This is a genomic window from Pseudooceanicola sp. (genome assembly GCF_029213205.1).
Lineage (GTDB): Bacteria > Pseudomonadota > Alphaproteobacteria > Rhodobacterales > Rhodobacteraceae > Pseudooceanicola.
Genome location: NZ_JARGNH010000001.1, coordinates 337,200 through 447,300 on the forward strand (window position 1 = coordinate 337,200; position 110,101 = coordinate 447,300).

A 110,101-nucleotide genomic window follows, 5' to 3' on the forward strand; every position below is an offset into this window, starting at 1 on the left:
ACGATAGATATCCTGCGCCCGCGTGTCGTCGCGGTGCACCTCTAGATGCAGGGCCCGCAACCCGGCGACGGCCAATGCCTTTGGCAGGCTGTTCAGCACCTCCGAGGCGATGCCGCGCCCGCGCACCCCGGCCCGGATCCAGACCTCTTCGACAACTCCGACGAGCCCGCCAAAGGCCAGGCTCCAGCCAAAGCTGATGACGATATAGCCAATCGGCGCCCGGGCCGGGCCGATCAGGTAGATGGCGCCATGTGGCGAGCCCGAAAGCAACGGCATCAGCGCCGCGTCACGCGTCGTCGTATCGTCGGCGATCTGCATCTCGTCATGGCAGGCCGCGATCATCGGGCGCAGCCGTTCGGCATCCTCGGGGCCCGCCAGATGCACCGCCGTCATAGTCGCGCCAGCCGTTCGATCAGCAGGTCGAAATAGCCGGTGTCGTCAATGCTGCCCATGAAGGTCGCATTGGCGGGCCGACCGGTGACCCCCCACCAATCGGCGACGGTCATCCCCAGGGTCAGCGGCGATTGGGTTTCGATTTCCACATTGATATGACGCCCGGTGAACAGATCGGGGCGGATCAGATGCGCGATCACGCAAGGGTCATGCAGCGGCGCGCCGGGGCTGGCATATTTCTGCCGGTCGAAACGTTCAAAAAAATCGGTCATTTCGGCCACCGCGACACCGACCTGGCTGCCGAGCGCGCGAAAGGCGTCGTTGCGCGGCTTGGTGACCAGCGCCTTATGGGTGACGTCCAGCGACATCACCACAATCGGAACGCCGGATTTAAAAACAATATCAGCCGCATGCGGGTCGACATAAATGTTGAACTCCGCCGCTGGGGTGACATTGCCGACCTCGAAATAGCCCCCCCCCATCAGCACGATCTCGGCCACCTTGCCGATCACATCCGGCGCCTGTTGAAAGGCCCTGGCGATATTGGTCAGCGGCCCCAGCGGGCAGAGCGTGACACTGCCGGCCGCTTCGCCACGCAGCGTGCGGATGATGAAATCGACGCCATGTTCGTCCTGCAGCGGCATCCGCGGATCCGGCAGTTTTGGCCCGTTCAGCCCGGTGGCGCCATGCACATATTCCGCCGTCACCAGCTTTCGCTGCAACGGGCGGTCACAGCCGGCAAACACCTTGATATCGTGCCGTCCGGCCAGTTCGCAGATGATCCGTGCGTTCTTTTGGGTCAGATCCAGCGGCACGTTTCCGGCAACGGCGGTCAGGCCCAGCACCTCGATTTCATCCGGGCTGGCCAGCGCCAGCAGGATGGCAACGGCATCGTCCTGGCCGGGGTCGGTGTCGATAATGATCTTGCGTGCCATGATGCCCCTTGGTGCCGAAAGACGACCTTGGCGCGACTGGGCGGCGGAGTCCATCGGGTGATTGCGCCCACGTCGGATCTGAGAGAAGCTTTGCCGAACAAAGGGTCGGGCAATGAACGGGCAGGCAGGCATCTACATCCATGCGGGCGCGCATCGCACCGGCACCAGTTCGTTTCAGGCCTGCCTGTCGCTGAACCGGGCCCGTCTGGCGGCCGCAGGGTTTGACGCCGCCTATCCGGGCCGCGATGGCATCATCGATGGCAGCCTCAGGCTACGTTTGCCCAATCCGCGCCATCGGCGCAGCCCGGATGCAGCCTGGGTCGCGACTCTGCGCGAGGAACTGGCGCGGCATCAGAGCGGGCCGAGGCGCGGGCTGATCCTGTCCGAGGAAAATATTCCGGGCCGGATGTTTCATTTCTATCAGGGCCAGTTCTACCCTGCCGCCCGCCGCCGGATCGGGGTTCTGGCCGAGTCGCTGCCCGGTCCGGTCGAACACCTGCTTTATGTAATAAGGCCTTATGCGGCATTGTTCACCTCAGCCTATCGCAAGCGGGCCGAGGATAATCCGGTGCCGGATTTTTCCGAAATCGGCGAAGGCATGGTCGGGGTGGATCGCGGCTGGCCGGAATTGCTGACCATCCTGCAGCGTCGGCTGCGGCCCAAACGCTTTACCGTCATTGATTATAGCGCGCGCGGCAGCAGCTGTGACTTGCTGACCCGGCTGTTGCCCGGTGACGGGGTTGCCGATCTGCAAGAGCCAGAAGCGCAGTTGAACCTGTCGGCCAGCGATACGGCGCTGCGCGCGTTGCAAGCCCGCTACCGGGCCGGGGAAAAACTGGAACGGGCCGAATGGCAGGCGGTGATTGCCGATTACGCCGGGGCCGATCCCGGAAACCGCCCAGAATTTGCGGCCTTTACCCCGGCGCAGGCTGCGATCTTGGCGGCGCGCTATGCCAGTGATCTGGCGCGAATTCGGGTGATGGAAAACATTAAGTTCATCGATTAACCATCGAAAAAGGCGCAGAAAATACTGCGCCTTTCGTCGATGTCAATTGGCCTGTGGCTCAGCTGTCGAAATCGACCACTTCGATCAGTCGCAGCGCTTCGGGGCGCAAGGCCGCCAGCTCCATCAGGTTGACCGAATCCGCGGTGAAGCTGCCCCAGCCCTTGACCAGCGCGCTCGGCTCGGTGCCGGGTGCAATCGGGTATTCGTGGTTGGCGCTGGCATAGGTTTGCTGCGCTTCGGGCGACACCAGATAGTCGATGAATTTCAGAGCGTTGGCGTAGTTGGGTGCGGCTTTGGTCAGGGCCACACCGGAAATGTTCACATGGGCGCCGCCGCCGTCAAAGGTCGGAAACACGATCCGCACCGAATTGGCCCATTCGGCTTGCTCGGGATCCTCCAGCATCTGACCCATGTAGTAGGTGTTGCCGATTGAGATGTCGCATTCACCGGCCCAGATCGCCTTGACCTGGGCACGGTCCGACCCCTGCGGCTTGCGCGCCAGGTTGGCTTTGACCGCTTGAAGCCAGATCTTGGTGGCTTCGGCGCCATGGTGTTTCAGATAGGCGGCTACCAGCGCGACGTTATAGGGATGGGTGCCGGAACGGGTGCAGATCCGCCCCCGCCATTTCGGATCGGCGAGGTCCTCGTAGGTGGTGACCTCGCCATCGGCAACGCGGTCCTTGCTGGCATAGACGATGCGGGCGCGGGTGGTCAGGCCCCACCAATGGTTGTCGGGGTCGTGATAGGCGGCGGGCACATTGGCGCGCAGCGCTTCGCTGTCGACCGGCTGGGTCACCCCGGCGGCGACCACGGCGGCGAGCCGGGCGATATCGACGGTCAGCACCAGATCGGCGGGCGAGCGATCCCCCTCGGCGGTCAGCCGTTCGATCATGCCCTGGTCCAGGTAGGCGACATTGACGTTGATTCCGGTGGCGGCGGTGAACCCGTCGGTCAGTGGCTTCAGCAGCTCGGGCTGGCGATAAGAATAGAGGTTCACCTCCTCGGCCAGCACCGGCTGGGCGATGAGGGTCAGGGCGAAGGCGGCGCTCTTGAGGGTCGATTTCATAGGGGGCTCCCGGTCTGATCTGTTCAGGCGGTTAAAGCCGAGTCTTTTTGTCGGGTCAATACCTGAACAAAGAAATCAGGTAATTTTGGCCCTGGCCGCCTTTTCCTCGGCCTTGGCGGCATCCCAGAGGGCGTCCATCTCGGCCAGGTCGGAATCGGTCGGCTGCTTGCCCATCGCCTTAAGTCTTTCCTCAACCGAACTGAATCTACGAATGAATTTCTGATTGGCCGACCTAAGGGCCGCTTCGGGATCGACATCCAGATGCCGGGCCAGATTGGCCATCACGAACAGCAAATCACCGAATTCCTCGGCCACCTCATCGGGGCCGAGGTCATCGCGCGCTTCGACCAGTTCCGCCGCTTCCTCTTGCACCTTGTCCAGCACATGGCTGGCATCGGGCCAGTCAAAGCCGACCCGCGCGGCGCGGTTTTGCAGCTTGATCGCCCGGGTCAGGGCAGGCAAGCCCTGCGCCACCCCGTCGAGCACGCCAGCCTGCGCCTTGACCTTGCGCTCGGCGGCCTTGATCGCCTCCCAGTCGCGGCTCTGCTGTTCGGCGGATTTGTCGCGGCTCTCATCGCCGAACACATGCGGATGCCGCGCCAGCATCTTGTCTGCCATGCCATTGGCGACATCGTGAAAGTTAAACAGCCCGCGTTCACTGGCCATCTGGGCATGAAACACCGCCTGAAACAGCAGATCGCCCAATTCGCCCTGTAATTCGTCCCAGGCCGCGCGCTCGATCACGTCAGCGACCTCATAGGCCTCTTCGATCGTATAAGGCGCGATGCTGGCGAAATCCTGTTCGATGTCCCAGGGACAGCCGGTTTCAGGGTCACGCAGCCGGGCCATGATGGCCAAAAGCCGGGGTAACCCACCGTCAGGGTCGTTGATCAATGCGTCGCCCATTGCAGCGCCTCCGTGATTGGGGTTTGCTGACAGCCAAACCCAGCAGGCCGCAGGAGTCCAGCCATGCCCGTCCTCAATTCCATCGCCGGCTTTGCCGACGAGATGAAGGCGTGGCGGCACCATCTGCATGCCAACCCCGAACTTGGCTTTGAGTGCCACGAAACCGCGGCCTTTGTGGTGCAGAAACTGCGCGAATTCGGGGTGGATGAGATTCACGAGGGGCTGGCGACCTCTGGCGTCGTCGCCATCATCGCGGGGCGCGGGCCGGGGCCGACCATCGGGTTGCGCGCCGATATGGACGCGCTGCCGATCACCGAGGCCACCGGCGCGCGCCATGCCTCGCGGGTCAGCGGCAAGATGCATGCCTGCGGCCATGACGGCCACACCACGATGCTGCTCGGCGCCGCGCGGCATCTGGCCGAGACCCGCAATTTCAGTGGCCGGGTGGCGCTGATCTTTCAGCCGGCCGAGGAGATCGGTGGCGGCGCCGGGGTGATGGTGCGCGACGGGGTGCTGGACCGGTTTCGCATTTCCGAGGTCTATGCGGTGCATAATGCGCCGGGCATTCCGATGGGCCGGTTCATGACCGGCCCCGGCCCGATGCTGGCCTCGGATGACACCTTTCACATCCATATCAAGGGCGAAGGCGGGCACGCCGCCAATCCGCAGGAAACCCGCGATCCGATCATGGCGGCGGTCGGCATTGTCCAGGCGTTGCAGACGATCATCAGCCGCAACCAGTATGCCGGCGATGAAATGGTGCTGTCGGTCACCCAGATTCACGCCGGAACCGCCGACAACGTGATTCCCGAAACCGCCTATATCAACGGCACCGTGCGCAGCTTTGTCCCCGAGGTGCGCGATATGGCGCGGGCCCGGATGAAGGCAATCGTGGCGGGGCAGGCGGCGGCCTATGCGGTCAAGGCCGATCTCGATTACCAATATGGCTATCCGGCCACCGTGAACGATCCCGAAAAGGCCGCCTTTAGCGCCGATGTGGCGCGCCGGGTGGTGCCCGCCGATCAGGTGGTGTTTGAGGAAAACCGCGAAATGGGGGCCGAGGATTTCTCTTACATGCTGCAGGCAAGGCCGGGCGCCTATATGGTGATCGGCCAGGGCAACACCGACGGGTTGCACCAGCCCGGCTATGATTTCAACGATGACATCGCGCCGCTCGGGGCCAGCTATTTTGTCGGGCTGGTCGAGGCCGCGCAACCGCTGGAGGGCTAGCCATGGCGCTGGAAGATGCCAAGACCAAGATCGACGATGCCTTTACCCGCAGTGACCTGCGCGGGCTGTCGTTTGAAAATGCCTTTGCCGGGGCGACGTCGTTCCTGCGACGCAAATACACCAAGGATCTGAGCGGGGTCGATCTGGCGATCACCGGGGTGCCCTTCGATCAGGCGGTGACCAACCGCACCGGCACCCGGATGGGGCCACGGGCGATCCGCGAGGCCTCGACCTTGCAGCCCTATGACCCGCCCTATGGCTGGGGGTTTGATCCGCTCAGCGAATTCGCCATCGTCGATTACGGCGATGTCGCCTTTGACTATGCCAAGGTCTGGGAAACCCCGGATCTGATCACTGCACATATCTGCAAGATTCTGGCGGCGGGGGCGGGCAGCATCACCCTCGGTGGCGATCATTTCATCACCCTGCCGATCCTCAAGGCCTATGCCGAAAAGCACGGGCCGCTGGCGCTGATCCAGTTCGATGCCCATTCCGACACCTGGCAGGATGACGATTTCGACCGGATCGACCATGGCACCTTTGTTTACAAGGCGATCAAGCTGGGGCTGATCGACCCGGCGCGTTCGGTGCAGGTCGGGATCCGCACCACCAATCCCGACAGCTGGGGGATGAACATCATCGACGCTCGCAGCGTGCATGAAGAGGGCGCCGCCGACACCGCCGCGCAGATCCGGCGGATCGTCGGTGATCATCCCGCCTATCTGACCTTTGACATCGACGCGCTGGATCCGGCCTATGCGCCGGGCACCGGCACCCCGGTTTGGGGCGGTCTGACCTCGGCCCAAGCGGTGATCATGCTGCGCGATCTGGCCGGGATCAACCTGCTGGGCGGTGACGTGGTCGAGGTCTCGCCGCCCTATGACACCACCGGTGCCACCGCCATTGCAGCGGCGCATATCGCGACCGAGCTCATCTGTCTCTGGGGCTGGACCCGGCGGCGCTGAGGGCTTGAATCGGGCCGTGGCTGTGGCATCCTGTAAATACAGCCGGGGGTTGAGTGATGTTGCGGTTGGCGAAGATGGAGTGGGGCCGGATGCTATGGTGGGGACTCGGAGCTTTGGGGCTGGTCGTGCTGCTGGCCCAGGCCTATGTGCGGCTGGCGCCGGGCAATCCGCTGGATTGGCATGTGGCGCCGAAGGTGACCGAGGACAAGGACCTGGCCAACGGCGTGCGCCGGGTGCTGGCGGTCTGGCCTGATGCTTATGGCAAGCTTGACCAGATCGTCATGGCGACGCCACGCACCACCCGGCTGGCCGGGTCGCCCAAGGTCGGGCTGACCACCTATGTCACCCGCTCGCTGTTCTGGGGATTTCCCGATTACACCACGATCGCCAGGGGCGAGGGCCATGTCGAAATCTACGCCCGCAGCCGCTTTGGCCGCAGTGACATGGGGGTCAACAAGCGGCGGGTGGAGGGCTGGCTAGCCGCCCTGCGTGGCGATTGACTGCGGCAGCCGCGGGCCCTGACGGTCCGGCGACAGCGCCGAGGACAGGCAGCCAGCCTGCAACTCGCGCCACATCGGCACATTCAGGCTCATCTGACATTGCGCCATGAACATCCGCCCGTCGACCTGCAGGCAGATGGTTTCGCCCAGTTCGACCCGTCCGCCGGTGCTGTCGGTGCAATAGCAGTCGATCACCTTGCCGCCGGGGCCTTTGACATCGGCCTGGGCGGGCGCGGCAATCAGCAACAGGGCAAACAACAGGCGCATGGCCGGAGTCTAGCACAACGCCCCCCCTTGACCAAACCGAAGTGATAAGAGACAGACCGGCATGGTTTCCGAAGAACGCTTGCACAAGATCCTCGATCGGTTCGGTTATATCGAGGCGCGCATGTCCGAGGGCGGCGGCGATATCGCCGCGCTGGGGCGCGAATATGCCGAGCTGCGCCCGGTGGTTGCCCAGATCCGCGACTGGCAGGCATTGCGCAGCGATCTGGCTGAGGCCGAGGCGCTGCTCAGTGATCCCGAGATGAAGGCGCTGGCCGAAGAAGAGCTGGCCGATCTGCGCCAGCAATTGCCCGAGGCCGAACAGGCGCTGCAACTGACCCTGCTGCCGAAGGACAGCGCCGATGCCCGCCCGGCGATGATCGAGATTCGCCCCGGCACCGGTGGCGACGAGGCGGCGCTGTTCGCCGGTGACCTGCTGCGGATGTATCAACGCTATGCCGAGGCGCGCGGCTGGCGCTTTGAGATCGTCGAGGAAAGCCTGACCGAGCTTGGCGGGATCAAGGAGGTGGTTGCGGCGGTGCGCGGCGCCAATGTCTTTGCCCGGCTGAAATTCGAAAGTGGCGTGCACCGGGTGCAGCGGGTGCCGGAAACCGAAAGCGGCGGGCGCATCCACACCTCGGCGGCAACGGTGGCGGTGCTGCCCGAGGCCGAAGAGGTGGATGTCATCATCAACCCCAACGACCTCAGGATCGACACCATGCGCGCCTCCGGCGCCGGGGGCCAACATGTGAACACCACGGATTCGGCGGTGCGGATCACCCATATCCCCAGCGGTATCGTCGTCACCTCATCCGAGAAATCCCAGCACCAGAACCGCGCCATTGCGATGCAGGTGCTGCGCACCCGGCTTTACGACATGCAACGCCAGCAGGCCGATGACGACCGCGCCGCCAACCGCAAGGCGCAGGTCGGCAGCGGCGACCGATCCGAACGGATCCGCACCTATAACTTCCCCCAGGGCCGGATGACCGACCATCGGATCAACCTGACGCTCTACAAGCTCGATCAGGTGATGCAGGGCGATCTGGACGAGGTCATCGACGCGCTGACCGCCGATCATCAGGCGACCCTGCTGGCCGAGGCCGAGGGATGAGTGATCCCGCGCCGTTGCCGCGATTTCTGACCCGGCTGGCGGCGGCCGGGGTCCCCGATCCGGGCGGCGATCTCAGACGGTTGTTCGACTGGGCCTATGCGGCGGGGCAGGCAGAGGGCACCGCGCAGGACCGTGACGCCCCCAATGCGGCGACCCTGGCCCGGCTCGAGGCGGCGGTCGCGGCGCGGGTGGCGCGCCAGCCGGTCAGCCAGATCATCGGGCGGCGGGCGTTCTGGCGCCATGACTTCCTGGTCACCGGCGATGTGCTGGATCCGCGCCCGGAAACCGAGGCGCTGGTCGAACTGGCGCTGGCGGAGCCGTTTCAACGCCTGCTGGATCTGGGCACCGGATCCGGCGCCATCGCGATTTCGTTGCTGGCCGAGCGGCCCGGCGCCACCGGCACCGCCTGCGACCTGTCGGGCGCCGCCCTCGACGTGGCGAGGCGCAATGCCGCGGCGATTGGCGTCGCTGACCGGCTGGCGTTGCGACAATCGGATTGGTTCGCCGAAATCTCAGGCGAATTCGACCTGATCCTGTCGAACCCGCCCTATATCGCCGCCGATGAAATGCCCGACCTCGCCCCCGAGGTGCGCGATTGGGAGCCGCATATGGCGCTGACACCGGGCGGTGACGGGCTAGCCGCTTACCGCCAGATTGCCAGCGGCGCGGCGGCGCATCTGCGCCAGGGCGGCCGGGTGCTGGTGGAAATCGGCCCGACCCAGGCGGCGGCGGTCATTGCCATCTTTCGCGCGGAAGGGTTTGATCAGGTCACGAGCCACCCGGATCTGGACAGGCGCGACAGGGTGGTGGCGGCGCGCCTGGGCGGAAATGCGCGTAAACCACCTCAGTTTCCTGAATATTAGAGGAGTCCGGCCACTTTGCGCTTGTCTTTGGCCGGGTGAGGTGGTTATTCGACCTAAGTCAATGCAGCGGATGCCCGTAAGGCCGTCCCGCGTGACTCCAAGCCGATCAAAGTCTGCGACCGATGGATCGATGCGCATGAGGCGCTTCACCGGACGCTGGATATCAGGATAACACTGGCTGGATTACAGGATATATGAGATCTTCCAAATCACGTTCGCGGAATAAGTCGAACCGTAACCGGTCAGGTCCGGTCGGCGGAAATATTGTCAATCGGGTGTTCGACAGCTCCGGCCCCGAGGGCAAGGTGCGCGGTACGCCGCAGCAAATCATTGAGAAATACAATCAGTTGGCGCGTGATGCGCAGCTGGGCAATGACCGGGTCGCGGCTGAAAACTTTCAGCAGCATGCCGAGCACTACCTGCGGATGCTGTCCGAAGCGCAGCGCGAACAGGAACAGCGCCGCGAGCAGCAGGAACAGGAAAACCGCCAGCGTCAGGCCGAACGCGACCGCGAACGGCCGCAGCGTCAGGACCGCAATCAGAACGACACTTCGAACGAAGCGTCGACTGATGAGCAACCGCAACCGCAGCAACCCCAACCGCAGGCCGGGCGTTCTGAGGTCGAGCCGCGCGATGGCAAGGTTCTGAATGTCGTTGATGCCAATGACACCGGTGACAACAATGGTCTGGTCGAAACGCCCGAGGACAAGCCGGCCAAGCGCAGCTATGTCCGCAAACCGCGCGCGCCCAAGGCCAAGGCCAAGGCCAGCGATGACAGCAAACCGGACGAAGGCAGTACCCCCGCAGCCGCCGAATAGCGCTGCGGAAAGATAACAGCACCGGGCCCGGGATCGATCAGATCGCGGGCCCGGTCCGTCTCGACCCCGGCAGCCGCTTCACCACCCGCCCCAACAGATCGAGCCAGAGCGTCGTTGCCAACCAGGCGGCGGCGAGAAAATGGATCCCTGACATAAGGCCCATGCCGTGGGCCGCGTTCATCCGGCCGCGACGGCGCGGGCCAATGCGCAGAATTGTTCCAGCGACACGGTTTCGGCCCGGTCGGTGGGCTTGATCCCGGCGGCGATCAGCCGGTCCTGTATATCCGGTGCCAGCCCCTTCAGCGCCGCGCGCAGCATCTTGCGGCGCTGGTTGAAGGCCATGGCCACCACCCGTTCCAGAACCTTGGGATCGGCGGCATGGCGCGGCGCGGGCAGGGCGGTGAGATGCACCACCGCCGAAGACACCTTCGGCGCCGGGGTAAAGGCCTCGGGCGGCAGGTTCAGCACGATATGCGGGTCGGCCCGCCATTGCGCCAGCAGCGCCAGGCGGCCATAGGCCTTGCTGCCCGGGGTTGCGACGATCCGCTCGGCCACTTCACGCTGGAACATCAGGGTCAGACTGTCCCAGAACGGCGGCCAGTCCGGCGGTGTCAGCCAGCGCACCAGCAATTCGGTGCCGACATTATAGGGCAGGTTGGCGGCCACGCGGATCGGCGGAGTCAGATGCGCCAGCGGATCGATGTCCAGCGCGTCGCCCTCGATCACCTCCAGCCGCCCAGGATAGGCTGCGGCGATTTCGGCCAGCGCCGGCAGGCAGCGGCGATCCTTTTCGATTGCCAGCACCCGGCGCGCGCCCTCGGCCAGCAGGCCCCGGGTCAGGCCACCCGGGCCGGGGCCGATTTCCAGCACGTCCGAGCCGGACAGATCCCCGGCCAGCCGGGCAATCTTGGCAGTCAGGTTCAAATCCAGAAGGAAGTTCTGTCCCAGCGCTTTTTTGGCCGAGAGGCCATGCGTGACGATCACGTCTCGCAGCGGTGGCAGGCCGTCGATGGCGGGCATCACCGCGCCCCGATCAGTAGAGCTTGATCCGGGTTTCTGCCCGCAATTGCGCCAGATAGCCCGCTGCCAGACGCTCGATCTCGCGGTTTTGCAACTGCAGCCGCACCGCTTCGCGATCCACCCCGTCGGCAATTTCGGTTTCGCGTTTGCACAGCATCAGGAACACCAGGGTCTGGCCGTTGGAGCGGGTCAGCGCCGTCGACACCTCGTTGCTGTCCAGCTTGGCCAGCTCATAGGCGACATCCTGCGGGATTTCGTTCAGCGGCTTGCTGCCGCGTTCCAGAACGCTTTCGGGTTGGCCCTTGGCAATACCATAAAGGTCATCGCAGCGGTCGACCTCGGCTTTCAGTTTGGCCGCCTGTGCCAGGGTCTCTTCGCTGCGACCACCAGCCAGGTAATAGGCGGCGTAATCGACCGATTTGACCTTGAGCGGGGTCTGTTCAGTTTCATTCATGGCGCGCAGTTGGAACAGCGCGATGGCGCCTGGCACCGGCAGCGGGGCGGTGACCTGACCCGGTTCCAGTGCCATGATCACCGGCCGCAGGTTCGGTGGCATCTGGTTCAGCGGAATCCAGTTGACCTTGCCCCCGGCGCGACTGGACGGCGAGGCTGAATAGTCGCGCGCGGCGCTGGCAAAGCCTTCGAATGAGGTGATCTGCGAAATCTGGCGGGCCAGGTCCTGGGCATCGGCCTCGTTCTCCGGGGTCACCGGAATGAAGATTTCGGAAATCAGAATCCGCACCGAGTCGTTGTTGGGCGAGGTGGTCAGCGCCCGGTCGATGTCCTGTTCCTTGATATCGATGAAGCGTGTGTAGCGGCCGCGCACCAGCTTGCGCCAGACCACGCCGGAGACGATGAACGCCTCGAATGTTTGTGGCGCGACCCCGGCCTGCTGCAGGGCCTGTTCAAATTGCTCGGAGGTCAGATTGGCCCGCGAGGCCATATCGGCCTTGCCAGTGCTCAGTTCCTCGGCATCGACGCTGATGTCGAAGCGGCGGGCGGCTTCGATCTTGAGCCGGTCATCGATCAGCTGTTCCAGCGCGGTTTCTTCCGGATTGCCGGGGGCGTTCAGCAATTGCAGCATCAGCGCCCGCTGGTCACGCTCGTAATAAGTGACGATGGCATCGCCCACCGTCGCTATTGGCGAGAACGGGTTCTGCGCCCGGGCCGGATCGCCGGACAGGGTGGCAAAGGTGACGGCCGCGGCCAAAAGCAGCGGCATGAGACGGGCGGGCAGGAGGCGGAAGTTGGTCATTCGTGCTCGTTCTGTCATTTGCATGTTCTGGCGAAGCGTTGGCCGTTGGCATTGCCGGAAAAGCCGCGCAGACCCACGGTAAAGCTGAACTCCGTCGATGGCGTGACGATAGTGGAAGAGGTAAAGCGACGCGAGGCCGAAAACTCCATCTCGACGCATTCATTTGTGTAGGTGACGCCAAATCCCGCCTCGGCGGTGGACCGGGTCGCCAGATCATAGCGCCAATTGGCACTGCCAAGCCAGTTCTGCGCCAATTGAACGGTGCCATCCAGCGCCCATTCCGACAACAGGTTCAGGCGGTCTTCTGCCGGATCGTCGTCCAGCCACAGGTAAGAGGCGCCAACGGCGACTTTCGGGGTGATCCAGGCGGCCCGCGCTTCGACCTTGGTCAGGTCGCGGCGGTCACGAAAAATGCCGCGCGCGGTCAGCGACAGCCCGGCAGGCGCGCGCAGCTGACCGGCGATCAACAGGTCTGAACTGCGCCCCGACAGGCCCGAGGACAGGTGGAAATCATTGTCCGACGTGGCGCGGATCACCTGGCCGATGGTCAGCTGACTCTGCCAGCCCGAGGGCGCCAGCCGGGTCCAGTTGAAGCCAACCGCGCCGCGTAGGCCGCGTTCGCGCCGATCCGGCGAGGGAAAGCGCGACAGCGACAGCAGGTTGCCCTCGTCAAATTCGACTCGGGTGCTTTCGTCATTGGCGACGCTGAGGTCGTTGCCTCCGGTCCAGGCGACCTGTGCCACCGGCTCGATCACATGAATCACCCCGTTCGCACTGACCTTGCGCAACGGCAGCCGCAGGGTGACACCAAGGCGCGGCGCGATGGCACTGGCGCTGGCGGGCAGGCCGGTCGATTGCCTCGTGTGAAAGCTGTCAAAGGCGCTGCCGACCTCGGCCCCAAGGCGCAGGCCCAGCGGCAGGGTCCATTGGTTCAACCAGGCGATATCGGCGTTGATCCGGCTGACATCACGGCCATCGACTATGCTGTCGGCATCCGGTCCGTCGGTTGGTCGGTCGGAATAGCGGTAGTGACTGTGCGCCTCGGCGCCCATCCGGATCTCGCCGCCCAGAAAGCTTGGAAAATAGCGCCGTTCATAGGCGACATTCCCGATCAGCGAGGGGATATTCGCATCCGATTCCGTCACCCGCATACTGTGGTAATGGGTCAGCGCGCCCCGGATATATTCATCGCGTCGCACCCGGGTGACCGAGATCTCGCTGTCCAGCCGGTCCTTGTCGGAATAGTCGTATTCGGTGGGATAGGCGTCATCCACCGTCGCCTCGATGTCAAAGGCCAGTTTGAAATCCTGCGGCAGATCAAATGCGCCCTGCACCTCAAGATAGCCGCGAAAGGTATTGGGCAGCAGGTCGTCATAGCTGATTGCGCCGGTCACCGTCACCCGCCCGTTGCGGTAAGCTTGGCGATAGCGGAATTCCAAGGTGCGGGTCTCGTCCGAGACATAGGGGGTCAGGGTCAGGTCGCGGTGATCGCCGATGCGGATGAAATAGGGCCAGCGCAGCCCGGTCCCCAGCAGCGAACTGCGCTTGATCGACGGGATCAGGAAACCGGTGGCGCGTTTCAGGGTCGGATCCGGCAGGCGCAGGCGCGGCATCCAGAACACCGGCACGCCCATCACCTCGAACCGTGCATCGTCGAAATAGAGCTGACGCTCGTCGCGGTCATGCACCACCCGGCGGGCGCGGATCTGCCAGAGCGGCGGACGGCCATCGCCGCAGACATGGCAGGAGGTCACCGTCGCCTTGTAGAGCTGGGCATAGCGCGGATCGAGGCGGTTCATCTGATACGCGGCCAGCTGCACCTGCTGATCCAGCATCATCCGCGCGCCGCGGATCAGCCCGCTGCGCAGATCGGCATCCAGATCGGCACTGTCGGCCAGCAGAACAACCCGTCCACTGGCCTCGGTCAGGGTGATCGGTCCAGAGATCGCCAATCGCTCGGTGTTGCGGTCATAGACGATCCGGGAGGCCTGCAGTCGGTTGCCATCCTTCAGCGCCTCGACCCGGCCTTCGGCGATCACCCGGTCGCGCCCGTCCAGATAGACCTTGTCGGCGGCCAGCATCGCGGTATCGCTGGCCTGTGCCAGCGCCGCTGCGGTGCCGCCGAGCAGCAGCGCCCAGCAGAGCAGAATCGGGCGCAGCAAAAGGGACCGCCGCATCAGCCGTCCTCCATCTGCAACACCAGGCCAATGCCCAGCAGCACCGCCGCAACCGGCGGCGCCCAGGCCGCAGCAAGAATCGGAATTTGTGCATTCTCACCAAGGATCTGTGCGAAATTCTTGATGTAGTAGAACGAAAAGCCCATCAGCACCGAGGTCGCCACCGCCAGACCAACCCGGCCCAGTCGGGCGTGGCGCATGGTAAAGGCGGCGGCGATCATCACCATCGCCATCAGAAACAGCGGCCGTGCCAGTTCGGTCTGCAGCCAGACCAGATGCCGGCGGGCAGAAAACCCGGCCTGGGTCAGCGCCTTGGCATAGGCCGGCAAGTCCCAGATCGCCACCGCCGCCGGGCGCCCGAAACTGTCGCGGATCCGGTCAATGGTCAGGGGCGACGGGATCTGCAGCCGTGCCAGGGTCACCGCCTGCGCCTCGGGGTTCAGATCGGCCCCCAGCGGCCAGGATTTCACCCCGCTCAGCTGCCAGGCCCCGGGCACCAGCGCGGCGCGCTGCGCCTCGATCCGGCGGATCAGGCCACCCTCCGGGGTGAAGGCAAAAAAGGTGGCGTTCAAAAGCAACGTGCCCTCGGCATTGGCGCGCTCGGCGCGGATCACGGTCTGGCCATCGGCCCCGCCCTGGCGCAGCCATAGGCCGTCTTCGCTGATCGACAAGACACTGGTCGAGCCGATCAGGTAACGGTCGCTCAGCGCCGAATAACGCTTGGTGGTGGCGGCGACAAATGGATTCATGATCGCCAGCGCCAGACAGCCGAGCACAAAGGCGACCAGAACCGGCGACATCAGGCTGACCAGCGCCGAGCGACCGGCGGCGCGCGACACGATCAGCTCGGACGAGCGGGCCAGCCCGATCAGCATCGCCACGGTGGCCAGCACCGTCACCAGCGGCACGATTTCATAGAGCGTTTCCGGGCTGTGCAGCAGCGCCACCTCGACCACCTGGCCAAAGCGGGCGCTGGTGTCGTTGAGGCGGCGGACCTGCTCGATCATCTCGATCAGCACGATCAGGATGCCAAGGCCCAGCATCAGCGCCAGAAAGGCACGCAGAAACCGGCGGGCGAGGTAGAGATGCAGGATCATGCCAGCACCGCCCCGGGATCGGTGTCTGCGCCCGCGCCGCGCCGATGCACCCGTGCCGTCCAGGCCAGCAGCGCGGCGGCAATAGCAAGCGCCAGCGCGGCGGGCAGATAGGTCAGCGGCCAGAGCTCGGCCTGATCGCGCACCCAACCCGCCGTCAGATTGTCACTCATCTTGACCAGCACCAGGATCAGCACCGCAAAGCTGATCTGCCGCCAGGGGCCGAACTGGTTGTAAGTGCCCAGCAGCAGTGCTGAAAATCCGATCAGCGCCGTCGCCAGGCTGATCAGCGCGTCGCGGGTGCGGCCATGTGCCTCTTCCAGCACCACGCCGCGGGATTCACCGGTCAGAGCCGTCACCGCATCGGGATCGCTCAGCAACCTCCCGGTCGGCAGATAGGCGGCCCGGTGTTCCGGCGCGCCGGCATCGCGGATCATCTGGGTCAGGTCATAGGCGAAATCGTCAAACCTGGTGGTGACCAGCTGACCGCTGGCATGGTTCAGCGATTGTGCCATCCCGGCAATCATCACCAGCTGCGGGCGCGCCGTCTCATCGTCTTCGGCGGTGTTCACCAGATAGGCGCGCCGGGCGGTGAAGGCCTCGGAACGGTGGCTGTCGCGATTGTCGGACAGGAACACGTCGTTCAGGGTGCCGTCGCTGCCGATCTCGCGGATGTAAAAGGTCACGCCGGGGGTTGGGTGCAGGAATTGCCCCTCGGTCAGCAGCCGGGCGGCGACATCGCGGGTCAGGGCACGCTGGCGTTCGGCCAGCTCCTGGCGGGCCTGCGGCACCAGCAGATGCGCGATTATCGCCGTGGCGCAGGCGATCATCACGCCAAAGACCAGCACCGGACGGGCCAGCCGCCAGGGTGACAGACCGCTGGATTGCAGCACCACCAGCTCGCTCTCGCCGGTCAGCCGGTTGGTGACATAGATGGCGGCGGCAAAACCGGCAATCGGCAGAATGGTGCCGACCACCCTTGGCAGCGACAGGATGGTATAGCGCAGCACGGTCCCGGCGCTTTGGCCGTCGCCGATCAGTTGATCAAACAGCCGGACGGCGCTGTTGATCCAAAAGATACCGACAAGGATCAGAGCGAAAAAGCCGAACAGGATCAGCAGCTGCGACAGCATATATCTGTCGTATCGTGCCACCTGTCTGCTTGCCCCCGCCATTCCAGGTGGCCAATGACGCCGCCCAATGCCCGGAATGCTAGCGCAAAGGCGAGACCGGGAAAACTCCTATCTGGTCAAAGCCGGGGACGGGCGCTAGCCTGCCGAGCGAACCACCCTTGCTGCAGGAGCAACGCCTTGACCGATCCGGTTTCCGTCACCTTTCATGCCATTGATCTGGAGGCCATCGCCACGGCGACGGGCCATATTGCGGTGCTTGTCGATGCTGAGGGCAAGCTCGATCAGGCCGGGCGCCGGGTCAACAAGCTGACCCGTGGGGCGCTGCTGCGGCTGGTGGAGAGCGAGGGCTTCGGTGCGCTGAAAACCGGCGATGCCGCGACCCTGACAATGCCGGTCGGAATGGCGGCCGAGGCGGTGGTCGCGGTAAAGCTGGCGCGCAAATGCAGCACCGGCGAGGCGCGCAAGGCCGGTGGCGCAGTTGGCAAGTCGATCGGCAAGGGCGGCGCGCTGCTGCTGGCCGGGGGCCATCGCGCGGCGGCGGACATCGCCCTCGGCGCGGCGCTCAGGGCCTATGAGTTCGACGCACAGAAATCGAAGAAATCCGATCCCAAGGGCGGATTGCAGGTGATGTGTTCGGACCCCGACGCCACCGCCGCCATCGCCGCGCCGCATCTGACGGCGGCGGCTGGCGTGTTCTTTACCCGCGATCTGGTCAATGAACCGGCGAATGTGCTGACCACAGATGCCTTTGCCGCGCGGCTGGAAGCGATGCGCGACCTCGGGCTCAAGGTCGAGGTGCTGGAAGAGGCCGATCTGGAAAAGCTCGGCATGGGCGCCTTGTTGGCGGTCGGCATGGCCTCGGTCATGCCCTCCAAGGTGGTGGTGATGCAATGGCAGGGTGGCGGCGACGAGGCGCCGCTGGCGCTGGTCGGCAAGGGCGTGGTGTTTGACACCGGCGGCATCTCGATCAAACCGGCCGGCGGCATGGAAGAGATGACCATGGACATGGGCGGTGCCGGGGTTGTCTCTGGCGTGATGCGCAGCCTGGCGCTGCGCAAGGCCAAGGCCAATGTCGTCGGACTGGTCGGGCTGGTGGAAAACACCATCGCCGGCAATGCCCAACGCCCCGGTGACGTGGTCACCACGATGAAGGGCGACACGATCGAGGTGATCAACACCGATGCCGAGGGCCGGATGGTTCTGTGTGATGTGATGTGGTATGCGCAGGAACGGTTCAAACCGGTGGGGATGATTGACCTGGCCACCCTGACTGGCGCGATAATCATCGCCCTGGGCCATGAGAACGCTGGTATTTTTTCCAATGACGACGAACTTTGCGGTGCCCTGCTGAAATCCGCCGGGGCCGAGGCCGAGGGCGCCTGGCGGATGCCGATGGGGGCCGCCTATGCCGAGGGGCTGAAAAGCCGGATTGCCGACGCCAAGAACGTCGGCGGCCGTCCGGCCGGGTCGATCACCGCAGCAGAATTCCTGAAACGCTTTGTCAAGGATGACACCCCCTGGTGCCATATCGACATTGCCGGGGTAGCACTGAAATCCGGCGACAGCGATACCGCTCCCAAGGGCGCAACCGGCTGGGGGGTTCTGACCTTGGACCGGCTGGTGAAAGACCGGTTCGAAAAAGGCTGAGCGATTGGGCGCGGTCTATTTCTATCACCTGACCCGGCAACCGCTTGAGGCGGCGCTGCCAAAGCTGCTCGAGGCGTCGCTGGCGCGCGGCTGGCTGGTGGCGCTGCGTGGGCGCAGCCCGCGCTACCTGGATTGGCTGGATCAGCAATTGTGGCTGGGCGATGCCGCCGGGTTCCTGCCACATGGCCGGGCGGGCGGTGCCCGGGACGCCGATCAGCCGGTGCTGCTGACCACCGAGGCCACCGCGCCGAACGGCGCCAGCTGCGTGATGAGCGTCGAGGGCGCCGAGGTCAGCGCCGATGAGGTGCGCGCGCTTGAGCGGGTCTGTGTGCTGTTTGACGGCGGCGATGCCGAGGGGCTTGAGCGGGCCCGCGCGCAATGGCGGCTGCTGACCGGGGCCGGGTGCGGCGCACAATATTGGTCGGATGAATCCGGCAATTGGGTGAAGAAATCCGAGAAGCCCGAAGCCGGGGCTATTTGACCGCCGGAACCGCCTTGAGATAGGCGGCGATGGCGGCGCGATCCGCGTCGCTCAGATGCGCGGTGTTCTGCACCACCTCGGCCATTTCACCGCCCGCGACGTCATATTCCGGGGTGAAGCCGCTTTTCAGATATTCGGCGATATCGCCTTCTGACCAATCCAGACCACCGCGGGTGATGTTCGGGATTCGCCCCTTGCCGGACGGGTTGGGTGCGCCGCCCAGCCATTTGTCACGCTTCAACCCGCCAATCAGGTTGCGCGCGGTGTGGCATTCGCCGCAATGGCCCAGCGCCTCGACCAGATAGCGACCGCGCGTCACCTGATCATTCAGATTGCCGCTCAGCACATAGTCGGGGGTAAAGAATAGCCGTTTCCAGCCGCCCATCAGGCGGCGGATCGAAAACGGTAGGCCGACCTCATGCGGTTTCGAGCCGACATCCGAGGCGGGCAAGGTCTGCAGGAAGGCATGCAGATCCGCGACATCCTGCGGCCGCGCCTTTACATAGGAGGTATAGGGAAAGGCCGGGTAATAATGCTGTCCCTCGGGGCTGACCCCGGCGGACATCGCATTGGCGAGGTCGGTGACGCTCCAACCGCTGATCCCTGCTGGGCCGGGCGAGATATTGGGCGCGTAAAAGGTGCCGAAATCGGTGGTGAAGCCGGTGCCGCCGGACAGGATGGTGCGCGCGTCCTCTGCTGCCCCCGGCGCGGCATGGCACGAGGCACAGCCAGCGGCCCAGAACACCGCTTCGCCGCGCAGGGCATCCGCGCTCAGACTGGCGAATTGTGCCTCATCGACCCGGACAGGTCGGGTGAAGAGCCAAAAGGCCACGCTGCCGACCAGGGCGAGTATCACAATGATCCGGGTTAACAGATACATATCGCGATACTCGCCTCAGCGCCGCATGGTTGCAAGTGATCAGTTGGCAGCGGCGCGGCTGGCCTTGTGGCAGGCACCGCAGGCCGCGCCCACCGGGCCCATCGCGACCTGCAGTGCGGCAAGGTCGGTGCCGGCCGCATCCGCGAGCGCCCCAGTGGCACTGGCCAACGCCATTCCGGCCTTCATCGCGCCTTCCATGTTTTCCCACATGGCGGGCAGGGCGCGGGTATCGGCAAAGCTGACATTGTCCGATCCGGCGGGCCACATCGACGATTGATCCAGTGTCGCCAGCGCGTTCAGGTTTTCGGCATAGCCCTTGGCGGCGGCTGAATCATAGGCCATCTCGCCCTTGGCCATCGCGCCCAGCTTGCCCAGGTTAAAGGCATAGAGCCCCATCACCGATTTGCGCGCCTTCACCGCGGCGGCAATTGCCGGATCCGCGTGGCTGGCACCGATCGCGGCGCCGGATACACCCAAGGCCACCAGGGCCGCGATTGCATAAGTCATTTTTTTCATTGTCAGTCTCCACGTTGGACTTTGTGCCGCGACACTAGCAACTCGGCGTGTGCGCAATCATGACGATCTCGTGATCAGTTTTAACAATTCAGAACAAATCCTGTGCGGAAACGCACCGACTGCCCCTAGGTAAAGCGCACCTTGCCGATATAGGGCAGGTTGCGGTTGCACTGGGCGTAGTCGATGCCATAGCCGACGACAAATTCGTCTGGGATTTCAAAGCCGATCCAATCCGCCTTGAAATCCGCTTCACGCCGACTCGGCTTGTCCAGCAGGGCGATGGTCTTTAGCTTTTTGGGATGGCGCGAGCCAAGCAGGTGAATCACATGGTTCAGCGTGTGGCCGGTGTCGACGATATCCTCGACCACCAGCACATTGCGCCCCTCGATCTCGCCGCGCAGATCCTTGAGGATGCGCACCTCGCGGCTGCTTTCGGTGGCATTGCCGTAAGAAGACGCTTCGAGGAAATCGACCTCGACATCGCGGTCGCCCAATTCACGCACCAGATCGGCGATGAACACGAAAGATCCGCGCAGCAGGCCGACAACGACAATGCGCTCGCCGACCGGAAATTCCGCTTTTATCTCACGGGCCAGCTCTTCGATCCGCGCGTCAATTGCCTTGGCGCTGATCATTTTGTCGATGACATATGGACGCTCTGCCATGATCCCCCCTTGATCTCGTGGCGCCACTCTAGGACATGGGACGCTGGGAACAAGAGACAGGAGCACCATGCCCACCCATTCAGAAACCAAGCTGCTGCCTTATTCAGCACAGCAGATGTATGATCTGGTGGCCGATGTCGGATCCTATCCGCAATTCCTGCCCTGGTGTTCGGCGGCGCGGGTGCGCACGCGCCGCCCGATCGCGGGCGGCGAAGTGCTCGACGCCGATCTGGTGATTTCCTTCAAGGTGTTCCGCGAGCGCTTTGGCAGCCGCGTGACGCTCTGGCCCGAGGCGCAAAAGATCGACACCGAATACCTGGACGGGCCGTTTCGCTATATGAAGTCGAACTGGGCGTTTCGCGATGTGGCGGGCGGCTGCGAGGTCGATTTCTTTGTCGATTTCGAATTCAAGAATGCGGTGCTGCAGGGCATCATCGGCCTGGTCTTCAACGAGGCGATGCAGCGCATCGTGCGGGCGTTCGAAGCGCGGGCCGCGGCGCTCTATCCCGCCACCTGAACCGGGTGTCACGCAAAACGGCGGGCCGGACCCCGCCGCTTTTCAATCTCTTGGCTGCAAGGCTCAGGACACGTGATCGTAGGCGCTTTCGCCATGTTGCGCCAGGTCCAGCCCGGTGGTTTCCGCCTCGGCATCGACCCGCATCGGGAACACAAGCCCGACCAGCTTGGCCAGCACCACGGTCACCACGATGGTGAACACCCCGACGATGGCGAGTGAGCCGAACTGCGCGGCATAGCTGCCGGCGCCGAACACCGCGATCATGATGGTGCCAAATATGCCGCCGACGCCGTGCACCGCGAACACATCCAGCGTGTCGTCGATTTTCACCTTGTTGCGGATCAGGCTGACTGACTCCTGACACAGGACTCCGGCGATGCCGCCAATGATCAGCGCTTGGACCGGGTCGACAAAGCCCGAGGCTGGGGTGATCGACGCGAGACCGGCAATGGTGCCGGTGACCATGCCCACCATCGAGGATTTGCCATACTTGATCCGCTCCCACGCCGCCCAGGTGATCGAGGCGGCCGCGGCTGAGATATGGGTGACGGTCAGTGCCATTGCCGCAGCGCCGTCAGCGGCCAGTTGCGAGCCGCCGTTAAAGCCGAACCAGCCAATCCAGAGCATCGCCGCGCCAATCATCACATAGCCGGGATTGTGCGGCGGTTTCGATTTGTCGCGGCGCGGGCCGAGCAGCAGTGCAATCACCAGCGCCGCCAGCCCGGCGGTTTCGTGCACCACGATGCCACCGGCGAAATCACGGGCGCCGACCTCACCAAAGATGCCGCCATCCGACAGCATGCCGCCGCCCCAGATCCAATGGGTGACCGGCGCATAGCAGATCAGCATCCAGAGGGCGGAAAAGGTGACCACCCAGGCGAAATTCGCCCGCTCCACATAGGCGCCGACGATCAGTGCCGGGGTGATGATCGCGAATGTCATCTGAAAGGCAAAGAACAGCACCTCGGGCAGGGTGCCCGACAGGGTGCTGGCATCGATGCCGTTCAGCAGCGCCTTGCCGGTGCCGCCCCAGACCGGATTGCCATCGCCAAAGGCGATGGAATAGCCCAGCAGGAACCAGGCGATGCTCATCACGCAGGCGATGGCATAACAATGCATGAACACGCTTAACACATTGCGGGCGCGCACCAGCCCGCCATAGAACAGGGCAAGCCCCGGCAATGTCATGAACAGCACCAAGGCCGTTGCCACGATGATCCAGGCGGTATCCGCTGCGTTCATTGTCCCCTCCCAGTGACGCCAATCAAGCTCACGACCGGGTGCCGTATTCATCACGATTAGGAAAGGGGCAGGTGGGGTCAGCGGTGCCCAAATCATCCGCAGTTCGCAAAACGCCCAAAAATTACCCGGAATTTTTGGGCGTTTGGTCGTATTCTGGGCGTTATTGAGCTGCTTCCTTCAGCAGTTCCAGGGCCCGGTCCCGCGACGCAGCGCGGACATTGGCGCGACCAAGTGCGCCGAAATCGCGGGTCTCGCTGCGGGTCTCGACCCCCGTGCGGGCAATCGCAAAGCAGACCCGCCCCTCGGGCTTGTCCCCGGCGCCGCCGGGACCGGCGATGCCGGTGATCGCCACCGCCAGATCGGCACCAAAGGCGGCCAGCGCGCCATCGGCCATGGCCAGCGCGACCTCTTCGCTGACCGCGCCGTGGTTGGCCAGGGTTTCACGCGGCACATTCAGCAACCGCCGCTTGGCGCTGTTGGCATAGGCAACCACCCCGCCCAGCACCACCGCCGAGGATCCCGGCACTTCGGTCAGTGCCGCGCCGACCATGCCACCGGTGCAGCTTTCGGCGGTGACCAGCTTCAGCCCCTGCGCCTGGCAGATATCCAATATGTCCTTGGGATCAATAACAGAATTCATTTCGTGGTTCCCTTAACCTTTGTGGCGAGAGTAAGGCGTTACCCCCATGGCAGCAAGTACCGCGCCACCCAAACGCCTTTGCCCAGCCACAAAGGCACCATTTTTTACCAGCAGATCATCGCCTTGCAAACCAAGGTAATTTGAGAGGCAGGTATGGTATCATCTATCGGACAGGCCATGGCTTATGCTGCGGCCTCGCCCCCTAGAACACGCAATACGGTCGAACCGGTTCAGCCGGTGCCGAAACCCTATGAACAGACAAGCGCCAGCCGCCAAAGCACGCCCTACGAGGATTATCAGGCCTCGAAAGCTTCGGCGTCACAAACCGCCGCCCAGGCGTCGGCGCCGGTCATGGGGACCCAAGGCGTGGCACCTGTTGCTGCGAACCAGGGGCAACAGGCGCGCGCCTATGCGGCTCGTGAAAGCGCCAACCCGGCACCTTCAGAAGCGGTCCAATCACAGCGCGCGGATTTTCGCGCCAAGCTGATGACCCGCATCGACGGCCCATCCGCGGCATCCCAAAATCAGGGCGCCGCGGCGGCTGAATATGCCAAAGCGCAACAGGCCAGTGTTCAGGCCAGCGCCAAGCAGCTCGACTATTCCTATTGATCCTGTTCAGGGTCGGGCAAGGTTTCGGCGCGTCGTCCTCTGGGACGGCGCGCCGTTTCACATAATCAGGCCGTGATAGAGCGCCGCGAGGCCAATCACAGTGAGAGCAGCGGCAAGACCTGCCAGCACATCATCCAGCATCACCCCCAGCGCGTCGTCACGTCGATCGGCCCAGCCGATCGGTCCAGGTTTCAGGATATCAAAGGCGCGGAAGGCAATGAAGCCGACCAGCCAGCCGGGCCAGAGCGCCAGCACATTGACCCCGGCATGATCGGCGCCAATCATCACTGGCAACAATGCGATCCACTGGCCCGCAACCTCGTCGATCACCACATGTGACGGATCATGCAGCCCGCTGGCCGCCGCCTCGCGTTTGGTGGCCCAGACCCCGGCGACAAACACCAGCAGGATCGCCAGCAGCAGCAGCCAACTGCCGCCAAGTGTATGCAGCAGCCAGGCGGCGGGCAGGGCGGCGGCCGATCCCCAGGTGCCGGGCATCGGGCGCAGATTGCCGATTCCGCCGAAGGTTGCGACCAGATGGCTGGGCTTCATGTCGATACTCCTGTGTGGATCAATGTTGCGGTGGCCAGCGCCGCGATACCCTCGCCCCGGCCGGTGAATCCCAGCCGTTCCGAGGTGGTGGCCTTGACCGAGACCCGGGCCGGATCAAGCATCAGAATCCGCGCCAGCTCGGCCTGCATCGCCGTGGCGTGCGGCCCGATCTTGGGCAATTCGCAGACCAGTGTGCAATCGACATTGCCGATGGCAAATCCGGCCTCGCGGGCCATGTTGGCAGCATGGGCCAGAAAAATCGCGCTGGCCGCGCCCTTCCACTGTGGATCCGAGGGCGGGAAATGACGGCCAATGTCGCCCGCCGCCAAAGCGCCATAGATCGCGTCGGTGATCGCATGCATTCCGACATCGGCATCCGAATGCCCGTCGAGCCCGTGGCTATGCGCCACCTGCACGCCACAGAGGGTGACATGATCACCGGCGCAGAACCGGTGCACGTCATAGCCATTGCCCAATCGGATATCCGGCAGTGCTGTCATCGTCTTGCCCCCTCTGAGGATGCGTTCGGCCCGCTGGAAATCCTCGGGCGTGGTGATCTTGAGGTTATCCGCCTCACCGGCGACGACAGACACTGCCAGCCCGGCGGCACGGGCGACCTCGACGTCATCCGCCGCCTGGCCGGAGTGGCTGCGATGCGCGGCCAGAATCGCCGCAAACCGAAAACCCTGCGGTGTCTGCGCACGAAACAGCCCGTCCCGGTCAACGGTGCCGCTGACCGCGCCATCCTGCCCGGTCCAGAGCGCGTCGCTGACCGGCAGGCCGGGGGCGGCGGCCTGAGACTCTGCCAGTGCCGCGACCACCCGGGCGATCAGCGCCGGGGTGACACAGGGCCGGGCGATGTCATGGATCAGCACCGTGTCGGGGGGATCTGCCGCCAGCGCCTCAAGCCCGGCCCGGACCGAGGCGTCGCGGGTGGCGCCGCCGGTCACCCGGGTCACGCCGGCGGGCAGGGGAATGGCTTGATCATCGCGGTGCAGCACCACCACGATCCGGGTGATCCCGGCGGCGGCAAAGGCGGCCAGGGTCCAATCGGCCACCCGGCGTCCGGCCAGCCCGCGCCATTGCTTGGGCAGGCCATCACCGGCCCTTGTGCCGCGCCCTGCGGCGACGATAAGCGCTGCTGTAGTCAACCCGTCCTCCAGATGCTGGCTCTCTCGGGGTGGCCCCCGCTGGTCGGACCTTGAATAGGCGCTTGGCCGCGACAGGGCAATTGCGCGATGCGGACGGGGTGCTGCCTAAAATTTAATCACATACCGCCTTGTGAAGCGGCATCGGGCCCTGAAATGTTGAGCCTTTCCCAAAATGGCGTTAGCCAAGACAAGTTGCACAAGGAATAGGCACATGACCTCGGCGCCCGGCGCGATACCCCTCGACCCCCCTGTTTTGCTGGCCCCGATGGCCGGAATCACTGATCTGCCGTTCCGCGATCTGGTCTCTGGCTTTGGCGCCGGGCTGGTGGTCAGCGAGATGGTGGCGAGTCAGGAAATGGTGCAGGGCAAGCCGGGGGTGCGCGAACGCGCCGAGCTGGGCCTGGACCGCAGCCGCACCTCGGTGCAGCTGGCCGGGCGCGATGCCACCTGGATGGCGCGCGCGGCGCGGCAGGTCGCCGATCAGGGCGCCCGGGTGATCGATATCAACATGGGCTGCCCGGCGAAAAAGGTGGTTGGCGGGCTGTCCGGTTCGGCGCTGATGCGCGATCCCGACCACGCGCTGCGGCTGATCGAGGCGGTGGTCGCCGCGGTCGATTTGCCAGTGACCCTGAAAATGCGACTGGGCTGGGACGACGACAGCCACAACGCAGCGGATATCGCCCGCCGGGCTGAGGCGGCCGGGGTGCGGATGATCGTGGTGCATGGCCGCACCCGCTGTCAGTTCTACAAGGGGCAGGCGGATTGGGCGGCGATTGCCCCGGTCAAACAGGCGGTCACGGTGCCGGTGATTGCCAATGGCGACATCATCTCATCGGCCAGCGCCCGGCAGGCTTTGGCATTGTCCGGCGCCGATGGGGTGATGATCGGACGTGGTGCGCAGGGCCAGCCCTGGCTGCCGGCGCAAATTGCGCATGATCTGTTCGGGGTGGCGGCGCCAGAGGTGCCGGTCGGACCTAAATTTTGTGATTTTGTATCAGGGCATTATCAGTCGATCCTGAACTTTTACGGCAACATGCTCGGGCTGCGCGTCGCGCGCAAGCACCTGGGGTGGTACATGGACAGCGCCGCCACCCCGGCCGTGCTGCGTCAACACGTGCTGCGCGGTACCGATCCGGGCGCGGTGCTGGCACTGCTGCCGCAGGCGCTGGCCCCGGACCATCGCGCCGCCCGCATCGAGACGGAGGCCGCATGAACGTTTCCGAAAATGGCATCTGGGCCTCGCTGCCGGTTCCGGCGCTGCTGCTCGACCCCGAGGATCGGATCGTCGAGATCAACCCCGCTGCTGAGGGTTTTCTCAACACCTCGTCTCGTTCGATCCACGGCCAGCAGCTGTGGAACCGGGTGATGATCAATTCACCGCTTGAGGATGCGTTCAATCGGGCCCGCGAAACCGCTTCGCCGCTGTTCGTCAATGATGTCGATGTCGGCACCGGCGACCGGGCGCCGCTGCATTGCAACCTGCAGATCGCCCCGGTGCAGGACCGCCCCGGCTATATGCTGTTTCTGATCTCGCCGCGCGAACTGGCGGGGCGGATGACCCAGGATCATTCGGTGAAATCCGCCGCAAAATCGGCGATCGGCATGGCCGAGATGCTGGCCCATGAAATCAAGAATCCACTGGCCGGGATCACCGGCGCCGCGCAATTGCTGTCGATGGGGCTGAGCGGCGAGGATCGCGAATTGACCGATCTGATCGTCGAGGAAACCCGGCGGATCGTGAAGCTGCTGGAACAGGTCGAACAATTCGGCAATCTGACACTGCCCACCCTGCGCCCGGTCAATGTGCATGACGTGCTGGATCGCGCCCGCCGCTCGGCGCTGCTGGGCTTTGGCGCGCAGATGAAGATCGAAGAGGAATATGACCCCTCGCTGCCCCCGGCGATGGGCGATGCCGATCAGCTGTTGCAAGTCATCCTAAACCTGTTGAAGAACGCCGCGCAAGCCGCTGGAAACGCTGGCGGAACCATTCGTCTTCACACCTATTTCGAGCATTCGTTCCGGCTGCGCCGCTCCGATGGCGGTGGCCGCTCGTTGCCGCTGCAGATCGAGGTGATCGACGACGGCCCCGGCCTGCCGTCCGATATCGCCGATCAGATTTTCGATCCCTTTGTGTCGGGGCGCGAAAACGGCACCGGGCTGGGTCTGGCGCTGGTCAGCAAGATCATTTCCGATCACGAGGGCTGGATCTCGGTGACTTCCGGCCCGGGCAGAACGGTTTTTCGAATCTCACTGCCGATGGCCAAGACGGCCAGGAAATCGGCCAAACCGCTCATGAACAAGGAATAACCTGATGGATGGCACTGTTCTGGTCGCTGACGACGATCGCACGATCCGCACTGTCCTGACCCAGGCGCTGACCCGGGCGGGCTGCAAGGTGCATGCCACCTCGTCGCTGACCACGCTGATGCGCTGGGTCAGCGAGGGCAAGGGCGACGTGGTCATCTCGGATGTGATGATGCCGGACGGCAATGGCTTGGAAATGCTGCCGAAAATCGCCGTCGACCGGCCCGGTCTGCCGGTCATCGTGATCTCGGCGCAGAACACCATCATGACAGCGATCCAGGCGGCCGAGGCCGAGGCCTATGATTACTTGCCCAAGCCGTTCGACCTGCCCGATCTGATGAAACGCACCGCCCGGGCGCTGGAACACCGGCGCCGGACGCCGCAGGCCCTGTCCCAGGACACGGGGGAAGCCGAGCGCCCGGACGAGCTGCCACTGGTTGGCCGCACCGCCGGGATGCAGGCGCTCTATCGGCTGGTGGCGCGGGTGATGAACACAGATCTGGCGGTCATGATCTCGGGTGAAAGCGGCACCGGGAAATCGCTGATTGCCAAGGCGATCCATGATTTCAGCGACCGCCGCAATCTGCCGTTTGTCACCGCCTCCGCCTCGGATCTGCTGGATCTGGAAGGCCCGGCACGGGTATTGGCCAAGGCCAAGGGCGGGACTATTTTATTCGACGAAATCAGTGATTTGGATCACGAAATTCAAGCAAGAATTGTGCGAATGATGGACGGGCAGGCGGATTCCCTGCCACGGTTCATGGCCACCTGCCAGACCGATCCGGGCCGCGCGATGGAGGATGGCAAGGTGCGCCAGGACCTCTATTACCGGCTCTGCGGCGCCACCATCCATGTGCCGGCGCTGCGTGAACGGGTCGATGACATCCCGCTGCTGGTTGAGCATTTCCTGCAACGCACCGAACGCGACGGGGCACCCAAGCGTCATCTGGCCGCCGATGCGCTGGAAACCATGCGCACCTATTCCTGGCCTGGCAACGTGCGACAACTGGAAAACGCCATCCGTCGGCTGGTGCTGACCGCGCGGATCGACGAGATCAGCAAATCCGAGGTCGAGGCGGTGCTGGGCAGCCAGCCCGAAGCAGAGCCGGTGCTGGGTGGCGGCGACACCGAAAAGCTGTCGAACTCGGTGGCCCGGCATCTGCGGCGCTACTTCGATCTGCATGGCAATATGTTGCCGCCTGACGGGCTCTATGCGCGAATCCTGCATGAAATGGAGGTGCCGCTGATCGAAATCGCCCTGGAAGCAACCGGCGGAAATCAGGCCAAGTGTGCCGATCTGTTGGGAATCAACCGGAATACGCTGCGAAAGAAGATCACCGACCTGGATATTCGCGTGACACGCCGCCGCAAATTGATGTAAAACCGCAACAGAACAGTGGCCGATGGGAGTCGTACCCCATGACGAGCCACAACATATGGCGGTGGTGACCTTTAGGTCACGCAATTAGGCGGGGGGTGCCTGTGGCAACCCGGGCACGATACCAAGGATGGGAGCGGCTGAACCGCGTGCGGCGGCAGCGTCGGGTCCAGAATGCGGCAACGCTGGGACTCGTCACGTTGGGGCCGACGCTGACCTTGGCGACGATCCTGGTTCTGGGGCCGATGCAGCAGGGCGCCTCGTCGCTGCCGCTGCGCCTCGTGCTGCTGGCCGATCTGGTCTATGTCCTGGTGGTCGCGACGCTGGTGCTGCAACGGGTGGCGCAGATGGTGGCGGCGCGCCGGGCGCGCTCTGCCGGTTCGCGCTTGCATCTGCGGCTGACCGGGGTGTTCGCACTGATGGCGCTGATCCCGGCGGTGACGGTGGCCATCTTTGCGGCGCTGACCATCAATGTCGGGCTTGAGGGATGGTTTTCCGACCGGGTGCGCAATGTCGTCGGCTCATCTCTGGCCGCCGCGCGGGCCTATGAAGAAGAGCATCAGGAGGGGTTGGAAGAGGACGCCCGCGCCCTGGCCCAGTACATCAGCCTGTCCCGCGACACCAATTTCTTTATGAGCGATGGCGAGTTGCGGCAGGTGCTGACCGCCGGGCAAACCCAGATTCAGCGCGGGTTGCGCGAGGCCTATGTGATCAACGGCGTCGGTGAGATCCGGGCGCGCGGCGAACGGTCCTATCTGTTTGATTTCGAACAGCCCAGCGCCGCGCAGATCGCCGAGGCACGCGACACCGGCCTGCTGCTGATCGAGGATTGGGACAACAACGAATTCCGTATCCTGATGCCGCTCAGCCGGTTCACCGACCGGTTGCTCTATGTCAGCCGTCAGGTTGACGGCGAGATTCTGAACCTGCTCGACGACACCCAGCAAACCGTGCAGCTTTATCAACAGCTTGAGAGTGAACGGGGCCGGGTTTTGTTCGAATTCGGGCTGCTCTACCTCGGCTTTGCGGTGATCCTGGTGCTGGCGGCAATCTGGCTGGGCCTGTGGTTTGCCGAACGTCTGTCGCGCCCGGTCGGACGCCTGACCGGGGCGGCGCAGCAAGTCGGCTCAGGTGATCTGGATGTGCAGGTGCAAGAAGAAGAGGGCGACGATGAAATCGCCATGCTCGGGCGCTATTTCAACCAGATGACCCGGCAGTTGAAGCAGCAGCGCGAAACCCTGCTCGAAAACACCCGGCAGATCGAAACCCGGAGGCGGCTGTTTGATTCGGTGCTGTCCTCGGTCACCTCCGGCGTGGTCGGCCTTGATGTCGACGGGCGGGTGACCTTCGTCAACCGCTCGGCGGAACGGCTGCTGGCCTGGGAGGAGGGGATCGAAAACCTCGATCTGTCGGTCGCCGTGCCGGAATTCGGGGCGCTGTTCGAGGCGCTGCGCAGCGGCGGGGCCTCGGTGATGCAGGAAGAGGTCAAGGTGTCGCGCGGCGGGCGGATGGAAAACCTGCTGGTGCGGATGGCGACCCGGCGCAATGCCGAGGGCCGTCGCGAGGGCTATGTGGTGGCGTTCGATGACGTGACCGACCTGGTGACTGCGCAGCGGATGGCGGCCTGGGGCGATGTGGCCCGCCGCATCGCGCATGAGATCAAGAACCCGCTGACCCCGATCCAGCTTTCGGCCGAGCGGATCAAGCGCAAGTTCCGCCGCCAGCTTGACGATGAGCAGGGCGCGGCGCTGGAAAGCCTGACCGAGGTGATCGTGCGCCAGACCAATGATCTGCGCCGCATCGTTGACGAGTTTTCGAAATTCGCGCGGATGCCGGAACCGGAAACCAAGAACGAGGACCTGGGAACATTGTTGCGCGACGCGGTGTTGCTACAGCAATCCGGGCAGCCCGATGTGGCGATCAGCGCCGATATACCCGACACGGCGATGCCCGCCGAGGTGGATGCAACCATGATCGGGCAGGCCTTGACCAACCTGATCAAGAACGCCGGTGAAGCCACGGAAACCTATAAGGAAAAGCAGAAGCCGACCGGATATGAACCGGCAATCCGGCTGCTCTGCACCAGCGAATTGGACGAGGCGGGTCGCCCTTGGGCGGTGATCCGCATCGAAGACAATGGCATCGGTTTGCCCGAAGACCGGGCGCGGCTGTTCGAACCCTATGTCACCACCCGTGACAAGGGCACCGGGCTGGGCCTGCCGATTGTCAAAAAGATCATCGAGGAGCATGGCGGCAGCCTTGCCCTCGAAGATGCACCTGAATTTTCCGGGTGCAGCCACCACGGCGCCGCAGCGGTTGTCCGGCTTCCCCTGAAGCCGAGCGAAGACCAGCTGGTAGCCCAAGAGAACGAGCGAGAGGCACATGAGTGATATTCTGATTGTCGACGATGAACGCGATATTCGCGAATTGATTTCCGATATTCTGGAGGACGAAGGTTTCGCCACACGGCTGGCGGGAAATTCCGACGATTGCATGGCGCAGCTGAACACCGAAGCGCCGGCGCTGATGATCCTGGACATCTGGCTCAAGGACAGCCGAATGGATGGGATCGACATTCTCAAACATGTGAAACGCAACAACCCGGATGTGCCGGTGGTGATCATTTCGGGCCATGGCAATATCGAAATCGCGGTCGCGGCGATCAAGCAAGGGGCGTATGATTTTATTGAAAAGCCCTTTAATATCGACCAGTTGCTGGTGGTCATCCGCCGGGCGATGGAGGCCTCGCGCCTGCGCCAGGAAAACAACCAGCTGCGCCGCAAGGACACCACCAGCGCCGATATGGTCGGCAATTCCGCCGCCTTCCGCACTATGGTCGGGCAGCTCGACAAGGTGACGAAATCGAACGGGCGGGTGATGCTGACTGGCCCGGCCGGGTCCGGCAAGGAGGTGGCGGCGCGCTACATCCACGCCAATTCCGGGCGCGATTCCGGGCCGTTCGTGGTGGTGCCTTGCGCCTCGATCGATCCCGACCGGGTGGAACAGGTGCTGTTTGGCCGCGAAAGCGCCGAGCGTGGTGTCGAAAAAGGCCTGCTCGAAGAGGCGCATGGCGGGGTCATCTATTTCGATGAGGTCGCCGATATGCCGCTGGGCACCCAGTCCAAGATCCTGCGGGTGCTGGTGGATCAGCAATTCGCCCGGGTCGGTGGCGCCGACAAGGTGCGGGTCGATCTCCGGGTGATTTCATCCACCGGGCGCGTTCTGGATGAAGAAATTGCCGCCGGTACCTTCCGCCAGGAGCTCTATCACCGGCTGAACGTGGTGCCGATCGCGGTGCCGAGCCTGTCCGAGCGGCGCGAGGATATTCCATTGCTGTCGGATCATTTCATTGCTGAATTGAACAAGAGCCAAGGCCTGCCGAAACGCGCCCTGTCGGATGAGGCGACGGCGCTGATGCAGACGATGAACTGGCCCGGCAATGTGCGCCAGCTGCGCAATGTCATCGAACGGGTGCTGATCCTCGGCGACGGGCGTGACGAGATCGGCGTTGAAGAGCTCCCAAAGGAAGAGGAAAAAACCAGCGAAGAGGGCCGGGTGGTGCTGTCCGGGGCGCTGGCGACAATGCCGCTGCGCGAGGCGCGTGAGGCGTTTGAACGGGAATATCTGCTGACCCAGATCAACCGCTTTGGCGGCAATATCTCGCGCACTGCACAATTCGTCGGGATGGAGCGGTCAGCCCTGCATCGCAAGCTGAAGTCGCTGAATGTCGTGACCACCTCCAAGGCGGGGGCGCGCATCGCCCATGTCGAAGACGAAAAGGAGGCTGAGCCAGCGGAGTGATCTGATCCCCCGCTCGCCCAAATCTCCCGCGGCCAAGCCGCTGCCGAAAATGGCCGCCCGCCTCAGAGCGGGCGGATTTTCAGCCGAGTGATCCGGTTGTCCTTGCGCGCCGTGACCTCAAACCGGAACCCGTGGAACGAAAACACCTGGCCGGAGGCCGGGATCGTCTGCGCCTCATGGATCACCAGCCCGGCGACGGTGTTGGCCTCATCGTCCGGCAGCGACCAATCCAGCGCCCGGTTCAGGTCGCGGATGGTCATGGCACCATCGACCAGGAACTGGCCGTCATCGGTGCGTCGCACCTGCATATCCGCCGCCGGATCGAATTCATCGGTGATCTCGCCGACAATCTCTTCGAGGATATCCTCAAGGGTGATCAGCCCTTGCAACGAGCCGTACTCGTCAACCACCAGCGCGAAATGCGAGCGGATCCGCAGAAATTGCCGCATCTGTTCGTCGAGGGTGGTGGTTTCGGGCACGAAATAGGGTTTCTTGACCACGTCCGACAGGTTGAAATCCACCAGCGCCTCTTCGGCGGATTTTTCCGAGCCCACGGTCAGGCGGTGGATCGAGCGCAGCAGATCCTTGGCATGGATCACCCCGACGATGTTTTCCGGGTCATCGCGATAGACCGGCAGGCGGGTGTGGCTGCTGTCCAGGCATTGCGCCAGGATTTCGTCGGTCGGGTCAGCGGCGTTCAGCATCTCGATGCGCGAGCGGTGCAACATGATCTCTTCGACGGTGCGTTCGCCAAGGTCGAGCGCCCCGAGGATCCGGTCGCGGTCTTCCTTTTCGACCACGCCTTCGGAATGGCCCAGTTGCAGCGCCCCGGCGATTTCCTCGCGCACCGCCAGAACATTGGCACCGGGATCGGTGCGCACTCCGAATATCCGCAACACCCCGCGCACCAGCAGCCGAACGGCAGAGACCACCGGCGCGAACAGGGTCACCACCATCTGGATCGGCGCAGAGACCCGCGCCGCGGCGATCTCGGCATTGGTGATTGCATAGGTTTTCGGCAGCACCTCGGCAAAGACCAGCACCAGAGCCGTCATCACCAGGGTCGCCAGCGCCACCCCGCTTTCGCCGAACATCCGGGTGAACAAGGCGGTGGCCAGCGAGGTGGCCAGGATATTGACCAAATTGTTGCCCAGCAGGACCGAGCCGATCAGCTTTTCATTGTCCTCGGTGATCTGCAGCGCCCGCCCGGCACCGCGCGATCCCCGGTCCGCCTGGGTGCGCAATTTGCCGCGCGAGGCGGCGGTCAGCGCGGTTTCCGATCCCGAAAAGAACCCCGACAACACCAGGAGGCAGAGGATTGCCGCAGAGGTGATCCAAAAGGCGGTGTCAAAATTGCTGGAGATGTTGTCCATCGCGAAGATCCGAATTGGGCAGGGGCAGGGTGGGTTATGAGGCCGCAGCGGCCAGTGATCAAGCCGCGCCTGGGGTCCAAACCCGCTATCAGCACGGGTTCAGAGCCTAGCTGGGGCGCTTTTTCATCAGCGGGTGGTGATCCTCGACCAGCGACAGCAGCCGGTCTTCCAGCACATGGGTATAGATCTCGGTGGTTGCCAGATCGGCATGGCCCAGCAGAGTCTGGATCGCGCGCAGATCGGCGCCCCCGGCCAGCAGATGAGTGGCAAAGGCATGGCGCAGGGTGTGCGGCGTCACCTTATCCGGCGACACCCCGCCCGCCAGCGCGATTTCCTTGATCAGCAGGTAGAATCGGTTGCGGGTCAGATGGCCCAGCGCCCCATGCGAGGGGAACAGGAACCGCGACACCGGCTTGCCCTTGATCCGGGCGGTTTCCTCTTCGATGTCGCGGATCGCCAGCCAGTCGGTCAGCGCCTGCCGTGACGGGGTCGAGAGCGGCACCATCCGTTCCTTGTCGCCCTTGCCGCGGATCAGCAGCATCCGCGGATCGCCGCGCGCCGCGGTGACCGGCAGCGACACCAGTTCGGTGACCCGCATCCCGGTGGCATAGAGCAGTTCGACCAGGCAGGTGTTGCGCAGCCTGTCGGCATCGCTGCGGCCATGGTCGCGGGCGGCGGTGAGCAGCTGATCGACCTCTTCGACACTCAGGGTCTTGGGCAGGCGCTTGTCACGGCCGGGGCCCCGGATCTGGATCGCCGGGTTGTCGCTGCGCCAGCCCTCTTCAAAGGCAAAGCGATAGAGCTGCTTGATCGCCGACAATCGCCGGGCACGGGTGGCGCGGGAAAATCCCTGGGCGTCACAATGCACCAGATAGGCCTCGACGTCGTCGCGGCTGGCGCTGGTGAAATCGCGCCCCTTGCTGGCAAGCCAGGCGGTCACATCCTTGAGGTCGCGGCCATAGGCCAGAAGGGTGTTGCGCGCGGCGCCGAGCTCGGCGGCCTGGGCCTCAAGAAATGCGGAAATCCAGCGGCTGTCCGACATCGCTAGCCCCTCCGGTCCAGGATCAGCAATTGCAGCGCCGCACGCCGGGCGCTGTCCTCAAGCCCGACGGCACGCAGGGTGGTCAGGGCGCGGGCGGCGTCCTTGACCTCGCCTTCGGCGGCGCGGGCATAGAGTTCCATCGCCTGCAGGATCAATTCGCCGAGTCGCTTTTGCGCGATCATTGCGCCCGGGGCCGGATCCGGGCTGGCCCCGGCGACAAAGGCCCCGGCGACGGCGCGGGCATTGGCGGAATAGGCCATCTCGGGCTGCACCTGGCCGCGGGCGAGGGTGGCGAGAAATGCCTCTTCGCGGTCCAGGGGTGGCATCCGCGCCGCCGCCGCCTCATAGGCCGGAGACAGCATCGCGATCCGAAAGGCAGTGCGCTGCGCCGGGCGGCTGGGCAGCACCAGCCGCGACAGCGCCGCGCCGTAGAGCCGGGCAAAGGGCACCTGCAACCCGGCCTCGCGCATCGCCGCCCATGCGGCGGTGACGGTGTCAGCAATCGCGGCGGGGTTGCCGTTCTGCATTGCCGCATCAAAGGCCTGCACCGCCGCCACCCGGTCCCAGATCCCGCCCGAGGCGGCGGGGCGGCGATCAGTATAGACCGCCAGCAGGCGCGATTCCGATAGCGCCCCGGTTCGCGCCAACCGCTCGACCGCCTCAAGCTCGGCCTTCCAGCCCGAGACGTTACGCAGATCGGAAATCGCATAGGCGCGGGGCAGGGTGGCGGTGGCCAGAGGCTGGCCGATCGCCTCTTGCAAGCGAAAGATCAGCGGCGTGACCCGGGCCGGCGGCGCCAGCGGCGGGATGTCCTCGATCAATTCGGGTTGCAGGAACAGCTCTAGCAAGGTGGCGGTGCGGGCGTCGAATTCGCCCAGGGCATGCATGGTGCTGTAGGTGACCATCGCCGCGTTCCAATCGCCCATCCGCGCCAGGCAATAGATCCGCGCGGCAAAATCCGGCGCCAGATCCGGGCGGTGGACCATCCGGGCACAGCTGTCGCCCTCGCTTCCCGCCAGAACCGAGAGGTCGAAATAGCGTTTGAACAGCTCCGGGTGGCTTTCGGCACCGGCATGATCGACCAGTGCCAGTGCCGGGTCGACCGCGCCGAGCGCGATCAGCGCGTCGATCCGCGCCAGCAGCAGCACCGGCTCGTTGCCTTCGCCCTCGATTGGCCGGGCTTCGGCCAGCAGCAGCGAATATAGCAAGGACTGCATCGCGGGCATCGATTCCAGATCGAGCCGACTGAGCAGCCGCAGCAGGCTGTCGGAGTCCGACCCCTGCCAGAGGTCGACGGGCAGGCCGGTGACGCTGGCCGGGATCAGGCCGACCGGGCCGTCGCCGATTTGATCCAGGGGGCGCACATCGACCTGCGGCACATCGGCCCTGGCGGTGGTCGGCGGCTCGTTCAGCGGCGAGGGTTTCGGCGGAATCAGTGCTGTCAGCGAATCTGACCGGTCCAGCCATTCGATCGCCGACATCGGCGCCTGCGCGCTGACAGGCAGGGCCATCGCGATCACAAACGCGGCGGCAAGGGCGTTCCGGTCACTCCACATCCAAGGTCACAGGCACCCGTATCTCGGTCGGTGGCGGGCTGAACTCAACGCCAAACAAGGGGCCGAGAAATGCATAGGCCACAAGGGCCACGCCCAGGAGAATCGCCAGGAAAAAGAGCCACCTGATTACAAAGAACATATTTGCCTGCCTGCTATTCGGATCATGCCAGTGCGCTTTTTTACGTCTTATAACTGGCAATTTACACGATATCACGTCATTCAGAAAATTGCGCGAAGAATTGAGCGGCAACAAGCCGAGGCAGCAGATCAATGGCCTATGATTTGAAGAAAACCGTCGTGCTGGTGGGCATGATGGGGGCGGGGAAAACCGCTGTCGGCCGGGCGCTGGCGGCGACGCTGGACGTGCCGTTCCTTGATTCCGACGCCGAAATCGAGACCGCCGCGAAAATGTCGATTGCCGAGATTTTCGCCCGCGACGGAGAGCCGTTCTTTCGTGCCCGCGAGGCGCAGGTGATTGCCCGGCTGCTGGATGATACCCCGGGCATCCTGTCCACTGGCGGCGGTGCCTATATGCAGCCTGGCGTCCGCGCGGTGATCCATGACAAGGGGGTTGCGGTCTGGCTGGACGCCGATCTCGACCTGCTCTGGACCCGGGTGCGCTATCGCAACACCCGGCCTTTGCTGCGGACCCCAAACCCGCGCGCCACCCTGGCCGAGCTTTACCAGGCGCGCGTGCCTGTCTATGGGCTGGCGGAGTTGAGCGTGCGGGCCGACAAATCCTATTCGCTGCAGGATATGGCCGATCGGGTAATCGCCGCCCTGTTGACCCGTTCCGACGTGTTGGAGAAGAAATGACCGAAACCGTTCACGTGCCGCTGGGCGATCGCGCCTATGATATTCATGTCGGCCCCGGCCTGCTGGCCGAGGCCGGGGCGCGGATTGCGCCGCTGCTACAGCGGCCCCGGGTGGCAGTGCTGACCGATGAAACCGTCGCGCCGCTGCATCTGGACGGGTTGCGCGCCGGTCTTGAGTCGCAGGGGATCGCGATGTCGGCGCTGGCCCTGCCGGCGGGCGAGGCGACCAAGAACTGGGCACAGCTGGCCCGGGCGGTGGAATGGCTGCTGGATGAACGGGTGGAACGCCGCGACGTGGTGTTGGCGCTTGGCGGCGGGGTGATTGGTGATCTGACCGGATTCGCGGCGGCGATCCTGCGCCGCGGGGTGCGCTTTGTGCAGGTTCCGACGACCCTGCTGGCGCAGGTCGACAGCTCGGTCGGTGGCAAGACCGGGATCAACACCCGCCACGGCAAGAACCTGGTCGGCGCCTTTCATCAGCCGTCGCTGGTGCTTTGTGACACCGATATCCTGGCCACCCTGCCGCCGCGCGACTTTCTGGCAGGCTATGGCGAGGTGGTGAAATACGGGCTGCTGGGCGATGCCGATTTCTATGGCTGGCTCGAGGCCCATGGCCCGGCGCTGGCGGCCGGAGATCTGGCGGCACGGGGACATGCGGTGCGCCGGTCCTGCGAGATGAAGGCCGAGATCGTCGCCCGCGACGAGACCGAGCAGGGCGACCGGGCGCTCTTGAACCTCGGCCACACCTTCTGTCACGCGCTCGAGGCCGCGACCGGCTATGACGGGGCCCGGTTGCTGCATGGCGAAGGCGTGGCGATCGGCTGTCTGCTGGCGCTCGACCTCTCGGCCCGGCTCGGGTTGTGCCCGCAAGAGGACCCGTCGCGCTTTGCCGCGCATCTGCGGCTGATGGGGGCGAAATCCAGCCTTGCCGATATCCCCGGCGATCTGCCATCCGCCGAGGCGCTGCTCGATCTGATGGGCCAGGATAAAAAGGTGCTGGACGGGCAGTTGCGCTTTGTCCTGACCCGCGGCATTGGCCGCGCCTTTGTGACCTCGGACGTGCCGCGCGACACGGTGCTGGTGCTGCTGAACGAGGCGCTGGAAGGGCGCTAGGCCGCAGGGCTTGCCAAGCGCCGGATGGCGTTGGAACATCGCCACCGGCACGGCCAAGCAGATGAGGAGACAGCCAGGATGATCACCCCGACCTATTGCGTGACCATGGCGCGTTACAACGCCTGGCAGAACCGCGAAGTTGCCCGCGCGATGGAAACCCTGACCGACGCCGAGCTGACCCGTGACCGGGGCGCCTTTTTCGGCTCGATCCTGGCCACCTGCAATCACCTGCTCTGGGGCGACCGGCTGTGGATGTCGCGCTTTGACGGCGGCGAAGGTCCTGGTGACTGCGCGCCGCGCGGGCTTGATCTGACGCCGACGGCGGCGGTCTGGTATGCTGAACGGTTTCGCACCGACGGCCGCATCCTGCTCTGGGCGGAACAGCTGCGGGCGATTGACCTGACCGGCGATCTGAAATGGGTTTCCGGCGCGCTGGGGCGTCCGGCGCAGAAGTCGATGGGCCTGGTCATCACCCATATGTTCAACCACCAGATCCACCATCGCGGCCAGATCCACGCAATGCTGACCGCCGCCGGAGCCAAGACCGCCGATACCGATCTCATCCTGATGTCGGATCAGGACTGACCCGAACTTCGCTACGCAAGCCTCTTAATGCAAAAGGAGAATATCATGTTCAACGCATTGGTCCTGGAACAGGACGACGACGGCAAGGCCTCCGCACAGATCAAACAGCTGAGCGAGTCCGATCTGCCCGAGGCCGAGGTGACGGTGGCGGTCGACTATTCCACGGTGAATTACAAGGACGGGCTGTGCCTGTCGCCAAAAGGTGGCGGGCTTGTCCGCAAGTATCCGCATGTCGGCGGCATTGATTTCTCTGGCACTGTCGAGGCGTCGGATGATGCGCGGTACAAGCCCGGCGACAAGGTGGTGCTGACCGGCTGGCGCGTCGGTGAGGCGCATTGGGGCGGCTATAGCCAAAAGGCGCGGGTCAAGGCCGACTGGCTGGTGCCGCTGCCCGAGGGGCTGAGCACCCGCGAGGCGATGGCGGTGGGCACCGCCGGCCTGACCGCGATGCTGGCGGTGATGGCGCTGGAGGATCACGGGCTGACCCCGGGCCATGGTCCGGTGCTGGTGACCGGCGCGGCCGGCGGTGTCGGTTCGGTCGCCACCGCGATCCTGGCCAACCTCGGCTACGAGGTGGCCGCCGTCACCGGGCGCCCGGAGCAGGAGGCCTACTTGCGTGAGCTGGGGGCGAGCCAGATCGTGGCGCGCGAGGAGCTGACCGAGGTCACCCGCAAACCGCTGGAGAGCGAGCAATGGGCCGGCTGCGTCGATGCGGTGGCGGGCGCCATGCTGGGCCGGGTGCTCAAGCAGATGAAATACGGCAGCTCGGTCGCCGCCATCGGCCTGGCCGGGGGCGCGGCGATCGACGGGGCGCTGATCACGCCGTTCATCCTGCGGGCGGTGAACCTGCTGGGCATCGACAGCGTGATGCAGCCCTATGACAACCGGCTGCGCGCCTGGCAGCGGATCGCCAAGGATTTGCCGATGGGCAAGCTTGAGGCAATGGTGCAGCCCGCGACCCTGGCGGATTTGCCGGGTCTGGGCCGCGATATCCTGGCCGGGCAGGTCAAGGGCCGGGTGCTGGTCGACGTCAACGGCTGAGGCGCAGAGGCGGGCAGGGCGCGGCCTGGTAGTCTGGGCCAGAAAATCCGCGGCTGGGCCAGAAAATTCGGGACAGCGGATCTGAAAGTGATCCGATGACAGGTCATGGTGCGTATCAAATCCAATCATGACCTGAGATGCCAATGACCGACTTGCCCGCCAACCGCCCACGGCCCATTCTGTTCTGGTTCCGTCGCGACCTGCGGCTGGGGGATAATCCCGGCTTGCTGGCCGCGGCGCGCGCCGGTCAGCCGGTGATCCCAGTGTTCATCCGCGATGCGGCGGTGGAGATGCTTGGCGCCGCGCCGCGCTGGCGGTTGCAGCAGGGGCTGGCGGCGCTGTCCGAGGCGCTGGCGGCGCGCGGGTCACGGTTGATCCTGCGCGCCGGTCCTGCGGCAGAGGTGCTGGCCGAGCTGGCGGGCGAAACCGGTGCCGGGGCGGTGCATTGGACCCGGCTTTATGATCCCGAGGCCCGCGCCCGCGACGCGCGGGTGTCGACGCGGTTGCAGGATTGCGGCATTGCGGCACGCGAGTTTGGCGGCCATTTGCTGTTTGAACCGGACAGCGTTCGCACCTCGCAGGGCGGCGCGTTCAAGGTCTTCACCCCGTTCTGGCGCGCGGTGCAGAACCGCGCGTTGCCAGAGCCAGGTGCCGCGCCGGATCTGACCGCCCCCGCGGCTTGGCCGGAGTCTGACCGGCTGGCCGATTGGCGGCTGGATCACGACATGCAGCGCGGTGCGGCGGTTGTGGCACGCTACGAGCAGGCGGGTGAGGCGGCGGCACTGACCCGGATCGCACGGTTTCTTGCGGCCGATCTCGCCGATTATGAAACCGGGCGCGACCGGGTCGCCGAAACAGCCACTTCCGGCATGTCCGCGCATCTCAGCCTGGGTGAAGTGTCACCGCTGACCCTGTGGCATCGCGCCCTTGCCGCCCGCGCCGAGCCCGGTGGCGAAGCCTTTCGACGGCAATTGGTCTGGCGCGAATTCGCCTATCACCTGATGGCGCAGGATCCGCGCCTGCTCGAGTCCGCCTGGCGGCCGGGCTGGGACCATTTCCCGTGGCGGCGCGACGCGCGTGCAGGGACGGTCTTGGCCTGGCAACAGGGCCGCACCGGCGCGCCCTTCGTCGATGCCGCGATGCGCGAAATGTATGTGACCGGGCACATGCACAACCGCGCCCGGATGATCGTCGCCAGCTATCTGACCAAGCATCTGCTGTGTGACTGGCGGATCGGGCAGCGCTGGTTCGAACATTGTCTGGCGGATTGGGATCCGGCGGCCAATGCGCTTGGCTGGCAATGGGTGGCCGGCAGCGGGCCGGATGCGGCGCCGTTCTTTCGGGTCTTTAACCCGGCGCTCCAGGCAGAAAAATTTGATCCCGATGGGCAGTATCGCCGCCGCTGGATCGCCGAGGGACAGGCGCATCCACCGGCCACGGCGCTGGCCTTTTTCGACGCCATTCCCAAATCCTGGGGCCTGCGCGCGGATGCCGATTATCCGGCGCCGATTGTCAATCTGAAACAGGGCCGGGCCGACGCATTGGCCGCCTACAAAGAGTTCAACGCCGGGTTGTGACCCGCCTACGCCGACCATCCGCCCCGGCGAACACGGAAATTTGACCTCAGCCCTTGCGCCGCGTCATTCGCTGGCGGTATTTGTTGAAGCAATCCGGACCATTGCGACAAGGCCGCCAACACATGCTGACAATGCCCAAGCTGATCGCCGCCGTGATCGTTGCGTTCATCGGCTGGGTGGTGTCCGGACTGGTCAAGGTCGAGATACTGGCGGTTCACGACAGCTATAATTTTGGCTGGTTGGTGCCGCTCAGCATTCTGCTCGGCTTTCTCTGCGGCTGGCAGGTTCTGGGCCGCCGAGCCACTGGCACGCTCGGGGTTGTGACGGCTGCGAGTATCGGGCTGACGGCGGTGGCGGCGATGGTGTTCTGGGTGCTGCTGCTGATGACCAGCAACGAGATGCTGCGCCTTGCGATTGGCCGCCGCTTTGACGGGCTTGGCGATGCCTTGTCAGCGATGGTGCCGGTGGCGCGCGATTACGGGCAATACCTGGTGACCAAGACCATTATCTGGACGCTGGCGATCGGCGGCATGATCGCCGGTGTTGTGGCCGACTGGGCAGCACGGCGCTGGAGATAGCGCAATGCCCGACATCTTTGTTTATGGCACGTTGCGGCATGTCCCACTGCTGAACCAGATTGCTGGCGAGGTGCCGCTGACCCGTCCCGGGGCGCTCTCTGGCTATCGGGTGGCGACGACGCTGGGCGCCGATCATCCGATGATCGTGGCCGAGTCCGGCGCCCGCGCCGAGGGGTTGATTTGCAGCCTCAGCGACGCCGGTTTTGCCCGCCTCGATTGGTATGAAAAAATCTACGATTTCCGGATCCATCCGGTGCAGGTTGCCGGCCCCGAGGGCGACCAGCCGGCGCTGGTCTGGTTTCCCGGGACGCAGAGCGGAGTGCCTGGCGCGCCCTGGCAGCTGGCTGACTGGGTGGCAGGCTGGGGCGATCTGGCGCTGATTGCGGCGGGCGAGGCGATGGAGTCTTATGGCGCGCGGCCGCCCGACCAGATCGGGCACTATTGGCAGGGCTATCAGTTTCGCGCGGCTTCGGCACTGCGGGCGCAGGCTGCGCCGGCGCCGAAACGCGGATCCGCGCTGCTGGCGGCAGAGGTCGAGGTGTTGTCCACGCAGATCAGCCACGCGGGCTATTTCATCACCCGCACCGACCGGCTGCGGCATCCGACCTATGCCGGCGGCCTCAGCCCGGTGATCGAGCGTGAAACCTATCTCTGCGGCGACGCCTGTGTGGTGCTGCCCTATGATCCGCAGAGTGACCGGGTGCTGCTGACCGAACAATTCCGCATGGGCCCGTTTCGCCGCGGCGCGCGTTACCCTTGGGTGATCGAACCGGTCGCCGGGCGCATTGATGCCGGGGAAACGGCTGAGGACTCCGCCCGCCGTGAGTGCCTGGAAGAGGCCGGTGTGACGCCGGACGCGCTGCTGCCGGTGGCGAATTATTATTCCAGCAGCGGTTCGACCAGCGAATACATCTATACCTTTGTCGGGCTTTGTGATCTCTCCGCGCGCCCCGAGGGCGGTGGCGGGCTGGAGCATGAGGGCGAGGATATCCGGACGCTTCTTCTGTCATTTGACGCTGCCATGGACCTTGTTTCCAGCGGCGAGGCCGAGGATGGGCCGTTGATCCTGCTTCTGCTCTGGCTGCAACGTGAACGTCCCCGATTGCGCGCCACGGCTTGAGTCCCCACAGTGGGGCGTCTAAGTCTTGGCAAGGTCAATCCGTTGACCTGCGCGCCCGTGAATGCAGGAGTAAGATCATGTTTATTGCCCAGGACCTGGCCCAGGCCGTTGGCCAGACACCGCTGATCCGCCTGCGCAAGGCGAGCGAGGCCACCGGCTGCACCATCCTTGGCAAGGCCGAGTTCATGAACCCGGGCCAATCGGTCAAGGACCGAGCGGCATTGTGGATCATCCGCGATGCCGTGGCCAAAGGCAAGTTGGAGCCGGGCGGCACCATCGTTGAGGGCACCGCCGGTAACACCGGCATCGGGCTGGCGCTGGTCGGCGCCTCGATGGGGTTCAAGACCGTCATCGTGATCCCCGAGACCCAGAGCCAGGAAAAGAAGGACATGCTGCGCCTGGCCGGGGCCGAATTGGTGCAGGTGCCCGCCGCGCCCTACAAGAACCCCAACAATTATGTGCGCTATTCCGAACGGCTGGCGGCCGAGCTGGCCAAGACCGAACCGCATGGCGCGATCTGGGCCAACCAGTTCGACAATACCGCCAACCGTCAGGCGCATATCGACAGCACCGGGCCCGAGATCTGGGAACAGACCGGCGGCAAGGTCGACGGCTTTGTCGCCTCGGTCGGATCCGGCGGCACCCTGGTTGGCTGCGCCGAAATCCTGCAGCCGAAAGGCGTCAAGGTGGCGCTGGCCGATCCGATGGGCGCGGCGCTTTACAGCTATTATACCAGTGGCGAATTCAAATCCGAAGGCGACAGCATCACCGAGGGCATCGGCCAGGGCCGGATCACCGCCAATCTTGAGGGCTTCACCCCGGATTTCGCCTATCAGATCCCGGATTCCGAGGCGCTGCCCTATGTCTTTGACCTGCTCAGCGACGAGGGGCTGTGCCTGGGCGGATCGACTGCGATCAACGTGGCCGGGGCGGTGCGGCTGGCCCGCGACCTGGGGCCGGAGCATACCATCGTGACGATCTTGTGTGATTACGGCAATCGCTATCAGTCGAAATTGTTCAACCCCGGATTCCTGCGCAGCAAAGGCCTGCCGACCCCTGGCTGGCTGACTGACTCGCCGCGCTCGATACCCGGCGTATTCTCGTAACCAGATGGCGCGATATCTTCGCCTTGTGCATCTCCTTGCCCTCGCTTTGCTGCTGGCGGGCAGCTTTCTGCCGGGGGCACAGGCGCAGGCACAGCCGGTGGCGGGCGAGGCCCTCGATTACGAACAATGGGTGACCACCGCCAAACGCGCCGAGGAAGCGGTCGACGCCGCCGCCGCCTCGGATGAGGCGCTGGAGACCCTGAGAAGCGAGCTGGTCAAATGGCGCGAGGCCTTTGACGCCGCCCGGTCGACCAATGCTGCGGCACTTGAGACCGTGCGCGCCCAGTTGGCGGCACTTGGCCCGGTGCCCGAGGACGGTTCCGCCGAGGCGCCGGAGATTGCATCGCAGCGCAAGGAGCTGAACAGCAAGCTGACCGAGCTTGAGGCGCCGCGCCGCGCCGCCGATGTCGCCTGGAGCCGGGCCGACGCGTTGATCCGCGCCATCGACCGGATCCTGCGGGAACGGCAAACCGACAAATTGCTGGAAATCGGACCCTCGCCACTGAACCCGATCAACTGGCCCGGTGCCGTCACGGCGCTGGGGGATGGGGTCACCCGGATCGTCAATGAAATCACCACCGCGTGGAGCAATCCGGTGGTCCGCGCCGAGGCCCGGGCCAACCTGCCGATGACCCTGCTGCTGCTGGCCGTCGCCGCGATTCTGCTGGGCCGGGGCCGGTACTGGACCGAAAAACTGACGCAGCGGGTGCAGGGGCGCGAACGCACGGCCGAACGGTTCTTGCTCGGCTTTCTCAGCTCGCTCGCGCAGATTGTGCTGCCGGTCGCCGGGATGATGGCGCTGACCGCGGCGGGGTTTTCCTCGGGTCTGCCGGGGCCGCGCAGCACCCTGATCCTGCAAGTCCTGCCGGGGGCGATGGTCGCCTTTGCTGTCGCCCGCTGGGTCGGCACCCGGATGTTCCCGGGCAGCGACGTCATCAACCCGCCTTTGGCGTTGGAACCGCAGCGCCGGTTCGAGGGCCGGATCCACGCCTCGATCCTCGGCCTGATCCTGGCGGTCTATGTGCTGCTGCGCGAATTCGGCCAGGCCGAGAGCTGGGCGCCTGCCACTCTGAACACCATCTTGTTCCCGCTGTTCGTTCTGGCCGGGCTGATGCTGGTCCGGGTGTCGCAGCTGCTGCGCCTGCACGGGCTGAACATCGCCAAGCAGGATGGCGAGCAGAGCTTTCGCTTGCGGCTGATCAATCTGCTGGCGCGCGGCATTGTGGTGCTGGCAATCGCCGGTCCGGTGCTGGCCGGGGTCGGCTATTTCAACGCCGGATACGCGATTGTCTTCCCGGTGATCTTTTCGCTGCAGGCCATCGGCGTGGTGATGATCCTGCAACGGGTCTCGACCGAGCTCTACGTGCTGATCACCCGCAACCGCGACGACGCGCGTGACGCGCTGCCGCCGGTGCTGGCGGGCTTTGCGCTCTCGGTGTTGTCCGTCCCGGTCTTTGCGCTGATCTGGGGCGCACGGCCCACCGATCTGACCGAATTGTGGGAACGGTTCCGGGCCGGATTCACCGTTGGCAGTGCCCGGATCTCGCCAACCGATTTCCTGACCTTCGTGGTCGTCTTCGGGCTCGGCTTCGTGCTGACCCGGCTGGTGCAGGGCACCCTGCGCTCAACCATCCTGCCGAAGACCCGGATGGACACCGGCGCGCGCAATGCGGTGGTCTCGGGCCTTGGCTATGTCGGGATATTCCTGGCCGCGATTGTCGCCATCTCCTCGGCCGGGATCGACCTCAGCTCGCTCGCGATTGTCGCCGGGGCGCTGTCGGTCGGCATCGGCTTTGGCCTGCAGAACATCGTGTCGAACTTTGTTTCGGGCATCATCCTGCTGATCGAACGCCCGGTCAGCGAGGGTGACTGGATCGAGGTCGGTGGCAATATGGGATATGTGCGCGCGATCTCGGTGCGCTCTACCCGGATCGAGACCTTTGATCGCCGTGACGTGATTGTGCCGAATGCCGATCTGATCTCGGGCGCGGTGACCAACTGGACCCGCGGCAATCTGATCGGGCGGCTGACGCTGGCGGTCGGGGTGGCCTATGGTACCGACACCCGCCGGGTCGAAACCATCCTGCGCGAAATCGCCGAGGCACAGCCGGTGGTGCTGCTGAAGCCGCCGCCCTTTGTGCTGTTCAAGGGCTTTGGCGCCTCATCCTTGGATTTCGAGGTCCGCGCGGTGCTGCGTGATGTGACCCAGATCGTCGCGGTGCAATCCGAGATGAACCACCAGATCGCCGAACGCTTTGCCGCCGAAGGCATCGAGATTCCGTTCCCGCAACAGGACCTGTGGCTGCGCAATCCCGAAACCCTGACCGGTCGGCAGCCACCACGACCGGCGCCGTCACCGCCGATCAGCGAGCCGGTGCAGACCTCGGACTTGCCACCGCAAGGGGCAGGGCGCGCGCATCTGCGGGCCGAGGACCTCGATATCGCGCCGGGGCCTCTGCATGAGGGCGAGGACAACAAATAGGCCGTGCGCGGTTTCGTGACGATCACCAAGAATGAAACCACGGGCACAGAGAACCGCCGGGTCAAAATACACATCTCTTTATCTGAATATATCTGCCCGCCATTTGCGCCAGATCAAACCCGGGCCGGGTTCCCCACGATAGCCTCCGCTCAGGAGGATCGCCCATGCGCCATGCCATTCCCGTTCTCATCGGCCTCACCCTCGGCGGCGGGCTGTCGCTCTGGCTGCTGCCGGATCTGTTCATCCTCGGGCTGCTGATCGGCGGTGTGACCGGCGGCATCATCGCGCGGCGTCGCTTCGGCGCGCCCGAACCCAGCGAACCGGGCGAATGGTATGACATGAATGAACAGGGCTACGACAACCCCAGCGGCAGCGACGATTGAGCGGGCTGGACCCGATGATCACCGACAGGAGATAAAGTAATGACCACACGCACCCGTTTGAGCCTGCGGAGCGGCCTGGCCCTGCTGTTCGCTCTGACCGCGCCGCTGACCGCGCTTGGCCAGACCGACAGCGACCGTGCCGCCTGGGACTGCGATGGCAGCATCTGCGTGCAGCGCGAAGAGGTGAGGCTGGGCCAGTTGCATGGCAGCTTCGAGTATGGCGCCAATGTCAGCGCCTCAAGGGATGCGGCGCGGATCAAGGTGCTGGAGGCACAGCAATACCAGGCCTATGATTTCAACGTGCCATCGCCGATGAAGATCTACGCCCGTTCGTATCGTGATGAAAACTGGATCCCGTCGGATTGGCCGCGCGATATTGGCATTCAGAGTGGCGGCCCGGGGGTCGATCTTTATCGGTCGATCGACGGCAATTCCTGGGAAAAGATCTCGCAGGGCGATCTTTCGCCGGCCGGTGCCTATCTGCGGGTTGTGGTGGTGCAGAGCCGCGCCGGGTCGACGGCTTATCGGACCTTCTACCCGGCGCGCTGGTGGGTCGACATCTCTTATCGCAAGGTGCGCCCCGACGACGGCTGGACTGATGCGGGTCCCGACCTGCCGGGACCGGCGCCGATTGGGGGCGCCGGCGACCATTTCACCCCGGTGCTGCCGGATCCTGCGGCTGACCCGGCCGACGGCACCCAGGCCGAATGCGGTCCTGGCATGGAATGCCTGCCGGATGGCGGCCAGGTGGCGGTTCCGGTTGCCGACGACACGCCGGTCACTGCCAAACCCGACCCGCGCGACGGTGGCGCCCTGGCCCGAATGGTGCAGCGCGAGTTGCTGCGCGTCGATTGCTATGACCTGGAGGTCGATGGCATCTGGGGTCCGGGGTCGATCCGGGCGATGACCAATTACAACCGCTGGTTCGGCAGCAGCTGGCCGGTGGATCACGCCAGCGCCGATGCCTTGGAAGAATTGCTCGGCGCCCGCGCCCCGGTCTGCGGCGTGGATTGAACCGCATCCAGAGCGTCAAACATCCGCGCCTTTCCCTCTTGCAGGGGGCGCGGAGATCGCGTTAATGAGGCCGGACCGGAGAGGTGGCCGAGTGGTCGAAGGCGCACGCCTGGAAAGTGTGTAGGCGGGAGACCGTCTCCAGGGTTCGAATCCCTGTCTCTCCGCCACCCAGCCATTTGGGATCCTTCTCCAAACGGGCTGCGGTCTAAAAAATCCCGTTATATTTGAAGGTTATAGCGCCAGCACGGTTTTGCGTAGGACGCTGTCAGGCCCCATCTTACCCTACCATCCCACTCTCTCGCCCCAATATTCTCCGGACCTGTTGACCATGCATTTTTCAATACGGTTTCAATAACTTGCTGGAACTGAATCAAAAAAATGTCCCGCTTTTGGGGATTCAGACACAAGTCACGCGAACGGTCCCGGCGACTCGCATCTAAATCTTTGACCCCGCAGCGCTCATTTTGCTTTTGTGAAAATAAAAAAAGCCGTTCCAAATCATCGGATTGGAACGGCTTTGTGGCAAGGGTGTGCCGAGCGCTAGCTGCCTTCATAGCCAAGCGCGGACCGCTGCTCGGCCCAAACCGGCGTCATAGGATCGAGCAGCTCCGTCATGCCCACGGACGGTGGATTTCCGTCCAGGATCGCTTCGATGATGTCCGGTGCCAGCAAAGTGAGCCGCATGACGCGCGTCAGATATGATGGCGAGATCTTCTCGTACTCCGCCAATTCGGCGATCGTTCCCATATCGCCATCCTCAAGGATTTGGCGCCACCGATAGGCGCGGGCCACCGCCTTGATCAGCGTGTAGTCAGGGCTCCGATTGTTCGTACCGGGCGGAAGCTGCACCTCTTTCCGACCGCCGCGCTTGGCCACGCGGAATGGAATGGTGACGGTCACGGTATCTGGGATAGTGGGTTTCTTGCTCATGCAGCGGCATCCTTATCTTCCGGGCTTTGCAGCAGTTCTTGGGCCAACTCCGTGAGCCCATCGATACGCATCCGGACGCTGATGGCGTCGGTGCCAATGTCGACCCGCTTAACGGTCAGCGCGATGATACGTGTCTGCTCGGCCGGGAAGAGTTCATCCCAAAGCGGATCGAATTGCTGCAGAGCTATGCGCGCATCCTCGAGGGTGATGTCGCGACAATGGCTTTTCGCGGCGTCCCACGCACCGGCGATGATTTCGGGCTGGCGAAACACCGCACGGACCTGGTCGATCACGGCGGTCTCGATCTCACCGGCCGTGACGCGGCCAATCGGGCAGGATCCAGCGCCGTGCTTTAGGATCGACTGGCTGACATAGTAGCGATAAAGCTTGCCCCGCTTTCTCGTGTGGGTTGGTGAGAATGCCGCCCCATCGGGGCCGTAGATCAATCCCTTGAGCAGTGCTGGCGTCTCGGCGCGCGTATTCGCTGCCCGCTTATGTGGACTCTCCTGCAGGATGGTATGAACCTTGTCCCAGATAACGCGGTCAAGGATTGCCTCATGTTCCCCGGGATAGCTTTCGCCCTTGTGGACTGCTTCGCCGATATAGGCGCGGTTGTTCAGCAGCCGATAGAGGTACTTCTTATCGATCCGATTTCCATTTGGCGTTAAGAGCCCACGCTGATCGATTTGGTGCGCCAGTTCCGTCGCGGAGCCGATTTCCACGAAACGGCTGAAAATCCAACGAATATGCTCAGCCTTCTTCTCATCGACTATGAGCTTGCGATTTTCGACGCGGTAACCGTAGGGCGGCACGCCGCCCATCCAGATGCCCTTCTTGCGGCTGGCGGAAAACTTGTCACGGATGCGTTCCGCGGTCACTTCACGTTCGAATTGCGCAAAAGACAACAGGATGTTGAGGGTCAAGCGCCCCATGGACGTCGTCGTGTTGAACTGCTGGGTAACGGATACAAAGGTGACGCCGGTCCGGTCGAACACCTCAACCAGCTTTGCAAAGTCAGCCAGCGAGCGGCTGAGGCGGTCGATCTTGTAGACCACGACCACGTCAATCAAGCCGTCCTCGATGTCTTGCATCAGCGCTTTAAGGCCCGGCCGCTCCAGAGTGCCGCCGGACACACCGCCGTCATCATATTGGTCACGGAGCACCACCCAGCCTTCAGACCGCTGACTGGCGATGTAGGCCTCGCAGGCTTCGCGCTGGGCATGGAGCGAGTTGAATTCCTGCTCGAGCCCTTCCTCGCTGGATTTGCGGGTGTAGATGGCGCAGCGCAGTTTGCGCAGGATTGGTTGGTTCATGTCCGCCCCCGATAGTTCTTCAGGCCAAAGAAGACCCAGCCATTCCAGCGCGTGCCGGTGATGGCGCGGGCGATGGCGGACAGCGACTTGTACGGGCGCCCCTGCCATTCATACCCATCGACCGTCACCGTGACGAGATGCTCGACCCCCTGCCATTCGCGGAGCAGTCTTGTGCCCACGATCGGCTTGATATCGGCACGGATGCGACTTTTCAGGCGATCTCCGCCATCGAGCTCGTCGCCCAGCTTCGCCAGTCGTTTGAGGGTCTGGGGTTTCAGGCCACCATAGGTCAGTTCCTGAATGCGATAAGCCAGCCGGCTTTCCAGGTAACGCCGGTTGAAGGGCGGTGGCATAGTGCCGAACAACTCGCGCCATTGTTTGCGCAAGGCCGGCGTTGGCGTGGTTTTCAACGCGGCGATGCGCGCGGGAATTGGATCATGCTTATTCATGCGAGTTGCTTTCGAGTTTGAGTGGCAAGTCGGAACTGCGCTGTCTCAATGCGCCGGCGTTCATCTCCATCTTTTCGGATGGGTTTTTGCCGGTGGGCACATTGGGCCGAGCGAGGGCGAGCGCCAGCAAACTGCAAATCTCAGCCAGACGCTCTTGGGCAGTCATATGGTTGGGGTGTAGTGCGTTGGGCCGTTTCAATGGGTGGCGTAAGGCATCCCTGTGCAACGCCGGGTTCAAAGCGTTCATTTTGCTTCCTTTCTGCTTGGATCTGCATGAACGCTCTGGCGAGCTGAGTTGTGTAGCGAACTTTCTCCATAAATATCAATATTTTGCTGACTTTCGCTTTGATGCAGCCGGAAAAGGCTAAGAGCCAACAAGCTGCGAAGCTCGGTGCGGCGTTCCTCGACGGTCATGCGGTCAGGGTGCAAAGCATTAGGCCCGGAAATCGGGGAAATATGAGTGCGGCTCATTGGGGTGCCTTTCGATTTGACACCCATGAAAAATCGTCCGCAGATCATTTAATCAATGAAAAACAATGCACTAAGGAAGCCGTGCGCAAAGCTGCGGCGCTGGTCGGGTTTGCGTCGTTTCTCGTGATCAGTGTCGTGTCGGCCGTCTAACGATGGAATCGGTTTCCAATTTGAGCGTTGCTCGCCAAAGCGGCGTTTTGCTGAAAACACTGTCCTGCGTTCGAAATGATTTTTCAGGGCGCGTTTCCTGAAGCATGCCCGTCCAGACAAGGGGGCGCAGGACCTGCATATACAGGGCGCCCATGGTCTCGTCGTAGCGCGGTAGTGGTGACGGCTGCGGATCACCATACAACACCTGCCGCAACTCAGCGCCGGTCACACCTGCCTCCGCCTCAACATTGATGACGTTCAAAAACACGTCCCAGCTCCCTGGAAGGCGATTATCCGGCAGGCGTGACCAAGCGGCGTGGTCGATCTCAAAGAGATAGAATGGGGTGATTATTCCAAAGAGGCGCCCAGGCTGCGCTCCCAGTTCGGACCCAGCCTTGGTCAGCTTGAACTGTCCTTTGTAATGCCGACCCATTCTTAACGTCGTCAGAAGGAAATGAATATCGACGAGCGGCATGAAATCCTGCTCGTTCAGCACCTTATTGACAGCGAACAAGTCCGCCTCGCTGAGGCCAGGCCAGTCGAATTGCGATGCAGCCCAATGAACGAAAGTGCGCTTGAAGCCTTTTGAGGCAGTAAGGCCGATGGACCCGTGTTCCGAAAGATAGTCAAAGGTTTTCAGGAAGCCGCGTAAAAGCGGTGAGAAAGCCAGCGCTGGTTCGTCGTCAGATATGTGTCGAAATTCGATCATCATGCCCCTCTATATCAGCCATTCATCGAGTTTCGACCAGCGCCGTCGCCCCGACACATTCTTGATTGCGATCGCCACCGCCTTTTTCTGGCCAACCAAAACTACGAGTTTTTTGCCGCGCGTGACGCCGGTGTAGATCAGGTTACGCTGCAGCATGGCGTAATGCTGGGTCATCACTGGGATGACCACGACGGGGTATTCGGAGCCCTGGCTCTTGTGGATGGTCGCGGCGTAGGCGGGCACCAGCGTGTCTAGTTCGCCGAAGACAAACGTGACGGTGCGACCGTCAAAATCCACCGCGACCTCGCCCTCATCAAGATCGACATCTTCGATCATGCCTATGTCGCCGTTATAGACGTCTTTGTCGTAATCGTTCTCGATCTGCATGACCTTGTCACCAGAGGCAAAGGTCCAACCGAAACGCTCCACTTTTTTCTCTCCGGCAGGATTCAGCGCGGCCTGCAGTTCTATGTTGAGGGAACGCGCGCCCACACCACCACGGTTCATAGGGCAGAGAACCTGGACATCCTTGATTGGATCGAACCCGAATTTGCGTGGGATGCGTTTGGCGACGAGTTCCACAATGCGCGGCACAGCTTGTTCCGGATCGGCGGCCGGCACAAAATAGAAATCTGCATCGCCATCAGGGGGAGCCAGATCAGGCAGCCGGCCGGCGTTGATCGCGTGTGCGGTTGTGATGATCTGGCTCTTTGCGGCTTGCCTGAACACCTCTGTCAAGCGGACCACTGGAACAGCACCGGACTCGATAATGTCGGCCAGGACTTGACCGGGACCGACGGAGGGCAGTTGGTCAATGTCGCCCACAATCAAGAGCGCTGCATGGCTTGGAACGGCTTTCATCAACGATTGCATGAGCAACACGTCGACCATGGAGCTTTCATCGACGACGAGCAGGTCGCACTCGAGCGGGTTTTCAAGGTCACGCTTGAACCCGAACGCCTTGGGGTCGAACTCAAGAAGTCGGTGGATAGTCTTTGCCTCCATGCCCGTGGCCTCCGTCATCCGCTTGGCTGCACGGCCAGTAGGGGCGCAGAGCAACAGTTTTACGTGCTTCGCCGCGAGGATGCGCAAGATCGAGTTCACGATCGTGGTCTTGCCCACGCCTGGCCCGCCCGTGATCACCATGACCTTCGACTTCAGTGCCAGCCGGACGGCCTCTGCTTGGCTTTCAGCAAGGGAAAGTCCTGTTTTCTGTTCGATCCATGGAAGCGCCTTGTCGGCATCGATATCTGGCCACGGTAGGCTGCCCGCGCAGATACGCTTTAGCTGCTCCGCAATGCCGCGCTCTGCCAGATAGAGGCCGGTCAGGAAAATGCAGTCCACGTCACCAACACAATCGGCTGTCACAGTTTCCTCAGCAAGTTCCTCGGCGAGCGCGCTTTCGATCAAAGGCGCCGGGACCTCGAGCAGTTTGCCCGCGAGGCCGATCAAGTCTGCGCGAGGGAGGCCACAATGCCCATCGCCCATGGCCTCCGTCAACGCGAAGGAAATTCCCGCCCGGACCCGGATCATCGCCGTCTTCTCGATCCCAAGTTTCTCTGCGATCAAATCCGCCGTCCGAAACCCGATCCCTCGAATGTCTTTAGCGAGGCGGTAAGGGTTCTCGCTCATCACCTGGACGGCATCTGTGCCGTAGGTCTTGAAGATGCGCACTGCACGTGCGGTTCCCACGCCATGTTCGTGCAGGAACACCATTATTTCGCGGATCACCTTTTGGTCTGCCCATCCGGCGGTGATTTTGTCGGCGCGTTTCGGGCCGATACCCTCCACTTCACGAAGGCGTTCTGGCTCAGCTTCGATGATGTCGAAGACGTCCTTCCCGAAAATTTTCACGAGGCGCTTGGCGTAGACGGGTCCAATGCCGCGGATCATGCCGGAGCCGAGGTATTTCTCAATGCCGTCCAGAGTGGACGGTGCATGCGTTTTCAGGAAGTGTGCCTTGAACTGAAGGCCGTGGTTGCGATCATTGATCCAGGTGCCGGAGGCCGTGACCCACTCACCGGCAGAAATCATTGCTGCATGCCCCACAGTCGTGACGAGATCACGATGGCCACGCGCTTTGACGCGCAGAACGCAGAACCCGCTCTCCGTACTGTGGAAGGTTACGCGTTCCACCAGGCCAGCAAGGACCTCAGTCGTGCCCGCCCCATCGTTCACTCAACAGCCTTGATTGGCGATGTCCGTTTGCGCGCCGTATTGGCCATTGCTTCATCGAATTTTGAGCGAGGAAGATTGACCAATGCAAACCGCTTTTTCTGCCAGGGGCGGTCTTCATCCAGCGCCTCGATCACGAGTTCCACGTTTTGTTCATTGATGAAGATTTCGACAGTGAGATCGGCATCTTCGAAATCGACTTCGTGTCGTCGGCCATTGTTTCCGCGAATGATGACATGGGTCATGTTCACACCTCCCGAGCGAACCAGCGAATCCGTCCAATGATATCAACCTCATCAGCGGTGCGTTCATACTCAGGGTAATGCTTGTTGTCGGAGATGACACGCACTGCCGGCGGGTCGCTGTTCGGCACGTGTTGTAGGCGCTTGGCGACGAGCCCCATGCCGTCATCGAGCACAAAGATGCCGGGAGGATTGGGAGAGCGCCTTGTCATGTCGACCAGAACCGTGTCGCCATCGAATAATGTCGGCTCCATGCTGTCGCCTTCGACGGTCATTATGCGCAACTGGGATGGCGAGGCTTTCAGCCCCTGTTTGATCCAGGACCTCCGGAAGTGGTAGGCGCGGCCTGGGGCTTCGTGCTCATCTAAGACCACAGCGCCTCCGCCCATGGACGGTCGGACGCCAGCATGTGCGATGGCGACGAAGCTGTCGTCAGGGTTTTCGATGAAAGGGGACGCGCCTTCCACGCTTCCAATCCCATGAATGAGCCAGTCCAGCTCTACCTTCAGCACCCGGGAGACTTCCGCGAGACGGTCCAGCCCTGGGCGCGTCGAGCGCCCGCGCAGTATGTCATAGACAAAGGACCGGTTCACACCGGCCATTTCAGCAACATGCGCGGGGCTGAGCCCTAGCTGGTTCGCGCGAGCCTGCAGGCGATCCGCAAGCGTGTGGTGTTCGGTCATGTTATCCCCAGACGGATGTGGATTAGATAGGATAAGATTGGATTGATCCGACTTCGTCAAGGGGGTAGAACAAATTTAGAACATTTGGCGAGGGGAATCGGAGGAAAGATGGAAATTGAAAAAGCATATTTTGCACTCTCCGAGATCCTTGAACGCTGGTCGATTGCAGAAGATGACCTGATCTATCTTGCGGAAAACGACGAGGTGCGCCTCTCCATACGTGTGTTTGGGCTGCCGCTGGAGTTTGGTGATTTCGAAGAGGACGTGGACGGGCGACCATTCCGCATCCCGACAGATCGCTTGTCGTTCAGCGGTGTTGTGGACCTGCATGCGCGTGATGTCTTTCAGCTGTTTCGGTGTGGCGAGGCGCACATAGTAGAGTTCCGGTCTGTTCAGTCCGACTATGCGTCACTCTGGGGCTCTGTCGATGCCGTCTATGTTGTGATCGGCGACCTTTTGATGCGGCGTGATGAGCGCGATCGCTATGAAATCATGAAGGGATTCTCTACAGGTGGCCGCCTGGAGGAGCCGACATTCATCGTATCGCGCGACTATTCTGAGGTGCGCTGCAATGGCCACCGGTTTCAGCTTGGTCCCATTCAGGCCGCCGTCGTTCGTTCCCTACATCGAGCGGCTCAAGCCGGGCAGCCTTGGCAGAATGGCAAGAACATTCTGTCAGAAGCGCGCTCGCGAAGCCTGCGGATGTCGGATGTCTTCAAGTCGAAGGATAACTGGCGTGAGTTGATTCGCTCTGATCGTCGAGGCAACTACAGGCTCAACATCGAATGATTCGATCTTCGGCCCCTCACGGTGGGGGATCGGAAGGGGATATGCTGGGGGATAGAGGGGTATGGTCATCCCCCTCTTTGCATTTTGGGCGTTGAATTTAAGGGATCCGTCATCCCCTTTCACATCCCCCATCGATCCTGACGACATCCCACAGATCAATTTTGCATCTTGGCTCCAAGAACTGAACTGGAGACCACGATGCACGATAAGATTTGCTTCACGCAAAAGGAGCTCGCCCGACGTTGGACGTTGTCTCATCGCACACTTGAGAGGTGGCGGTGGGAGGGCAAGGGACCTGCCTTCATGAAAATCGGGGGGCGCGTCGTCTATCGGCTGGAAGACATCCTCAATCATGAGAAAGAGCAACTGCAGCTGAGTAACTGCATCCGCACCCCGAGGGTGTCGTGATGTCTGTGGCTGTCTCTGAAATCACGCTGATGGCGTGGGTTGACGTCGCCGAGCCTGGCGCGCGCCTCGTCTATCACCGCGGCTTTCTGGTGGTCGATACGACGCCCAATGTCTCGACGCTCGGGAAACCCGCGATCGAGGATCTGCGTGCCACGGCAAACGCAGCGTACCGGCTTTCTGAGCTCGGCCGCATACACCTTGTTCAGGAACGCCTTGGCCCGGACCGGTTCGCCTATCTCGCCATCGCTCGCCCGCACAAGGGCACCGTTCCATCCGCTTCAGTGAAGCAGCTGGCGGCAGCTGCCTGACCCATCCCCCGAAAAGGAGCCCCTATGACTTATCCCGAAAACACCCCGAGCGTGAACGACATGCTCAATATGGCGACTGGCGATCTGGCGCAGATGCCGGCCGAGTTGCTGGCCGCGCTTCAAGGCGAGCTTGATCACGCGAGCAAACAGTTGAAGGCCGCGACAGCTCGGTTCAGCGCCGCTCTTGAGGTGCGCTACGCCACCCGCGCTGCCGAGGCGCGTCGGGCCTGCGGTAAGGATACCGGCACGGTGCGCCTCGCTGATGGCGATTACACGGTGGTGGCAGACCTGCCGAAGCGCGTCGACTGGGACCAGGAAAAGCTTGCGCAGATCGCCCGGAACATTGCTGACAGCGGCGACGACCCGGCCGAGTTCATCGACACCAAGCTGTCTGTCTCGGAGCGCAAGTATGGGGCGCTGCCTGAGGCCTGGCGCAAGGGCTTCGAGCCTGCGCGCACGGTGAAAGTGGGCGCGCTGAAGGTCTCTCTGGAGCCAGCGGAGGCGCGGAAATGACCGCGCTCGCCCCAATCCCCTTGGCCGGTGAGAACCTTCCCGGCTTGATTGATCGTGCCGCCACGATGTTGGCCAGCGCCAAGACAGCGGCGGAAGTGCTCGAGGCCCGTGAAGCCGCCGGTTTGGCCTATGATGTGGCCAAACGGGCCGCGCGGCTCAAAAACGCAAAAGCCGCCCATGATGATCTCGTCGCTGCTGCCCACCGCGCGCAGGCTGACGCCCTCGAAATTGAAGCAGCTGCCAAGCGGCGTCTCGCCGACGAGTATGATGCGGCGCAGGAGCGTGGTGACGTCGCCGGACATGGCGGCGGTCGGAATTTCAAGGTTGGTGACCCCAACGTTGAAACGCAGTCCGGTGGCCCAAATCGTGTTGGCGGCGACAACGCGATCGTCACCACGGCCGATCTCGGTCTGCGCCGCGACCAAGTTCACGATGCGCGCCTGATCCGCGACGCCGAATCTGCCGACCCTGGCTTGGTGCGCCGCACCCTGGATGAACGCCTCGAACGTGGCGAGGAACCAACGCGTTCTGCGGTGCGCCGCGCGGCAGAGGATCGGCTGCAGCGCTCTCTCGATCGGCTGCAGCGCATCCAGGAAAGCGTCCGTCGCCTCGAGAAAGATCGCCCACCACCCCTGACGCCGGAAATGCGGGCGCGCCAGATCGCGGTGTTTGGGACGCAAGAGGATCGCGCGATCTGCGGTCGGATCGAAGAGATCATTGAGCGCATCGATGAGCAGCCAAGCCCCGCCGAAGCGGTGCGCCGTGTTCCACCCGCGTCTCGCCATGCCGTTGATACCGTGCCGATCCGGCGCGCGGCGGCCTGGCTCACCGACTTTAGCACCCTTTACGAACAGGAGGTCCAGAATGGGACATATGCGACTGAATGATGTTGTCGCCGAGATTGTTGGCGAGGTGATCGCGGGTCGCGCGATCAACAAGCGGCAGGCAGCGGTCAACCGTTGGGACGATATCGATGCAGATGGCCAGTATCTCGCTGGCATCGATGGCGTTGTCACGAGGATCGACACAAGGGCTCGCCGCCTGAAACTCCGGGCTGAGCAAGCGGCGGCACCAGAACAGACGGAATTACCGTTTTCGCTGCCCGCGGCCGTTGCCATGGATCTCGAGGGCACGACGCTGGTCTCGACACGCCAGTTGACGCGCGCCGAATTTGTTCGGGCCATCGAGATCCGCCACCAGCAGATCGCCAACGATAGCGCGGCATTGCGCGAATGGCGTGAAGCATTGCGTCAGGCCGATCAGTTCTGGGCTGAAAACACGACATGGCGCTTTGGCGACTGTCTCGATGCAATCCTGACCCATAACGGGTTGTCCGGTCCTGACGGTGAGGTGCTGTCATGATTGGCACGCTCCCCATCATCACCGCCGATCAGCGCATGGCGGAATCCCGTGGCATCAAAGGCGTCATTTTCGGACCCTCTGGCATTGGGAAAACCAGCCTGCTCTGGACGCTCCGGAACTCAACCACCTTGTTCTTTGATCTCGAAGCCGGTGATCTGGCCATCGAGGGGCTTGCGGTGGATGCGATCCGGCCGCGCACCTGGACGGAATGCCGGGATTTCGCGGTTTTCATCGGCGGGCCGAACCCGGCACTGCGCGACGATCAGGTGTACAGCGCCGCGCATTATGCGGCCGTTTGCAAGAAGTTCGGCGACCCTGCGGCGCTCGATCAATACGACACGGTGTTCGTCGACTCGATCACTGTCGCTGGTCGGCTCTGTTTTCAATGGTGCAAGGGACAGCCCGAGGCGCATTCAGAAAAAACCGGCAAGCCCGATGTGCGCGGGGCCTATGGCCTGCATGGCCGTGAGATGATCGCCTGGCTGACCCACCTGCAGCACACCCGCGGCAAGAACATCTGGTTCGTAGGCATCCTTGATCAGAAGCTCGACGACTTCAATCGCAAGGTCTTCGTGCCGCAGATCGATGGCAGCAAGACCGGGCTCGAACTGCCGGGGATCGTCGATCAGGTCATCACCATGGCCGAGATCAAGGGCGACGGTGATCAGCTGCAACGCGGCTTTGTTTGTCAAACTCTGAACCCTTGGGGCTACCCGGCCAAGGACCGCTCGGGTCGTCTCGATCTAATCGAACCGCCGCATCTGGGTCAGCTGATGGACAAGATCCGCGGGCCCCTCGTGCCTGCCGAACGCCGGCTGACCTACCAGTCACCTCAGCTTCCGAAGCCGTCCCCTGCGACGGCTGACACACCCAACGTTTCCTCAAACTGAAAGGACCCGAGCCATGTCTCTCTGGAACGATTTCAACGACGCGCAGTCAAATTCCAACGTCATCCCCAAAGGCACGCTGGCCAAGGTGCGCCTGACGATCCGTCCGGGCGGGTTTGATGACCCTGCCCAGGGCTGGACGGGCGGCTATGCCAAACGCGGCAATACTGGCGCCGTCTACCTCGATGCCGAATACACCGTCCTCGTCGGACAATACGCCAAGCGCAAGATTTGGTCGATGATCGGGCTCTACAGCCCCAATGGTCCCAACTGGGCCAATATGGGGCGCAGCCTGGTGCGTGGCATCCTGAACTCCGCAAGGGGACTTTCCGACAAGGACAAATCCCCTGAAGCACAGGCTCGGCGCCGGATCAACGGCTTTGCCGATCTGGACGGGCTGGAATTTGTCGCGCGGATCGATGTCGGCACGGACACCAACGGAGATGAGAAAAACGAAATCCGCAGCGCCGTGACGCCCGATCATCGGGATTATGCGCAAGTCATGGGGGCCGCAGCTCCATCTTATGCCGCGCCTCATCCCCAGCAGGGTCATGCTCCGTCGACGCCGAACTATAGTGCGCCCACGCATCAGGCCCAGCCACAGCAGCCGCAACACGCACCGGCGCCCGGGTTTACCGGCCGCCCGAGCTGGGCTGAGTGAGGCTAAACCCATGCGTTTGCGTCCCCGCCAGAAACTCTTCGTCGAGCGCAGCCTTGCTGCGCTCGCCACCCGAGCCAACACGCTCGGCATCGCCCCAACCGGGGCAGGCAAAACGATTATGCTTTCGGCGGTCGCGGGCGAAAGCATCCGCGACACTGACGCCAAGGCCTGCGTACTCGCCCATCGCGACGAGTTGACGACGCAGAACCGCGAGAAGTTTGGCCGAGTGAACCCAGCGATCACAACCTCGGTTCTGGATGCCACAACCAAGTCCTGGGGCGGTCAGGTCACCTTCGCCATGGTCCCGACGCTGACGCGCGAGGGCAACCTTGCCGCCATGCCTAAACTGGACCTTCTGGTCGTGGATGAGGCCCACCACGCGGTGGCCGACAGTTATCGCCGCATCATTGACCATGTGCGCGACGCCAACCCTGATGCCTGGATCTTCGGTGTGACGGCCACACCGAACCGGGGCGACAAGAAGGGGCTGCGGGCGGTCTTCGACAATGTCGCCGACCAGGTTCGGCTGGGCGAGTTGATCGCCTCGGGTCACCTGGTGCCACCGCGGACCTTTGTTATCGACGTGGGCGTGCAGGACAAGCTCAAGGCCGTGCGCAAGAGCGTGTCGGACTTCGACATGGCGGAAGTGGCCGAGATCATGGACCGCGCGCCGATCACTGATGAGGTGATCCGCCATTGGCAAGAAAAGGCGGCCGGCCGCCCGACAGTCGTGTTCTGCTCCACCGTGGCGCATGCGGCGCATGTGGCTGAGGCCTTCAATGCGGCCGGCATCCCGACGGGGCTGATCCACGGCGATCTGCCCGGCGAGGAACGGCGTAACATTCTGGCGGCCTTCGCCTCAGGCGAAATCCGGGTCATCACAAACGTGGCCGTGCTCACGGAAGGATGGGATCATCCGCCCACCTCCTGCGTCGTGCTGCTGCGCCCCAGTTCCTACAAATCAACCATGATCCAGATGGTGGGCCGGGGCCTACGCACGGTCGATCCGGCCGAGTTCCCGGGTGTGGTCAAAACCGACTGTATCGTTTTGGATTTTGGCACCTCGAGCCTGACCCATGGCACGCTGGAGCAGGATGTCGATCTCGACGGCACTTCCGGCACCGGTGAAGCCCCGACAAAAACCTGCCCCGCATGCGCGGCGGAAATCCCGCTTGCCTGCCAGGAGTGTCCAATTTGCGGGGAAGTGCTGGTCGACGAAGAGGATGAAGCTGAAACCCACGAGAGCCCGCTCGGTGGGGCATTGTCCGGATTTGTCATGACGGAAATCGACCTCCTGAAGCGTTCGAGCTTCGAATGGGTCGATCTCTTTGGGTCGGAGGATGCGCTGATGGCAACGGGCTTCACGGCCTGGGGCGGCATCTTCTGGATGGAGGGGCTTTGGTATGCCGTTGGCGGCGGTAAGGGCGAGCCGCCCCAGCTCCTCGGTGTCGGGGAACGCGCCATCTGTCTCGCCCAGGCCGATGACTGGCTCAACGATCACGAGACCGACGAAAGTGCCTTCAAGACGCGCGGTTGGCTGAACCAGCCCGCCACCGAAAAGCAGCTGCAGTACCTCACGCCCGCGGCGCGAAGCGATTTCGGCCTCACCCGCTACAAGGCCTCGGCGCTCATGACCTTCGGTTTCAACAAGCGGGCGATCCGGCAGTTGATCCTGAGTGCGGGTCCCACCGCACGGGAGGCGGCGTGATCCATGTCGCATCATCCACGCCCGCGCCCCCGCTGGCTGCTGATTGCACGGATCGCCAGCGTCTTTGGCATCCGCGGTTTCAGCCCTGCGCGATCTGCCTGCGCCCGGCACAGGGGTTCGGCTTCTTCGATCCCAACAAGCGGCGCCCACGGGACTACCGCTGGTTCTGCTCGATGCCCTGCCAAGGGCTTTACGCAACTCGTTTCAAGAAAGGACGGATCATGATCGGCATGACCGAGGAAGAGCGGCTCGCGATCGCTCTGGTGATGAAGCGCCTCGGCCAGACCATGGAGGATATTGGCTGGCAAAAACGCCTTTGTGATCTGTCTGAGACCGATGTGAGCGCCCTGATCGAGAACATCCTCGAGGGCTACGGTGCAGAAATGTCGCGCATCGCCAAGTCGCAGGAGGTGCCGTTTTGACCCTCGACTTCAATCACAAACCCAGCTTCGCAGAACGCGTGAACGACGCCGTCGATAGCGCCCTCATCGCTGAAAACGCCACTCGGACACCACGTGACTATCTTGGCGGATCCCGCCTTGGCCATGCCTGTGAACGGGCCCTGCAGTTCGAGTTCACGGCCACGCCGAAGGACGATGGCCAGGATTTTTCAGGCCAGGTTCTGCGCATTTTCGCCATTGGTCACGAGTTGGAGGAGCTTGCCATCCGCTGGCTGCGCGGTGCGGGGTTCGATCTCTACACCCAAAAGGGCAACCGACCCGATGGCGGCCAGTTCGGGTTCGAAGTCGCGGGCGGTCGCATACGGGGCCATGTCGATGGCATAATCGCCGCTGGCCCCGAGGGCTTTGGTCTCGCCGTTCCTGCTCTCTGGGAATGCAAGACGATGAACGCCAAGAACTGGCGTGCCTGCGTCAAGGACGGTGTTGCGAAATCAAAGCCCGTCTACGCCGCCCAGATCGCCGTCTATCAGGCCTATATGGAGGCGCAGGTGCCGGGGATTTCCGCGAACCCGGCCGTGTTCACCGCGATCAACAAAGATACGGCTGAGCTTTACCACGAGCTTGTGCCCTTCGATGCCGAGCTGGCGCAGCGCATGTCCGATCGCGGGGTGCGCATCCTGCGCGCCACGGATGCGGGCGAGTTGCTGCCCCGCGTCGCCGCCAATCGCGACTTCTTCGAATGCCGGTTCTGCTCCTGGGCTGAGCGCTGTTGGGGCCTGCCGACATGACGGACGCCCCGAAGGACCCGCCCAAAAACGACGACACAGCGAAGGATGCCGCAATGGCTCACGATCATGATGACCGCCCAGAGACGCCGGAGCCATCGAAGGAAAACCTTATCCATTTCAACCCATGGCGGGATTTCAATGACGCGACGCCCATGGAGGATGTGTTTGGCGACGAGCCAGATCCAGAACAGATCGGCCAGTTCATGGAGGTGGTCTTTGGCTATTGCGACGGGCTGATCCCGGTCCGGAGCTTCATCGACAAGGGCCAGGGCATCGATGGCCGCCCCCATAACATCTGGATCAAGGCCAGCGGTGCTGTCACCGAAAAGATGGCGACCTTTGCCAATTGGGCCTCGCGCGAGGGCGCCGCGGTCTATGTGATCCCTGGCACTGTTGCCACCAGCGGCCAGGCCAAGGCGGCCGACATCCTGCAAATGCAGACTGTGGTGGTCGACATCGACACAGGTGATATCGCCGCCAAGCGTGCCCACCTGGAGCGACACCTCGGCCCGCCGACAATGGTCGTGGAAAGCGGTGGCATCACGCCAGAGGGCCAGCGCAAGGCCCATGTCTGGTGGAAACTCACGGAGCCCGCCGAAGGCAGTGACATTGCGCGCGTGACGCGCCTGCGGGGCGATATTGCCGCCAAGGTCGGGGGCGACATGCATTTCCGCTCCGCCCACCAGCCGATCCGGGTGGCAGGCTCGGTCTATTACAAAAACAGCCTGAAGACCCAGGTTCAGATCGTGGAGTTAAACGCTGACCGCGAGCGCGATCTGGCCGAGTTCATCGAGGCCGTGGCCGACATGCCACCCGCCCCGGGCGTGAATCTCGCGCCGGACTTCACCACGCCGGACAAACCACGTACCGATGAGGTGCTGGTCACGCCGGTGCGCGAGGGCGGTCAGGATGACTGGTCGCGCTTCGAGGGCGCCTCAGCCGCCATCGGTTACTTCATTCGCATGGTGCACGACGGCCGCCTCTCGAAGGATGAGGGTTGGGAGGCGATCTGCGGCTACAACGCGGCGATGCTGCGCCCCCAGTGGCCGGTGGAACGGCTCAAGCGCGAGTCCGAACGCCTCTGGGCCCTCCATGTCGAAAAGCATGGCCCTCCTGTCATCAGGCTCGACAGCGCAGCACCTGCCCCTGACGAAATGCCCACCTTCACCCTTGGCGCGCTCTTGGATGACACGAGCCCCATGCCGGCGGATATCATCGCGCCGCGCGTACTGACGCCTGGCGGGCTCTTGGTGCTGGGCGGCGCACCCAAGGTGGGCAAGAGTGACCTGCTGATCTCCTGGCTCGTGCACATGGCCGCTGGCCAGCCCTTCCTCGGCTTCACGCCGCCGCGGGCGCTGCGCATCTTCTATCTGCAGGCGGAGATCCAGTATCATTACCTGCGCGAGCGGATGAAGCAGATCAGCCTGCCACCGAAGGTTCTGGCCGGCGCGCGAGACAATCTGGTGGCAACACCAAAGCTGAATCTTCTGCTCGATGCTGAGGGCAGTGTCCGTGTGGCCGATGCTATTCGCCGGTCCTTTTTAGATGCGCCGGTTGACATCATTTGCATCGACCCGATCCGGAACCTCTTTGATGGCGGTCCCGAGGGCGGTGGCGAAAACGACAACAGCGCAATGATGTTTTTCCTGAAGGACCGGGTCGAGGTTCTGCGCGATCACATCAATCCGGACTGCGGTGTCATTCTCGCTCACCACACGAAGAAGCTCAGCAAACAGCAGGTGAAAGACGACCCGTTTCTGGCGCTCTCCGGCGCCAGCGCCCTGCGTGGGTTCTACACCTCCGGCTTGATCTTGCACCGCCCCGACGAGGAAAGCCCTCAGCGCAAGCTGGAGATTGAACTGCGCAATGGTCCGGCCTTGGCCGCCAAACTGATCGACAAGGTCAAGGGCGAATGGGTTGAGATCAACCCGATGAACGAGCGGCTTGTGCGGGCTGAGATGGGCGCGAGGCAAGATGCTGAACGCGACCGAAAGCGCGACGTCATCCTGGCAATTCTCTTGGCCGAAGCCGCCAATGGCAACCTTTATACTTCGACCCAGTTTCGCGAAAAATTTGAGAACCAGCTCGGGCTTGGTAGCCAGTCGACTATTCGTGACCGGATCAATGTGCTGACCACGAAAGGGTACATCCGTTTCGTGCGTGACGGCACGCCCTTTGGCCACCCAATCGTGCGCTCACGGTTCGGGTATCTCTGCGTCGAGGGCATGATTTTCGGCGGCGAGGATCGCGTCGATCCAGACACGGGCGAAGTTCTTTCGGGGACGAAACCGGTCCTGCCAAGCCACTACAAATCGCCGTCAAACGGCATCTGTCTCGAGGTCGATGACCCCGCAGAATGGCCAATCACGGAGGATGAAAATGACTGATTTTTTCACCCCTGCGCGTTGTTCGTCCTCAGGACAAACATGTTCGACCTCCGACGTTGTTCGTCCTGAAGTCAATAAAATCAATGGCTTGACTGAGGTCGAGGACAAACATGTCTGTCCTCTTGTTCGACCTCTGTTTGTCCTGAAAATGAAAGCAATTGCAATGAGTTACCTGAAAATGAGGACGAACAATGGAAGCCTATATATTATATATAGGGAGGCGGACCTGTCCGTCCCGCCTCCCTATACCAAGATAATATCCGCGCGTAGCTCTCGACTGTGGTCATTTCCGAAGCCGATCGGAGGTGCCCAATGACGATCACACAACGGGTCGTGCATACAATCGACTTCGACGTGGTTCCAATGCCGGGCACTGCACTCCTGCACGAAGGGCAACGCTATGTGGTGACCGGGTCCGACCTGCACCGCCGCAAGGATGGTGAGCTCGTCCCAATCATTTACTGGCAAAGCCACTGCGCGGAATGCGGCGCACCGTTCGAATGTTGGAGCGGCATGCGGTCTGGCACACTGAACCGCCGGTGCCGCCTGCACCACGCGCCGGGCAAGGCTGTCACTGCAGCCGGCAAGAAGCACGCTTCCAATCACCTGCGCAAATACGGCACGCGCCGGAAACGCTGACAGACCATCCGACGACGGCGGCCCGCACCGCCAAGCACATGACCACCGTCGTCTTCCACCCGAGCAGCCCACCAGAAAAGGAGACCACCCATGGCTGACCTGACTCTCGCCAGCGCCAATCCCGGCGCAACCCCGAAAATGCCGTTACCGGGAGAACCGAACCAAACGATCCTCGCCCTCGATCTGGGCACCACGACCGGCTGGGCCATCCGAGGCTTCGACGGACTGATCACAAGCGGCACCGTCAGCTTCAAGCCGGGCCGATACGACGGCGGCGGCATGCGCTACCTGCGGTTCACCAACTGGCTGACCGAGATCGATCGCCTGTCGGGTCCGATTGAGGCGATCTACTTCGAAGAGGTCCGTCGCCATGCCGGAACCGATGCGGCACACGTCTTTGGCGGCCTCATGGCCAGCTTGACCAGCTGGGCTGAGTTGCGGGGCATCCCGTATCAGGGTGTCCCGGTAGGCACGATCAAGAAACACGCAACCGGAAAGGGTAACGCGCCGAAACAGGCGATGATTGACGCTGCTCGGGCGCGTGGCTTCAACCCGACCGACGACAACGAGGCTGATGCCATCGCCATCCTGCATTGGGCAATTGAAACGAATGGAGGTTTGGCATGATCGATTTCAATGCAGAATGGCGCGTAATTCCAGAATGGCCGGAATATGAAGTCTCCGAGGATGGCTATGTTCGGCGCAGGCTTGCAGGAAAGGGTACGCGCGCTGGTCGCCCGCTCAAGCCATGGAAAAACTCACAGAACCAGTATCAGTACGTTCAGCTGTGGCGAAAAAATCGAAAGAAGAGCATTCCAGTTCATCGACTTGTCGCAATGGCATTTCTCGGAAATCCACCCACGAAACGTCACGTGGTTGCCCATTGTGACGGCAGTCGTGGCGGCAACCACCCATGGAACCTGCGATGGGCGACGCAGCGCGAGAACATGGCTGATACGGTCCAGCATGGCACGCACAATCGTGGCTCAAGGAATGGGCAGTCAAAGCTCGATGAAGTCTGCGTGCTCGCAATTCGACGAATGCACGTCATGGGGATCCCACGGCGTGAAGCAGCTACCGGTTTCGGTGTATCCCGCCAAACCGTTGATGACATCATCAACGGCAAGCGATGGGGGCATTTCCAATGACCGGCATGCGGTTTACCCCCAAAAGTTTCGGCGGCCATCGCCGTGACCCAGAACAGGTCAAGCGCGATGGGTGGCATGACCAGCACATGCTTGCAGTCTCGCTTGACGATCATCGACTGACTTGGCCAGAACGCGAACTGGTTCGCCAGCTGGGCGAGAAGCTTTATGGCAAGCTGCCAGCCGTGAGGGAGGTGCGCCATGGCCGATGAATGGACACGGGCGATGGTGGCCGACCGGCTGGACCTCGCGGCAGACGTCATGCGGTCCATGCCGCCTGTTCGACCGCAGGGCTATGTCAGCGCTTGGCCGGAATACGTCTCAACCTTCGCCGATCAAGTCGAGCAAGAACCGCGGATGAAAAAGCCGCTCCCATCGCCACGGATGATCACGCAGGCCGACGAGGCGATGCTCTGGTTGCGGTGGGTCGACAAGGACATCGGCCAGATCCTCTGGGCGCGCGCTAACCGCGACGCCTGGAAGAAAATCAGCTGGCACCATGGCATCAGCCGGTCAGCTGCCAACCGGCGGCACGAGTATGGGCTGGCCGTGATCGTCTGGAGGCTCAACGGCCGGACCGTGCCGCGCAAGCGATCCATGGAGTTCGTGATTGAGCAGACGGTGTGACGCTGGGCGCCGTGCTGGGCTGGCGCGGCGCCTGACCTTGCATCCATCGCTCAAATTTCGTATATACCGACGTATTCACGAGGAGGCCTGTCATGTTCGAAACCCGCATCCGCAAAGTCGGCAACTCAGCCGTGGTTACGCTGTCGGCTGAGATGCTGGCAGCGCTTGATGCCCGCGAAGGGGACACAGTCTACCTAGTGCGTGGCGACGATGGCAGCCTGAAGATCACGCTGCAGAACCCTGAGTTGGCCGCAGCTCTCGCTGCAGCGCAAATCGTCATGGACGAAAACCGTGACATGCTGCAGGCGCTTGCGTGAGCGAGCCGGTATGGGTGCCGTTGCAGGCGGTTCTGATCATCCATGATCGCCAAATCGCGCGCCACGGTGGTGCGTCAGGCATGCGCGACATCCAGCTTCTCGAGGCCGCGATGGAGCGTCCCCGCAACAAGGCGGTCTATGGCGAGCCGAGCCTTGAGGAAATTGCCGCGGCTTATGCGTTTGGGATTGCGAAGGCGCATGCCTTTGTTGATGGCAACAAGAGGACAGCCTTTGTCACGTCCGCCACGTTTCTGCGTTTGAATGGCTTCGGCTTGCGCCCAGACCCGCTAGACGGCGTGAGGTCAATGGAGGACTTGGCCTCCGGCGTGATTTCCGAAGAAACCTTCGCAGCTTGGCTTTCGAAGTTGATGATCCCTGTCGCCGGTTGAACTTCGGTATACCTGTCAACCCCTTTCGGTCCAGCGGGACATTTTTCAGCGGGACATCGGAAGGCGAGACATCCACCGAGCGAGAGGCTAAATAACGGATATACTCGGTGTCGTGTGCGTGGGAGGCAGGGTCCGTGAATGTCATCATCCGCGACCTCGATCAGACCCGAATCCACTTCGAAGCCGCTGTCGCCCGACTGGGTGAACAGGCAGCGACACGGGCCTTCAATCGTGCGCTGAACAGCGAGGGTAACAAGGTCCGCACCCAGGTGCGGCGCGCCCTTCGGCAACAAACAGGCGCGAAGGCCGCGCTCATCAACCGCGAGACACGCTCGATCCGATCGACGTTCTCTAACCTGACCTACACGATCGAGGCCCGCGGCGACTATCTGGGCCTGTCGCATTTCAGCCCACGGCAGTTTGCCTACGGTGTGCGCGCCAAGCCCTGGGGGCGGTGGCAACGGTTCGACAGCGCCTTCCTCGTTGGCTCGCTTGCCAACAACGCCTTCGTTCGAGAGGGGAGCGACCGGCTGCCGATAAGGAAAATGTTCGGCCCAGCCATCCCGAAAGAGATGGTGCAGGACGCAACACGCGACGCATTTGAGGCCGCGCAACCCGATGTGCTGGCCGAGGCGACGCGCCAAATTGAGCAGCTTTTGGACGTGTGACGGCCGAGCGGGACAAAAAAGTCGAGTCTTTGCAATGGCAACAAGAAAAGAAAACAGCGGGACATTTATTTGTTGGACCGCGAGTCTTGGCCGCGATAAAACACTTGCAAGGGCCAAATCAGCGTGCTGACAGGCCACGGCAGAGACAGGCAGGGGACCCCTTGGGTCCCTTCCTGGAGAAAGTTCGATGCGGGGCCGCCGCCTCGCGATATTTAAGCGTTTTTTCTCGTTTCAAATACCCATTTCGCTTCGTTTCAAAGAGGGTCCGCCTCAATGAAATCAGGGCTTTAGGCCCCGAATTGGCGAAATGCACCCCCCTGAAATCCACTTCGTTTCGCGCAGGTTGAGCCCCGTTCACACTCGCCAAACCCCAATAAAACATGGACGTTTCGCTTTGCGCTAAACGAAATGACCCCCTGCGGATCGTTTCGGTTCAGCGGCGCGTTGGCACATGCCCGACAGGATCCCGATGACAGCCCAATCCAAAATCACCCCGCAGGCCTGGCCTGCGGCGCAGGTCGCGATGTGGCAGGTGGCCGACTTGGTCCCCTACGCGAAAAACGCTCGCCAGCACCCGCCGGAGCAGATCGACCAGATCGCGGCGTCGATGGAGCGGTTCGGGTTCACCATCCCGATGCTGGTGGCCGAGGATGGCACGATCATCGCAGGCCACGGCCGGTTGATGGCTGCCGCCCAGTTGGGGCTGGCCGAAGTGCCGGTGATGGTGGCGCGCGGCTGGTCCGAAGAGGACCGGCGGCTTTACACACTCGCCGACAACCGATTGGCAGAAATCGCCGAGTGGGACCCCGAGATGCTGCGCATCGAGATCGGGGAGCTGCGGGAAGATTTCGGGATCGAGGACATGTCGCTGATCGGCTTCAGCGCCGAGGACCTGGCCGAGATCCTGCCGGACGCGCTGATCGACACCACCGGCGGCCTGACGGATCCGGACGATGTGCCGGAAGTGCCTGAGGCCCCGGTCACGCGCCCTGGCGATGTCTGGCTCCTGGGTAAACACCGGCTGCTCTGCGGCGACAGCACGGTCGCGACCGACGTGCAGAAGGTGCTGGGCGACGTGAAAGCGGATCTGTGCTTTTGCGATCCGCCCTACAACGTGGACTACGCCGGCGGCGTCGGCGCCGAAAAGGCGGGCAAAGGCCGTCGGATCAAGAACGACGCCTTGGGCGATGCCTTCGGGCAGTTCCTCTACGATGCCTGCCTGCTGATCAATGCGCACACCGATGGCGCGGTCTATATCTGCATGTCGTCGAGCGAGTTGCAGACGCTACAATCCGCATTCAAATCCGCCGGTGGCCATTGGTCGACCTTCATCATCTGGGCGAAGGACCGCTTCACCCTGGGCCGCGCCGATTACCAGCGGCAGTACGAGCCGATCCTCTACGGCTGGCCCGAGGGCGTGAAGCGTCACTGGTGCGGGGATCGCGACCAGGGCGATGTCTGGAACATCGAGCGACCGCACAAGAATGATCTGCATCCGACGATGAAGCCGGTGTCCTTGGTTGAACGCGCGATCCGGAACTCGAGCCGAAAGGGCGATCTGGTGTTCGATCCCTTCGGTGGCAGTGGCACGACGCTCATCGCTGCCGAAAAGACCGGTCGCCACGCGTCGCTGATCGAGCTCGATCCGAAATACGTCGATGTCATCGTCCGCCGTTGGCAGGAGTTCACGGGTGAAACCGCGGTGTTGGAAAGCAGCGGGCAGAGTTTTAACGATCTACACTCGGGTGAGGCTGTGCCGATTGATGCCGAAACCGGGGTCTGACGCGGCTACGCCATTGACACTCCATGGGAAAACCGCGCTGATGGGCGTTCACCCAGAGGAGCGATGTGTGGCGCAAGTGCAGAAGAAACTGAGGCGGATGGCGGTCGGCAGTGCGGTGACAACCGTTCTGGCGGTGATCATCGCCGTGCTCACCCTAGCACCGATGCCGTCTGGCGGCCCTGCGGGGTCGGACAAGATTTACCACGTCCTGGCCTTCGCCTGCCTCGCGTTCCCGCTGCCCCTCGTGCGGCCACGGCTGGCACTCTGGGTTGTTTTGGCCGTCACCGCCTACGGCGGTATGATCGAGATGATCCAACCCTTATTCGGCAGGCAGGCCGAATGGGCCGACCTTATTGCAGACGGGATTGGCGCTACCTTGGGTGCGAGTGTTGCGTCAGCTTGGCCTATGGCTTCGCAGGACCGGCGGAGGGTACGAAAGGGACGACCCTATGACCGCGGCATGGCTCGCTGAGGATGCCGCACTTATGGGCGACGGCTTCAAGTCATCGCGTTCGAGGTCGAAATAAGCGGCGCGAGCGAGGCGGAGTCGATCAAGATAATCGATAAACCCGCCCACGCTGATCCTCCTTCTCGGAGGTGATGGTCAGCCCCAGCTTTTTCTTGAGGGCGCCGGACATGGCACCTCTGCAGGTATGTGAAAGCCAGCCCGTGGCCTCGGCCAGTTCCTCGATAGTGGCGCCTTCGGGCCGCGACAGCATGTCCATCATGATCTGCTGTTTGGTGACCCTTTGGGCTTTGGGGGCCGAGGTGTCTTGATCTTCGGGCGTCTCGGGGTTCGTGGTCTTTGCGGCCTTGGCCATGGTCTTCTCCGGCAGTTCGGCGTGGCAGCATGCGACGCCTTCTACTGCCGAAAGCCCGCCGCGCGGGCGGGCTGGCTCGGTCTCGCGCAGGATCAGTGCTGCTCGTCCATGGTGGCGGTGACGGCGAAATGCTGAACCCAGCCCGCGAGGTAAGGCAGCCCAGCAGGAATTCCGTCGCTGCGCTCTGTTGCGCGGCTGATGCGCCAGTCCTGCCATTTGGCAATGGCGGCGGCGATGGCGACTTCGCAATCTGGTGCACCGCACTGCAGGGCGCCAACGACCTCGTCCGCGAAATGCCGCCCCGAGCGGCTATCGAGGAAGTCGCGGATGCCGAGCATCTCCTCCTCGGAGGTGGCGTTGACGGCTTGGGCGATCAGGCGGCTGGCGAGGACCCAGACCTCGCTGGTGCGCCGGTCGCGCTCCGGGCAGGTGGTCAGGGTTCCGAAGAACCCGTAATCGGTGTTGCGGCTGGGAAGGACGGTGGCGTTGGTCATTGTTTTGTCCTCGCTTCAGGCCGCTGTTGCGGTTTCGAGGGTTTCGATGTGCTTGCGCAGCGTTGCGGCTTCCTCGCTCGCGGCATCGGCCCAGAAGGCGGTGCGGGCATCGCAGGCGGCGGCGAGCCGTTCTGCGTCCTCGTGGGTGAAGCGGTTGACCTTGTGTGCGCTGCCATGGCCGCTGCAGATCGCGCGGTGCTTCTTGCCCTCGGGCGTCAAGGTGAAGGTCAGCGGCCCGAAATCGTCGATGACGATCCAGTTATGTGAGGCGATCGTGGTGCAGCCGGTTGGGGCTAACAGGCGGTCATTCTCATCTGCGCGGGTGCGAAAGTCTGCGATCAAGGCAGTGGCGGGGTTGGTCATGGCGGGCTCCGTGGGCTGAGTTGCGTCTCGTTTTGTGAGGTCAGAGTCGCTCCACTGCGCAAGAAAGTGTAGCAAAATCAGAGTTCTAATATTGCTATTGGATCATTCGGCGTGGTCCGTAAAATCGACCCAGCCACCATCCTGCCATATGTAGAGATGTGAGAGCTCGCAGGTCGGTCGTGGCAGGATGCGGGGCGCACGGGGCGGATCGAAACAGTCCAGCGTGTCGGCACGAACTTGGCGGATTTCCTGCGCAGCAAGGATGTCCTCGGGCGTCCAAGGCGCCAGCGCGGGCAGCATGTGGGCGGGGTAGCCGTCAAAATGCACGTATATGTGAGCCCATTCCTCGGGTCCGATCTGGATCGCGATCTGTGCGCGGGTGCTCATGTTTGGGTCCCTCAGTTCTGCTGGTCGATCATGGCGAGGATAGCGACGGCCATGCCGCCGAGGAATTCGCTGCGGCGAAAGACAATCTCGTCGATGTGGTTGGCGTCGGTGATGGCCGGATCGACCGCCAGGTCGGCTGCCATATGCGGCAGGAGTTTGCTGGCGGCGGCGTTGTAGCATTCGGCGATGGTCATGGGCGAGGTCCTTGGGTGCGTCGTTTGCGTCAAGGAATCTTTGCTCTTACGCCTGAGTATATCCACTATAATCGTAGCAATTACATGGCTTTAGAGGGACTCATGGCGCAATCAAGACGCGGCTCGCTGATCGAGGCTGTGGCCAACACGGTGGTGGGTTACGCGTTGGCGGTTGCCACACAGTTCGCCGTGTTTCCGGCCTTTGGGTTGCGCGTCGGCGTGGTCGAGAACCTTGGTCTTGGGCTGATCTTTACGGCCGTGTCGCTCGCCCGTGGATACGTCCTTCGCCGCCTATTCGAACGCTGGAGGCTCTGACCCATGTCCGACGGCAAACCCCGAGGCCAAACCATCACGGTGGCGCAAGCGGCAGCCCTGCTGGGGCGGTCCGAACGATGGGTTCAGGGGCTGGTCAAATCCGGCTACATGGATCGCGCGCAGCGCGGGGAATACACGCTGGTTGGCGTCATTCGCGGGGCGCTGGCCTATTACGAAGACCAGCTCTCAAAAAACAACAAGGCCGCGGTGGCCAGCCGGGCCACGGAAGCGCGCACGCGTGAAATTGAACTCAGGATCCAGGAACGCAGCCGGGAACTGATCCCGATGGAGGATGCAAAGGCCGTGGTGGGCGAGATCGCGGCGCTGGTGCGGGCAGAGCTAGCCGGTCTCGCGGCGCGCTACACGCGCGATATGGAGGCGCGGCGCGCGCTCGAAGAGGTGATCGATGGCGCGCTTGAACGTATTGCAGGGGCGGCCGACAAAGCAGGCGCAGCTCTGGTCGCTGGCAGCGGCGATCTGGAGGCCGAGCGAGAAACGTGACCCGGCCCCTTGGGCGGCCGTACATCGGATTTATCCAGAAACCGCCGGCATTCCCGGTCCCCGTGATCCGGGGCTGACGCCCTACATGATCCCATGGTCTGCGGCCGTGCATCGCGGCGGCTACCGTCGGGTGGTGGCGGTGACCTCGGCTCAGTCGGGCAAGACCGACAGCATGTTGGACATCATCGGCGCGCGGCTCGATCAGCGCCCGGCGCCAATCCTCTATGTGGGACCGACGAAGGAGTTTCTGACCGACCAGTTCGAACCGCGGCTGATGGCGCTGCTGGATGAGGCCGACACGCTGGCCAACAAGGTGGTGCGCGGCCGCCGAATGAAGAAGACGCTGAAACATGTGGCTGGCGTCCGACTACGATTGGCGCATGCGGGCTCCTCCACGGCCCTCAAATCCGATCCGGCCGCACTGGCGCTGATCGACGAATACGATGAGATGATGGCCAATGTGAAAGGCCAAGGCGATGTTCTGGGCCTCGTGGAGGCCCGGGGCGAGACCTATGCCGATTTTGTCACCGCAATCACCAGCACACCGGCGCGGGGTCTCGTGGAAATCGAACCGGATGACACGAGTGGGCTTGAGTTCTGGGCGCGCTCGGCGCCCGACGATCTTGAAAGCCCGATCTGGAAGCTCTGGCAGGAGGGCACGCGGCATCACTGGGCCTGGCCGTGTCGGCATTGCCAAGAGTTTTTCATCCCGCGCTTCAAGCAGCTGCGCTGGCCAGACCGCGCGACGCCTGCGCAGGCCAAACAAGCGGCCACGCTCGAATGCCCCCGCTGTGGCGGCCAGCACACTGAGGCCGACAAGGTCTGGATGAACGCACGCGGCACGATGGTGGCGCCGGGGCAAACTGTCACGCTGAAGGACGATGCGCCCCATGTGACGGGCGCCCCCGCCGACAGTTCGACCTTGTCGATGTGGACATCGGGGCTCTGTTCGCCATTTGTCACCTGGGGGCAGCGGGCCGAAACCTATCTGACGGCGCTGCAGTCTGGCGATCACGACCGCATCCAGACAGCGATGAATGCAGGCTTCGGCGAATGCTACGCCATGACGGCCTCGGGCGATGTGCCCGACTGGCAAGAAATCATGGAGCGCCGCCAGCCGTATCGGCCGGGAGACGTTCCCGCCGGGGGCTTGCGCCTCGTGATGGGCGTCGACGTGCAGAAGTTCAGCCTGGTCTATGTGATCCGGGCCTTCGGGGCGCGGGGGACGTCTTGGCTGATTGATAATGGCCAACTCTATGGCCCCACAGAGGATGACGACGTCTGGTCCGCGCTGGCGGATTTGATGCTGACGCCCGTGGGCGGGATGCATATCGAGAAGGTGTTTGTGGATTCAGGCTTCCGGCCGGACAAGCCGGAGCTCGGGAATGAACATAAGGTCTACGAGTTCTGCCGTCGCCACAGCTGGCTCTGCGCGCCGACCAAGGGCAAGGACATCCAGAGCCCGCCATACCGCGTGTCAAAAATCGAGGTGAAGCCCGACGGCAAAAAGGCGCTCTATTCCATCGACCTTGTGACGCTCTCGACGGACTTCTTCAAATCGCTGGTGATGTCGCGGATCCGCACGCCGGCCGATCAGCCGGGGGCGTTTCATGTCCATGAAGCGGTCTCGGAGGATTACTGTAAACAACTGACCTCGGAGGCGCGGGTGGTGGTCGAGGGCAAGCCTGTCTGGGTGAAACGCTCGCGTAACAACCACTTTCTCGATTGCGAGGCGCTCTGCGCGGCCATTGGCTACACGCTGAACGTCCAGCGGATCCCGGAAGGGATCGAACGCAAGACTTCGATCGAGGCGGCCGTGCCCGACGTGCATGACCCAACCCGGGTGACAGCACCTGAGCCTGATACATCAAAGGCGCCGCCGCCGGCATCGCGCTCCTCCCCAGGTCGCGGCGACAGCGGCGCTCTGCGCGGGCGGTTTGCCCGCCATGGCAGCAGGCTGAATGGATAACGCACATGTCCGTGATCGCAAAGCTCAAAGGCCTGCTGGCCGAGGCGCTGCCTCCGGCGGCGGGGCCGGAAGGGATGAGCCTCCCCAGACCCTCCGGCAAATACATGCGCGGTGGACGGGGCGTGACCTTCGCCGGTTGGAAGCCCGCCTTGCGGGAAGCCCAAGATGATATCGGCGAGGCCTGGGATGACGCGGCCGCTCGGGTCAATGACCTCCTGCACAACAGCGGCTGGCTGGCCGGCGCGCTGGAGCAATGCGTGGCCAATACGGTGGGCACAGGGCTGCAGCTGAAGGCGCTGCCGGAGAATGAGACCTTTGGCATGACACCAGTGGAGGCCTCGGACTGGGCCAAGACGGTGGAGCGCCGCTTCGAGCTTTGGGCGCGAAATGCCCAAGAATGCGATATCCAGGGCCTTCGGACCTTCGGGCAAATGCAGGCGGCGGCTTTCCGCTCCTGGCTCATCACCGGCGAAATCCTCGCCGAGCTGCCCTGGCGCAAGCGGCCTTGGAACCGATACGGCACCAAGGTGCGCCTGCTGCCGCCGCAGCGGCTCTCGCGCAAGACGGAAAGCATGCGGCGGCTGATCAACGGGGTCTATACGGATGCCGATGGCATGCCGGTGGGTTACCGCGCCATTCGCAAGGACCTGTTCAAACACGACGTGGAATATGACGTGCGTGCCCGCGATGCCGCGGGACGGCCGCGGGTGATCCACATCTTCGAGGGCGCACCCGGCACACATCGGGGCATTTCTCCTCTGGTGCCGGCACTGCAGGTGGCCCGTCAGTTTGACCAATTGGCCGATGCCACGCTGATGGCGGCAATCGTTCAGACGCTCTTTGCCGTGACGATCACCTCGGACGAGCCGACGGAACAGGTGTTGCAGGGCCTGCTGACGCCGCAGGAACAGGCGCAGATGCTGGCGCAGGGCATCTCGCCGATGGAGGCCTATATCGAGATGGTCGCAGGTTATTATGACGGCAGCACGCTGGATGTGGGGATCAACGGGCGGCTTGCACACCTCTTTCCGGGCCAGGAATTGAAGTTCCACACGAGCAATCATCCGTCATCGGACTACGCGGCCTTCTCGATGCATCTCTTGCGCGAGCTCGCACGGTGCCTGGGGCTGACCTATGAAAGCGCCACGGGTGACAATGTCGGCGCCACCTATTCGTCGCTGCAAGCCGCGACGACAGAGATTTTTGCCATCACCAAGGCGCGACGGCGCAACATCATGGCGCCATTCTGCCAGCCGATCTACGAGGCCTGGCTGGAAGAAGAGATCGAGGCGGGCAGCCTGCCATTTCCGGGTGGCATTGCCGGGTTTCTGGCCAATCGTACGGCGGCGTGCCGCGCAGAGTGGCGCGGCGATCCACGTCCCCAAGCCGATGATCTCAAGAAGGCCAAGGCCCATGAGGTCTGGAAGCGGCTCGGTGTCATGTCGGACGCGATGATCTGCACCGATCTTGGGGCGGATGTGGACGATGTCTACCAGCAACTGGCGCAAGAAAAGGCGCTTCGGGCGGAATACGGCCTGCCTGAGCCGCAGATGATGGGGGCGCAGGGCGGTGGGCCGAGTGCGGCAGACGACACAAACGACGAGTTGGAGTCATGACGATCAGCATCGATGAAGCGGATCCGTGCTCCGCCGCGGCCAGCCTTCGCCAAGTCTATGTGAGTCTGGTGGCCGGCGAAGCCGCCATGGAGGTGCGGTTCCGCGCCGGATCAAACGGCGTCGAACGGGCGGTCACCTACCACCGGGCGCATCCCGACCGGCTTTTGGCGGTCATTCGCGGCTTTGAGGAACAATGCGCCCAGCTGCAGGGCCGCGGTCCGCGGCGCTTTGCACTTGGTACAGGAGGGGTGAGGTGACGGAACCGCCCGATATAAAACGAGCTGCGGCAGGCCCGTCTCTCGCGCAGATCGCAGGACGCGTGCTGAACCGCCCGCTGCTCCTACACCCGGACAAGGCCGATCTCATCCTGCATGTGCTGCAGGGACGGATTGGGATTGAGCCGCTGCAAGCCGTCACGCCGGAGACCAACCGGTTTGTCGGCACATACCGCCGTGACAATGGCAGCGTCGGTTCCATGCGCGTGGAAAACGGGGTCGCTATCCTGCCGATCGTCGGCAGTCTGGTGAACCGTGGTGCCTGGATCGGCGCCAGTTCGGGGCTCGTGTCTTATGAGGGGATTGCAGCACAGTTGCGCGAGGCGGAAGCTGATCCGGATGTGCGAGCGGTGCTCTTGGATATCGACAGCCCCGGCGGCGAGGCAACGGGCATGTTTGTCACGGCCAAGCTGGTCAGTACGGTCAACAAGACCAAGCCGGTCGTGGCTTTTGTCAACGATGTGGCGGCCTCGGCTGCTTATGGCATCGCCAGCGCGGCGCGCAACATCATCGTTTCGCCCACCTCCATGGTCGGCTCGATCGGCGTGGTCCTGACCCATCTCGATCGCTCGGGTGAGCTCGAGGACCGTGGCGTGAAGCCCACGTTGATCCATGCCGGGGCGCATAAGGTCGATGGTCACCCGTTTGGGCCGCTGTCAGACGCCGTCCGCGCCGATCTGCAGGCCGAGGTCATGAAAATCTACGACCAGTTCGTTGGCCTCGTGGCCGAGGGTCGCACAGGTCGGATCAGTTCTGAGGCCATCCGGGCGACGGAAGCCCGCACCTATCTTGGCGCCGATGCGATCGCCCAAGGCCTCGCCGATCGCATGGCGAGCCTTGAGGATGTGATCGCCGCGCTGTCGCAACCGCCCTCCGGGGCAAGCCCCCAGAGAAAGGGAGGAAACATGACCAAAACGACCCAAGCCGAGGCGCCCGCGAGTGACGTCTCTGCCATCAGCCCCGCTGATCTGCAGGCAGCTGTCGATGCATCGCGGACGGAAGCCCATGCGGCAGGCGTCACTGCCGGTAAGGCGGAGGCCACAGCGCGGATAAAATCCATTCTGACCGCACCGGAAACGGAAGGCCGTGAGGCCCAGGCACTCGTGTTGGCGCTCGAGACCGAAATGACGGCAGCTGACTCGGCCAAGGTTCTGGCAGCCTCGCCGAAAGCCAGTGCAGCGACGTCCATCGCCGACCGAGCCGCCCAAGAGACGGAACTCGGGGCCGAAACCCCGGCCGATCACCGCAACCGATCTGAACGCAATGCGGCTGGGTGGGCAAAAGCCATCACCCAAGCCAATGCGCGCTTCAGCTGAAGAGGAGAGGCAGTCCATGACCGTTCTCATTGAAGGCCGGCATCCCGGCGAATTGCTGATGACCGAGGCCAATGGCCAGCGCTCGCGGGAAAACATAACCATCGCCAGCGGCGCCGGTATCATCGCGCCGGGCACGGTGCTCGGAAAAATCACCGCCAGTGGCAAATATCTGGCCAGTGCCGTGGGGGCGACCGATGGCAGTCAGACCGCCGTGGCCATCGCGCTCTACGGCTGTGATGCAACGGCCAGTGATGTTGGCATTGCCGCCATAACCCGCGATGCCGAGGTCAACGGCAAGATTTTGACCTACCATCCTGACCGTGATCAGGTAGCAGAAAAGGCCGCGGCTCAAGCTGACTTGGCGGCTGTCGGCATTATTGTGCGGTAACCACCGCCAACGCTGCCAAACTCAATTCTGAAATCTGATCTCCTGCGCCCTTGGGCCGCGGGGTGATCTCGCGTGGCCAGTCGCTGGCGCGCCGACGCAATAGAAGGACCTCCCATGTCGATCCTCAATATCTTCAGTCAGGACGCCTTCAGCGTCATGCGCCTCACGGACGCGCTTCGTGAGATCAAATACACCCCATCCCGCATCGGCCAGATGGGTCTGTTCCAGACCACCAGCATCGACACACTCGATATCGCCATCGAGAAGGACAAAGAGCAAAACCGCATGCTGGTCTCCGCCAGCCCCCGTGGTGGGCCTGGCCAGACCTTCGATAAATCAAAGCGCGCGGTACGCATGCTCAAGGTGCCGCATTTCCAAGTGGACGATGCCATCTACGCCGACGAGGTGCAGCAGGTCCGCGCCTTCGGCCAGGAGGTGGCCGTTGAGCGGCTACAGCAGAAGATCGCGGACCGTGCGGCGGAGGCAAGCCAGTTCTTCGCACTGACCGAGGAATACCACCGGCTGAACATCCTCAAGACCGGCCAGCTGCTCGATGCCGATGGCTCGGTATTGTTCGACTATTTCACCGAGTTTGGCGAAAGCCAGCAGGCTGTGGTCGATTTTGACCTCGACAATGCCAGCGCCGCAGACGGCGCGCTCCGTAAGAAATGCGCCGGCGTCATCCGTCAAATGGCAGGCATTCTGGACGGGCTGCCTTACACAGGCATCATGGCGCTTTGTGGGGACGCCTTCTTTGACGATTTGATCGCCCACCAAGAGGTCCGCGAGACCTACAAGGGCTATGCCGACGCCGCCTCGCTCAGGAACGCCTATATCAACTCGGGCAGCTCCGGGATCTACGGGGCCTTCGAGTTCGGTGGCATCAGCTGGATGAACTACCGCGGCGGTCAGAATGTCGGCATCGACACCGATAAGTGCCACCTCGTGCCCTCGGGCGTGCCGGGGCTCTTCCGCACTGTCTATGCGCCGGCGGACTACATCGAGACGGTGAACACGCCCGGCCAGCGGCTCTATGGCAAGCAGTGGGAAATGCAGAACGGCAAGGGTGTGAACCTCGAGTTCCAGATGAACGCGCTGCATTACTGCACGCGCCCGCGGGTGCTCATCCCGGGCAAGCGGACGTGATGGTTCCAGATTTTGCAGGACGTTGACGCTGGCTGATCTGTGTATTATATTCCACAGATGTTCGAGGTTAGGCAGACAAAAGTGTTCATCAGTTGGGTTACGGGGCTGAAAGATCAGCGCGCCGTAGCCCGGGTTGATGTTCGGCTTCGTCGTTTAGCACTGGGCAATATGGGAGATGTCAAATCTCTCGGCGACGGCGTGAGCGAAATCCGGATCGATTACGGACCAGGATATCGCTTGTATTTCACCAAGCAAGGGGACCGGATCGTCGTCCTCCTCTGCGGTGGAGACAAAAAGCGTCAGAGCGCAGATATCGAACGTGCCAAGAAGATGGCAAAGGAGCTGAGCGATGGCAATTGAGACAACTGTATGGGATCCGGTCGATCGTCTCGAGACACTAGAGGCGCAAGAGGCTTATCTCGAGGCCGCTTTTGAGGATGGTGATCCCGACTTGATCGTGGCTGCGATTGGCGACATCGCCCGGGCGCGAGGCATGACTGAAATCGCGAGCAAAGCGAACGTCAGCCGTGAAGTCATGTACAAGTCTTTCCGCTCAGGTGGCAACCCAACCCTGAGCACCTTGTCCCAAGTTGCAGAGGCTTTGGGGTACAAATTGAATTTGCAGCGACAGATGCCAGCCAACTGATCCAGTCCATTCAAGGATCTCGGCCGAAGGCATTAGCCTTGGTAAGGATCTCCGGATGAGCTGGTCGTTCTATGAATTGGATGCCGCATTGTCAGATGCGGCATCTTCTGTTTTCGCCGAACCGGCCCTTCTGCGCCCTCGTGTGTCCACACAATACGCAGAACGCAGCGCCGACTCTGATCGCGCAGCGACAGTGACCTATGGCATCTTCTCGGCAGGCCCCGCGAAAGACGACCTGGGTGGCCAGGCACGGGGCGGGCAAATGTCGGGCACGACCAAGCTTTCGACTGCCGCTACCGAGTTCTGGATCGCCAAACCGCAGATCGATCAGCTGCCCTGGCTGCCGATCACCGGCGATGTCGTCATTCTGACGGCCCGCAATAGCCAGCCGATCTATGCAATCTCTCGGGTTGCGACCTCGGATCTGGGCGATTTGACCCTGATGCTTGTTCGAGAGGATGAAACTTCATGAGCCTGACGCGACTTGTCATGCGATTGGCCGCGGCTCGCGCGTTGCGCGGCCGCACCCTTGCTGGCGCCCGGGTGTTCGACAGCGCGGTGGATCCAATCGATCAGACCATCGCCGAAAACCGTCAGCCGCTTCTGGTGCTGACGACGGATGAACATGAGACTGACATCACCGGCCGCGATCTCGCAGGCGACCATCAGCGCTGCGATCTGGTCATCGAACTTGCGATCGCCGCGCGTGTCGAGGTGCCGGCCCGTGACGGTCAAGGCGGGCAAATTACCATTGCCATTCCGCATACGGATGAAGGGCTGGAACTGACGCTCGACATAATGGAGCATCAGGTTGTCACCGCGCTCACCCGCGATAACAGTGCCTGGTCGCGCGCCTGGATGAAACTGGTTCCCCGCGTGACCCGGCGGCTTTCACGACGAGGGGCCTCGTCAGAAAACGGCGTACGTTTCGCGGCCCGACAACTGGTTTTGACCTGCGATTTGGTCGACACGCCCGCGATAGGGGCAGCCATCCCGCCAGGCACCGCCTGGGGCGAGGTCCTCGCGCTGATGGAATCTGACCAGAATTTGGCGCCGATTGCGGCCATGCTACGCGAGCAGATCGAGGGTGAAACTGTCCCCGATTGGGCGCGCACGGCGCAGATGCTGGGTGTGCCGCTAGAGGTCATGGATCAACTGGGTGTTTTGCCCACGCTCGATGCCCAAGGTGATCCCGTGACTATGGATGCGGTCATCTTCGATGAAGAAGGCGAGCGCATCACGGTGATAGATTCGCCGATGGCCGCGGCAGAGGAGTCATGACATGGCGATCCGCGAATTGGTGGAATTGGCCGCGCGCATCTCGGAACTGGAGCGCCGCTTCTCGGGTATGATGCGGCACGGCACCGTGGCTGAAGTCGACACTAGCACCCAACGGATCCGGCTCGACTTTGGCCCTGCACATGGGACTTCGGGGCGGTTTCTCTCTCCGTGGATCCCGTATGCGCAGTTCTCTGGCGCCTTGCGGGTTCACACACCACCCAGCGTTGGCCAGCAGTTCACCGCGATGTCGCCGAACGGGGATTTCCAGCAGGCGGTCGCCGTGCCGCTGACCCATTCGAATGCCAACCCATCGCCTTCGACGGCGGCGGACCAGAATGTGGTGCGTTTTGGCGATGTCACGCTGACCTTGGCCGAAGATAGTCTCGAGGTCGCCGTCGGGGGCGTTCGTTTCAAGGTTGACGGCGCCAACGTTGAAATCACCGGCGGCCAAGTCCGTCATAACGGTAAGAATATAGGCGACAGCCACATCCACAGCGGCGTGCGCTCCGGCCCTTCGAGCACCGGCACGCCTGCGAACTGACAAGGACGACTCCATGCCACGCTACGCTATCACCGAAACCGCCGGCCGCTTTGTCGCGGGCCAAACCAACACGGGCGTCGGTACGATCCTCACCCTCACCGAAAAACAGGCCGAACACGAGGTTCGCCTCGGCTCGCTGCGGGCGCTGGATGTCAAACCAGCCGCCAAACAGACCAAGCCTGCAAAGCCTGTGTCGAAATCTGACACCCCCGAGGCCACGATGTAACACTGGACCATGGTAAGCCGTTCCCCCAATCCGTCAGTCGGGCTGAATGCCGCGACGGGCCGCATCCTTGAGGGCTGGCCGCATGTGGTGCAAAGCCTGCAGGATATCTTCACCACACGGTTTGGCAGCCGGGTGATGCGCGAATGGTATGGATCCTTCGTGCCGCATCTGATGGGGCGCACGATCAGTCCAAACGAGGTGACGCCCTTTTTCGCGGCGGTGACCTCGGCCATTGAGCAGTTCGAGCCGCGCTACCGGGTGACGCGCATTCAGGTCGTCGAGGTCACACGCGCGGGCACCTTGCACGTCTTTCTCGACGGCGAATATCGGCCCCGGGCTATGTTTGGCGATTATACCGTAGAGGGCGCGCGGCGCATCGATGCCTACGCCAATCCCAATGGCGTCCTGATTGAGACCCGTGAGGCCTCGGCATGAGCCGTTTCACTGCCATCAATCTGGCCGGTCTGCCGCCGCCGGATGTGATCGAGACGTTGGACTACGAAACCATCGTCAGAGACATGCGCGATGATCTCGTCGCGCGGTTTCCCGACATTGCCGGCGTCATTGATCTCGAAAGCGAACCCGCGCGCAAGCTGATCGAGGCCTTTGCCTATCGGGAACTGCTCCTGCGCGCGCGGATCAATGATGCCGCCCGCTCGGTTATGCTGGCGTCATCCTACGGCAGCAACCTCGACCATCTGGCAGCCCTCTTTGCCACGGCCCGAATGCAGATTGAGGACGATACCGGCGCGCTGGTTGCTGAAGACGATGCGCGCCTGCGGCGCCGGGTGCAACTCGCGCCTGATGCCTTTTCGGTCGCAGGGCCAGAGGGGGCATATGTCTATCACGCCCTTATTGCCGCCCCATGGGCGCGAGATGCCACCGCGATCATGACGACGCCGGGCCGGGTCCGCGTCACGATGTTGCGCGCAGGCGATGACCCTGTACCAAGCTTCGAAGAACGCGAAACCGTCCGGCTGGCGCTCATCGACAATGACGTCCGGCCGCTCACGGACATGGTTGAGGTGCTGGGACCTGCCGTACATCCGGTCACCATCAACGCGACGCTGACGCTTTATCCCGGTCCAGACGGCAACCTGGTGCGCGATCGTGCGGTCACCGCACTGACCTCGTGGGTGGAAACGAACCGGATGCTGGGCATGAATCTGCGCCGCTCGGCGATCTTCTCAAAACTGCAGCAGGAAGGCGTGCATTCTGTGGATTTGATTTCACCTGCCGCGGACCTCGTTCTGGGGCCGACCGAGGTCTACGCCGTCGAGGCCATCAACATAACGGTCGCGGATCTGCGCGACGCGTAGATCACCTTTCACGGAAATCGCGGGCTGATGCGCCTGTCGCTATTCCTTTCAGCTCGTCTAGGCTTGAGACGGGAAGAATAAGCACACCACCCGGCTTGGGCAGGAAAATAAAATCTTGGCCAGGAACCCATCCCAGTCGCGCACATAGATCGCGTGGCAGCGTGATTTTAAAGTCCGGTGACAGCGTTGTTGAAGTCGTCATGGCCAAGCCCCCTTGTCATTGAGTTTAGCTCTGCAGGACACCAACAGAAAAGCAGAGAAAGCCGACCCAAATCGAAATAACTGAAGGCGGCACAATGGCACAAGAAACCCTGCTGCCCGACAACCGGACTTCCTTCGAGGAGGCCGCTGACCTCACCGGGGCGTGCATCGCTGACCTGCCGATCGGCCTGCGCAAGCTCGTCCAGCCAGCGGTGGTGCCAGCACCCCATCTGCCCTGGCTCGCCTGGGGCCTGTCGGTCGATCTCTGGGACAAGGATTGGCCGGAGGAGAAAAAACGCGCGCGGACGGCCCGATCGCTGCCGTTTCATGCGATCAAGGGCACACAAACCGCCATAGCTGAGGCCCTTGCCGTCATGGGGGCGGAAGCGAGGCGCTTCATCGTGCCGCCGGCGAAAACCTATCTGTCAAAGGCACTGACAGAGACGGAACGCGCAGCCTATCTCGACCGCTTCGCGCAGTTGAGGGTCTATCCCTTCATCGCACGGGGTGTTTCCGGCCGGAACACCCGGTTTCTGTCGACGCCGGAGGGGCCTGGCACGGCGTTCGCGGGGCCAAACAACCCGGTCTCGATTGCTGAGACCAAATATATCCGAACGGCCAAACTCTATGACCGTGGCGCAGAAACCGATCTGATGGTTCGCACGATGACCCCAGAACGCGTTGGGGACTTCAACGCGATTGAGTACGACGAGGTGGTGGTGGCGCCCAAGCCCACTGCGGCCATTCATCTCGGCGATAGGCCGAAAGCGCAGGCATTTCTGATCGACGACATGGGAGTGCGCCAGCGGATCGTCCGTATCCCGCGCGACGAGACTTACAGCTATCGGCTGGGGCGGGAGCAATACACAACCGTCCTGCCCAAAGGCGATCTCATCGATGTTCGCCCGCAGCAGGTCGCCGAGACGCATGCGGCACAAGCGACGTCCTTGTTCCCGGGGGCCGCGGGGCAGCGAGTCTCTGGCGCCTGCCTGCCTGAAACAATTGCCTGGCGGCATCTCTATGACCGCTGGCACATCCATGATCCGGGCCGCGTGCTCGATGAGCGCAAGCGGTCAACCCATCTGGGCTACACCCGCCTTGGAATGCCGCCCTATACGGCCGAAGTGCTGACCCGCATCAAGGGGAAGCGCCATCCGCGGACCGCGGGCCGGTTCGTCAATGGCTATGTCGTGGCCGCCAGCACCAAGCCCGTCGCCGATGCGCGTGCGGCGGTGATGGTTGCCAAATCACTCCGGGACAAGGTCCTGATCAACACAAAGACCTGGCGCGTGCCGCGACCGGGCGACCGCCGCGCTGTGGGGGATATCACGCTCGGCGCATTGACAGAGGTTTGAGGCATGGAACGCACCGTCATCTACCGCGATCGGCAGGAACTGCAATCCGCCGATCTCAACAATATGCAGGATTTTGGCCGCGCCTCGATGGACCATATCGTTCGCGATGCACTTGAGGCCGGCAAAGCCTATTCCGGCTTCTCGGCCACGAAAACCGCGGCCACGGAACTCACGCTGTCGGCAGGCCGGCTTTATGCTGGCGGGGCCGTTTATGCGCGCGGTGAGGACATCATCGTTGATCTCTTCAACGTGCTGCCCTTGGTGACCCGGAAACGCGTGGCAATTGTGAGCTTCGGCCAGGAGGTCGAGACGGACGTCCAGCCGCGGGATTTTCTGATCGACGCGCAGACCGGTACCACCGAGCCGCAATCTGTGGCCATGGAAAGCCTGCGCCGCGCTGAAATATCCACCGTGGCTGGCACCGAGGGTCCGGACCCGAGCTATCCGGCGACAGATGCCAATGTCACGGTCATCGCGTATGTTCTTTTGGATACGTCCGGCGTGGTGGCCATTGAGCAGTGGCAGGCCACACAGCTGCCGAACCTGCGCAATGTCGCCAACCGCACGATTGCCCTGGAAAACTGGCGCGGTCAGATCAGCGGTCAAGTGGATACGCTGCGCACGGACCTGTCTGCGCTGGCTGATCGCCTGGCAGGCTATGCCACCAAAGCCGAGATCGTCGAACTTACGGAACAGCTCGATGAGTTGCGCACAGAGGTCTATGCGCCGGGGGCGTACATCTACTACGGCACCAACCACTTCCTGACGGCAGAGGGCTCGAACGTCGATCACCCGGATTTCGATGCGGTGGTCGAGGAAGGCATTCGCTTCCCGCGGGCGGGCTCGGAAACCTCCGAACTGGCGCTTCTGAACCCCAACAACGTCTATGTCGCCAATGCCAGCGGCTTCGTGCTGCCCAAATATGCTCATGGCGTCCGGCTTGATTTGACGGGCTACGCTTCTGAAACGCGGCTGGCTCAATATACCTTCGAGACCACAGAAATCCGTCAACTTACGCGCGCCCGCACGCGGCGGCGCTATGGCAATTCCATGGTGGTCTGCACCAACAGTCGCTGGTGGCGCCAGGGCACCTATGATCTCGCAGGCAATATTTTCCGCCGGGATGGCGAGACCTGGGAGGTCACCAATGGTGTGCCGGACCGCATGCCCAATGGTGCGCGGGTGCCCAATGGCAATGTGCATTGGATCCGGGTGCGCCGCTTCTGGATCGATACCTATGAGGAGCAATACTGGGACCGGGTCACCACGACGGCCACGATCAATGGCCAGCAGGTGGCACAGACCTTTCTGAACTCACAAGACGGCTGGCTCAGCCAGGTGGGGCTTTATTTCTCGCGCAAGGCTGCGGCGGGCGATGTGACGGTTCTGGTCACTGAGACCGCCTTCGGTATGCCGGACCTGTCCCGGGTCATTTCTCGCACGACCCTACCGGTCCTCGATATTCAGGTGGGGGCGATTTCCACGGAAGTTGGCCTGCCGTCGCTGGTGGAAACCAAGCTGCCGATCACGCCAACCTTCCTGACGGCGGGACGGCGCTACGCCATCGTTCTGGTGACCACCGGCGATCATTACGTGGCCATGACCAATACCGACAACGGGGTGGTGCAAGGCACCTTCTTCGTCTCGACCGACGGCGCCTTTTTTGCGGGCAATCTTGTCGATGACATGAAGATGCGGCTTTACTTCGCGCGCTTCGAGCGCACGCGGCTTTCGGTCGAGTTGACGGCTCTGCAGCTGGCGGGCGGCATTCTCGATCTCGACGTGCTGCACCCGGGCGTGACGCCGCCGGCCTGTCGCACCGATATCGAGGTGCAGGTGAATGGGGCCTGGGTAGCGCTTGATGGTGAGGCGAATGGGCCGGACCTTTCGGGCCTGCCCGCACTTCTGCCGCTCCGATTGACGCTCACGGGCACCACCGACCTGATGCCGGGCTTTGGATTGACCGGATCGCAAGCGGTGGCGACGCGCCCGAAAACGGCCTTCACCTGGGTGTCAGACGCCCGCACGCTCGGCTCGCCCACAACCAGCGTCAAGGTGGTCACCGATCTGCAGCATTTTGAAGAGGCAAACCATGACTGCACCATCACCTTGCTGACCGGGACGGGCTTGACCGGTGCCGAGGCGGCTGATGTGGTTGAGGATGTGGTCTTGGCCGATGGCACGGTGCGGCGGACATCAATTTTCAATGTGACCTCGGTCAGCACTTACGCGGTCAAGATTGTGGGCTCGACGGTCAGCGCGGCACTGCCGTTCCTCGTCAGTGAGCTGATCGAATACGCGCAAAGCTGATCCCATCAAGGAAAATCAACCCATGGCCTCCAAACCGACCCATTACCGGGTGACGGTGAACCGTCCCCTTGAATTCGCTGGCGCCCGGTTTCGGCCGGGTGCGCGCTATACGGTGACAGCCTCAATTTATGACGGCCTACAGGCCGATTACCCCGAGGCTATCGCCACATCCGAGCCGCTGAAGAAAGGCTGACGCCATGCTGCGGTTCGAAGACCTACGCGTGCGCGACAATCAGGATCTCGATCGGGATTTTTTCAACCGGCGCTATCGCCTTATTGCGGAAAGCCTCGCGGAACTGAATACGCAGCTCGCGCAGATCGGCACGGCGACCGACAATCTGGTCACGCTCGGGCTGACCCGGGTGAATGAGGTCCTGGGGCCTGCGCTGGCAACAGCATCTGCGGCCGCAGAAAACGGGTTTCTGGTGGCCACCTCGGCGACGCCGCTCACACTCGCAGTCGGACTCGAGACCAGTTTTGAGATCGATGACACGCCGGCGCGCGCGCTCTTTGCGCCCACGCCCTATGTGGTGATCTCCCGGGGCGGTATAGACAGCCTGAATGATTGGGCGGTGTTTCGGGTGGCCACTTATGCCCGCGAAAACGGCGGGCTCGCAGGTGAGGTTGTCGCCATTCACGGCGAGATCGGCGCGGCCCAACACGATGACTGGGTAATTTCTGCAAGCGCTGGCCTGGCCTCGTCGCTGATTGAGGCGGCCGCCAATGTGGCGAATACGCTGCTTTTGGCCCAGCAGGCGGCGCAAGACGCTGCCGATGCAGCGGCAGTCGCTGAAAGCGTTCTGGCAAACGGCCCGGTCTCCTCGGTGAACGGGCAAACCGGCACGGTGGCGCTCGGGATCGGCGATATTCCAACGCTCACGGCTCAGCTCGCCAGCAAGGCTGCCAGCAGCCATGGGCACACAATTGCCCAAGTCTCCAACCTGCAAAGCACGCTTGATAGCCTGCAGGCACAGATCACCACGGTGGATGGCGGATCCTACTGACCCGTGCCGTTTGCCCTGACAAATTCAAGGAGGGACAGCCATGTCCGACCCGACTTTCGGGATTTCGATCACGCGGATCGACAATGAGCCGCGCCCACCGGTCTGGAGCGATATGTCGTTGGTCGGCATTATCGGCATTGCACCGGATGCGGACGCATCGGTCTTTCCCGCCGACACGCCGGTGTTTCTCTATTCCGATGATGCGGCCAAGCTGACCGCGCTCGGGGACGCCGGCACTCTCAAAGACGCGCTGGCGCTCTTGAATGCGCAGCTTGGCGAATTCCAGGTCGCCGCCAAGGTGGTCCTGGTTCGCGTCGAAGAGGGCGCCGATCCCGCGGCGACGATTGCCAATGTCGTGGGCGACGGCGCGCTGACGGGGCTTTCGGCCTTTTTGCGCGCAGGGCCCGAGATTGGTATGATCCCGCGGCTTCTTTGCGCGCCGGGGTTCACCAGCCAGCGCACGGGGGCCGAGGCCAACCCGGTTTGCGCCGCGCTGCCGCCGATCTGCGAAAAGCTCCTCGCCCATGCGGTGGTCGATGGCCCGGCCACCTCCGAGCAAGATGCGATCGACTGGCGCGAGACCATTTCCTCGTCCCGCCTCATTCCCGTCGATCCGGCGGTGAAGGTTTACGACAATGGCTTGAGTGTAGTCCAACCCGCATCGCCTGCCATTATCGGCATTGGCGTGCGCCGTGACCACGAAAAGCAGGGCCGACCCTTCCACTCCTGGGCCAACCAGGCGGTACAGGGGATTGTTGGCCCCTCGCGCCCGATCAACTTTTCACTGACGGATGGCGCGACCGAAGGTCAACGCTTGCTGTCCGCCAATATCGGTGTGCTCCTGCGCGGCGAAATGGGCGTTGAAAGCGCCATCGGCCAGGGTGGGTTCATTTTCGTGGGCACCGACAATGCCGGAGAAGATGATCTCTGGCGGTTTTACAATGTCACGCGTGGGCGGGACTTCATTCACCTGATGCTGCTCCGGACCCTGCGGTTCTATCTCGGCCGCTTCAACGTCACCGGCCAAACCATCCAGGCCATCCTGAACACGATGGAAACGGGGCTTCGGAACCTCAAGGCCGATGGCGACATCCTCGGCTTCGAGCTGAAGTTCACCCGCGATCAGAACACACCCGAGGAACTGCGCCAAGGCCGGTTCACCGTCAGCTTTGCGGCCGAAGAGGCCCCGGTGCTGCGCTACCTCGGCATTCAATCTGCCCGCTATCGCCCGGCGCTGGACGCGCTGCTCGATGATCTGCTTGCGCAGGTCGGCACGATCACCGGCTGAGAGGACCCATCATGAGCAATATCTACATCATGGAAGCCGCAAACCTTTTTTGCGGCGATGAGGACCCGACGGCCTCGAAGCACCTGACGCTGACCGAACTGCAGCTGCCTAATCTGCAGGAAAGCTTTCAGGATTATCACCCGGGCGGCTCGCGCGTACAGATCGAGGTGGCCGTCGGCATTCAGAAGCTCGAGGCCAGTTTCAAACTGGCCGGCTGGGACCCGGACCTGCTGACACAGTTTGGGCTGGGGGTCGCCTCGCGCAAGAAATTCACCGCCTATGGCTCGATCCGCTCGAAACGCACGGGCGAGGCCATCGAGGCGAAAGCCGTGCTTGAAGGCCGGCTCGGCGCGGCAAACCCCGAGGCCTTCCAGCGTGGCGAAATGCAGGGGTTCGATTATTCGATCTCTGAAATCCTGCATTACGAGCTGCATTTTGGCGGGGTCGAGAAACTCTACTGGGACTTTTTCACCGCCGATTGGCGCGTGGATGGCACCTCCCAGAACGCCGATGAACGCAACATCCTGCGCATTCCCAACGGATTTTGAGGGGACCCATGGCACAGCATCGCAATAAACGACTGCCGCTCACGGTATCCATCACCCTGGGGGATCAGACCCTGACTGAGGTCAGTGTCAAGAAGCCAAAAGTGAAGGACCTCAAGACCCTGCAGGATGCGCTGGCCGGGATCGAGGATCAGCTGGAACAGGGCATTCTCATGGCTGCCGTTCTGACCGATCTGCCGCGCGAGGCGATCGAAGAGATGGATACGGACGACTTTACCGCGATCTCCGAGGTGATCGCCGGTTTTTTCCCAAAGGGCACGGCATCCGCGACTGGCGCGCCGTCACAGCCGAAACCGCCCACTGGCTGAATACGCCGATCACGGACCTGATGGACATGGACTGGTCGGAACTGGTGCTCTGGCATGCCGAGGCCCGTCGTTTGGCACGCGCCGCAATTCTCAAGTGAGCCTGACCCCATGGCAACGCTGACCTCACAACTGGTGATCGAGCTTCTCGATCGCGTGACAAGCCCTGCGCGTCAGGCCGCCAGTGCGCTCGCCGGCATTTCCACCCGCATTCGGGAAAACAACGGTCTGCCGATGACCTTTGGCGACCGGCTGAATGCTGCGATCACGCGCAACAACCGATCTCTTGCTGCTGCACGGGGTGGCTTGGTCGACGCGGCCGCCAGTTTCTATGCGCTGCGCGAGGCCATCGGCGGACCGATTGCGGCAGCCTCCGAGTTTGAAAGCGCCATGGCCGATGTGCGAAAGGTGGTGGATTTTCCAACGCCGGAAGGGTTCGCGCAGTTCCAACAGGATCTCTTCGCTCTGTCGCGGGACATTCCTATCGCAGTGACAGGACTCGCCGAGATTGCCGCGGCTGCAGGCCAAGCCGGAATTGCGGGGCAAGACCTCATTCGCTTCACGAATGCCGCCGCGCGGATTGGGGTGGCGTTCGACATCAGTGCCGATCAGGCGGGCGCCTCCATGGCCAACCTGATGACGGCTCTGGGGCTGACGATCGATGAGACGGTTTCCCTGGCAGATGCCATGAACCATCTTTCCAACAGTCAGGCCTCGAGTGCCGCTGATATTCTCGATGTGGTGCGCCGTGTTGGGGCGCAAGCGACGCTCTTCGGGTTTTCGGCAGAAGAGACCTCGGCCTTTGCCTCGGCGATGCTCGCTGCAGGCGCGCAAAGCGAGGTGGCAGCGACAAGCTTTCGGAATATGGGCGCGGCCTTGACACGCGGGTCTGCGGCAACGCGCGCACAACGGGAGGCGTTTCAAGAGCTTGGGCTTGATGCAGAAGCCGTCGCGCGGCGCATGCAAGAAGACGCGGTCGGCACGACGCTCGATGTGCTGCGCCGCATCAGCCAGATCCCACGCGAACAGCAGGCGGCGATTTCGAGCCAGCTTTTTGGAAATGAAGCGCGCGCTTTGGGGCCGCTCCTGACCAACCTCGGTCTCGTAGAAGACACGCTTGGCATGGTGGGCGATCGCGCGAATTATGCAGGCTCTGCCTTTGCCGAGTTCGAGGCCCGCAACAACACGTTTCAGGCCAATATGCAGCGGTTCCAGAACGTGCTGACCGAGCTGCAGGTCAACATTGGCAATGCTCTTATGCCTGCGATCACGTCGCTGGCAGAGGCGATCACCCCGCTGATCCTGCGGATCTCGGAACTGGCTGCGGCCTATCCGGAGGTGACGCTTGCCGTCGTGGGCGCCACCGCGGCGGTCATCGCTTTCAAAGGCGCGATGTCGGCGCTGCAGTTTGCCGGGCTCTTGGGCCGCGGCGGTGTGCTCTCGATGATTGCGGCGGGTTACAACATGATCGGACGCGCAGCCATCGGTGCACGAGCCGCCGCAACGGAAATGATCGGGTTGCAGTCGGCCTTGGCGGCGATGGGCGGACAGACCCTTGGGACCTTGGGGCGGCTTCGTGCGGGCCTGAGCGGCATTGCGCTGGCAGTGCCCGGTGTCGGGGCGCTGTCCTCTGGCATTGCCGCCATCGGGACGGCGGTGGCGACGATTTCGGCGCCGGTCTGGGCGACTTTTGCGGCAGTGGCAGCCGCCGTTGCTGCAGCTGGCTTCACGATCTACCGCTATTGGGACCGCATCACAGCAACCTTGTCTGGCGTCGGCCAAGCGATCTCCGAGCGCTTGCAGGGCCCGCTGGATTGGCTTGGCGAAAAGCTCAGCTTTCTGACGCCGATCACCGATGCGATTTCGAACGCCTTCTCTGGGCTGGGATCAGCCCTCGGGGCAGCGGTGGATGCCATCACCGGTTTTTTCAGTTCGGGGCTTTTCGAGCAGGAAGTGCTCTCGGAAGAAGAGCAGGCCCGCATTGCACAGAATGCAGCCAATCTGACCGGCCGGATCATTGATGGTTTTGCCGGGCTTGTGACCGGTCTTTACGACAAGGGGCTTGAGGCAATTCAGGCGCTTTGGGACGGGATGGTCGCCAAGTTCGAAGAGCTGATCGCCTGGATCCGGGGTATCCCAAGCCGCATTGTCGAAGCGATCGGCAATATTGACCTCTCGAACATAATCCGCTGGCCCTCGATGCCGGCTTGGCTTGGCGGTGGCGGTGACGCGCCAGTCGTGGCGGTGGATGAATTTTCCGGTGTCGATGGCACGCGGGCGGCCGGTGGACCCATCTCGCGCGGCGGCACCTATTTGGTCGGCGAGCGCGGGCCGGAACTCATCACCGCCAATCGCAATGGCTATATAAACCCGGCGGGAAGCATGAGCGGTGCAGGCGCGATGGAGATTTCGGTCAATGCGCCGATCACAATCACGCGCGCGACGGCGGATCCCCAGCAGCTTGCGGCAGAAATTACCCGCCAGCTGCGCGATCAAATCCGTGAAGCCTTCCGGGGTGTTTACGCCGATACTGGGCTGAGGTTTGCCTGATGCTGATGATGCTTGGTCCGGTCCAGTTCGAAATCCTGCCCTTCAACACCGATGGCTACAGCCATGGCACGGAGGCCAGCTTTGCCGAAAAGCCCGTGCTCGGGGCACGACCCATCCTCGAATATGTGGGCGAAGGGCCAGAAAGCTGGAGCATCAAGGCGAGGCTGTATCCAGAAAAGTTTGGTGGCATGGGACAGCTGACGCTTCTATCGCAAGCCCGCGCCTCGGGCCGCCCGCAATACATGATGCGGGGTGATGGAGCACTGATGGGCTGGGTCAATATCCTCTCGGTGACCGAGCGCGCCTCCTATCTGGGACGTAATGGCGTCGGCAAGGTGATCGATGTCGACATCACGGTAAAACGCGCCAACGCGCCAAGCGCGGGGTCGTTCTTCTCTCTTCTGGCGGATGTGCTCCTATGGACCAGGTGAACGAAACCGTGACCGTAGAAGGCGACGGGCTGACTGTGTCGACGATCGTGTGGCGCCGGTTCAAGCGGCCCATGCCGGGGCTCGTGGAGGCCATCTATGATTTGAACCCAGGGCTTGCCGATCTGGGCCAGACCCTGCCTGTGGGCACCAGCTTTGACATCCCCATTCCGATCCCGCGGGAGCAGCAGGTTCTCGATCCGATCAGGCTTTGGTAAGGAAGCCAGCCCATGTCAAAGCGTGCGCTTTTCAATGTGACCGTGGCGGGCACGAATATCACCACGGCGTTTATGCCGGTCCTATTGGGCCTGCAAGTCTCGGACAAGGTCGGCACCCATACCGATAGTGCAGATCTCGAGATTGACGACACCGATGGGCGGATTGTCCTGCCCCAGATCGGTGCGCCTGTGTCGATTGCGCTCGGCTGGGACAGCGAAGGGCTGCGTGTTGTCTTTGAGGGCACCGTAGATGAGGTGAAATCATCCGGCACCCGCAGTGCCGGGCGGCGGCTTCGCATCACGGCCAAAGGCATGGATACGACAGGCCGGACCAAAGAAGGACAGCAGCGCCATTGGGATGGAGCGACGGTCGAGACGATCCTGCGCGAGGCGGCGGCACATGCCGGGATCACGCAGATCGAGGTCGATCCGGCGCTCAGGAACCTGACCCGTGGCTATTTCGAGATGCGCGACGAAAGCCTGATCGCCATGGGCGAGCGGCTCGCTCGTGAAATCGGTGGCAACTTCCGCGTCACTGGAGGGCGGATCGTGCTCTCAAAGCGCAATGCTGATTATGCGGCTGATATTGCAGCGACGTGGGGTCAGAACCTGCACAGCTGGGACATCGCCCCGAAACTCGGTCGCCCACAGTTCGGGGTAGTCCGTGGCCGCTGGTATGATTTGACAGCCGGGGCTTGGCAGGTTGTCGAGCGCGCAACAGGCGTCGATGTGCCAAGCATTTACGCCGATCGCTTCGCCCGGGCAGGCGAGCCGGAAGCCACCCAGCAGGGTGAGAGCGATGCCGCCACGACGGCTCGGGATGCGGGCGAAGGCACGGTCGTCATCGAGGGCAATACGGCGGCGGTGCCGGATGGGCTGTGCACCCTGTCGGGCACGCGGTCCGGCGTGGACGGGTCCTATCGCATTGAAGCGGTGACCCACACGCTGACGCGCGCAGGCGGCTTTGTCACCACGCTGGAGCTGAAACAGCCCCAACTGGGCGCGGGTGCAGATGTGCGAACCGCAACCACCGCACCAGTGGCCCCGAGCGCGAACGTGCCGCCCATCATCGATCCGGATGCAACCGGGCCGTTCTGAGACCAAGGAGGCAGGGACATGCCGGACAACAGCTTTATCGAAACCATCAACCACCTCTTTGGCGGGGCCATCACCACCCTGATCGGCGCTTTCACCGGTCGGCTCATGTGGCATTCTGGGGAAGTGAAGCTGGGCAACCGCCGCTTCTTTGGCAAGGAGCTCCTCTGGGAAATCCCAGTCGCCGTCGGCATGGCGCTCATTGGCGATGCGGCGGCAAATTACATCGGGCTGACCCAGCCGGTCTCAACCGGGTTCGTGGCCACGCTGGCCTACCTCGGCCCCCGTGGCGCCGAAAGCCTGCTCTGCGCCTGGATTGGCCGCAAGAAATAACACCCGCCAAACATCGATCGCCTGAACTCACGCTGTCCCTTGGGGCAGCGTTTTCTTTTGCAAGGAGGCCAATATGACCCCTTTTGAAATCGCCCAATCGTATATCGGCACCACCGAGGGCCCGGGCCCTGAAGACAACCCGGCCATCATGGAAATGTATGCCTCGGTCGGCCACGACTGGGTGCAACATGACTCCGTGGCCTGGTGCGCGGCCTTCGTGGGCCACTGCTTGGAAAAGGCGGGGCTTCGCTCCACCCGACGTCTCAACGCGCGATCCTATCTCGATTGGGGCATTCCAGTTGATTTGACTGACGCCCATGAGGGCGACATCGTGGTCTTCTCTCGCGGTTCGAAATCCTGGCAGGGCCATGTCGGCTTCTTCGTGAAGGCGGCAGGCGCGACCATCGAGGTTCTGGGCGGCAACCAGTCCGATGCCGTCAATATACAGCGCTATGCGAAATCGCGGCTGCTTGGCGTGCGACGCGCGGGCAATGTTACGCCGTCCGTGACGCTTTCGGTCCGCGAGGTGCAAGCGCGCCTGAAGGCGCTTGGCTATCACGAGGTGGGCCGCGTGGACGGTCAGATCGGGCCTCGCACCCGCGCGGCGATCTTGGCGTTCCGCGATGACAATGGTCTGCCGCTGGTGCCGATCATTGATGTGGCGCTGACGGAGGCCCTGGCCCGAGCAGAGCCCAGGTCGGTCCCGCCGGAACGGGCCGCGGGCGTACCCGAGAACAGCCGGATCGTCACGGCGGCAAATGCGCAAGTGGGGCTTGGTGTTCTGGGCGCTGCGGGTTCGGTGGCCGCGCAGATTACGCCGGCGCTGGTCCAAGCAGAGGAAGCGCGAGACACCGCTGAGCGGGTGCTGGATCTGGTAGGGCTTGCAGGCGCCGTGCAAGCGGCCTTGCCCTGGGTCGGAGCCGCCGTGTTCATCGGCGTTATCTTCTACGCCCTGAAAGCCCGCAAGGCCCGTATCGAGGATCATCGCAGCGGGAAGACCCCGTGATGTGGGGCCTGATCGTTTCTATGTGCATGTCTATCGGCGGGGCTCCAGCCTGCGAGTCCGATATCTATCCCGTGGCCATGCGCACATTTGCCGACTGCGAGGACGCGGCGGTCATATCCCATGACCACATCCGGGCTGCTTTGGACGCTGACAATATCGTCGTCCTGACGCTCAACACCCGCTGTGTCACAACGGCAGGCCAGCCCATCTCAGCTGAGGGCGAGGAATGATCGCGATCCTGACTGCCGTTTTTTCTGGGATCGGCCGCAAGGCCACACTTTGGGGTGCGATCGTCGTTGCGATTGGTACGGCCCTCTGGGTCGCGTTCCGGCGGGGTCGTCTGGAAGCGGAGGCCGAATTCCTGATCCGGCGGGCTGATGCCCGGATCCGCTCCCTGCAAACCGCGAAGGAGGTGTTCCATGATGTGCAAAACGCTGATCGCGCTGATCTTGAGCGCCGCCTTGACCGCTGGATGCGCGATTGATCCGACGCGGGATCGCGATGCCTGCGATTGGGCGGCTCCCATCAGACCCTCACGCGCGGATGTGCTGAGCGATGGCACTCTGGCCCAGATCGTCACCCATAATGAAATCGGTGCGCGTCTCTGCGGTTGGCGGCCCTGATCCGCAAAATCTTCGAGGTGATCCGTGGACGGGACCAAGTATGACCTGAGCCCGGATGCCTGGTCCATGGTGGCCTTCAACGCTTCCGCCGCACTGGTGGTGCCGCAAGTCGGCACCCGGATTTGGGGTCAGGTGGCACCAGAGGATGAACCGCCCGACGAGGGCGGGTTTGCGATCCGGGGGATGCGCCTCATCCGGGGCATCGCACCCTTTGAGGCGCTTTGGCTGCGCGCGAACACCGCGCCTGCAACCGTCACTGTTTACCAAGGAAACAGCATGTCCGGTGTCGTCTACTTCGGCAAATCGCTGTTTCGGCTGCGCGCCCAAGGCCCCGTCGAAATCGAGGTGCCTTACGTCCCGCAGATCCTCGATGGTGGGGCACCGGACACCGATTACGCCGGCCTTGCCGTCATCGACTGCGGTGGGGCTGCTGCTGACCCCAGTCTTCGCACCATTGATGGTCGCATTCAGGGAGAAACCCCATGACCTCTACAGTCTTTGCAAAAATCCAGATGCGCCGTGGCACCGCGGCAGAATGGTTCGCTGCCAATCCGATCCTGGCCGAGGGCGAATTTGCCTTCGAGATCGATACGGGCATCACCAAGGTTGGCGATGGCGCCTCGGATTATGCAACCCTCCCAGCCTACGCGACATACAGCCAGATGTTGGCGGCGCAAGAAGCGATCGAGGCCGGGCAGGCGCAGCTTGCAACCTTCAACAGTCAACTGACCGCTGCACAGAATGCTGCGACCACATCTGTGGCCAAAGCGTCCGAAGCATTCGTCTCGGCTGGGAATGCCAAGGGGTCGGAAGATGCGTCGGAAGTGAGCGCATCACAGGCGGCGCAAAGTGCGATTGATGCGGCAGCGTCTGCGGAGCAGGCGGCCGGATCCGAGACCAATGCCGAGGGGTCTGAACAGGCAGCTGCGGCTTCCCAAGCGGCAGCTTTGTCGAGTGAACAAGCTGCGGCCCAAAGCGAAGTCAACGCCGCTGAAAGCGAGACCATCGCCTCGGCCGCTGCCGCCGTTGTTCAGCCGCTTGCCGAGGAAATCGAGGTGATCGCGACCAACATCGGCACCGTGCAGGACGCCGCCGGACCGCTCACCGACATCCAGACCGCCATGTTGGAAATGGCGACCGCCTTCGTCAATTCACAGACGCGGTATGTCTCCGCCGTCGCCTTTTCGTAAGGAGCCCCGCCCGTGACAGTTGAACAGCAAGTTGACGCCCTGACGGCCTCGGTGGAAGACCTGACGGGGGCTGTGGTGTCCAAGAAGGCCACCTTGGATGCCTCGGTCGCCGATGCACAGTCAGCAACCGCGCAGGCGCAGGCCGCCAAGGTGAATGCGCTGTCCGCGCGAGATCAGGCTGGGGCCTTCAAGGATGCGGCATACAGCGCGGCGCAGTCGGCCGCCTCGGCCGTGGCCTATCAGGACCTTTCTGCCGTCGCGCTAACCAAGTCGGTCACGGCGGTCGATGTGTTCATCTATGACACATCGAAAGACAGCGATGGTGGAGCCTGGCGGCATCGGTGTGCTGGCACAAGCTGGTATCGTGAGCCGCTGAATACGGCGACGCGGGGATCGCGGCGGGAGTTTCCTGCGATTGCAGTTATCATCGCCGAGAGCAACAAGGTCACGATCTATGATGGCGATGATCCTGCAATGCCGATGTGGATGGTGTTTATTGCTGCGGGCGGATTGGCGTCAAATGCGAATATTATCCCAGGTGATAATATTACTGCGGTCGTTGCAAGAAATGGTGTGATTGCAATCTCGACCAATAACAATGCAGGAGGTCGGGGTGGACTGAACACGATCCGCTTAATCTCTGAGCATACCGATCACAAAGGCATTTCAAATCTATTTCGTAACTATAATGGCAGCATTGCAGAGCGGAACACAGGTCGAAATTATAGTATAGGCGACAGTAATGTGATCGTGAACGCGGTCATCAACGATATTGCGGTCACTGTCCTGCCGAATGCCCCGATTGATCCCGCCTCAAAGTTGCCTATCCCCACGATTGCTGTCGCAACGGCTGGGGGCGTGTCGGTGATCACCGACCGTGGCAAGGTGCATGATCTCTCATATTACCCGATGGGTCATGCCAATCATGTCTCGTTCTTCGGATCACTTCTGTATTTCACCTATGGAACGACGGCGACGACTAGCGGAAATCCGATGCTGATCGATGTCGCCAATCTCTCAAGCGACCGAACCGACGTGAACGGGGCCAACTTGGCCTACGTGATGGGGCACGTTTATGGGTTTAATTCCCCAAGCATTTGGCCCGCCTTCAAAGACAATGGCGCAAGGGCTGCGGTTCTTATGTCTGCAACCAGTCTTGCACGCGGTTGTACCGGTGCGCTGACCTTGATGCACTTCGGGGAAGTTCCAGGGGCAAAGTTTGCTGGCAGCATGGTGGCCTATGTTGCCGCAAACTACAGCACTGGCTGGATGCCTGGGGATATCAAAGGGGCATGGCTCGCAGACACGGATGATAGCGATCTCGTGGCCAGCGGCGAGTTGGTGGCGAACGGCACCTTCGATGTCGATACGACTGGATGGGCTCCACTTGACGCAACGGCCTCCGTAATCTCCGGTGCTGTGCGTGTAACCAGCACAGCAGCATACGGACGGCTTTCACAGGTCGTGCCCACTCAAGCAGGAAATACGTATTGCGTGACGGTGAATCTGATCGGCGGATCCGCGTTGGCGGGAAGCGTAATTACCGGGGCCACGTACACAACGAAAAGCGTGGGCTCGAAGTTGGTTCATTATTTCAAGGCCACAGGCTCGAACACGACCGTTTCCATCCAGGTGCAAAGCGCGGATGCAGGTCAATACGTTGACTTTGGGAACGTCTCCATGAAGCTCGCAGACGGCGACCGCTCGGTGAATTTCAAGGGCCTTGTCATCAATGGCACAGTGACACGCGAGCCCGTAGCCTCAGGGGCCGAGCTTGTCGCATACAGGGGCTTTTCCGCCACCAACTTCCTTGAGCAGAATTATTCCGGAGCTTTCGACTTCGGGACGGGCGACTTCTGCGTCATGGGGTGGGTGAAGACCACAGGCAGCGGTTCATTTGCGCTTGTGCAGATCTCGGACCGCCTTGGAGCAAGCTATGGCACAAACCACATGGTTTTCTGGGCCTTAGGCACGAGCGGTGAATTGCGGGTCAGGTTCGGTGTCGGCGCTAATTCACTGAGCCGAAATGTCCCCTTCAGCTTTGGCGACGCAGTTTGGCGGCATGTTGCCTTCGTAAGACGGAACGGAGTTCTGCACACATATGTCAACGGCGTCTCGGTCGATTCTGTAGCCGCATCGTCGTTCGATTTCTCCTTCGGCGCCGACTATTTCCTGAATGTCGGCCCTTATTGGTTCAACGGGGTATTTTCCGGAGGGACGGCCGCGCATCTTGCCCTCCTTCGTGTATCATCCACTGCGCCGACCGACGATCAGATCCGCCAGATCTACCGGGATGAGAGGCCGCTTTTCCAGGAAAACGCCGCTTGTACGCTCTATGGGTCCGTGGATGTCACCAGAGCAATCGCCCACGATCCCGATACGGGGCTATTGCATGTCGGCACTACCGAAGGCCGTTCGGTGTTCAAAGGCCTCATCCGAGTGGCGCACAGCACGTCGGCGGTGACGACAGCGATAGCGGCCGTCGGTGATCTGTTGGTTCAGCAGTAGTTTGGCGCTGTTGCGCCGACCTGATTCCACCGCCCCAGCCAATTTCCCCTTTTAAGGACAGCGACATGACCCTCATGAGTTCGATTTCGAAGCTGACCGCTTCTGTCGACCAATTGACCGGCGAGACGAACCTTACGAAGGCGCAGCTCGATAGGAAAGTAACGCAGGCCGATGCCGAGATCGTCGCCGCGCAGGCCGAGCGGACGGCCACCGAGGCCTACCGGGATGAGGCGGCTGCCCATGCCGCGACCGCCGCGACCCACCTTGCGACTGTGAAGGCAGGCGCGAGCTATCAGGGCATCGGCGCGATGCTCGCGGAGAAGGCCGTCACCGCCGTGGATGTGTTCGTCTACGACACGAGCCTCGACAGCGACGGGGGTGCTTGGCGCAAGCGCTGCCAGCACACGAGCTGGTATAACGAGCCTCTTAACACGGCCACGCGCGGGGCTCGGCGTGAGTTCCCCGCGGTTGCCGTGATCATTTTGAAAAGCAACAAGGTCACCCTTTACGACGCGGACGATCCACTTTTGCCGCTGTGGTGGTCCGTCAGCGGCACTACGGCAAATTCTGGGAGAAGCTTCTTTTACGCAAATTCCCTCGATTACAACGGTGGTCGGGCGTCCGTTGTGGCCAGAGACGGGAAGATCGTTCTCGGCATACCTTATCCCAATACAAACGGCGGTTTACGGGTCCTGGATTTTGTAGCGGATCGTGCTGAACGCCGTGTTGCCTCGCCATCACCGGCTTACAGCGGTTACCTCGTCCCAATGACCGCTCTGCAGACCCTCCCAGTCGACGGCGCGTTTGCGGGCGGGTTGCTGAATGACACAGTAAATGACGTCGCGATTACAGTTCTGCCCAACGCGCCTCTTGATCCCGACACGGGCCTGCCGATGCCAACAATCGCTGTGGCAACGGCTGCGGGCATCAGCGTCATAAAGGACGACGGCAACGTCTGGGATATTACTGACACGTCAGGCGCAGATTATAGTGCCTCCGCCTCGGTTGTTTTCCTGCCAAGCAACCAGCTGCGGTTTTCCCAACAGTTGACGCAGAGCCGTAAGGTTTCATCAGTCAATATCCCGAGTTCGGACAGAGACATCTATTTTTGGCGAACCGGCGGCGAAGGCTTGAACGCCGACGATGGTTTGACTCTGTGGGGCTCGCAGGCAACGTCCGGCTCCGGGATCCTGTATGGTGAAATGGCCCATCTCGGTGAAAACGCAGGCGGCCCTGCGCGAGTGGCTTCTGACGGATCAATCGGCACGTCCCTTGGTCTGACCAGAACCTACGACAATTTGGCAAATCCTGCGGGCAGCATGGTGGCCTATGCGTCGTCGCACTATGCCACAGGCTGGCTTCTGGGAAATATCACGGGGGCGTGGTTGGCTGATACGGACAGCTCAACTCTCACCGAATCTGAACTGGTCGTAAACGGCGCATTTGATGTTGACCTTGACGGCTGGACCGCCACCGGCGAGGGCACCGTATCGATCGTTTCGGGTGCTATGCGCGTCCAAAATAATGATCCCTTTTCGGCCGGGTCGAGCCCCGCGGGCGTCTATGCTCTCAACACGATCCCGGGACAAGCATACACAGTTGCATTCGACGTCGTTGGAACCTCGACTGGCAATTCGGGAGTTGGGCTATCTGCCAACCCAAGCGGGACATCACGGGAGCTCGCCGAGATTTCCGGTGTGGGGGTCGGCACATATCACCTGCATTTTTTCGCGAAAACCGAGACCACATATCTCAAGGCCTTCTCGTGGTCCATTTCCGCCGGGGCATATGCCGACTTTGACAACGTTTCGGTGCGTTTGGCCGTTGCTGATCGTTCAGTCACAAAACAGAATTTGATAGTAAACGGTTCTATCACACGGTCTTTCGTGGCTGAAGGCGCCAATCTGGTCGCATGCTCGGGCTTCTCCTCGACGAGTTACCTCGAACGGCCCTTTCATAACTCGTTGGATTTCGGAACGGGCGATTTCTGTATGATGGGGTGGGCAAATGCGGCCGATCCCTATGCCACCTTCGTTCGTCTTGGAGATAATGCGAGTGGAGCCCCCAAGATTTTTGTTGGCACTTATCCCTTTCCAACTGCTGGCAATCTCGAGGCCTATATTCTCGGCGCGCCAAGCCTGCGCCCGAATGTGTTGACGCCGACCGGCTGGTTTCATTGGGCGTTGGTTCGGATCAATGGGCAGGCGACGCTCTATGCCAATTCGGTTCCCTTGGTGAGCGTTGCCTCTGCGGCTGATCTTTCGTTGACAGGAACGGAAACTCTGCGGATCGGCGTGCGCCATGATGGTAACCAGTCGTTGGACAGGCCTGGCGGCATCGCGCTCTTGCGCATATCCGGGAATGCTCCGACTTCCGACCAGATCGCAAAAATCTACGAAGATGAGCGGCGGCTGTTCCTGCCGGGTGCCCAGTGCACGCTCTACGGCACGAGCGATGCGGTCGCGGCGCTGGCGCACGACCCCACGACCAACCTGCTGCACGTCGGGACCAGCCAAGGCCGCAGCGTGTTCGACGGCCTCCAACGTGTGGCCGACACCGAAACCCCGGTCGGGACGGCGATCTCCGCCGTGAACGGCCTCATCGTCGAGGAGTGACCACATGACGGTCTACATCGAGAAAGAGGCGCAGAACCTCCGCGAGGAACTCGCTGCGCTTCGGGCGCGGGTCGCCGTGGGCGTGGCGCAGGAGGTCTTCTGGTTCTCCGGCACCGGCGCCCAGACCGCCTTCGCGTTACCGAGCGGGTGGAAGCCCAGGTTCGTCTATGTGGACGGCGCGCTGCGGCGCCCAGGCACGGGCGAGGATTACACCGTCAGTTTCGATGGGTTCATTCACACGGTCAAATTCGCGGTGGCACCTGCCACCGTGGATGTCGGCATGATCTGCGTGCGGGAGGCCTGATCCATGACCGTTTTCATCAAGAAGGGCGATGTGCCCCTTTCGGTTCGTCAGGCGACTAAGCGCGGCATGGCCTATGTCGCGGCGGAACTAGCGCAGGCCGGCGCGCGAACGGGTGACGAGGAGCTTCTGCGGGTAATACCGCAAGAGAATTTGCCAGCCAGGTTATTGGATGTGGTGAAGGCTCTGGGTCACGTTTCCTACGAGGCCTTCGCGCTTGGCTGGGAGGCGGACAATATAGTCAATGGCGCAATCAATCTGTTCAACCATCAGCTTGCAGGCTACCGAGCGGTGCAAGCGCGTCTCGCGCGCTACCGGCTGGCGGATGGGCGGCCCGAGGTGACGGAGGAGCGGCAGGTCCGCGACGAGCAGGGCAATCCCTTGTTTCACGAAACGACCGGGGAGCCGCTGATGGAAGCCGTCGTTTTGCAGGCGGCGATTGACCCCATCCCGATGGAAATAGAGCAGCCGGTCTATGACGAGGCGACTGGCGAGCAAACCGGCAGCATCATGATGTCCAACCCGGATACAGAACGTGATGACGAGGAACGCGCGGCAGCGCAAGCGGTCATCGATCAGACCCCCGCAGAAGTTATTCAATTTGCAGACCCTCATGGGGAGCCAACGACATGACATCCAGGCTTCTCAGCAAACGGTCGGCAGTTCCTGGCAAAGTGCCGACGACTGCCCAGATCGACCTCGGCGAGTTGGCAATCAATGCGCGAGACGGCAAGCTGTTTCTCAAACGCGATAACGGAAACGGGACTTTTACGATCGTCGAGGTTGGATCGCCCCAGGCTGTGGCATCCAGCCTCGGGCTTGGCGCCCTTGCATATGGTGCTGTGGGCGCCTGGACCGTTGCGGCCAATGCCAACGGCACCCTGCGCTTTTTGCACGACGGTATCGCGCGGATGCGCCTGGATCCTGACGGGAATCTCACCGTTTCCGGCGACATCACCGCATTCGGAGCACCTTGATCATGGTGTTATCAGCATCTGGGGCATTGGCGATTTCAGAAATTTCCACCGAGTTTGGCGGCACAGCCGAGCTCGCCCTCAGCGCATATTATCGCGGCGCCGGGCGGGTTCCGTCTGTCGGCTCGCCAAACTTGGGCATTCCGACAAGCGGGGCGATATCATTCTCGGCCTTCCGTGGCAGCGCCCGGACGACGGTCGTCGAGTACGAAATGATCGGTGGAGGCGGAGGTGGTGGGCATGGCGTTGACGATGGCACTTCTTCGGGTAGAGCAGAATCCGGAGGGGCCACAAACATCACGGTAGCCGGTCGTTCTGCGGTTTCGGCTGCTGGTGGGCTTGGTGGACTGAACGGACAAGCCCCGCGATCAGGCAATAATGGCGCTGGGACGGTCTACGGTCCGGGTGGCATCGGCGGTAGTGTTAATGCCCCAGGCTCTGCAGCCGCCGCGTCTTCATATGGTGCGGGTGGCGGCGGCGGAGGGGGCGACAATCCGTCCACATATGACTCTTCCGGTGCCGGGGGCTTCGGGGGCGCAGCTGGGACACGTCGGACAGGCAGTATAACCGCAGATTATGGCGCTCAGGTCGATGTCACTATTGGTACGCGTGGTGCCGGAGCTACTGCGGGGTATCGTGGTGGTGACGGTGCTCCCGGGTATGCACGGCTGGCGTGGGACGGCAAGTCGGCAGTCTTCACGTCCAGCGGCTCAACCATGATCAACTGACGGAGCGAACATGGCTCTTCTCAACATCAACGCCTTGGCGGGGTTCTCCCCGACTCTGGACGCGCTCACCGATCGGCAGCGCGCTGCGCTTGTCGAGGTGGTTTTTTGCCACCGGCTCGGCATGCTCTCTGCCACGGCAGTGTTCAACGATGCAGAGGTTTTTCGTGAGGTCACAGGACACATCCCGGACGAGGTCGCCCGAGCAAATACACGTCGCTATGGCGTGGACTTGGAAAGTCTTTCGGCAGGGCAGCCCCGATTTTACACCGACGGATTCGAGCCGGAAACGCTGTTATTGGGTTTCACATATTTGACTACGGGCGCGCTTGCTGAGTGGAAGCGCTACCGGCGTGATCCAGACGACAAGTACCGTGTTCTGATTGACCGATACGACGCAGAAGACCGTGTGATTTCGGTCGGTGAGGTTGAACGCGCTGGTGGGCCAGAGCTATGGAAGGGTCCGGCCGATTTGCCAAAGATTGCCACAGCAGCCGGGATGCACGCGATCTTTCTCGCCAAAGAAGCCAAGGATCAGAGTTACCTGAGGTTGCTTTGATCTCGAGAAATGGTGTACTATCGCATCAGCGCTGCTTCGGCCCCGGCGCGGAGTGAAAAATTGCTCAATTGCAAATTTGGTTATTTGTTAGCTATCGCATGAAATAGAGTTAGGAACAGGTCTGCTCCCAAATGAATGCAGAGCAAGCAGAGATCATTAACGAGCTTTGTAAAATTTACCACAACACTGAATTTGATCAGCAGATTGATACTGCTGCTCTTGAGTTGTTACTATCAATTTTAGGGGTAGCACTGTTGGGCGTAGTTCCGCACAACTTACATGATTCAATAAATTCTTTTCGGCCGATCAGTCATCAGGAGCGTTATAGTTTCATGATGACGGCGATATCCACACTATTAAATTCACCGTCGAAAAACTCAAGACTAAATGATCTGTTTAGAGAATGTGTAGAAAGTGTCGCAACTGTTACTGACGCCGCTGGCCGAGCCGTTTTGGAAAACGGTAAATTAAATTACGGACCTTATAAAAACGAACTTCTGGAGCCGTTGATTTTTTCCAAATAATTTCAATTAAAATGTTACTCTTGACGGAGGCGATCTCAATCGAGCCACTGGTAGTCAATGGGTTCGAAACATAAGTCGCCACGCACAAGTTGCCTAATAACCAAACGGCTTCTTTCAATCTCGGCAATTTGACCAGACCAAATTATGCACTTCTTTTTATCAGAAACGAGAAACGCACCTGGGTAAGGGTGTGTAGTCGCACGTACCAATTTGGCTATGTCCTCCAGAGACATCTGTTCGGTAATCTCGCCGTCTTCGGGACGGCGCTGAGGCCAATGCGTTGCTTTTGTTTCATCCTGCGGATGGCCTTGTAAGGAACCCTCAGTTAGATCTGGCCATGTTTTTCGGATTAATGCAACGTGAGCGTTGCGTGCTTTTTCGTAGAGCGTTGTGGCCGTTTCGTCGGGTGCTACGTCGAAACTTTCTGCGGCCATTATATCGCCACTATCTGCTTCCGGTTTGAGTTCGAACATGGATACACCTGAGCGTTTCAGCCCCTTAAGAATGGTCCAGGGGATCGGTGCGCGGCCACGACCTTCGGGTAGAAGCGTCGGATGCATGCCCAGCAAAGTCCGCTTGACGAGTGGGAAAATCTCAGGTGAAACCAATTGAGACCAACCGATCACCAAAAGGTAATCGAGATCGGCCTGCCTGATTGCCTCGACTGTGGTCGGCTCGTTGATGTGCTTCGTCTTGTGAAGTGATACGCCAGTGCGGCGCGCGTACTCATCCAGCTGGACCCGTCCCGACTTTTTAGTCGCCGTGTCGTCATCCAAGGTGATCAACAGATCCAGTTTGCCGTCAAGTCGTTCGATTTCGACGAGGCAGTCCAGACCAAGTTGAACAGCCGTTACAAATCCAATCCGCATGTTGTTCACTTCGTCAAGTTTAATAGGTCGGCGGGCGTTTAAGGAAATACAAAAACGTCGACAGAATTATCTTGATATCTGTAATCAACGAGACTGATTTCGCGTATTCTCCATCAAATGCCGCCTTCGCTTCAGTGGTCATTCCGTCATAGCTTTTGATTTGCGCCAGGCCGGTAATGCCTGGCAAAAAATCAATCGCACCGTTGGCCCGCCTGATAGCGTGCAGATCGGTTTGCGTGAGTAGTCCAGGGCGAGGTCCAACGATGCTCATGTCTTGGCGCAGTACGTTAAAGAGCTGCGGCAGTTCGTCGATGTTGAGTCGACGGATGACGGCACCAACGCGGGTGACCCGCAGAGTTGTCGCCTTTGCCGACTCGACGATGGCGGATCCCTTTCCCATCGAACGAAACTTGAAAATCTGGAAACTCTTCCCGCCCTTCCCAGCACGCTCGTGCACAAAGAGTATCGGGCGACCGTCTTCGATAAGGATTGCGGCTGCAGTCATAAGTAGGATTGGAGAGAAGAGAACCAGGGCAAATATCGCGATCAGAATGTCGATCGCCGGTTTGGTTATGTGGAGATACATCTCAGACTTTCTATTTAATTTGGCTCAAGCCGCCAAATACTCTTTGAAAAGCTTCGGCATAAATATAGCCGGACTGCGAACCTCGAAAGCGGGCCAACGCAGTCATGTTTTCGCGCGAACGCGGATGCGGGGCCGGGCGCATGACTTTCCTATAGGCATCGACCGAGGCAATCTTCGCCTCGACGTCGCCTTCCTCGAGTTCGACGAAAGTATTGGCTTCAAACGGCACATTGTGACCGGAAAACGCCCAATCAGTAGAAGATTGTATTTCCATGAAATACAACTCTTCTAGACGCGGCAAACCTTCGCGCCTTTGCCAGAGGCGCGACGCCGCGAGACAGGCATGAGCCGTCTGTGTGTG

128 protein-coding genes and 1 tRNA gene (2 of these 129 only partly in view) are annotated in these 110,101 nt (G+C 62.4%); 90 read left to right on the forward strand and 39 right to left on the reverse strand.

Going from position 1 to position 110,101, the window contains the following annotated elements:
* Together P1U48_RS01680 and P1U48_RS01685 are read right to left on the reverse strand one after the other, a co-directional pair.
* A protein-coding gene (locus tag P1U48_RS01680) for a GNAT family N-acetyltransferase (protein WP_301066498.1) crosses the window boundary here: on the reverse strand, positions 1-393 show its 5' portion. The gene continues 54 nt to the left of window position 1, outside the view; 393 of the gene's 447 nt are visible here — the first part of the coding sequence; the start codon lies at positions 391-393; its stop codon lies beyond the left edge, outside the window.
* Positions 390-1,328 carry a nucleoside hydrolase gene (locus P1U48_RS01685; RefSeq protein WP_301066501.1) on the reverse strand — a complete coding sequence of 313 codons (939 nt, stop codon included), beginning with the start codon at positions 1,326-1,328 and terminating at the stop codon, positions 390-392. Before P1U48_RS01685 ends, P1U48_RS01680 begins: the two co-directional genes overlap by 4 nt.
* 112 nt (positions 1,329-1,440) lie before the next feature.
* On the opposite strand from P1U48_RS01685, the gene P1U48_RS01690 reads away from it, so the two are divergent.
* Positions 1,441-2,334: a hypothetical protein gene (locus tag P1U48_RS01690; RefSeq protein ID WP_301066504.1), complete on the forward strand. Its 894-nt coding sequence runs from the start codon at positions 1,441-1,443 to the stop codon at positions 2,332-2,334.
* 58 nt (positions 2,335-2,392) lie between these two features.
* Here the strand turns inward: P1U48_RS01690 and P1U48_RS01695 are convergent, their stop codons facing one another.
* Both P1U48_RS01695 and mazG read right to left on the reverse strand, forming a co-directional pair.
* Entirely contained in the window at positions 2,393-3,400 is a 1,008-nt protein-coding gene (locus P1U48_RS01695; RefSeq protein ID WP_301066506.1) for a Fe(3+) ABC transporter substrate-binding protein, read from the reverse strand.
* A 75-nt stretch (positions 3,401-3,475) separates the two neighbouring features.
* Positions 3,476-4,306 (reverse strand): nucleoside triphosphate pyrophosphohydrolase, encoded by an 831-nt coding sequence (gene mazG / locus P1U48_RS01700; protein WP_301066509.1) that lies wholly within the window; start codon positions 4,304-4,306, stop codon positions 3,476-3,478.
* A 63-nt stretch (positions 4,307-4,369) separates the two neighbouring features.
* On the opposite strand from mazG, the gene P1U48_RS01705 reads away from it, so the two are divergent.
* The 3 genes from P1U48_RS01705 to P1U48_RS01715 all read left to right on the forward strand — a co-directional run bounded on the left by P1U48_RS01705 (position 4,370) and on the right by P1U48_RS01715 (position 7,001).
* Positions 4,370-5,536 (forward strand): M20 aminoacylase family protein, encoded by a 1,167-nt coding sequence (locus P1U48_RS01705; protein WP_301066512.1) that lies wholly within the window; start codon positions 4,370-4,372, stop codon positions 5,534-5,536.
* 2 nt (positions 5,537-5,538) lie between these two features.
* Entirely contained in the window at positions 5,539-6,501 is a 963-nt protein-coding gene (speB, locus tag P1U48_RS01710) for an agmatinase (RefSeq protein WP_301066515.1), read from the forward strand.
* Between the two features lie 89 nt (positions 6,502-6,590).
* Positions 6,591-7,001 (forward strand): DUF1499 domain-containing protein, encoded by a 411-nt coding sequence (locus P1U48_RS01715; protein ID WP_301066518.1) that lies wholly within the window; start codon positions 6,591-6,593, stop codon positions 6,999-7,001.
* Here the strand turns inward: P1U48_RS01715 and P1U48_RS01720 are convergent.
* The gene (locus P1U48_RS01720) at positions 6,978-7,268 is read right to left on the reverse strand and encodes a hypothetical protein (RefSeq protein ID WP_301066521.1); all 291 of its coding nucleotides are present in this window, start codon (positions 7,266-7,268) and stop codon (positions 6,978-6,980) included. The genes P1U48_RS01715 and P1U48_RS01720 overlap by 24 nt on opposite strands.
* A 61-nt stretch (positions 7,269-7,329) precedes the next feature.
* Here P1U48_RS01720 and prfA point away from each other — a divergent pair, with 61 nt between their 5' ends.
* The 3 genes from prfA (at position 7,330) to P1U48_RS01735 (ending at position 10,060) form a co-directional block, all read left to right on the forward strand.
* Positions 7,330-8,379, forward strand: coding sequence for a peptide chain release factor 1 (prfA, locus tag P1U48_RS01725; RefSeq protein ID WP_301066524.1), 1,050 nt, complete (start codon positions 7,330-7,332; stop codon positions 8,377-8,379).
* Positions 8,376-9,242, forward strand: coding sequence for a peptide chain release factor N(5)-glutamine methyltransferase (gene prmC / locus P1U48_RS01730; protein WP_301066527.1), 867 nt, complete (start codon positions 8,376-8,378; stop codon positions 9,240-9,242). Before prfA ends, prmC begins: the two co-directional genes overlap by 4 nt.
* Positions 9,243-9,436: 194 nt before the next feature.
* A complete protein-coding gene (locus tag P1U48_RS01735) occupies positions 9,437-10,060 on the forward strand; it encodes a DUF4167 domain-containing protein (protein ID WP_301066530.1) in 624 nt (207 codons plus the stop codon).
* Positions 10,061-10,097: 37 nt separating this feature from the next.
* On the opposite strand, the gene P1U48_RS01740 is transcribed toward P1U48_RS01735, so the two are convergent.
* Genes P1U48_RS01740 through lptF form a run of 6 tightly spaced genes read right to left on the reverse strand, consistent with a single transcriptional unit; the run spans position 10,098 to position 16,760 of the window.
* The gene (locus tag P1U48_RS01740; protein WP_301066533.1) at positions 10,098-10,241 is read right to left on the reverse strand and encodes a hypothetical protein; all 144 of its coding nucleotides are present in this window, start codon (positions 10,239-10,241) and stop codon (positions 10,098-10,100) included.
* On the reverse strand, positions 10,238-11,080 hold the full coding sequence (gene rsmA, locus P1U48_RS01745; RefSeq protein ID WP_301066536.1) for a 16S rRNA (adenine(1518)-N(6)/adenine(1519)-N(6))-dimethyltransferase RsmA: 843 nt from the start codon (positions 11,078-11,080) through the stop codon (positions 10,238-10,240). Before rsmA ends, P1U48_RS01740 begins: the two co-directional genes overlap by 4 nt.
* A 13-nt stretch (positions 11,081-11,093) precedes the next feature.
* Positions 11,094-12,335, reverse strand: a complete 1,242-nt coding sequence (locus P1U48_RS01750) for a peptidylprolyl isomerase (protein ID WP_301066539.1) — start codon at positions 12,333-12,335, stop codon at positions 11,094-11,096.
* A 14-nt stretch (positions 12,336-12,349) separates the two neighbouring features.
* The gene (lptD, locus tag P1U48_RS01755) at positions 12,350-14,512 is read right to left on the reverse strand and encodes an LPS assembly protein LptD (RefSeq protein ID WP_301066541.1); all 2,163 of its coding nucleotides are present in this window, start codon (positions 14,510-14,512) and stop codon (positions 12,350-12,352) included.
* A complete protein-coding gene (gene lptG / locus P1U48_RS01760; RefSeq protein WP_301066543.1) occupies positions 14,512-15,609 on the reverse strand; it encodes an LPS export ABC transporter permease LptG in 1,098 nt (365 codons plus the stop codon). The genes lptD and lptG overlap by 1 nt, the downstream gene beginning before the upstream one ends.
* The gene (gene lptF, locus P1U48_RS01765) at positions 15,606-16,760 is read right to left on the reverse strand and encodes an LPS export ABC transporter permease LptF (protein ID WP_301066545.1); all 1,155 of its coding nucleotides are present in this window, start codon (positions 16,758-16,760) and stop codon (positions 15,606-15,608) included. The genes lptG and lptF overlap by 4 nt, the downstream gene beginning before the upstream one ends.
* Before the next feature lie 156 nt (positions 16,761-16,916).
* Here lptF and P1U48_RS01770 point away from each other — a divergent pair, with 156 nt between their 5' ends.
* Together P1U48_RS01770 and P1U48_RS01775 are read left to right on the forward strand one after the other, a co-directional pair.
* A complete protein-coding gene (locus P1U48_RS01770; protein WP_301066547.1) occupies positions 16,917-18,386 on the forward strand; it encodes a leucyl aminopeptidase in 1,470 nt (489 codons plus the stop codon).
* A 4-nt stretch (positions 18,387-18,390) separates the two neighbouring features.
* Positions 18,391-18,867, forward strand: coding sequence for a DNA polymerase III subunit chi (locus P1U48_RS01775; RefSeq protein ID WP_301066549.1), 477 nt, complete (start codon positions 18,391-18,393; stop codon positions 18,865-18,867).
* Here P1U48_RS01775 and P1U48_RS01780 read toward each other — a convergent pair.
* From P1U48_RS01780 to hpt, 3 genes are all read right to left on the reverse strand, one after another.
* Positions 18,860-19,747, reverse strand: a complete 888-nt coding sequence (locus tag P1U48_RS01780) for a cytochrome c (RefSeq protein ID WP_301066551.1) — start codon at positions 19,745-19,747, stop codon at positions 18,860-18,862. The two genes, P1U48_RS01775 and P1U48_RS01780, sit on opposite strands and share 8 nt — an antisense overlap.
* Positions 19,748-19,786: 39 nt before the next feature.
* On the reverse strand, positions 19,787-20,263 hold the full coding sequence (locus tag P1U48_RS01785) for a cytochrome c (protein WP_301066553.1): 477 nt from the start codon (positions 20,261-20,263) through the stop codon (positions 19,787-19,789).
* 125 nt (positions 20,264-20,388) lie between these two features.
* Entirely contained in the window at positions 20,389-20,928 is a 540-nt protein-coding gene (gene hpt / locus P1U48_RS01790; protein WP_301066556.1) for a hypoxanthine phosphoribosyltransferase, read from the reverse strand.
* Positions 20,929-20,995: 67 nt separating this feature from the next.
* On the opposite strand from hpt, the gene P1U48_RS01795 reads away from it, so the two are divergent.
* The gene (locus P1U48_RS01795; protein WP_301066558.1) at positions 20,996-21,445 is read left to right on the forward strand and encodes a type II toxin-antitoxin system RatA family toxin; all 450 of its coding nucleotides are present in this window, start codon (positions 20,996-20,998) and stop codon (positions 21,443-21,445) included.
* Positions 21,446-21,508: 63 nt separating this feature from the next.
* Here the strand turns inward: P1U48_RS01795 and P1U48_RS01800 are convergent, their stop codons facing one another.
* The gene (locus P1U48_RS01800; RefSeq protein WP_301066560.1) at positions 21,509-22,687 is read right to left on the reverse strand and encodes an ammonium transporter; all 1,179 of its coding nucleotides are present in this window, start codon (positions 22,685-22,687) and stop codon (positions 21,509-21,511) included.
* Between the two features lie 160 nt (positions 22,688-22,847).
* Positions 22,848-23,327 carry a CinA family protein gene (locus tag P1U48_RS01805; RefSeq protein ID WP_301066562.1) on the reverse strand — a complete coding sequence of 160 codons (480 nt, stop codon included), beginning with the start codon at positions 23,325-23,327 and terminating at the stop codon, positions 22,848-22,850.
* Between the two features lie 177 nt (positions 23,328-23,504).
* On the opposite strand from P1U48_RS01805, the gene P1U48_RS01810 reads away from it, so the two are divergent.
* Positions 23,505-23,936, forward strand: a complete 432-nt coding sequence (locus P1U48_RS01810) for a hypothetical protein (protein ID WP_301066564.1) — start codon at positions 23,505-23,507, stop codon at positions 23,934-23,936.
* A gap of 57 nt (positions 23,937-23,993) precedes the next feature.
* Here P1U48_RS01810 and P1U48_RS01815 read toward each other — a convergent pair whose 3' ends face one another.
* Complete coding sequence (locus tag P1U48_RS01815) at positions 23,994-24,488, reverse strand: phosphatidylglycerophosphatase A (protein WP_301066566.1); 495 nt, start codon at positions 24,486-24,488, stop codon at positions 23,994-23,996.
* Positions 24,485-25,639 carry a bifunctional 2-C-methyl-D-erythritol 4-phosphate cytidylyltransferase/2-C-methyl-D-erythritol 2,4-cyclodiphosphate synthase gene (locus P1U48_RS01820; RefSeq protein WP_301066568.1) on the reverse strand — a complete coding sequence of 385 codons (1,155 nt, stop codon included), beginning with the start codon at positions 25,637-25,639 and terminating at the stop codon, positions 24,485-24,487. The genes P1U48_RS01815 and P1U48_RS01820 overlap by 4 nt, the downstream gene beginning before the upstream one ends.
* Before the next feature lie 211 nt (positions 25,640-25,850).
* On the opposite strand from P1U48_RS01820, the gene dusB reads away from it, so the two are divergent.
* From dusB to P1U48_RS01845, 5 genes are all read left to right on the forward strand, one after another.
* Positions 25,851-26,852, forward strand: a complete 1,002-nt coding sequence (gene dusB, locus P1U48_RS01825) for a tRNA dihydrouridine synthase DusB (protein WP_301066570.1) — start codon at positions 25,851-25,853, stop codon at positions 26,850-26,852.
* A complete protein-coding gene (locus P1U48_RS01830; RefSeq protein WP_301066572.1) occupies positions 26,849-27,946 on the forward strand; it encodes an ATP-binding protein in 1,098 nt (365 codons plus the stop codon). The genes dusB and P1U48_RS01830 overlap by 4 nt, the downstream gene beginning before the upstream one ends.
* Positions 27,947-27,950: 4 nt before the next feature.
* Positions 27,951-29,324, forward strand: coding sequence for a response regulator (locus P1U48_RS01835; protein WP_301066574.1), 1,374 nt, complete (start codon positions 27,951-27,953; stop codon positions 29,322-29,324).
* A 137-nt stretch (positions 29,325-29,461) separates the two neighbouring features.
* Entirely contained in the window at positions 29,462-31,711 is a 2,250-nt protein-coding gene (locus P1U48_RS01840; RefSeq protein ID WP_366142859.1) for a PAS domain-containing sensor histidine kinase, read from the forward strand.
* Positions 31,704-33,122 carry a sigma-54 dependent transcriptional regulator gene (locus tag P1U48_RS01845; RefSeq protein WP_301066578.1) on the forward strand — a complete coding sequence of 473 codons (1,419 nt, stop codon included), beginning with the start codon at positions 31,704-31,706 and terminating at the stop codon, positions 33,120-33,122. The genes P1U48_RS01840 and P1U48_RS01845 overlap by 8 nt, the downstream gene beginning before the upstream one ends.
* Before the next feature lie 62 nt (positions 33,123-33,184).
* Here the strand turns inward: P1U48_RS01845 and P1U48_RS01850 are convergent, their stop codons facing one another.
* The 3 genes from P1U48_RS01850 to P1U48_RS01860 form a co-directional block, all read right to left on the reverse strand.
* Positions 33,185-34,495: an HlyC/CorC family transporter gene (locus P1U48_RS01850; RefSeq protein ID WP_301066580.1), complete on the reverse strand. Its 1,311-nt coding sequence runs from the start codon at positions 34,493-34,495 to the stop codon at positions 33,185-33,187.
* 106 nt (positions 34,496-34,601) lie between these two features.
* Positions 34,602-35,537, reverse strand: coding sequence for a site-specific tyrosine recombinase XerD (locus P1U48_RS01855; protein ID WP_301066581.1), 936 nt, complete (start codon positions 35,535-35,537; stop codon positions 34,602-34,604).
* 2 nt (positions 35,538-35,539) lie between these two features.
* Entirely contained in the window at positions 35,540-37,048 is a 1,509-nt protein-coding gene (locus P1U48_RS01860) for a hypothetical protein (protein ID WP_301066583.1), read from the reverse strand.
* A gap of 315 nt (positions 37,049-37,363) precedes the next feature.
* On the opposite strand from P1U48_RS01860, the gene P1U48_RS01865 reads away from it, so the two are divergent.
* From P1U48_RS01865 to P1U48_RS01920, 12 genes are all read left to right on the forward strand, one after another.
* Positions 37,364-37,909 (forward strand): shikimate kinase, encoded by a 546-nt coding sequence (locus P1U48_RS01865; protein ID WP_301066585.1) that lies wholly within the window; start codon positions 37,364-37,366, stop codon positions 37,907-37,909.
* Positions 37,906-39,021, forward strand: coding sequence for a 3-dehydroquinate synthase (gene aroB, locus P1U48_RS01870; RefSeq protein WP_301066587.1), 1,116 nt, complete (start codon positions 37,906-37,908; stop codon positions 39,019-39,021). The genes P1U48_RS01865 and aroB overlap by 4 nt, the downstream gene beginning before the upstream one ends.
* Before the next feature lie 78 nt (positions 39,022-39,099).
* On the forward strand, positions 39,100-39,606 hold the full coding sequence (locus tag P1U48_RS01875; RefSeq protein ID WP_301066590.1) for a DinB family protein: 507 nt from the start codon (positions 39,100-39,102) through the stop codon (positions 39,604-39,606).
* A gap of 45 nt (positions 39,607-39,651) precedes the next feature.
* Entirely contained in the window at positions 39,652-40,647 is a 996-nt protein-coding gene (locus tag P1U48_RS01880; RefSeq protein ID WP_301066593.1) for an oxidoreductase, read from the forward strand.
* 143 nt (positions 40,648-40,790) lie between these two features.
* Complete coding sequence (locus tag P1U48_RS01885; RefSeq protein ID WP_301066596.1) at positions 40,791-42,224, forward strand: deoxyribodipyrimidine photo-lyase; 1,434 nt, start codon at positions 40,791-40,793, stop codon at positions 42,222-42,224.
* 122 nt (positions 42,225-42,346) lie between these two features.
* On the forward strand, positions 42,347-42,802 hold the full coding sequence (locus tag P1U48_RS01890; RefSeq protein WP_301066598.1) for a TrgA family protein: 456 nt from the start codon (positions 42,347-42,349) through the stop codon (positions 42,800-42,802).
* Between the two features lie 4 nt (positions 42,803-42,806).
* Positions 42,807-43,922, forward strand: coding sequence for an NUDIX domain-containing protein (locus P1U48_RS01895; RefSeq protein ID WP_301066600.1), 1,116 nt, complete (start codon positions 42,807-42,809; stop codon positions 43,920-43,922).
* Positions 43,923-43,999: 77 nt separating this feature from the next.
* The gene (locus P1U48_RS01900; protein WP_301066602.1) at positions 44,000-45,028 is read left to right on the forward strand and encodes a cysteine synthase A; all 1,029 of its coding nucleotides are present in this window, start codon (positions 44,000-44,002) and stop codon (positions 45,026-45,028) included.
* Between the two features lie 4 nt (positions 45,029-45,032).
* Positions 45,033-47,510, forward strand: coding sequence for a DUF3772 domain-containing protein (locus tag P1U48_RS01905; RefSeq protein WP_301066604.1), 2,478 nt, complete (start codon positions 45,033-45,035; stop codon positions 47,508-47,510).
* 164 nt (positions 47,511-47,674) lie between these two features.
* The gene (locus P1U48_RS01910; protein ID WP_301066606.1) at positions 47,675-47,893 is read left to right on the forward strand and encodes a hypothetical protein; all 219 of its coding nucleotides are present in this window, start codon (positions 47,675-47,677) and stop codon (positions 47,891-47,893) included.
* A gap of 39 nt (positions 47,894-47,932) precedes the next feature.
* A complete protein-coding gene (locus P1U48_RS01915) occupies positions 47,933-48,907 on the forward strand; it encodes a hypothetical protein (RefSeq protein ID WP_301066608.1) in 975 nt (324 codons plus the stop codon).
* A 77-nt stretch (positions 48,908-48,984) separates the two neighbouring features.
* Positions 48,985-49,074, forward strand: a tRNA-Ser gene (locus P1U48_RS01920).
* A gap of 373 nt (positions 49,075-49,447) precedes the next feature.
* On the opposite strand, the gene P1U48_RS01925 is transcribed toward P1U48_RS01920, so the two are convergent.
* The 9 genes from P1U48_RS01925 to P1U48_RS01965 all read right to left on the reverse strand — a co-directional run bounded on the left by P1U48_RS01925 (position 49,448) and on the right by P1U48_RS01965 (position 56,029).
* Positions 49,448-49,837 carry a hypothetical protein gene (locus tag P1U48_RS01925; protein ID WP_301066611.1) on the reverse strand — a complete coding sequence of 130 codons (390 nt, stop codon included), beginning with the start codon at positions 49,835-49,837 and terminating at the stop codon, positions 49,448-49,450.
* Complete coding sequence (locus tag P1U48_RS01930) at positions 49,834-51,150, reverse strand: recombinase family protein (protein ID WP_301066613.1); 1,317 nt, start codon at positions 51,148-51,150, stop codon at positions 49,834-49,836. The genes P1U48_RS01925 and P1U48_RS01930 overlap by 4 nt, the downstream gene beginning before the upstream one ends.
* Complete coding sequence (locus P1U48_RS01935; protein ID WP_301066615.1) at positions 51,147-51,599, reverse strand: DUF2924 domain-containing protein; 453 nt, start codon at positions 51,597-51,599, stop codon at positions 51,147-51,149. The genes P1U48_RS01930 and P1U48_RS01935 overlap by 4 nt, the downstream gene beginning before the upstream one ends.
* Positions 51,592-51,846 carry a hypothetical protein gene (locus tag P1U48_RS01940; protein WP_301066617.1) on the reverse strand — a complete coding sequence of 85 codons (255 nt, stop codon included), beginning with the start codon at positions 51,844-51,846 and terminating at the stop codon, positions 51,592-51,594. Before P1U48_RS01940 ends, P1U48_RS01935 begins: the two co-directional genes overlap by 8 nt.
* A complete protein-coding gene (locus tag P1U48_RS01945) occupies positions 51,843-52,070 on the reverse strand; it encodes a hypothetical protein (protein ID WP_301066620.1) in 228 nt (75 codons plus the stop codon). The genes P1U48_RS01940 and P1U48_RS01945 overlap by 4 nt, the downstream gene beginning before the upstream one ends.
* A gap of 127 nt (positions 52,071-52,197) precedes the next feature.
* Complete coding sequence (locus P1U48_RS01950; protein ID WP_366142855.1) at positions 52,198-52,932, reverse strand: hypothetical protein; 735 nt, start codon at positions 52,930-52,932, stop codon at positions 52,198-52,200.
* Between the two features lie 6 nt (positions 52,933-52,938).
* Positions 52,939-55,107 (reverse strand): ATP-dependent RecD-like DNA helicase, encoded by a 2,169-nt coding sequence (locus P1U48_RS01955; protein ID WP_301066622.1) that lies wholly within the window; start codon positions 55,105-55,107, stop codon positions 52,939-52,941.
* The gene (locus tag P1U48_RS01960; protein WP_301066624.1) at positions 55,104-55,349 is read right to left on the reverse strand and encodes a hypothetical protein; all 246 of its coding nucleotides are present in this window, start codon (positions 55,347-55,349) and stop codon (positions 55,104-55,106) included. Before P1U48_RS01960 ends, P1U48_RS01955 begins: the two co-directional genes overlap by 4 nt.
* A 2-nt stretch (positions 55,350-55,351) precedes the next feature.
* Positions 55,352-56,029: a S24 family peptidase gene (locus P1U48_RS01965; protein WP_301066626.1), complete on the reverse strand. Its 678-nt coding sequence runs from the start codon at positions 56,027-56,029 to the stop codon at positions 55,352-55,354.
* 108 nt (positions 56,030-56,137) lie between these two features.
* Between P1U48_RS01965 and P1U48_RS01970 the strand changes: the two genes are divergently transcribed.
* The 22 genes from P1U48_RS01970 to P1U48_RS02075 all read left to right on the forward strand — a co-directional run bounded on the left by P1U48_RS01970 (position 56,138) and on the right by P1U48_RS02075 (position 72,281).
* The gene (locus tag P1U48_RS01970; protein ID WP_301066629.1) at positions 56,138-56,818 is read left to right on the forward strand and encodes a hypothetical protein; all 681 of its coding nucleotides are present in this window, start codon (positions 56,138-56,140) and stop codon (positions 56,816-56,818) included.
* Between the two features lie 198 nt (positions 56,819-57,016).
* Positions 57,017-57,226: a helix-turn-helix domain-containing protein gene (locus P1U48_RS01975; RefSeq protein ID WP_138016188.1), complete on the forward strand. Its 210-nt coding sequence runs from the start codon at positions 57,017-57,019 to the stop codon at positions 57,224-57,226.
* On the forward strand, positions 57,226-57,534 hold the full coding sequence (locus P1U48_RS01980; RefSeq protein ID WP_301066636.1) for a hypothetical protein: 309 nt from the start codon (positions 57,226-57,228) through the stop codon (positions 57,532-57,534). Before P1U48_RS01975 ends, P1U48_RS01980 begins: the two co-directional genes overlap by 1 nt.
* A 24-nt stretch (positions 57,535-57,558) precedes the next feature.
* Positions 57,559-58,047 carry a hypothetical protein gene (locus P1U48_RS01985; protein WP_301066638.1) on the forward strand — a complete coding sequence of 163 codons (489 nt, stop codon included), beginning with the start codon at positions 57,559-57,561 and terminating at the stop codon, positions 58,045-58,047.
* Positions 58,044-58,934, forward strand: a complete 891-nt coding sequence (locus P1U48_RS01990; protein ID WP_301066641.1) for a hypothetical protein — start codon at positions 58,044-58,046, stop codon at positions 58,932-58,934. The genes P1U48_RS01985 and P1U48_RS01990 overlap by 4 nt, the downstream gene beginning before the upstream one ends.
* A gap of 25 nt (positions 58,935-58,959) precedes the next feature.
* Complete coding sequence (locus tag P1U48_RS01995) at positions 58,960-59,409, forward strand: hypothetical protein (RefSeq protein WP_301066643.1); 450 nt, start codon at positions 58,960-58,962, stop codon at positions 59,407-59,409.
* Positions 59,406-60,299: an ATP-binding protein gene (locus tag P1U48_RS02000; protein ID WP_301066645.1), complete on the forward strand. Its 894-nt coding sequence runs from the start codon at positions 59,406-59,408 to the stop codon at positions 60,297-60,299. Before P1U48_RS01995 ends, P1U48_RS02000 begins: the two co-directional genes overlap by 4 nt.
* Before the next feature lie 13 nt (positions 60,300-60,312).
* Complete coding sequence (locus P1U48_RS02005) at positions 60,313-60,957, forward strand: hypothetical protein (protein WP_301066647.1); 645 nt, start codon at positions 60,313-60,315, stop codon at positions 60,955-60,957.
* A 10-nt stretch (positions 60,958-60,967) separates the two neighbouring features.
* Complete coding sequence (locus P1U48_RS02010) at positions 60,968-62,665, forward strand: DEAD/DEAH box helicase (protein ID WP_301066650.1); 1,698 nt, start codon at positions 60,968-60,970, stop codon at positions 62,663-62,665.
* Complete coding sequence (locus P1U48_RS02015) at positions 62,662-63,087, forward strand: DUF6511 domain-containing protein (protein WP_301066653.1); 426 nt, start codon at positions 62,662-62,664, stop codon at positions 63,085-63,087. Before P1U48_RS02010 ends, P1U48_RS02015 begins: the two co-directional genes overlap by 4 nt.
* Positions 63,084-63,854 carry a hypothetical protein gene (locus P1U48_RS02020; protein ID WP_301066655.1) on the forward strand — a complete coding sequence of 257 codons (771 nt, stop codon included), beginning with the start codon at positions 63,084-63,086 and terminating at the stop codon, positions 63,852-63,854. Before P1U48_RS02015 ends, P1U48_RS02020 begins: the two co-directional genes overlap by 4 nt.
* On the forward strand, positions 63,851-66,241 hold the full coding sequence (locus tag P1U48_RS02025) for an AAA family ATPase (protein WP_301066658.1): 2,391 nt from the start codon (positions 63,851-63,853) through the stop codon (positions 66,239-66,241). The genes P1U48_RS02020 and P1U48_RS02025 overlap by 4 nt, the downstream gene beginning before the upstream one ends.
* A gap of 312 nt (positions 66,242-66,553) precedes the next feature.
* Entirely contained in the window at positions 66,554-66,880 is a 327-nt protein-coding gene (locus tag P1U48_RS02030) for a hypothetical protein (RefSeq protein ID WP_301066660.1), read from the forward strand.
* A 138-nt stretch (positions 66,881-67,018) separates the two neighbouring features.
* Positions 67,019-67,507, forward strand: coding sequence for a hypothetical protein (locus P1U48_RS02035; protein WP_301066862.1), 489 nt, complete (start codon positions 67,019-67,021; stop codon positions 67,505-67,507).
* A complete protein-coding gene (locus P1U48_RS02040) occupies positions 67,504-68,028 on the forward strand; it encodes an HNH endonuclease (protein ID WP_301066663.1) in 525 nt (174 codons plus the stop codon). The genes P1U48_RS02035 and P1U48_RS02040 overlap by 4 nt, the downstream gene beginning before the upstream one ends.
* 5 nt (positions 68,029-68,033) lie before the next feature.
* Entirely contained in the window at positions 68,034-68,237 is a 204-nt protein-coding gene (locus P1U48_RS02045; RefSeq protein ID WP_301066864.1) for a hypothetical protein, read from the forward strand.
* Entirely contained in the window at positions 68,227-68,652 is a 426-nt protein-coding gene (locus tag P1U48_RS02050) for a DUF6362 family protein (protein ID WP_271689713.1), read from the forward strand. The genes P1U48_RS02045 and P1U48_RS02050 overlap by 11 nt, the downstream gene beginning before the upstream one ends.
* A gap of 92 nt (positions 68,653-68,744) precedes the next feature.
* Positions 68,745-68,969, forward strand: coding sequence for an AbrB/MazE/SpoVT family DNA-binding domain-containing protein (locus P1U48_RS02055; protein ID WP_093321644.1), 225 nt, complete (start codon positions 68,745-68,747; stop codon positions 68,967-68,969).
* On the forward strand, positions 68,966-69,358 hold the full coding sequence (locus P1U48_RS02060; RefSeq protein ID WP_301066673.1) for a type II toxin-antitoxin system death-on-curing family toxin: 393 nt from the start codon (positions 68,966-68,968) through the stop codon (positions 69,356-69,358). The genes P1U48_RS02055 and P1U48_RS02060 overlap by 4 nt, the downstream gene beginning before the upstream one ends.
* A gap of 134 nt (positions 69,359-69,492) precedes the next feature.
* Entirely contained in the window at positions 69,493-70,026 is a 534-nt protein-coding gene (locus tag P1U48_RS02065) for a hypothetical protein (RefSeq protein ID WP_301066675.1), read from the forward strand.
* 469 nt (positions 70,027-70,495) lie between these two features.
* Positions 70,496-71,809, forward strand: a complete 1,314-nt coding sequence (locus tag P1U48_RS02070) for a site-specific DNA-methyltransferase (protein ID WP_301066677.1) — start codon at positions 70,496-70,498, stop codon at positions 71,807-71,809.
* A 67-nt stretch (positions 71,810-71,876) separates the two neighbouring features.
* Positions 71,877-72,281, forward strand: coding sequence for a VanZ family protein (locus P1U48_RS02075; protein WP_301066680.1), 405 nt, complete (start codon positions 71,877-71,879; stop codon positions 72,279-72,281).
* Positions 72,282-72,360: 79 nt separating this feature from the next.
* On the opposite strand, the gene P1U48_RS02080 is transcribed toward P1U48_RS02075, so the two are convergent.
* The 5 genes from P1U48_RS02080 to P1U48_RS02100 all read right to left on the reverse strand — a co-directional run bounded on the left by P1U48_RS02080 (position 72,361) and on the right by P1U48_RS02100 (position 74,068).
* Positions 72,361-72,630 (reverse strand): DUF3489 domain-containing protein, encoded by a 270-nt coding sequence (locus P1U48_RS02080; RefSeq protein ID WP_366142856.1) that lies wholly within the window; start codon positions 72,628-72,630, stop codon positions 72,361-72,363.
* A gap of 92 nt (positions 72,631-72,722) precedes the next feature.
* Entirely contained in the window at positions 72,723-73,124 is a 402-nt protein-coding gene (locus P1U48_RS02085) for a hypothetical protein (RefSeq protein ID WP_301066682.1), read from the reverse strand.
* Between the two features lie 15 nt (positions 73,125-73,139).
* Positions 73,140-73,487 carry a hypothetical protein gene (locus P1U48_RS02090; protein WP_301066685.1) on the reverse strand — a complete coding sequence of 116 codons (348 nt, stop codon included), beginning with the start codon at positions 73,485-73,487 and terminating at the stop codon, positions 73,140-73,142.
* A 102-nt stretch (positions 73,488-73,589) separates the two neighbouring features.
* Positions 73,590-73,874 carry a hypothetical protein gene (locus tag P1U48_RS02095; RefSeq protein WP_301066688.1) on the reverse strand — a complete coding sequence of 95 codons (285 nt, stop codon included), beginning with the start codon at positions 73,872-73,874 and terminating at the stop codon, positions 73,590-73,592.
* Positions 73,875-73,885: 11 nt separating this feature from the next.
* Positions 73,886-74,068, reverse strand: coding sequence for a hypothetical protein (locus tag P1U48_RS02100; protein ID WP_301066691.1), 183 nt, complete (start codon positions 74,066-74,068; stop codon positions 73,886-73,888).
* Between the two features lie 15 nt (positions 74,069-74,083).
* Here P1U48_RS02100 and P1U48_RS02105 point away from each other — a divergent pair, with 15 nt between their 5' ends.
* The 16 genes from P1U48_RS02105 to P1U48_RS02180 all read left to right on the forward strand — a co-directional run bounded on the left by P1U48_RS02105 (position 74,084) and on the right by P1U48_RS02180 (position 85,607).
* Positions 74,084-74,383: a hypothetical protein gene (locus P1U48_RS02105; RefSeq protein ID WP_366142857.1), complete on the forward strand. Its 300-nt coding sequence runs from the start codon at positions 74,084-74,086 to the stop codon at positions 74,381-74,383.
* 3 nt (positions 74,384-74,386) lie between these two features.
* Entirely contained in the window at positions 74,387-74,884 is a 498-nt protein-coding gene (locus tag P1U48_RS02110) for a hypothetical protein (RefSeq protein ID WP_301066693.1), read from the forward strand.
* Positions 74,790-76,853, forward strand: a complete 2,064-nt coding sequence (locus P1U48_RS02115; RefSeq protein WP_301066696.1) for a terminase gpA endonuclease subunit — start codon at positions 74,790-74,792, stop codon at positions 76,851-76,853. The genes P1U48_RS02110 and P1U48_RS02115 overlap by 95 nt, the downstream gene beginning before the upstream one ends.
* 5 nt (positions 76,854-76,858) lie before the next feature.
* Entirely contained in the window at positions 76,859-78,469 is a 1,611-nt protein-coding gene (locus P1U48_RS02120) for a phage portal protein (protein ID WP_301066699.1), read from the forward strand.
* A complete protein-coding gene (locus tag P1U48_RS02125) occupies positions 78,466-78,726 on the forward strand; it encodes a hypothetical protein (RefSeq protein WP_301066702.1) in 261 nt (86 codons plus the stop codon). The genes P1U48_RS02120 and P1U48_RS02125 overlap by 4 nt, the downstream gene beginning before the upstream one ends.
* On the forward strand, positions 78,723-80,060 hold the full coding sequence (locus P1U48_RS02130; RefSeq protein WP_301066704.1) for a S49 family peptidase: 1,338 nt from the start codon (positions 78,723-78,725) through the stop codon (positions 80,058-80,060). Before P1U48_RS02125 ends, P1U48_RS02130 begins: the two co-directional genes overlap by 4 nt.
* A 16-nt stretch (positions 80,061-80,076) precedes the next feature.
* Positions 80,077-80,448 carry a head decoration protein gene (locus P1U48_RS02135; protein ID WP_301066706.1) on the forward strand — a complete coding sequence of 124 codons (372 nt, stop codon included), beginning with the start codon at positions 80,077-80,079 and terminating at the stop codon, positions 80,446-80,448.
* Between the two features lie 114 nt (positions 80,449-80,562).
* Positions 80,563-81,594, forward strand: coding sequence for a major capsid protein (locus P1U48_RS02140; RefSeq protein ID WP_301066709.1), 1,032 nt, complete (start codon positions 80,563-80,565; stop codon positions 81,592-81,594).
* Positions 81,595-81,633: 39 nt separating this feature from the next.
* Positions 81,634-81,954, forward strand: a complete 321-nt coding sequence (locus P1U48_RS02145) for a type II toxin-antitoxin system RelE/ParE family toxin (RefSeq protein WP_301066711.1) — start codon at positions 81,634-81,636, stop codon at positions 81,952-81,954.
* Entirely contained in the window at positions 81,944-82,240 is a 297-nt protein-coding gene (locus P1U48_RS02150) for an addiction module antidote protein (protein WP_301066714.1), read from the forward strand. Before P1U48_RS02145 ends, P1U48_RS02150 begins: the two co-directional genes overlap by 11 nt.
* A gap of 55 nt (positions 82,241-82,295) precedes the next feature.
* A complete protein-coding gene (locus P1U48_RS02155; RefSeq protein WP_301066717.1) occupies positions 82,296-82,712 on the forward strand; it encodes a hypothetical protein in 417 nt (138 codons plus the stop codon).
* Positions 82,709-83,521 (forward strand): hypothetical protein, encoded by an 813-nt coding sequence (locus P1U48_RS02160; protein WP_301066719.1) that lies wholly within the window; start codon positions 82,709-82,711, stop codon positions 83,519-83,521. The genes P1U48_RS02155 and P1U48_RS02160 overlap by 4 nt, the downstream gene beginning before the upstream one ends.
* Position 83,522: 1 nt before the next feature.
* Entirely contained in the window at positions 83,523-84,062 is a 540-nt protein-coding gene (locus P1U48_RS02165) for a phage baseplate assembly protein V (protein ID WP_301066721.1), read from the forward strand.
* Positions 84,063-84,075: 13 nt separating this feature from the next.
* Positions 84,076-84,288, forward strand: coding sequence for a hypothetical protein (locus P1U48_RS02170; RefSeq protein ID WP_301066723.1), 213 nt, complete (start codon positions 84,076-84,078; stop codon positions 84,286-84,288).
* Positions 84,289-84,297: 9 nt separating this feature from the next.
* Positions 84,298-84,723: a GPW/gp25 family protein gene (locus tag P1U48_RS02175; protein ID WP_301066725.1), complete on the forward strand. Its 426-nt coding sequence runs from the start codon at positions 84,298-84,300 to the stop codon at positions 84,721-84,723.
* Positions 84,720-85,607, forward strand: coding sequence for a baseplate J/gp47 family protein (locus P1U48_RS02180; RefSeq protein ID WP_301066727.1), 888 nt, complete (start codon positions 84,720-84,722; stop codon positions 85,605-85,607). Before P1U48_RS02175 ends, P1U48_RS02180 begins: the two co-directional genes overlap by 4 nt.
* A gap of 1 nt (position 85,608) precedes the next feature.
* Here the strand turns inward: P1U48_RS02180 and P1U48_RS02185 are convergent, their stop codons facing one another.
* Positions 85,609-85,809 (reverse strand): AbrB/MazE/SpoVT family DNA-binding domain-containing protein, encoded by a 201-nt coding sequence (locus tag P1U48_RS02185; protein ID WP_301066730.1) that lies wholly within the window; start codon positions 85,807-85,809, stop codon positions 85,609-85,611.
* Positions 85,810-85,903: 94 nt separating this feature from the next.
* Between P1U48_RS02185 and P1U48_RS02190 the strand changes: the two genes are divergently transcribed.
* The 24 genes from P1U48_RS02190 (at position 85,904) to P1U48_RS02305 (ending at position 108,285) form a co-directional block, all read left to right on the forward strand.
* The gene (locus P1U48_RS02190; protein WP_301066732.1) at positions 85,904-87,163 is read left to right on the forward strand and encodes a phage tail protein I; all 1,260 of its coding nucleotides are present in this window, start codon (positions 85,904-85,906) and stop codon (positions 87,161-87,163) included.
* Positions 87,164-87,166: 3 nt separating this feature from the next.
* Positions 87,167-89,473, forward strand: a complete 2,307-nt coding sequence (locus P1U48_RS02195; RefSeq protein WP_301066734.1) for a hypothetical protein — start codon at positions 87,167-87,169, stop codon at positions 89,471-89,473.
* Positions 89,474-89,495: 22 nt separating this feature from the next.
* On the forward strand, positions 89,496-89,666 hold the full coding sequence (locus P1U48_RS02200; RefSeq protein WP_301066736.1) for a hypothetical protein: 171 nt from the start codon (positions 89,496-89,498) through the stop codon (positions 89,664-89,666).
* Between the two features lie 4 nt (positions 89,667-89,670).
* The gene (locus P1U48_RS02205) at positions 89,671-90,477 is read left to right on the forward strand and encodes a hypothetical protein (RefSeq protein ID WP_301066738.1); all 807 of its coding nucleotides are present in this window, start codon (positions 89,671-89,673) and stop codon (positions 90,475-90,477) included.
* 40 nt (positions 90,478-90,517) lie between these two features.
* Positions 90,518-91,765 (forward strand): hypothetical protein, encoded by a 1,248-nt coding sequence (locus tag P1U48_RS02210; RefSeq protein ID WP_301066740.1) that lies wholly within the window; start codon positions 90,518-90,520, stop codon positions 91,763-91,765.
* Positions 91,766-91,776: 11 nt separating this feature from the next.
* On the forward strand, positions 91,777-92,313 hold the full coding sequence (locus P1U48_RS02215) for a phage major tail tube protein (RefSeq protein ID WP_301066742.1): 537 nt from the start codon (positions 91,777-91,779) through the stop codon (positions 92,311-92,313).
* Between the two features lie 8 nt (positions 92,314-92,321).
* Entirely contained in the window at positions 92,322-92,639 is a 318-nt protein-coding gene (locus tag P1U48_RS02220; protein ID WP_301066744.1) for a phage tail assembly protein, read from the forward strand.
* A gap of 108 nt (positions 92,640-92,747) precedes the next feature.
* Positions 92,748-95,186 (forward strand): phage tail tape measure protein, encoded by a 2,439-nt coding sequence (locus P1U48_RS02225; RefSeq protein WP_301066746.1) that lies wholly within the window; start codon positions 92,748-92,750, stop codon positions 95,184-95,186.
* Positions 95,186-95,617 carry a phage tail protein gene (locus tag P1U48_RS02230; RefSeq protein WP_301066748.1) on the forward strand — a complete coding sequence of 144 codons (432 nt, stop codon included), beginning with the start codon at positions 95,186-95,188 and terminating at the stop codon, positions 95,615-95,617. The genes P1U48_RS02225 and P1U48_RS02230 overlap by 1 nt, the downstream gene beginning before the upstream one ends.
* Positions 95,605-95,832 (forward strand): tail protein X, encoded by a 228-nt coding sequence (locus P1U48_RS02235; RefSeq protein ID WP_301066750.1) that lies wholly within the window; start codon positions 95,605-95,607, stop codon positions 95,830-95,832. The genes P1U48_RS02230 and P1U48_RS02235 overlap by 13 nt, the downstream gene beginning before the upstream one ends.
* Positions 95,833-95,868: 36 nt before the next feature.
* Positions 95,869-96,930, forward strand: coding sequence for a hypothetical protein (locus tag P1U48_RS02240; protein WP_301066752.1), 1,062 nt, complete (start codon positions 95,869-95,871; stop codon positions 96,928-96,930).
* Between the two features lie 18 nt (positions 96,931-96,948).
* Positions 96,949-97,260: a phage holin family protein gene (locus P1U48_RS02245; protein WP_165809745.1), complete on the forward strand. Its 312-nt coding sequence runs from the start codon at positions 96,949-96,951 to the stop codon at positions 97,258-97,260.
* A gap of 73 nt (positions 97,261-97,333) precedes the next feature.
* On the forward strand, positions 97,334-98,266 hold the full coding sequence (locus tag P1U48_RS02250; protein ID WP_301066755.1) for a TIGR02594 family protein: 933 nt from the start codon (positions 97,334-97,336) through the stop codon (positions 98,264-98,266).
* A complete protein-coding gene (locus P1U48_RS02255) occupies positions 98,266-98,496 on the forward strand; it encodes a hypothetical protein (protein ID WP_301066757.1) in 231 nt (76 codons plus the stop codon). Before P1U48_RS02250 ends, P1U48_RS02255 begins: the two co-directional genes overlap by 1 nt.
* Complete coding sequence (locus P1U48_RS02260; RefSeq protein ID WP_301066759.1) at positions 98,493-98,750, forward strand: hypothetical protein; 258 nt, start codon at positions 98,493-98,495, stop codon at positions 98,748-98,750. The genes P1U48_RS02255 and P1U48_RS02260 overlap by 4 nt, the downstream gene beginning before the upstream one ends.
* Positions 98,751-98,913: 163 nt before the next feature.
* Positions 98,914-99,375 carry a hypothetical protein gene (locus P1U48_RS02265; protein WP_301066761.1) on the forward strand — a complete coding sequence of 154 codons (462 nt, stop codon included), beginning with the start codon at positions 98,914-98,916 and terminating at the stop codon, positions 99,373-99,375.
* Positions 99,372-100,079 carry a hypothetical protein gene (locus P1U48_RS02270; RefSeq protein ID WP_301066763.1) on the forward strand — a complete coding sequence of 236 codons (708 nt, stop codon included), beginning with the start codon at positions 99,372-99,374 and terminating at the stop codon, positions 100,077-100,079. The genes P1U48_RS02265 and P1U48_RS02270 overlap by 4 nt, the downstream gene beginning before the upstream one ends.
* Positions 100,080-100,091: 12 nt before the next feature.
* Positions 100,092-102,587 (forward strand): LamG-like jellyroll fold domain-containing protein, encoded by a 2,496-nt coding sequence (locus tag P1U48_RS02275; protein WP_301066765.1) that lies wholly within the window; start codon positions 100,092-100,094, stop codon positions 102,585-102,587.
* Between the two features lie 65 nt (positions 102,588-102,652).
* The gene (locus tag P1U48_RS02280) at positions 102,653-105,202 is read left to right on the forward strand and encodes a LamG-like jellyroll fold domain-containing protein (protein WP_301066766.1); all 2,550 of its coding nucleotides are present in this window, start codon (positions 102,653-102,655) and stop codon (positions 105,200-105,202) included.
* Positions 105,203-105,206: 4 nt separating this feature from the next.
* A complete protein-coding gene (locus tag P1U48_RS02285; RefSeq protein ID WP_301066768.1) occupies positions 105,207-105,506 on the forward strand; it encodes a hypothetical protein in 300 nt (99 codons plus the stop codon).
* Positions 105,507-105,509: 3 nt separating this feature from the next.
* Positions 105,510-106,136 (forward strand): hypothetical protein, encoded by a 627-nt coding sequence (locus P1U48_RS02290; protein ID WP_301066771.1) that lies wholly within the window; start codon positions 105,510-105,512, stop codon positions 106,134-106,136.
* Positions 106,133-106,480 (forward strand): hypothetical protein, encoded by a 348-nt coding sequence (locus tag P1U48_RS02295; protein ID WP_301066772.1) that lies wholly within the window; start codon positions 106,133-106,135, stop codon positions 106,478-106,480. The genes P1U48_RS02290 and P1U48_RS02295 overlap by 4 nt, the downstream gene beginning before the upstream one ends.
* Positions 106,481-107,215: 735 nt before the next feature.
* On the forward strand, positions 107,216-107,761 hold the full coding sequence (locus P1U48_RS02300; protein WP_301066775.1) for a hypothetical protein: 546 nt from the start codon (positions 107,216-107,218) through the stop codon (positions 107,759-107,761).
* A gap of 131 nt (positions 107,762-107,892) precedes the next feature.
* Complete coding sequence (locus P1U48_RS02305; protein ID WP_301066777.1) at positions 107,893-108,285, forward strand: hypothetical protein; 393 nt, start codon at positions 107,893-107,895, stop codon at positions 108,283-108,285.
* Positions 108,286-108,320: 35 nt separating this feature from the next.
* Here the strand turns inward: P1U48_RS02305 and P1U48_RS02310 are convergent, their stop codons facing one another.
* The 3 genes in view from P1U48_RS02310 to P1U48_RS02320 are tightly spaced (at most 19 nt apart) and all read right to left on the reverse strand, a layout consistent with a single transcriptional unit that may run on beyond the window.
* The gene (locus P1U48_RS02310) at positions 108,321-109,154 is read right to left on the reverse strand and encodes a formyltransferase family protein (protein ID WP_301066780.1); all 834 of its coding nucleotides are present in this window, start codon (positions 109,152-109,154) and stop codon (positions 108,321-108,323) included.
* Positions 109,155-109,173: 19 nt separating this feature from the next.
* Complete coding sequence (locus tag P1U48_RS02315; protein WP_301066783.1) at positions 109,174-109,740, reverse strand: sugar transferase; 567 nt, start codon at positions 109,738-109,740, stop codon at positions 109,174-109,176.
* Between the two features lie 10 nt (positions 109,741-109,750).
* Positions 109,751-110,101, reverse strand: the 3' portion of a protein-coding gene (locus P1U48_RS02320) for a PIG-L deacetylase family protein (RefSeq protein ID WP_301066786.1). The gene runs 339 nt beyond the window's last position; the window shows 351 of its 690 coding nt (coding positions 340-690); the start codon falls outside the window, past its right edge; it ends in the stop codon at positions 109,751-109,753.

Excerpts from the sequence above, each read along its gene's own strand:
- P1U48_RS01685 (WP_301066501.1), bottom strand. The coding sequence starts at position 1,328 with ATGGCACGCAAGATCATTATCGACACCGACCCCGGCCAGGACGATGCC.
- P1U48_RS01690 (WP_301066504.1), top strand. The coding sequence starts at position 1,441 with ATGAACGGGCAGGCAGGCATCTACATCCATGCGGGCGCGCATCGCACC.
- P1U48_RS01695 (WP_301066506.1), bottom strand. The coding sequence starts at position 3,400 with ATGAAATCGACCCTCAAGAGCGCCGCCTTCGCCCTGACCCTCATCGCC.
- mazG (WP_301066509.1), bottom strand. The coding sequence starts at position 4,306 with ATGGGCGACGCATTGATCAACGACCCTGACGGTGGGTTACCCCGGCTT.
- P1U48_RS01705 (WP_301066512.1), top strand. The coding sequence starts at position 4,370 with ATGCCCGTCCTCAATTCCATCGCCGGCTTTGCCGACGAGATGAAGGCG.
- speB (WP_301066515.1), top strand. The coding sequence starts at position 5,539 with ATGGCGCTGGAAGATGCCAAGACCAAGATCGACGATGCCTTTACCCGC.
- P1U48_RS01715 (WP_301066518.1), top strand. The coding sequence starts at position 6,591 with ATGCTATGGTGGGGACTCGGAGCTTTGGGGCTGGTCGTGCTGCTGGCC.
- P1U48_RS01720 (WP_301066521.1), bottom strand. The coding sequence starts at position 7,268 with ATGCGCCTGTTGTTTGCCCTGTTGCTGATTGCCGCGCCCGCCCAGGCC.
- prfA (WP_301066524.1), top strand. The coding sequence starts at position 7,330 with ATGGTTTCCGAAGAACGCTTGCACAAGATCCTCGATCGGTTCGGTTAT.
- prmC (WP_301066527.1), top strand. The coding sequence starts at position 8,376 with ATGAGTGATCCCGCGCCGTTGCCGCGATTTCTGACCCGGCTGGCGGCG.
- P1U48_RS01735 (WP_301066530.1), top strand. The coding sequence starts at position 9,437 with ATGAGATCTTCCAAATCACGTTCGCGGAATAAGTCGAACCGTAACCGG.
- P1U48_RS01740 (WP_301066533.1), bottom strand. The coding sequence starts at position 10,241 with ATGAACGCGGCCCACGGCATGGGCCTTATGTCAGGGATCCATTTTCTC.
- rsmA (WP_301066536.1), bottom strand. The coding sequence starts at position 11,080 with ATGCCCGCCATCGACGGCCTGCCACCGCTGCGAGACGTGATCGTCACG.
- P1U48_RS01750 (WP_301066539.1), bottom strand. The coding sequence starts at position 12,335 with ATGACCAACTTCCGCCTCCTGCCCGCCCGTCTCATGCCGCTGCTTTTG.
- lptD (WP_301066541.1), bottom strand. The coding sequence starts at position 14,512 with ATGCGGCGGTCCCTTTTGCTGCGCCCGATTCTGCTCTGCTGGGCGCTG.
- lptG (WP_301066543.1), bottom strand. The coding sequence starts at position 15,609 with ATGATCCTGCATCTCTACCTCGCCCGCCGGTTTCTGCGTGCCTTTCTG.
- P1U48_RS01780 (WP_301066551.1), bottom strand. The coding sequence starts at position 19,747 with ATGTATCTGTTAACCCGGATCATTGTGATACTCGCCCTGGTCGGCAGC.
- P1U48_RS01785 (WP_301066553.1), bottom strand. The coding sequence starts at position 20,263 with ATGAAAAAAATGACTTATGCAATCGCGGCCCTGGTGGCCTTGGGTGTA.
- hpt (WP_301066556.1), bottom strand. The coding sequence starts at position 20,928 with ATGGCAGAGCGTCCATATGTCATCGACAAAATGATCAGCGCCAAGGCA.
- P1U48_RS01795 (WP_301066558.1), top strand. The coding sequence starts at position 20,996 with ATGCCCACCCATTCAGAAACCAAGCTGCTGCCTTATTCAGCACAGCAG.
- P1U48_RS01800 (WP_301066560.1), bottom strand. The coding sequence starts at position 22,687 with ATGAACGCAGCGGATACCGCCTGGATCATCGTGGCAACGGCCTTGGTG.
- P1U48_RS01805 (WP_301066562.1), bottom strand. The coding sequence starts at position 23,327 with ATGAATTCTGTTATTGATCCCAAGGACATATTGGATATCTGCCAGGCG.
- P1U48_RS01810 (WP_301066564.1), top strand. The coding sequence starts at position 23,505 with ATGGCTTATGCTGCGGCCTCGCCCCCTAGAACACGCAATACGGTCGAA.
- P1U48_RS01815 (WP_301066566.1), bottom strand. The coding sequence starts at position 24,488 with ATGAAGCCCAGCCATCTGGTCGCAACCTTCGGCGGAATCGGCAATCTG.
- dusB (WP_301066570.1), top strand. The coding sequence starts at position 25,851 with ATGACCTCGGCGCCCGGCGCGATACCCCTCGACCCCCCTGTTTTGCTG.
- P1U48_RS01830 (WP_301066572.1), top strand. The coding sequence starts at position 26,849 with ATGAACGTTTCCGAAAATGGCATCTGGGCCTCGCTGCCGGTTCCGGCG.
- P1U48_RS01835 (WP_301066574.1), top strand. The coding sequence starts at position 27,951 with ATGGATGGCACTGTTCTGGTCGCTGACGACGATCGCACGATCCGCACT.
- P1U48_RS01845 (WP_301066578.1), top strand. The coding sequence starts at position 31,704 with ATGAGTGATATTCTGATTGTCGACGATGAACGCGATATTCGCGAATTG.
- P1U48_RS01850 (WP_301066580.1), bottom strand. The coding sequence starts at position 34,495 with ATGGACAACATCTCCAGCAATTTTGACACCGCCTTTTGGATCACCTCT.
- P1U48_RS01855 (WP_301066581.1), bottom strand. The coding sequence starts at position 35,537 with ATGTCGGACAGCCGCTGGATTTCCGCATTTCTTGAGGCCCAGGCCGCC.
- P1U48_RS01860 (WP_301066583.1), bottom strand. The coding sequence starts at position 37,048 with ATGGCCCTGCCTGTCAGCGCGCAGGCGCCGATGTCGGCGATCGAATGG.
- P1U48_RS01865 (WP_301066585.1), top strand. The coding sequence starts at position 37,364 with ATGGCCTATGATTTGAAGAAAACCGTCGTGCTGGTGGGCATGATGGGG.
- aroB (WP_301066587.1), top strand. The coding sequence starts at position 37,906 with ATGACCGAAACCGTTCACGTGCCGCTGGGCGATCGCGCCTATGATATT.
- P1U48_RS01875 (WP_301066590.1), top strand. The coding sequence starts at position 39,100 with ATGATCACCCCGACCTATTGCGTGACCATGGCGCGTTACAACGCCTGG.
- P1U48_RS01880 (WP_301066593.1), top strand. The coding sequence starts at position 39,652 with ATGTTCAACGCATTGGTCCTGGAACAGGACGACGACGGCAAGGCCTCC.
- P1U48_RS01885 (WP_301066596.1), top strand. The coding sequence starts at position 40,791 with ATGACCGACTTGCCCGCCAACCGCCCACGGCCCATTCTGTTCTGGTTC.
- P1U48_RS01890 (WP_301066598.1), top strand. The coding sequence starts at position 42,347 with ATGCTGACAATGCCCAAGCTGATCGCCGCCGTGATCGTTGCGTTCATC.
- P1U48_RS01895 (WP_301066600.1), top strand. The coding sequence starts at position 42,807 with ATGCCCGACATCTTTGTTTATGGCACGTTGCGGCATGTCCCACTGCTG.
- P1U48_RS01900 (WP_301066602.1), top strand. The coding sequence starts at position 44,000 with ATGTTTATTGCCCAGGACCTGGCCCAGGCCGTTGGCCAGACACCGCTG.
- P1U48_RS01905 (WP_301066604.1), top strand. The coding sequence starts at position 45,033 with ATGGCGCGATATCTTCGCCTTGTGCATCTCCTTGCCCTCGCTTTGCTG.
- P1U48_RS01910 (WP_301066606.1), top strand. The coding sequence starts at position 47,675 with ATGCGCCATGCCATTCCCGTTCTCATCGGCCTCACCCTCGGCGGCGGG.
- P1U48_RS01915 (WP_301066608.1), top strand. The coding sequence starts at position 47,933 with ATGACCACACGCACCCGTTTGAGCCTGCGGAGCGGCCTGGCCCTGCTG.
- P1U48_RS01925 (WP_301066611.1), bottom strand. The coding sequence starts at position 49,837 with ATGAGCAAGAAACCCACTATCCCAGATACCGTGACCGTCACCATTCCA.
- P1U48_RS01930 (WP_301066613.1), bottom strand. The coding sequence starts at position 51,150 with ATGAACCAACCAATCCTGCGCAAACTGCGCTGCGCCATCTACACCCGC.
- P1U48_RS01935 (WP_301066615.1), bottom strand. The coding sequence starts at position 51,599 with ATGAATAAGCATGATCCAATTCCCGCGCGCATCGCCGCGTTGAAAACC.
- P1U48_RS01940 (WP_301066617.1), bottom strand. The coding sequence starts at position 51,846 with ATGAACGCTTTGAACCCGGCGTTGCACAGGGATGCCTTACGCCACCCA.
- P1U48_RS01945 (WP_301066620.1), bottom strand. The coding sequence starts at position 52,070 with ATGAGCCGCACTCATATTTCCCCGATTTCCGGGCCTAATGCTTTGCAC.
- P1U48_RS01950 (WP_366142855.1), bottom strand. The coding sequence starts at position 52,932 with ATGATGATCGAATTTCGACACATATCTGACGACGAACCAGCGCTGGCT.
- P1U48_RS01960 (WP_301066624.1), bottom strand. The coding sequence starts at position 55,349 with ATGACCCATGTCATCATTCGCGGAAACAATGGCCGACGACACGAAGTC.
- P1U48_RS01965 (WP_301066626.1), bottom strand. The coding sequence starts at position 56,029 with ATGACCGAACACCACACGCTTGCGGATCGCCTGCAGGCTCGCGCGAAC.
- P1U48_RS01970 (WP_301066629.1), top strand. The coding sequence starts at position 56,138 with ATGGAAATTGAAAAAGCATATTTTGCACTCTCCGAGATCCTTGAACGC.
- P1U48_RS01975 (WP_138016188.1), top strand. The coding sequence starts at position 57,017 with ATGCACGATAAGATTTGCTTCACGCAAAAGGAGCTCGCCCGACGTTGG.
- P1U48_RS01980 (WP_301066636.1), top strand. The coding sequence starts at position 57,226 with ATGTCTGTGGCTGTCTCTGAAATCACGCTGATGGCGTGGGTTGACGTC.
- P1U48_RS01985 (WP_301066638.1), top strand. The coding sequence starts at position 57,559 with ATGACTTATCCCGAAAACACCCCGAGCGTGAACGACATGCTCAATATG.
- P1U48_RS01990 (WP_301066641.1), top strand. The coding sequence starts at position 58,044 with ATGACCGCGCTCGCCCCAATCCCCTTGGCCGGTGAGAACCTTCCCGGC.
- P1U48_RS02000 (WP_301066645.1), top strand. The coding sequence starts at position 59,406 with ATGATTGGCACGCTCCCCATCATCACCGCCGATCAGCGCATGGCGGAA.
- P1U48_RS02005 (WP_301066647.1), top strand. The coding sequence starts at position 60,313 with ATGTCTCTCTGGAACGATTTCAACGACGCGCAGTCAAATTCCAACGTC.
- P1U48_RS02010 (WP_301066650.1), top strand. The coding sequence starts at position 60,968 with ATGCGTTTGCGTCCCCGCCAGAAACTCTTCGTCGAGCGCAGCCTTGCT.
- P1U48_RS02025 (WP_301066658.1), top strand. The coding sequence starts at position 63,851 with ATGACGGACGCCCCGAAGGACCCGCCCAAAAACGACGACACAGCGAAG.
- P1U48_RS02030 (WP_301066660.1), top strand. The coding sequence starts at position 66,554 with ATGACGATCACACAACGGGTCGTGCATACAATCGACTTCGACGTGGTT.
- P1U48_RS02035 (WP_301066862.1), top strand. The coding sequence starts at position 67,019 with ATGCCGTTACCGGGAGAACCGAACCAAACGATCCTCGCCCTCGATCTG.
- P1U48_RS02040 (WP_301066663.1), top strand. The coding sequence starts at position 67,504 with ATGATCGATTTCAATGCAGAATGGCGCGTAATTCCAGAATGGCCGGAA.
- P1U48_RS02045 (WP_301066864.1), top strand. The coding sequence starts at position 68,034 with ATGCGGTTTACCCCCAAAAGTTTCGGCGGCCATCGCCGTGACCCAGAA.
- P1U48_RS02050 (WP_271689713.1), top strand. The coding sequence starts at position 68,227 with ATGGCCGATGAATGGACACGGGCGATGGTGGCCGACCGGCTGGACCTC.
- P1U48_RS02055 (WP_093321644.1), top strand. The coding sequence starts at position 68,745 with ATGTTCGAAACCCGCATCCGCAAAGTCGGCAACTCAGCCGTGGTTACG.
- P1U48_RS02070 (WP_301066677.1), top strand. The coding sequence starts at position 70,496 with ATGACAGCCCAATCCAAAATCACCCCGCAGGCCTGGCCTGCGGCGCAG.
- P1U48_RS02080 (WP_366142856.1), bottom strand. The coding sequence starts at position 72,630 with ATGGCCAAGGCCGCAAAGACCACGAACCCCGAGACGCCCGAAGATCAA.
- P1U48_RS02085 (WP_301066682.1), bottom strand. The coding sequence starts at position 73,124 with ATGACCAACGCCACCGTCCTTCCCAGCCGCAACACCGATTACGGGTTC.
- P1U48_RS02090 (WP_301066685.1), bottom strand. The coding sequence starts at position 73,487 with ATGACCAACCCCGCCACTGCCTTGATCGCAGACTTTCGCACCCGCGCA.
- P1U48_RS02095 (WP_301066688.1), bottom strand. The coding sequence starts at position 73,874 with ATGAGCACCCGCGCACAGATCGCGATCCAGATCGGACCCGAGGAATGG.
- P1U48_RS02100 (WP_301066691.1), bottom strand. The coding sequence starts at position 74,068 with ATGACCATCGCCGAATGCTACAACGCCGCCGCCAGCAAACTCCTGCCG.
- P1U48_RS02110 (WP_301066693.1), top strand. The coding sequence starts at position 74,387 with ATGTCCGACGGCAAACCCCGAGGCCAAACCATCACGGTGGCGCAAGCG.
- P1U48_RS02115 (WP_301066696.1), top strand. The coding sequence starts at position 74,790 with ATGGCGCGCTTGAACGTATTGCAGGGGCGGCCGACAAAGCAGGCGCAG.
- P1U48_RS02120 (WP_301066699.1), top strand. The coding sequence starts at position 76,859 with ATGTCCGTGATCGCAAAGCTCAAAGGCCTGCTGGCCGAGGCGCTGCCT.
- P1U48_RS02125 (WP_301066702.1), top strand. The coding sequence starts at position 78,466 with ATGACGATCAGCATCGATGAAGCGGATCCGTGCTCCGCCGCGGCCAGC.
- P1U48_RS02135 (WP_301066706.1), top strand. The coding sequence starts at position 80,077 with ATGACCGTTCTCATTGAAGGCCGGCATCCCGGCGAATTGCTGATGACC.
- P1U48_RS02140 (WP_301066709.1), top strand. The coding sequence starts at position 80,563 with ATGTCGATCCTCAATATCTTCAGTCAGGACGCCTTCAGCGTCATGCGC.
- P1U48_RS02150 (WP_301066714.1), top strand. The coding sequence starts at position 81,944 with ATGGCAATTGAGACAACTGTATGGGATCCGGTCGATCGTCTCGAGACA.
- P1U48_RS02155 (WP_301066717.1), top strand. The coding sequence starts at position 82,296 with ATGAGCTGGTCGTTCTATGAATTGGATGCCGCATTGTCAGATGCGGCA.
- P1U48_RS02160 (WP_301066719.1), top strand. The coding sequence starts at position 82,709 with ATGAGCCTGACGCGACTTGTCATGCGATTGGCCGCGGCTCGCGCGTTG.
- P1U48_RS02165 (WP_301066721.1), top strand. The coding sequence starts at position 83,523 with ATGGCGATCCGCGAATTGGTGGAATTGGCCGCGCGCATCTCGGAACTG.
- P1U48_RS02170 (WP_301066723.1), top strand. The coding sequence starts at position 84,076 with ATGCCACGCTACGCTATCACCGAAACCGCCGGCCGCTTTGTCGCGGGC.
- P1U48_RS02175 (WP_301066725.1), top strand. The coding sequence starts at position 84,298 with ATGGTAAGCCGTTCCCCCAATCCGTCAGTCGGGCTGAATGCCGCGACG.
- P1U48_RS02180 (WP_301066727.1), top strand. The coding sequence starts at position 84,720 with ATGAGCCGTTTCACTGCCATCAATCTGGCCGGTCTGCCGCCGCCGGAT.
- P1U48_RS02185 (WP_301066730.1), bottom strand. The coding sequence starts at position 85,809 with ATGACGACTTCAACAACGCTGTCACCGGACTTTAAAATCACGCTGCCA.
- P1U48_RS02190 (WP_301066732.1), top strand. The coding sequence starts at position 85,904 with ATGGCACAAGAAACCCTGCTGCCCGACAACCGGACTTCCTTCGAGGAG.
- P1U48_RS02195 (WP_301066734.1), top strand. The coding sequence starts at position 87,167 with ATGGAACGCACCGTCATCTACCGCGATCGGCAGGAACTGCAATCCGCC.
- P1U48_RS02200 (WP_301066736.1), top strand. The coding sequence starts at position 89,496 with ATGGCCTCCAAACCGACCCATTACCGGGTGACGGTGAACCGTCCCCTT.
- P1U48_RS02205 (WP_301066738.1), top strand. The coding sequence starts at position 89,671 with ATGCTGCGGTTCGAAGACCTACGCGTGCGCGACAATCAGGATCTCGAT.
- P1U48_RS02210 (WP_301066740.1), top strand. The coding sequence starts at position 90,518 with ATGTCCGACCCGACTTTCGGGATTTCGATCACGCGGATCGACAATGAG.
- P1U48_RS02215 (WP_301066742.1), top strand. The coding sequence starts at position 91,777 with ATGAGCAATATCTACATCATGGAAGCCGCAAACCTTTTTTGCGGCGAT.
- P1U48_RS02220 (WP_301066744.1), top strand. The coding sequence starts at position 92,322 with ATGGCACAGCATCGCAATAAACGACTGCCGCTCACGGTATCCATCACC.
- P1U48_RS02225 (WP_301066746.1), top strand. The coding sequence starts at position 92,748 with ATGGCAACGCTGACCTCACAACTGGTGATCGAGCTTCTCGATCGCGTG.
- P1U48_RS02230 (WP_301066748.1), top strand. The coding sequence starts at position 95,186 with ATGCTGATGATGCTTGGTCCGGTCCAGTTCGAAATCCTGCCCTTCAAC.
- P1U48_RS02235 (WP_301066750.1), top strand. The coding sequence starts at position 95,605 with ATGGACCAGGTGAACGAAACCGTGACCGTAGAAGGCGACGGGCTGACT.
- P1U48_RS02245 (WP_165809745.1), top strand. The coding sequence starts at position 96,949 with ATGCCGGACAACAGCTTTATCGAAACCATCAACCACCTCTTTGGCGGG.
- P1U48_RS02250 (WP_301066755.1), top strand. The coding sequence starts at position 97,334 with ATGACCCCTTTTGAAATCGCCCAATCGTATATCGGCACCACCGAGGGC.
- P1U48_RS02255 (WP_301066757.1), top strand. The coding sequence starts at position 98,266 with ATGTGGGGCCTGATCGTTTCTATGTGCATGTCTATCGGCGGGGCTCCA.
- P1U48_RS02260 (WP_301066759.1), top strand. The coding sequence starts at position 98,493 with ATGATCGCGATCCTGACTGCCGTTTTTTCTGGGATCGGCCGCAAGGCC.
- P1U48_RS02270 (WP_301066763.1), top strand. The coding sequence starts at position 99,372 with ATGACCTCTACAGTCTTTGCAAAAATCCAGATGCGCCGTGGCACCGCG.
- P1U48_RS02280 (WP_301066766.1), top strand. The coding sequence starts at position 102,653 with ATGACCCTCATGAGTTCGATTTCGAAGCTGACCGCTTCTGTCGACCAA.
- P1U48_RS02285 (WP_301066768.1), top strand. The coding sequence starts at position 105,207 with ATGACGGTCTACATCGAGAAAGAGGCGCAGAACCTCCGCGAGGAACTC.
- P1U48_RS02290 (WP_301066771.1), top strand. The coding sequence starts at position 105,510 with ATGACCGTTTTCATCAAGAAGGGCGATGTGCCCCTTTCGGTTCGTCAG.
- P1U48_RS02295 (WP_301066772.1), top strand. The coding sequence starts at position 106,133 with ATGACATCCAGGCTTCTCAGCAAACGGTCGGCAGTTCCTGGCAAAGTG.
- P1U48_RS02300 (WP_301066775.1), top strand. The coding sequence starts at position 107,216 with ATGGCTCTTCTCAACATCAACGCCTTGGCGGGGTTCTCCCCGACTCTG.
- P1U48_RS02305 (WP_301066777.1), top strand. The coding sequence starts at position 107,893 with ATGAATGCAGAGCAAGCAGAGATCATTAACGAGCTTTGTAAAATTTAC.
- P1U48_RS02310 (WP_301066780.1), bottom strand. The coding sequence starts at position 109,154 with ATGCGGATTGGATTTGTAACGGCTGTTCAACTTGGTCTGGACTGCCTC.
- P1U48_RS02315 (WP_301066783.1), bottom strand. The coding sequence starts at position 109,740 with ATGTATCTCCACATAACCAAACCGGCGATCGACATTCTGATCGCGATA.